Here is a 115,343-nt window from a genome sequence, read left to right on the forward strand (position 1 = left end):
GTTAAAGCCTGCGAAGGTTCTGCAGATGAGGCAGGGCTGTGTTGGGCCGTTTTTCTCGTCGATCGTCAGGCTGAAACGGCTGAGAAAATAAGCATTGCAAAATATGGCGGGCAGGATTGGGTGCAGTGGTCGGCAGATGAACGCTACGCCGTATTTGCAGAATCTATGGAGGGGGTCACCTGGTTTGTGGCGCTTGACCTACAGACCGGCGATAGCCAAATGTTTGACCAAATGCTTGCCGCTATTGATTTGAGCAGCTTTACCTGGCTAAGCGATCGCACCTTGCAAGTCAATGTTTCCTGCGATTCTGACTGCGCGGAAACGCAGTTTCAAGGAGACATCGCGGCCCTGTTTTCTCAATAAGCTTGCCTAGGTAGAACGGAGGTTTTGAGTAGCCGCTTCTACTGAAGTTGGCAACCAGGATTTTTGGCGTCTTTTTCAGTTCCAGTATCTATAGGGGACGGTTAACTAACGTGATGCAATTTACTAACAGCATCTTTAGAAGAATGGGCACGCTCCTGTGCCTGAGCCTTGTGAGCGTCAGCGGTTTGGCAGTGCAGTCTAATGCGGCAGCGGCCCTGATGTTAGCTCAAGCTACTCCTGTCGCTTCTCCACGAGATTGTCGGGAAGAGCGCCAAATAGCGCAAGAAACCTTGCTCAATGCAGCCATTGACCAGGCAGAGCAATCGCTCAACAGCGGGCAGCTTGATCACGCTGCCCTGCTGCTGGTTCGCACCCTGCAAAACATCCAGGCAATGGAAAACTCGCCTGCCAAAGTCAATCTGCTGGAGCGATTGGTCGGCAGTGTGAACGAAAACTCTGCCCATACCGGCATATTGAAGCGCCTGGTGCAGACTGTTCCCACCGAGAAGCCGCAGCCCGCTATAGCCGTGCTAGCCGCGGCAGTAGAAACAACTCAGAGCCTGAGCAGCGGCTACAGCGCGTCTAAAACCCGAACCTTCCTGGCTTTGGCCGACTACTACACTGGGTTGGGACAGCCCGGCCAAAACCGTCAAGCGTTGGCCGAGGCCCTGTCAGCGAGCATGTCAATTCATGGCGCTGAATTTCAAACGATGGCCTTCAGTGCGATCGCAGCCGCCTATATCCAGGTTGATCAAGTAGAAACAGCAGTGCCCTTACTAGCCCAAGCGCTAGAGTCTACTAAAGCCTTTCCCGCCGAACCCTACCGTCAGGCGGTGGCTTTGGAGCAGATTGCCAGCTTATACGCCCAAACCGGTCAGCCCGACCTGGCGCTGCAGGCCCTTCGCATGATTCCGATGCCGAACCACCCCTCCAACGCAATTCTCAGCGTTGTAGGCGGGTACGGTGAGGCCGGACAGGTCGATCGGGCTTTAGAAGTCGCACAAACCATTCAGCCAAACACGCAAAAAGCGGTAGCCCAGGCCGTTCTCGCCGGTCGGCTCACGACACAGCAACCCCAACAAGCTGCCCGAATTTATGCCCAGGCTGTTGCACTGGCTACTGCGGGGGAAGATGCGGACTCAACGCTGGCGAGGGTAGCGCAGCACTATGTTGAAGCGGGGGGCCTAGTCGTGGCTGCAGGCGGCACCATTCAAACTATCAAAGACCCATTCGTCAAGGCCCCAGCCTTGGGTGCGATCGCACTGCTCCATGCCAAAGCCGGAGAGGAAGATCATGCTGACCTTCGCCTGGACCAAGTGCTTGAGGCCCTAGCCGCCATTCCAGAAGATAGCAACCGCAACAGTGTGCGGCAGCAGCTAATTGACCAGGCTGCTCAGAGCGGACGCTACGACTATGCCCTGAGAATTGCCCAAACGATTCAGCCCGGAGACGAAGCGCCGTTTGAGCGAGTTAATGTCTTGACTCTACTAGCAGAGCAGGCAATTGCCCAAAACCGCTATGATGCTGCCCTGCAACTCACAGAGCAGATTCCGCCCAGCTTTGTGAGCTGGCGCGATCGCCTGTTTCCGCAGATTGCGAGCGGGTTTGTGCAGGCTGGCGACTTTGATCGAGCCCTTGCGATCGCACAGCAAGACAACCTTAGTTTCAGTTTGCGGCCACGGAGCTTGGCGGCGATGGCGGCCCAGCTCGCGCAGTTAGGGCAGTCCGAGCAGGCAGCAGCGCTGTTCAATCAGGCGACGCAGTTTGCCAATGAGATTACCGATGCCTACACGAGAGTTGAGGTTCTAGGTGCGATCGCACAGGCCCACCTAACAGCCGGACAGCCCGAACCAGCCACCCAATTGCTCAACCAGGCAATTACAGCAGCTCAATCGATAGAAGACGTCTCTAGCCGATCTCTTAGCCTGCGAACGGTTGCCGAGCAGCTGATTTTTGCCAACCACTATCAGGCGGCGCTTCAGGTTGCCCAGGCCATTCCAGAAGCCCTTGAGCAGCTTCATAAGCTCAATGATGTGATCGAAAAGGCGCTTGCAGCTGGGGACTTAGCAACAGTCCTCACCGTTCTAGATCAGCTAGAAGATCCGGCCGTGAAAACGCGCTGGCTAGTTGCCGCTGCCGATCGCCACATCTATCTAGGACGACCAGAAGCCGCAGCGGATGTGCTTAACCAAGCCTTCCAAACGACTCGCACTATCCCAGGAGAGGAGTCGCAGACCGTCGTGATTCGAAGCGGAGAGGATCCACTCAGCTTCGATGACAACGCCGATCGGGGCAGCTTTTTGGGTGCGATCGCGCTGAGGTATACCCAGATTGGCCAACGTTCTGAGGCCGAGCAAGTGGTTCAAGCGCTGGAGAGCAGTGCACTGAGGCAACAGGTAATCCAGGAGATGAACTGTTACCGCTAACGATTTTAAGTCCTGCACAGGGTCAGGAAACCTGACCCTACCTTGAACAGGCCCGTTGTAGGGGCACGGTCTTCGCGCCCTTGTGTACTGCGAGTTTGCGCTCCCCCCAGCCCCTTAACAAAGGGAGGGATTACTACAAAGCTAATAAGAAGTCCGGGTTCATGATCCCCCCTGCTGCCTTTAATAAAGGGAGATAATACGATGGGCCGTAGAATCTTACGGCAACAGCTTTCTTACTAGACTAGGAAACGCTTTAAACAGGGTAGTATCTTTCTGCAGGTGAAAACAGGCCAACTCCAGCGGGGAAAACATTAGAATTGGCAGCGCACTCCTTTAGCTATTACGGATTTTTCTTTCTAGGACTGATTCTGCTCCGCTATCTACTGATTTCGGGGTTAACTTACTGCGTCTTCTATCTCCCCCCAAAGCAGTCTTTTGCACTTCGACAAGGACGACGACTACCGCCAACAGTGGCTTCAATTCAGCGAGATATCGGGCTGTCCCTACTCTCTGCCGTCGTTTTCGCCCTCGCCTCTGCCTTAGTCATGAAAGCCTACGAGCAGGGTTCGACGCTCCTGTACAGCGATGTGCGCCAGTACGGAACCTGGTATCTAGGGATTAGCTTTTTTGCAACTCTTTTTCTGCAGGATACCTACTTCTACTTTATCCATCGAGCGTTCCACCATCCCAATGTTTTTAAGTGGGTCCACAGCGGTCACCACCGCTCAGTTGTTTCAACACCGTGGACCTCTTTTGCCTTCGACCTGCCAGAGGCACTTATTCAAGCTCTTTTCTTTGTGGCGATAGTTTTCATTCTCCCGCTCCATCTTGTCACGGTGATTGCCATCCTTCTGACCATGACGGTGTGGGCGGTTTGGAATCATCTTGGGTTTACCATCACCTCATCGTTTTTCTTGAGCCAATGGTTGGGAAAATGGCTAATCGGCCCCAGCCATCATGGTCTTCACCATCGCAGGCATTCTCAACACTTCGGCCTATATTTCACTTTCTGGGATAGGTTGCTGGGAACGCAAAGCCCTGACGAGGAGTAACGCTGTGGCGTTTCTTAACCAGGTGAAGGACAAGGATGTCTATATGTTTATATTTTTCTAAGCATAACCAGTAGACAAACGGCTCATTAACTGCATCATTTTAAAACGCCTCGATACCCTCCAGTACTGAGGCGTTTTTAGTATCTATTGACCTTTACTTAACCCTAGCTTTACCCTTGGTTGAGCTAAGCATGAGAGCATTAAACCCGGGCCAAAGAAATGCCTCTATGTGTTCTCTAAACCGTCTTTCTTTCTCTGTATGGTTTCATGTCGATTTTCAGCTTCAGGGCTGAGCCGAGCTTTACTTGGCCAGTTTTTGACGGCTGCAGTATGTTTTTTCTGGTTTTTGGGCCAAGGGGTTCAGCCTGCCCGTGCAGAAACTGAAAGAATCATCATTGAGATGTCTGTCTATGGCCAAATGATGCCGGGTGATTTGACTACCCAGGCAGAGTCGATGGCAAGTGATTTAGTCAGCCGTCACTTCAGCCAGAGCGCCAGCTCGTCAGAGGTTGAGGTGGTGATAGTAGGTGATCGGCATGGCGAAATTGTTCCCATTCTGACTACAGCAGTTTCTCGAACTCAGTGGCAGGAAAACCCCCAAGTAAGCGCTTGGACCCGGTACTACAATGCCTCCCACGCGCTGCTTCAGCGCCATGAGGAAACGGAGAACACGACTATCGCCAGTAGCTCAGGCCGGTCGGGAAACATCAGCCCGGTTGGTATCAGTTCACTAGGCCAAGTGGCCCAGATTGATGCAGCCTTTGATCAAGGTCGCCTGACTGGGGTAGCTGCTCAGCCCTACCTCAGCTATTTGGATTAATTCTGTCTAATGCAGTCAATAGGTCGCTAACAGTTCGGCATGGCTGCTTGTTAACAGCAAATCTTCAGAATTTTCCAAGGGTCGAAGCATAGTTTTGTGTGACAAATTCAGGCTTGGAACTGGGTTGTGTTTGCTTTGGGCTGAGTTGAAAGCAGGCGAATTCTGTTCCTAATTGTGTTGTCAGTCGGTTCGAAGACAACGGGTTAAAACATGAGAGGAGAGTGCAAGTGATTCACGACAATGGTATTAGTAATCGGTCGGGCAACCGCTCTTTTGAAGACGTGCTCCGGGCTCGGATGTCTCGTCGTAACGTGCTCGCTCGCGGCGCAGCGCTTTCAGCCACTGGCTTTTTAGCAGCTCTAGCTGGCAACAAGATGCTGGTTCAAGCTGCAGCGGCAGCCACCGCCCCGCAATCTGGTCAAGCGGGTGCCGGAGCAAGCAATGCGATCGCACAAGCCGGTCGCCGCCTGTTTAGCTTCCCAGCTGTGCCCGCTGCCAATGCTGTCGGCCCTGTGCCCACTATTTCGTCGGCCTACCAGTATGAGGTGCTGATCCCTTGGGGCACCTCGATTCAGCCCGGCGGCCCCGAGTACACGGGTGATCCTAACAGCCGTCCTACGGCAGCGCAGCAGACCCAGCAAGTGGGCATTGGCCACGATGGCATGTGGTTTTTTCCCATCGGCAACAGCAATGACCACGGCATGTTGGCGATCAACCACGAATTCGGGACAAATCCCCACGTGCTAGGTAAAGATGCCCCTGAAAGCCTGGAGGATGTGCGCCTCTCTCAGCACGCCCACGGAGTGGCCGTTGTTGAGATCAAAAAGACCGGCGGCAAGTGGCAGGTCGTCAGCGGCAAAAATGCTCGCCGTATCCATGTCAATACGCCCGTCAGCTTCAGTGGCCCTGCTGCCAACAGCCCTCTGCTACGAACGTCTGCAGGCAACGCCCCCCTCGGCACCGTGAATAACTGTGCCAATGGCAAGACCCCCTGGGGCACCTACCTCACCTGCGAAGAAAACTTCAACGGCTACTTCGGCGCTACTGGCGAGTGGACTCCCACCGAGGCCCAAACCCGCTACGGCTTTGCTGCTGAGGGTTTTGGCTATGGCTGGCACCTGTTTGATCCTCGCTTTGATCTCTCCAACCCCAGCTACAGAAATGAAGAAAACCGCTTCGGCTGGGTGGTTGAGATTGATCCCAACGATGCCTCTCAAACGCCGGTCAAGCGCACCGCACTGGGCCGCATTAAGCATGAAAATGCTGAGCTGGTAGTGGGCCGGGGTGGTCGTGCCGTGGTTTACATGGGTGATGATGAGCGCTTTGACTACATCTATAAGTTTGTGTCCGACAGCAACTGGCGGTCGATGCAGGCTCGCGGCATCAGCCCGCTAGATCAGGGTAAGCTCTATGTTGCCAAGTTTAACGACAACGGCACCGGCAACTGGATCGAGCTGACCACGAGCAATCCGGCGATTCGGGCTAAGTTTAGCAACCAGGCTGAAGTGCTGACCTATACTCGTCTGGCTGCCGATGCCGTAGGCGCAACGAAGATGGATCGTCCTGAGTGGATCGCAGCTTCCACGGGCGGCGATGTGTACTGCACTCTAACCAACAACACCCGACGTACTGCCGACACCACCAACCCGGCTAACCCGCTGGCCCCCAACCCCTTTGGCCACATCATCAAGTGGCGCGACAGCGATGACCACGTAGGCACCACGTTCCAGTGGGAAATCTTCGTCCTCGCCAAAGACACCCACAACATTGATCAAAGTGCCTTTGGTAGCCCTGATGGTCTCTGGGGTGACTCCGATGGCCGTCTGTTTATTCAGACTGACGGAGATCAGCCAGAAGTCAACGGCGTGAAGCTCAATGACCAGATGTTGGTGGCCGACACAAACACGGGTGAGATTCGTCGCATCTTCGCTGGGGTCACGAGCTGTGAAGTGACCGGCATTACAGTTACGCCTGATCGACGCACCATGTTCGTCAACCTCCAGCATCCGGGCGATGGCGACCCCACTCTGACCAATTTCCCAGCACCCACCGGCAGCGGCAGAATTCCTCGTGACGCGACGATCGTGATTACGAAGAAGGATGGCGGCATTATCGGTTCATAAGAGCCGGATCTTAAAAGCCGGTTTTTCAGTCGATATAGCGGGTAACCTCTGACTGGATACTCTGGGCCGCATTTGCTGCAGCCCAGAGTATTTGGCTCAGACTGTCATTGAGGATGCGATCGCATGCAAACCCCCCCTTGGCCCATTTCTGCCTGGCGGCAGCTCAAGCGAGGAGAAATCACCTGTGAAGGCGCACTTAAGCTGCTGTGCAACGAGCAGGGCAGCCTAAATCTGGCGCTGCTAGATGAAGAGGTTTGCAGCCGCTTTTTCCAGCTCTTTTCGGGGCAGGCCTTGCCGCCCGTGATCCCGCTGCTGCTGTGGCAAAACTGCTTTTACTTAGGCAGCCCAATGGCAGTTTCTGAGGAGGTGGTGCAGCAGCTGTGCGATCGCAGTCTTAGCGATATCCGTATCGTCCCTATCACCGCTAAGAGCTATCGCGCCTGGCACCACGGCCGCTCAGTCGACATGAGCCAAATCCACGCCAACCCGCTGCTAGATCCCCTCACCGGGGAGCAGATGCAGGAAGACGTAGGAGAAACCACAGAAATCTTTCTAGCCAAAGCCGAAGGCCAGCTAGAGCGCATTAAAGCCGTTATCTCTAGTGCCCTGCGACACCGAGCCAGCGACATTCACCTAGAACCTACCGAAGCTGGGCTGCGGGTGCGCTACCGCATCGACGGGGTACTGCGCAACATCACTACCCTGCCGCTGGATATTGGTCGGCGAGTAGTCGTCGCCCTCAAAGTCATGGCCAGCATGGATATCGCCGACAGCCGCCGCCCCCAAGACGGCCGGATCGGTGAGCAGTACGCCCTAGGCCAAGACGTGGGTCTAGACATGGATATGCGGGTCAGCACCCTGCCCTGCGTAGGCGGCGAAAAAGCCGTAGTCCGGCTGTTGCCCCGCCAAAATCCGTTTTCCACCATCGACAAGCTAGGCTTTCCGCCCAAAGCTTTGGCGACCTACAAAACCTGGCTACAGCAGCCCCAGGGCCTAATTATCTTCACCGGCCCCACCGGCTCAGGAAAAACCAGCACGCTCTACACCAGCCTGCAGGAAATTGCTACCGAAGATGTCAATGTGGTGACGGTAGAAGACCCAGTGGAGTACGTGCTGCCCTGCATTACCCAAACTCAAGTCAACGAAGCCGCAGGCATGACCTTTGCCGCCGGACTGCGGGCAATTCTCCGGCAAGACCCTGACATCATCATGGTTGGGGAAGTGCGAGATCACGCCACCGCAGAGACCGCAGTTCGGGCAGCCCTAACCGGACACCTGGTATTTACCACCCTCCACACCAATGATGCCGTAGGAGCCATTCCCCGCATCAAAGACATCGGCCCCGACACTGGCTTAATTAGCGACGCACTGCTGGGAGTCGTGGCCCAGCGGCTGGTGCGCCGAGTGTGCCCCCACTGCACTGAACCAACCAGCCCCAATCCCCAAGGAATTAAGCTCTTGGGGCTCGACAAAAAGCAGCTGGCCCAAGCCAACTGGCAGAGAGGAAAAGGCTGTAGCCACTGTTTTCAGTCAGGCTACCTGGGACGGGAAGCGATTGTTGAACTGTTAGAGGTAGACGATCGCATCCGCGAAATCATGTACGACGGCACCATGACCCAACTCCACCGCCACCTCCACAAAGTCGGCTTCATGTCTTTTCGGACTGCGGCAATTGAGAAGGTACTGACAGGCGTGACTACCGTCGAAGAGGTGCTTAGAGTGCTGCCTCGCAGCGCCCTGATCCGACACACCAGCGGCGATTCTGACTACATTCAGCTCTTGCCCAATACAGCAGAAACATCAGCTGTCGCCGCCACCTAAAAAGTTAGGATACAGCATCACCAAAAAGGGCTCTTATCGCGGTTGACCTTAGCACTTCCCACATAAGCAGCTTCAAATTCTCACAATGCCCACCACGTCCAAAACGGTAGGTTGGGTCAAGCCCAGTGAAACCAAAATCCCCTCCAGCACTAGTTTTCGCTTCACACGGCCAAGCACAAGCAAGCTACAGCTCAATCCACTTAATGCCCTGCTTAAGACATTTCAGGCTACTACAGCATCGTTTATTTACGACCATCCACTGAGCACCTTGAAGCACAGATATTAGGCGATCCTAAACTCGCACCCTAGAAGATCAGAAGCCGCTCAAATCTTACGGCAGTAGTTGACTATAAACCTGTTTGAAGTGTTATTAAACACTTCGTTTTTTTAGCCAATGATTTAGACTGCTTGCATAAATCCCACAGTGTTTGCTACTGGATGTTTTTATGAAGCACTTTGCTCTGGCTGCTGTAGCAGCTTTAGGTTTTTCTGCACTGGCTACACCGGCTAATGCTGCCATTTTTGCCTGGGACGTTGAATATACCGGCTGGTGGGAAGAAGAGGGCGGCGGCTCTATTTCAGGCACCTTCTCTGCTAGAGAAGAAGACGCCCTAGACGGTATCGTATCGATTGATGAGATGCTGTCCTGGATCTGGAACTGGAGCGGCAACAGTGTGGTGCCCGCCTTTTCGATTGCCTCTAGTGGGGCAGGAACGACGGACTTTGATCCAAGTTTCTACGTCAATGGCACCCCTAATCAGCCCATCGGCTTGGATCTTGTCGATCTAGATGGGCTCGATCAAGGCTTTTTTACTTCCGCTTCTGGCAATGAAGTTCTTGATCTACAGGCGCTGCTGGTGATTTCATACGCCGACGATGGCACCGAGTTTCTGGCAACTGGAAACTCCAGTTCAACTCTGGGCGCTATTGCGGTTTCAGATCCAACCCCCGTTCCTGAGCCCGCAACTTTATTGGGTTTACTCGCTCTGGTGGGGGCTGGCGCGGCTACTCTCCAGCGTCAAAAGCAGGCTGTTTAAGTAGCCCAATTTTACAGCGGCTGTTCCTGGCGCTTTGGCTCCTCTGGCAGGGGAATAAATTCGGTTTCCTGAGGAACTGGGTCAAAGCGCCCTTCTTGCCAGTCTCGCTTGGCCTGCTCAATGCGATCGCGGCGGCTGGAGACAAAGTTCCACCACTTAATTCGAGGCCCGACGGGTTCGCCGCCCACGATAATACAGCGAGCGGAACCATTGCAGCCAATCTCGACCGTTGCGCCTGAGGCTAATACGGCTAGCCGATGCTGCGCCAGTGGAGTGCTATTAAGGGCGAGTCCTGGGGTGACGCTATAAACTGCCTGCTCACTATAGTTACTCGGCAGCTTAAATTGCGCGCCGGGAGACATCTGGGCATCTATATAGATCATGGGAGAAAACGTCTGGACGGGCGAGGTGCGCCCAAAGGCTGCCCCAGCAATCAAGGTGAATGTAACGCCTCCCTCCTCCCAAGTGGGCAGGTCTGCTGCCGGGTGGTGGCGAAACCACGGGTCTGTTTCCTCGTGCTCATCGGGTAAGGCTACCCAGGTCTGAATGCCATGCAGTGTCGATTCCTGGGTGCGGGCTGAGTCGGGGGAGCGCTCTGAGTGGACAATACCTCGCCCCGCTGTCATCCAGTTCACGGCCCCCGGATGAATTTCCTGCACGCTGCCAACGCTGTCGCGGTGTAGGAAAACACCTTCAAACAGATAGGTCACAGTAGCCAGGTTGATATGGGGATGGGGCCTAACATCTACCCCCTTGCCGGGAGGAAAGGTGGCCGGTCCGAGGTGATCAAAGAAGATAAAAGGACCTACCATGTCAAGAACCTCTGAGGGCAGCAGGCGGCGAGCCTGAAACCCGCCTAAGTCCTGAACATGGGGCTCTATTAGGTGCTGAAGGGGTAGGTACTGAAGGGGATCAGTCATAGTGAGGTTTGAAGGGGTAGGTGCGAGGTTGAGTTGCTGACGCAGACGAATGACTCAACCAATGCCAGCGGCAAAAAGCGCAGCTTGAGCTACCGCTGGCGGCTTCAATAGCTCTTCATCTGCTCATCTGCAAAACACCACAGCCACTGCTCCCCAAGTTCTGCTGAGCTAATGACGGTGTGCCCTGTGGCTTCGTAGTGGCGGCGAGCATGTTGATTTTCTGAGGAGTCGCAGCATAGCATCTGGCCGCAGTCTTGGCAGATACGAAGGTGCACCCAGCGGCCATTGATTCGCGTGCACTCTTCACAGCGGAATGTGGGGTAGTTGGCCTTAGGAATAATATTTTCCGAAGTCAGGTGATTGAGGTGCTGGCAGGCCATAGGGGTTCCTACTGGGGTGTTAGGTGAGGCTGCTCGTTGAGTGTTAACCATTGTAGGGGGTAGGCCAGAAATGCAGTGTAGTTAGGCCAACCTCTTAGGAAAGAGCTTGCCTCTTGGCTCTTTGCCTACGGCTCTGCGGCCCGCTGCACCAGCACCTGCACTGTCCCAATGGCAACCTGCACTAAGAGCCAACCGGGGCTACACAATGCGATCGCAGTGCGATAGCGCACGTCAAACTGCCGCTGAATTGTCACAATTGCAGCTAACAGGCTCCAAGCCGCCAGCCCAATTTCAATCGGCCTGCCCAAGAGGGGCACCACCGTCAAAAAGTTAAGCATCTGCGGGACGTGAGCAAGCCCAATGGGAGGGAGGATCTGCCGGTAGGCGGGTGAGCGCAGTCTTAGCAGCTGACCCAGCTTCATCACCGTAAATGTCCAAACGGGGTAGCCGGCCCAGAGGGCGGCTCCATTCACTGCAAAACCTAGCAGCAGCAGCGGCCAGGAAATCTGGTAAATCAATAGAATGACAATGCTGCCTAGAGCATGGGAAATTGCCGCCAGAATAACGACCCGTTGAGCCAAGTGCCGAGCCCGTTCAACACCTGTGGTAGTTTCGGCATAGTCAGGATCAAGCGTCAGCACCTGACACATGACTTTTCTGAGTCCCATTTTTGGCATTCCTTACAGCAACATTTGCTAGCTCTGGTTTTGTGCCCTTAGGACGACGTTTTCTGGCAGAAGTTGGTTAAAGGTAGGGTCAGCCTGTTTGTCGTTCAAGGAAACTCCAGTTGAATGATAAGTTTTCTGGGTAACATCCTGCGCTGGCTGCGACATGGTGGATTTGGCTTGCTCCTGTTTGTAGCAGTGCTGCTGCTGGCCTGGGGTACCGTGGCTCCGGTAGGAACGTTGGTCTGGTGGTTGGGGGGCGGTGCTGATGCAGTGGAGAAGCGGGTTCGGCAGCTAACAAATGGGATCAATAGCGAGGCTGGCGAAGACGGCCGCGGTAGTCCCTCGGGGCCAGTCTTAAACCATCGCGCGTTTGATCCCTCCCAAGATGCTGATGGTGCCCGAACAGCCTCAGAGCCAGCCTGCTACATCGTATTTTTGACAGGCGTGGGCGATACCTCAGCCAACGAGTTGGCCTCAGGCGAAGAGAAATTCCTCCAAGGACTGGCCCAAGAGCAGGCAGGTTGCGTCGCGCTGAGCGGCGTCTTTCCCTACTCAGCTGCCAATCCAGATGTGGGAGGGCAGCAAGTTTTTAGGTATCTGCAGGGAGTAGTGAAGAAGGCCGAGGGCTGGGTGGATTTAGCCGAGACTCTGCTACGCATCCGAAATCTCTGGCGTATGGCTATTTCTGCCGATAATCGCTACGGACCTGCCTACAATCGGGGAATTGCCCTGCAAATTGTTGAGCAGATGGATCAGCAGCAGGCTCTGCCCAGCTCTGTCGACCAGCCCATTCAGCTCATTTTGATCGGCACCAGTGGCGGTGTGCAGGTAGCTCTGGCCGCATCGCCTCACCTCGGGCAGTGGCTGCCGGTGGACATTACAGTCGTTTCCCTAGGGGGCGTATTCAATGGCGATGAGGGCTTTGAAACCGTTGACCATATGTATCACCTCAGAGGTGAGCACGACTGGGTTGAAAACATTGGTGGCATTGTTTTTCCCCACCGCTGGCGGTGGACCTTTGCCTCACCTTACAACCGAGCGCGACGTCAGAATCGCTATACAGCCATAGAGAGCGGTCCTCATGAGCACGATGGCGATCGGGGCTATTTTGGTGAAGAGGCGGTAAATGGGAAGCAGACATACTACGAGCTGACGGTTGAGCAGGTAAATCAACTGCCGATTTGGCTGGAAACTGCCGAGTAGCCGTCAGCCCTGAACTCGTCTCTAACCTGCTGGAGCTGTCCTTAGCTAGTCAAGATTTTTCAGCGCTTTTTGACTTTTGAGCGGCATCAACCGCTTCTAAAGAAAGGCCCGTGGTTTCCAGTCGTAGAGCAAAGGTTAAAACCGCTGCTAGCAGGCAAATCAAAGCTAGAACCAAGAGCAGCCAAGACACGCCGAGGCGGTTTTCTAAAATCGGCAGGCCAAAGGTACCTAGAACGGCTCCGGCCTTTGCGATCGCAGCCGCAAACCCAGCCCCACTGGCTCGAATCGCCGTAGGAAACACCTCACCCGACAGCAAGAATGTAGTGGCGTTGGGACCGGCGTTCATCATTAGGTTAAACACCAAAAAGCCAGCAAAGACCAGACCCAGACGGATTGTGTCTGTAGACGCGCCTTGGGACGCTGCCAAAATAACTAAGCCAGCAGCCATGCCCACAAATCCCACGATTTGTAGCCGCATGCGCCCTACCCGCTCAACCAGCAGCACCGCAATTAAAAACCCAGCAATCAGGAACAGGTCCACAAAGGCTGACCCTTTGGCCGACGCGATTGACTGATGCAGAAAATCGGTCTCCCCAGCAAAGGCCAGCGCCGCCAGAATAGTTGGGGTGAAAATACCGATACCGTAGGTAGCAATGTCTTGCAAAAACCAGGGCACCGAGGCCAGCAAAGTACCGCGCCGATAGCGAGCAGAAAAAATAGCGCTGTAGGGCAAGGCCGGTTCGCGCTGCTGCGGATCAGTTTCAGGCGTCAGCGTCATGGGTTCATCCAGCAGCAGAGAAGCCGCTTTGGAGGCAGCTTCGTACTCGCCGCGAGCGATGTGATAGCGGGGGCTCTCCAGCAAAAAGCTGAGCCGCAGCAGGCCCACTGCGATCGCCAGCCCCAGCCCAATGCCCAGCATCCAGCGCCAGCTATAGCGCACCACCATCTCCAAAGAGCCGGGGTAGAAAACTTCAAATAGATGCAGCACAGCCAAACCTGCGATCGCACCCAGCATTGCCCCGACCGCCTGAAACGTAAACGCCCCAATTACCATGCGACCGCGCCAGCGCGACGGCACATTCTCAGTAATGTAGGCCACGCTGATGGGATAGTCTGCGCCAATGGCCACTCCCACCAGAAAGCGAAAGGCAATCAGAGAGGCCGCATTCCAGGCTAGCGCTGTCCCTAGAGTTGCCACCACAAATAGGCCAATGTCTACCACCAGCATTCGCTGTCGCCCCACCCGATCGGTGATGGGTCCCAGCGTTAGCGAGCCGACGAGAGAACCAGCAATGGCAGAAACTGCGATCGCGCCCACCTGTCCCGGCCCCAGATCAAAATCCCGCTCCAGAAAGGGCAGTGCCACCCCAATGATGAAAAAGTCAAAGCCATCTAGGGCAATCAATCCTGCCGACAGCGCCCACAATAGCCACATCACCCGCGTAATGGGAGCTTGATCAAGGCGCTGCTCAAAGGACTGGGGCTGCACCTGAACCATGTCAGGCATGATTTAAATCCCTCACTTCTCCTGTAGCCTTCCTCTCCAACCGTTCACTGCAAACATGCTCCTATGAGCTGCCTCACAGAGACTGCACCGTATGGAGTATAGCTGCAGTGCAAGACAACAGATTAATTGAGACGCTAGGGCCAAGTCGCCTGCCCTAAAGAGTATTAACGCTCTGCGTGGGGTTAAAGGCTCCTTTCAGCCTCTTTAAACAGAAGCTTTTTCAGCTTCTTGAAGCACTCCATTCTTAGGAACAGAAGCAAATTCTAGTCGAATAGCCTTCAATTCGTATTGCGTATATGCAAGTAATCCGCTGATAAACAGACAGGTTCCTAATATCTCTAAAAACTCTTCTACAGTTGAAATGACTTCTGCCAAAAAGATCGGCTGGTGGTAAATATCTGGGAAAAAATTAACTCCTATAAACTCAATACCAGCTCCTCCGACCACAAAAGATACAGCCGCCACAAAGAACAAGCGCTTAACCCGTTGAGGCAATGCCAGGAAAAATCTAAAGTAGCTCAAGCTAACCACCGCAAACAGCATCAGGCTAAAAACATCCCAACGACCTGAGCCGGAAATGCTGTCTCCAGCCTGAGTTGTACTGTTTAATAGACCGTTGATGTTCTCGTGGAGCTGCAGCAACTCATCCACGCTCAAAAACAGAAAAACTAGGGCAAGGCCCTGCCAATACAGCTTCTTTCGAGCGCCCCTAGCCGCCACTGCAATTGTGTACAGCAGCACTGAGCTTAGGAACAACAAAGCTGAGGAATACAGGGTGGGCACATTATTCTCAGCATCTACATTCAAATAAAATACGATTTTGGGATGAATGCTGAAGCTTGAAAAATATTGAACACCTTGAATAAATAGACTAATTAGAGATAGAGCTACTCCTAGAAGAATTAAATTGCGTACAAGCTTGTTTGAGGAAATCTGGATATTCATATTGCAGAGGTCAACTTAAACTTTTTACAACAAGCAGTCCCTACAACTGCTGCAAAGAGCATGGCAAGCTGACCCCCTAAATAGTAGAGAGCTTGTGACTAGACTCTGTAACTCAGAATCTTTGGTGCAAGCATCCTACTTTCGTGAGGTCAGAAGCCTTCTCTGCTAAAGCGAAAGACTGTAGCTAGTGACTCAAGCCTTAGTTAAGGCGGTCAGTTCAAAAGCTTTTTAGGTAGCGAGTACCTTCTTTGACTGCTGCATTCGCTCAACTGTTCCAAAATTCTTATTCTTTCCTTAATTCAGCCTTAAACTTAGTTCAATTTCACCCCAAAAATCAATACCCTGCCCCGTAATTGGCGCATAAGCCAGATATCCGAGAGAGCCACAAGCCTCTCATCGTGCTCAGTTATCGGCTCCGAGGGGGGTAGGGATGCTGTGATTGCAACGTCTACTGGTTACAGCGGGCAGAAATAGCCTGTTTCAGGCCCCAAATACAGAATAATCAGTAGAGCTCATCCGTAGAGGTGTAAAGATTACATATTTATTTGGGCAGTTCTACGTAGTCAAATTAACAAGTTAAGGGGAATAATCGTTAGGTAGATAAGGAGTTCATCTGACAAGATATTTATGTTCTCTGCAGGCTATAGGCTTCCCAAGCTATCTCTGGATAAGGCGATGAGGGGTCATTCCCCTCACAGAGGGGCCACTCCCCTCACCCCATTCAGCAGTTACTAAGAATGCTGTGGATAGCTTGTGAACATGGCCTTTCAGCTTAGCAGTTTGATATTTTGTTCTGAATTTCCGCTATCTCAACAATCAGAAAGGCTCTCATTAAATTGAGGCTCGGGTGTATGGCTCCTTGCTTCAAGCAAAAAGCAAAGAAAACCATTACTTATCAAGACAGGAAATCTTAATGCTTGCCAACTCAATAAAACAGCTTGGAAAGGCGAGCCTTCGCCTACCCACTTTTTTAGCTGCCGGAATTTCACTTAGCCTTTTAGCTTGCTACGCCGCTCCAACTCCAGCGGCTACAGAAACACCCAAGTCAGCCGATGCCTTTGTAGATTCTGTTGGCATCAACACCCGTTTGAGCTACACAGATTGGCCTACAGCCAGCAACTGGGATAACCCAGATCCGGCCCAAAACATCCGCCAACTGCTGGTTAATACGGGTATTCGCCACGTTCGCGATCGCATTCCCAACCCCAGCCTGGAGCCCAACATTACCTATGTCAATCCTCGACTGGCGCAGCTTTACCGCGACAACGGCATCCGCTTTCTCACTGGTATTGACACTCGCAACAACAATGTTTTAGACACTTCAAAAATTCAGTCCTACGTTGATTGGTTTGCCAAGGGAACCATTTCCCTCGATGGTCAGGCCATCCCTGTGCGCAGTCTACTAGAGGCCACCGAAGGGCCAAATGAGTACGACATGCACCATCACCAGAGTTCGCGCGACCCCAACTGGTCAACCAACCTCCGCGCCTATCAGGCGGCCATTCATCAAAAGGTCAGGGCCAGCTCAGTCCTAGCTTCTCTGCCAATTCTGATGCCGTCGCTGGTACATACGCCTTACTGTGGTTCCCCGCTGGGCTCTCTCAGCAACGTGTCAACCTATGGCAATCTTCACTCCTACCCCAACTACCCTTACATGAAGCCGCCTTCCTCTAACTTAGGCTGGCACCTAGACAACGTCTCTGACTGTGTAGGCACTAAGAAGAGTTGGGTCACAGAGACAGGCTACTTCACCAGAACCGGCAACAATAAAGAACTCAGTGAGGCGACAGCTGCCAAATACACCTCCAGGCTGATCGCTGAGTACTTCCGTAGCGGCAAAATCTCTCGTACCTATCTCTATAACCTGGTAACAGGCGGAGTTGATGGCTGGGGCTTGATTGCCGCTCAGAAGACTTCAACTACAGTCAACGGCTGGCAGCAGTACAGCTTGCGGCCTAAGCCTAGCTATCACGCTGTAAAAAGCCTGAACAAGCTGCTGGGCGAAGCCACCTGGTCCAAGACGGAAAAACGTTGGAATGCCCCAGCAGTCAATTTGAGAGCTATTAACCTCTCGTTTGAGGGCAAAGATGCCAATACCCGTCATTTGCTGCTGCAAAAGAGCAACAATCGCTACTACCTGCTGCTGTGGCAGGAGGTAGAAAGCTTCAACCCAACTCAGGGCAACTTCACCCCTAGTCCTGATAAGGTCACTGTCGTGCTGCCTGCGGGCTCCCGACCTCAGGCGCTCCATAAGTACAACAGCCAGTTCACTTTTGGCAGACACTCCTTGGAGGGAAGCAGTTCTCGCCTCAGCATAGACGTGCCGGATAGCGTCACCGTGTTGGAGTTTATCCCACCTGCTCAGTAAGACTGAGACGGGTTGCTATTAAAAAACCGCTTCAGAGCTAGACTCTGAAGCGGTTTTCTCTATTGACCTGTAATCAGCCTAGCCGAAGCGACTTGCGGTTGAGGCTATCAGGAAGGCCGCGTAGGTGAGGATGTAACCCACAGTGAAGTGAGCTAGGCCCACCAGACGAGCCTGAACGATGGACAGTGCAACGGGCTTGTCCTTCCAGCGAACCAGGTTTGCCAGAGGCGTACGCTCGTGCGCCCACACGATGGTCTCAATCAGCTCTTGCCAGTAGCCCCGCCAAGAGATCAGGAACATGAATCCGGTAGCCCAGACCAGGTGCCCGAACAAGAACATCCAAGACCAAACGGCCAGATAGTTCATGCCATAGGGGTTGTAGCCGTTGATTAGCTGAGAGGAGTTGAGCCACAGGTAGTCCCGTAGCCAGCCCATCAGGTAGTTGGAGTTTTCGTTGAACTGGGCTAAGTTACCAGACCACAGGCTCAGGTGTTTCCAGTGCCAGTAGAAGGTGACCCAACCAATGGTGTTCAACATCCAGAACATGGCCAGGTAGAACGAATCCCACGCAGAGATGTCGCAGGTGCCGCCACGGCCAGGGCCGTCACAGGGGAAGCTGTAGCCGAAGTCTTTCTTGTCCGGCATCAGCTTGGAGCCACGAGCATCCAGCGCACCCTTGACCAAGATCAAGGTGGTGGTGTGCAGACCCAGTGCGATCGCATGGTGCACCAGGAAGTCACCAGGGCCAATAGGCAGGAACAGAGAGTTGCTGCTGTTGTTAATTGCATTTAGCCAGCCGGGCAGCCAAGCCGCACCAGTTTGGGTAATGCTATCGGGATTGGACAGCAGGGTATCCATGCCGTAGAGCAGCTTACCGTGAGCCGACTGAATCCACTGCGCAAATACCGGTTCAACCAGAATTTGCTTCTCGGGGGTACCAAAGGCAACCACCACGTCGTTGTGGACATAAAGGCCCAGGGTATGGAAGCCCAGGAACAGAGAGACCCAGCTCAAGTGAGAGATGATCGCTTCCTTGTGCTGCAGAACCCGATCCAGCACGTTGTTCTTATTCGCAGCCGGATCATAGTCGCGGATCAAGAAGATCGCGCCGTGGGCAAAGGCACCCACCATGATGAAGCCAGCGATGTACTGGTGGTGAGTATACAGCGCAGCCTGGGTGGTGTAGTCCCGCGCCATAAACGCATAGGGTGGCAGGGAGTACATGTGCTGAGCCACCAGAGAGGTGACCACACCTAGAGCAGCCAGAGCCAGCGATAGCTGGAAATGCAGGGAGTTGTTCAACGTGTCATAGAGACCGTTGTGGCCTGCGCCCAGCGCACCGCCAAAGGGAGTGCCTTCGGGCGGACGGTGAGCCTTGAGGATTTCCCGGATGCTGTGGCCAATACCGAAGTTAGTCCGGTACATGTGGCCCGCAACGATGAAAATCACCGCAATGGCCAGGTGGTGGTGGGCCATATCCGTCAGCCAGAGAGACTCCGTCTGAGGATGGAAACCACCGAGGAAGGTCAGGATCGCCGAGCCCGAGCCTTGAGCCGTGTTAAAGACATGGCTGGAGGTATCGGGGTCTGCGGCGTACACACCCCAGTTGCCGGTAAAGAACGGAGCTAGACCAGCCGGGTGAGGCTTGACGGACAGAAAGTTGTCCCAACCCACATGCTGACCACGAGACTCAGGAATCGCCACGTGAATCAGGTGACCGGCCCAAGCTAGAGAGCTGACACCGAACAGACCCGCCAAGTGGTGGTTCAGTCGAGATTCAGCATTCTTAAACCAGGACAGGCTAGGGCGGAACTTGGGCTGGAGGTGCAGCCAACCTGCAAACAGGAAGACTGCAGACAGGATCAGCAGGAACACAGCACCAGCATAAAGCTCGCTGCTAGTCCGCATACCGATCGTGTACCACCAGTGGTACACCCCGGAATAAGCGATGTTAACAGGGTTGGAAGCGCCAGCCCGGGTGAACGCGTCCACCGCAGGCTGACCAAAGTGAGGGTCCCAAATCGCGTGGGCGATGGGTCTAACATTGAGCGGATCTTTGACCCACTGCTCGAAGTTGCCTTGCCAGGCGACGTGGAACAGGTTGCCGGAAGTCCACAGGAAGATGATTGCCAGGTGGCCGAAGTGGGAGGCGAAGATCTTCTGGTAAAGATTCTCCTCCGTCATGCCATCGTGGCTTTCAAAGTCGTGGGCTGTGGCAATCCCGTACCAGATCCGACGAGTGGTCGGATCTGCTGCCAATCCCTGGCTAAATTTCGGGAACTTAGTTGCCATAGTCTCTTAAGGATTCCTCCGCGCTCTTATCCTACTGCAATAATTCGAGCCAGGAAGAAGGCCCACGTAGTGGCGATTCCCCCTAGGAGGTAATGGGCTACTCCCACTGCCCGACCCTGAGTAATGCTCAGAGCACGAGGCTGGATCGCAGGAGCGACTTTCAGCTTGTTGTGAGCCCAAACAATAGACTCAATTAGCTCTTGCCAGTAGCCACGGCCGCTGAACAGGAACATCAGGCTGAAGGCCCAGATAAAGTGAGCACCTAGGAACAGCAGGCCGTAGGCCGATAGCGCTGAACCGTAGGAGCCGATAACCTGAGAAGCTTGCGCCCACAGGAAGTCACGCAACCAACCGTTGATGGTGATAGCGCTTTGGGCAAAGTTGCCAGCGGTGATGTGAGACACCGTGCCGTCGGGGTTGACTGTGCCCCAGACGTCAGACTGCATCTTCCAGCTGAAGTGGAAAATTGCAATTGAAAGGGAGTTGTACATCCAGAACAATCCCAGGAAGACGTGGTCCCAACCAGAAACCTGGCAGGTGCCGCCCCGGCCCGGACCATCACAGGGGAAGCGGAAGCCCAGTTCACCTTTGTCTGGAATCAGGCGGGAGCTGCGAGCAAACAGCACGCCCTTCAGGAGAATCAGTACGGTCACGTGAATCGTGAACGCATGGATGTGGTGCACCATAAAGTCAGCGGTGCCCAAGGTAATCGGCATCATCGCCACTTTGCCAGCCACAGCAACCACACCGCCGCCGAAGGCATAGCTAGCAGGCTCTAGCGCGTTGGGCGCGGTTGCGCCACCTGCTGCTAAAGTGTGCAGGCCTTGTACCCACTGAGCAAAGATGGGCTGAAGCTGAATCGCGGAGTCTGAGAACATGTCCTGGGGACGGCCCAGAGCCCGCATGGTGTCGTTGTGAACGTATAGACCAAAGCTATGGAAGCCGAGGAAAATACAAACCCAGTTGAGGTGGGAAATGATGGCATCGCGAGAGCGGATCATGCGATCCAGCGCGTTGTCCATATTTACCGCCGGATCGTAGTCACGCACCATGAAGATAGCGGCGTGAGCACCAGCACCGACAATCAGGAAGCCGCCAATCCACATATGGTGGGTGAAGATCGACAGCTGAGTTGGGTAGTCGGTAGCCAGGTACGGGTAGGGCGGCATGGCATACATATGCTGTGCCACGATGATGCTCAGAGAGCCTACCATGGCCAGGTTTACTGCCAGCTGAGCATGCCAAGAGGTGGTCAGGTTATGGAACAGACCCTCGTGACCCCGACCGCCAAACAGGAGCGGATCGCCCTTGTGGTTGTCGAGAATCTCCTTCATGCTGTGACCGATACCCCAATTGGTGCGGTACATTTGACCGGCAATAATAAGGAGTACAGCCAGAGCTAGGTGGTGGTGAGCGGTGTCAGACAGCCAGAGGCCGCCAGTTACCGGGTTTAGACCACCCTTGAAGGTGAGGAAATCTGCATAAGCAGACCAGTTGAGGCTAAAGAAGGGAGTGAGTCCCTGATTAAAGCTGGGGTACAGCTCAGCCATCAGGCTCTTATCCAAGATGAACTCATGGGGCAGGGGAATATCCTGCGGAGCCACACCGGAATCGAGCAGCTTGTTGATGGGTAGAGACACGTGAATTTGGTGTCCTGCCCAGCTCAAGGAGCCCAAGCCCAGCAGACCTGCCAGGTGGTGGTTCATCATGGATTCCACGTTCTGGAACCACTCCAGTTTGGGAGCCCGCTTGTGGTAGTGGAACCAGCCAGCAAACAGCATCAGGCCAGCCATGACAAGAGCGCCAATGGCAGTGACGTAGAGCTGGAAGCTGTTGGTAATACCGGCAGCCCGCCAAATGTGGAAGAAACCAGAGGTGATCTGAATGCCGTGGAAGCCACCGCCCACGTCACCATTCAGAATTTCCTGACCAAAGATTGGCCAAACGACTTGTGCACTAGGCTTGATCCCCGTGGGATTAGACATCCAGGCTTCGTAGTTCGAAAAACGAGCGCCATGGAAATACATGCCGCTCAGCCAGATGAATATGACTGCTAGGTGGCCGAAGTGTGCACTAAAGATCTTGCGCGAAATGTCTTCTAAGTCACTGGTATGACTGTCGAAATCGTGAGCGTCGGCATGGAGGTTCCAAATCCAGGCGGTGGTTTTGGGGCCTCGAGCCAAAGTGCGGTCAAAGTGTCCTGGCTTACCCCACTTCTCGAAAGAAGTTGGTACCGGGTCTTTATCTACCACGACTTTAGCTTTTGCCTCCCGCTCGCGCGGGGTAGTTGTCATGGAGACTCTCCTCTCTCTAGACAAGAACGAACAAACCGAGGAATTGTCGCTGATTTCTCAAAATCATACCCTCCCTTGTTTTGTAACGGTCGGGTAAGACCAATTCTCAGCGGTGATTGCTCTTGAGCATTATAGTCTCGCAGTTTGGTCGTTTTTAAGCACAGTTAACAATATTTCAACCTGTGAAATGCCTGATCCTGTCTAGGTTCCGGCCAAAGCTAAAGCAAAAAATTGGACTTCAGCATAGGCTTCATTAACAAATCTCAACAAGAAAGTAACGGTTAGTTATTCAAAAGGGGAGAAATAGACAATTTATTATTAATAAATGTAATAAAACGTTCACAAAAGAGCTTTGGCTCTGGCAAAAAGCCTTATTTTAGGCAGCTGCGCTCGATCTTTAAGCTGGATCCATAGAAACTGATTGGGCCTGTTAATGATTTGCTTCCAGAATTTTGAATAGCGTTTGAGTTTTAGACAGTGCGGCAGATTATAGAAACTGAGTTAATTTCTGAGAATTTGACTGCGAAGTGTGGAGAACTGTAACGGTTTCCTGGGATCAGGGACACGAGGACACGGAAACATGGGGCAGAGGAATGAGAGAGAGCTGGGGTGATTTCAGCTTGGGGACTGTATAAGCGGACTCGGGCTTTCTTCTCATTTATATAAGGCGATTTGGAGCCGAAAGTGACCTATGTTAATAGGTGCGAGTTTATGGACGAAACAAGCAGTCATGGGCGTGTACAAGGGCTTGGCTGGTATCGGGCGTGGCATCGTCGCTGTTATCTTGGCAGGTGCTCTGAGTTTGGGGGTGTTTGGCTGTGCTAAGCCAACTGCTCCTAAGGCATTGCTGACTGAGCCCACGACTCAACCCAATCGGCTAAGCGGGCCGATGGAGGAGGTTTCGCCGCCAGAAACGCTGCAAACGCTGAAGCAGATCGTTGATGCCTATGATCCCCAGGTGCGAATTCTCAGTCCGCGCCCTGGGGAAGTGGTGGAAAGCACCACGGTTTCGGTGCGATTTCAGGTGCGCGGACTGCCTATATTTAAAGATCCGAAGTGGGAACTAGGACCGCACCTGCATGTGTTTCTCGATGATGAGCCTTACCGAGCTGTTTACGATCTGACAGAGCCTCTGATGTTGTCGGATCTGGCTCCGGGGACTCACACGCTGCGGGTTTTTGCCTCGCGTCCTTGGCACGAGAGTTTTAAGAACCAGGGCGCTTTTGACCAGCGCACCTTCCATATATTTGCTCAAACGCCTCAAAAAGCACTAGACAAAAACCAGCCGCTGTTGACCTACAGCCGACCTCAGGGCAGCTACGGGGCAGAGCCGATCATGCTGGATTTTTATCTGACCAATGCACCGCTTCATGCGATCGCACAGGAAAACAGTCAAGACAGCATTTCTGACTGGCGCATCCGCTGTACGGTAAACGGGCAGAGCTTTGTTTTTGACCAGTGGCAGCCAGTCTATTTAAAGGGCTTTAAGCCAGGGCAGAACTGGGTTCAGCTGGAGCTGATCGATGAGAACGGCGAGCTAATTGACAACGCCTTTAACAATACAGTGCGGGTAATTAACTACGAGCCAGGGGGCGAAGATACGCTGTCTCAGCTGGTGCGAGATGAGCTGAGTCTGCAGACAGTAGCAGGCATTATCGATCCCACCTATATTGCGCCCGAGGAGACAGCTCCGGGGATCGCGCCGCCAGCAATTGAATCGGCAGAACCTGAATCCTTACCAGAGCTTTTACCTGAGGCGGGAGAACCAGAACCGGCACCGGCACCTGCAGTTCTTCCCCCAACAGCTGAAGAAGAACCGTCGATCGAAGCGCCCTCCATTGAGGAACTCCCCAAAGAGGAACCACTAGAACGTGAGCCGATGCCGCAGGTTGAAGAACCAGCCCCTGAGGTAAAAGCTCTAGAGGAACCAGTGGAGGAAGAACCAGCCCTCAAAGAACTCATTCCAGAAGAAAACGCTTTAGAGGATCTCGCCTCTGAAGAACTGGCTCCCGCTCCAGAGGTTGAAGCAGAGCCAGCTGAGCCATTGCTGCCTGACCAAACCGTCCCAATACTGCCAGCCCCCATCGATCTGCCCCAAATATTGGAGCCGCCGCTAACCGATAGTAAACCTGTCCCGGACGTGTTGGAGGGGCTGCCCGAAGCCGAGCAACCTCTCTCGCCACCACCTCAAATTCCGGATGTGTTGGATTCTGCGCCAACCTCTAGCCGCTTCTTCAAAGATTTCAAGCAGTGGCGGCAGCAGCACCAGCAGCCCAAAGTGCCGCCTGAGATGGCTCCTTCCTCAGGTCTGCGAGAGCTGCCTGACGCTCTCAGTGTCCCTGTCCCTGATCCCGAAGTCGAGCCGCTGCCGCTGCCGCCAGACAACAGCCTAGAATCCCCGGCTCAGATACTGCCGGAGATTGTGGTGCCGCCCGATAGCAAAGATATAGGGGAGCCGCTCGACTTAGTTGAGCCAGAGCCTCAGATAGACAAGCCCGATCAGCCCGATAGGGCTCGACCGACCCCGGCCAGCCCAGAGCAACTCTTTATATAGAAGAGTCTGTCACTTAGAAGATCCGGCGGAAGCCAAAGATGGCATTCAGGATTTGGGTGAAGGGGCTAAGCAGAATGCTGGTAGTTTCGCCAAAGGCAGCGACGCCAGAGCGGCCCACGACGACAACATCCTGGTTCATTAAAATGGGGTTGCCTTCATCGTTGATGCCCTGGTTAAAGTCCACCGGTACATCTCGTTGGGCAACTGAGCCATCGGGGTTGAGGCGAACCAGGCTGACTGAGCGCTGATTGGCGCGATTGGTAAATCCACCGGCTACTAGGAGGGCCTGATTTAGAGGTGTGTTGAGAGGCACCTCCACTAGGCCGGGTCGATCGACTTCTCCAGCAACATATATCTGAATTGAGTCGGGGGCAAAGCTGGCAGTGGCTAGCTCGGTTGCCTCTGCCGGGGAAAGCGTTTGGGCTATAGGGATGTAGACTTCATCCCCCCCTTGCAAAACAATATCCTGAGCCAGATCGCCAGACCGCACCAGATCCCACAAATTAATAGTGGCAACCTGCTTCTGACCAGCCCCAACGGAGCGGCGAATTTCGACGTCTTTTAAGTTGGCGCGGGCGGTGATCCCACCAGCTTGGGAAATCGCCTGAGTGAGGCTAGGGAACGTCAAGATCTGATTGTCGTTAGTCGATTCAATCGTGTAGGTACCAGGGCGATTGACTTGACCTGAAATGGCAACGCGAATAGGACGCAGCCTGACTGGAGTCACGGTGATCAGCGGGCGGCGAATGTAGGGGGCATAGGCAGTTGCGATCGCAGCTGACGCCCCCTGGAAGGTCAGTCCCTCCACCATAACCCGGTCAATCCGAGGTAGATTGATAGCGCCATCTTGAAGCACAATCACTTGACCGCTGTACTCCTCAGCCCCAAACACACTGATATTGATGACATCGCCTGGTCCAAGTCGATAGTCAACATTCACAGAATAGCTACTGCTTGTTGCAAACGGCTCGGTTGCATCAAACCCCATAGAAGGTTGAGACAGAGGCTGCACCGGAGGCTGTAAAAGTGTCTCTGTCACAGGGGTTGACTGACCCCGCACAGCACCTGACATAGACTGAGCTGCGGCAGGCTGCACGAGCGTTGTCAGCAGTATTGCAGTCGATAGGCTGACAGGAGTCCAGTGGTAGAGAAAGGGGTGCAAATCAACCATGATTTTAGAGCAATGAAAAAATAGTGGGAACTCGTATCAAAGAAAGTCGTCCTAACCTTCTATAAACGCTGTAGATTTACGGATATCTTCGCTTAATTGTGAAGAAGCCTGAGCGTCTGAAATGTTCCCTCAGAGGGAGTCTCGTCTTCCGAGCACAGCTTATCCTACTGAGTAAACTCATTTAGGTTCCTGTGACTTTAGATACAAAGATCTACGGCTAAATACTAGTAAATACTGAATCAAGAGCATGCCAATTTAAGCTGATTTGAAGATAGCTGGGTGAGTCTTTTCCGTAATTGAGTAAAAACCGCTGGAAGTTCCATAAATTGGCAAATTCTTTCGGAAATTTATGAAATATTAGATGTACTGTACTGAACCACCTCGACTATGCATTGCTCTTTTTTACGTATTTTTTCAATGTAATGTATTGATATTGACTAATCGCTGCCCGAGATTTTCGTATTTTTTTGGTGAAGTTGAAACAGTAATCTCTCGCTTGCGTCTAGCTTATTATGGGTTGGGCGTCACTCCCTGGGGGCTTTCGGCCGACCAGTGGGAGACTACAATTCAGGGCAAGAAGCCTGAGGACAGTCTTAGCGGCAAAGGAATTGATTAGTTGGGAGGCCGACCTCCTAATTATTTAGACCTGAGAATTCTCCTTTGAGTCGGACTGATTCACCGCCCAAAGATGTCATCGGGTAAGTGCTTTTACCCGCCTGAGCCAACGAATTTTGCAGGGTCAGTAATTTATAGGGGAAAGCGCTGAACTATGAAAATTGCGCTAGTGCACGATTATCTCACCCAACGAGGGGGAGCTGAACGAGTCTTCGAACTGCTCTGTAGACGATTTCCAGAGGCAGGCATCTTTACGTCGCTGTATGATCCCGAGCGAACTATTGACCTTCGCAATCGGATTGTTAACACTACAAGTTTGCAGAGCATACCAGGTGCTGCCCGTTATTTCCGGCTGTTTGCGCCACTGTATTTTCCGGCCTTTCGAGCCTTGGACCTGCAGGATTATGACCTGATCTTGAGCAGCACAACCAGCTTTGCCAAAGCCGTGCGCAAAGCCCCCAATGCACTGCACATTTGTTTTTGTCACAACGTCACTCGATTTCTGTGGGATACGGAAACGTATCTTCGAGGTTACAAGGAATATCAGATTCTGTATCCACTGCTGGAGCCAGTCTTTCAGCAGCTGCGTAAGCTGGATTTGGAATATGCCGACGAACCCGACGTTTACGTGGCTAACTCTAGTACCGTTGCTGAACGCATCAACCGATTTTATAACCGGCCGGCAACGACGATTAACTACCCAATTGAGGATGGCCGTTTCGTCTTTTCTGACCAAAAAGAGGATTACTGCCTGGTTTCCTGTCGGCTGCTGAGCTACAAGCGCGTAGATATCATTGTAGAAGCGTTTAACTGGCTGGGCTGGCCACTGATAATTACTGGTGATGGCCCCGAACGCGAGCGGCTAGAGGCTATGGCCCTTGAGAACGTTCGCTTTTTGGGCCACGTCAGCGATGACGAAAGGGCGAAGCTGATGTCAAAAGCCCGTATGGTTATTGTGGCAGCGTTGGAAGATTACGGACTGGTGCCGGTTGAGGCCAACGTCAGCGGCACACCGGTTATTGCCTACGGTGCGGGGGGCGTGCTCGACACCCAGGTGCCAGGGGTGACTGGGCTTTTCTTCAACCGTCAGACACCCGATGCGCTGCAGGCTGCACTTCAAGAAGCTGCGAACCAAAACTGGGATTATCACAAAATCCGAGAACATGCGATCGCAAACTTCACTGAAACCGCTTTTTTCGACAAGCTCAATGATTTTTTGTCCACCGTCCTCGACGAATTTTCCGCCAAGGAAATTGGACTGGATCTTTGCATCTCGAACAGGGGGTAAACACCGTGACCAGTGACATCATGCAACCTGCAGGCGAACAGGAATTTGGCTACGGCCAGCTTCTCGGAGTCTTGCTACGGCGCTGGGTTTGGCTGGCCGGATCGTTGAGCCTAGCAATGGCTGGAGCCGTGTATGTGGCGTCACAACAAGAGCCAACCTATCAAAGCTCTATGCAGCTCATTGTCGAACCCAACTTCCAGCAAGACCTGCGCAGCGAAGATCTGACAGGCATTGCCACGACTCAGGTCAATGAGACCGACTATGCCACTCAGCTCACCCTGATGCGCAGCAAACAGTTCATCGAAGAGGCCGTCGCCTCTCTTCAAGAAGAATATCCAGAGCTAGACCCAGACTCTGTTGCCCGCGCCTACTCCCTAGGACGCATTAAAGAGGATAAAAACGCCACTCGCATTTTCCAGGCCACCTACGTTGACGACGATCCAACCAGAACTCAGCGAGTTTTGCAGGCCATGCAGGCTGTTTACCTGCGCTACAACGAAGAGCGGCAGGAAGATCGCCTGAATCGGGGACTCAACCACGTCAATGAGCAGCTCAAAAGAACGCGAGGAAATCTACAGACAGCCCAATCCTCTTTAGAACAGTTTCGCCAGGGCCAAAACCTGCTCGATCCAGCGGTGCAGGGCCAAGCCGTAGTTGAAGCCCTAAACCAGGTTCAAAGCGAGCAGCGGCAGCTTTTGGCCGACTTTAGTGGAGTAGAAAGCCGTTACCAAGTACTCCAGCAGCAGCTCGCTCTCTCACCTCAAAACGCTCAGCTCGCCGCTCGCCTAAGCCAGTCTGGACGAGTCCAGGCTCTACTCACCAGCCTTCAGGAAGCCAATCTGGCTCTCGCTGATCGTCGCATTATCTTCACCGATCAAGACGAAGAAGTGCAGGTGCTGATCGAACAGCGCGATAACCAGTTGGCAGAGCTGCGGCAGGAAATTAGCTCCATTGCCCGACGCCCTGTCGAAGACTTGGATCCTACCATCCAATCTTTGCTGCAGTTAGGGCCAATAGACCTGAACCTGGTCGGCAGCCTGTTAGAGGCCGATTCTTCCCTGCAGAGCCTGCAGGCCCGCTGGCAAAGCCTAACCGAGATGGAAGAACTGCTGCTGCAGGAGTTGCAGCGCTATCCTAGCCTGATTGCCGAGTACGATCGCCTGCAGCCCAACGTGGAAATCGAGCGCACCACGCTCCAGCAGCTCCTGGAGCAGCGAGAGCAACTCAGCTCTGAGCTGGCTCGAGGCGGCTTCACCTGGGAAGTGATTGAGCAGCCCCAACTGGGGTACCAGATTGGGCCTGATACGACGCGTCCGCTGGCTTTAGGAGTAGTTGCCGGTCTTTTTGTTGGGGGAGCACTGGCTTTTGTCCGAGAGAGCATGGACAAAGTCGTGCGCACCTCAGACGATCTGAAAAAGCAGGTGCCGCTGCCGTTACTCGGTATTTTGCCGACCCAGGTGGTGCGGCGTGGGTTTGCTATGCCCACCCTGAAGCGAGATCAGCCGCCGCTGCCAGGTAGCCTGCACCCAGAACTGGCCGGTTCAGAGCTGATGCAGACCATCTTGTGTCCCCCTTTTCGAGACTCCCTGGACCTGATCGCCAACCAGATTCAGCTTCTACAAAAGGACCATGTACCAAAAGCGCTGGCAATTACCTCTGGATTACCAGGAGAGGGTAAGACCACCTTGACCCTGGGCCTGGCCATCAGCCTATCGCGCATGAACCAACGAGTTCTAGTGATCGATGCAGACTTGAGACGCTCCGGCATTCAGGCTCAACTAGGGCTAGCGTTAGAAAGTGGTCTCTCTACCCTGTTATCAGTGGGATCGGGCTTCAACCGCCCTCATCGGCTCGACTTTTCTACCACCCATATCGACATTCTGCCAGCCGGCCCTGCTCCAGCAGATCCCATCACGCTCTTAAGTTCTCCCCGGTTCCGTAACCTGATTGCCAAATGCAAAGACCACTACGACCTAGTTCTGATCGATACTCCTCCAGTCTTGGGAATGGCAGATGCGCTCAAGGTAGGAGCCGCTTGCGACAGTACTGTGCTGGTAACGCGCCTAGATCGCATTACTCAGCCAGAACTGACAGAGGTGCTGGCACTCTTGACACCGCTTGAGGTGCTTGGCATTATCGCCAACGGTGCCAAGAGCACTTCATCCCGATACACAAGTTATGCAAATCAGCCCTATGTAGCGGCACCTTGAGCCAAGCATAGGGGTCGGCATCTACAGCTGCATCTACAGCTATCGACTGTAAGCACTCAATCATCACACTCTAAGTACCATCGGAGTTGATTTCCCCCATGCTTTCTGACAACAGCCTGCTTGACTTTAAGCTAACCGAGGAGCCGCTAGTTAGCTGCTCCGTGACACCTAAATTGTCCTGTTCCTTACGCTGGCGGCAGGGTAAGCTGTGGGTCAGCCAAGCCTACGGTAGCCGAGACATTCCGCTGCCGGCGCTGGCTAGCGAAGAGTGGTTTCGGGCCTGTTTGAATCGTTCACGGGCCAAGGCAGTCTGTATCGACCCTACCTTAGGCAATGCCGCCGTGACCCTGTGGGCCAAAGCCTGTAAGGAGGCGGGCAAGCCTCTCTATGTACGCATCCCATCTACATCGGCTCTACCCCACAAACAAAATCCGCTGGGGTGGATGGCAAAGCGGTTGTGCGATCAGGCAGCAACGGCTTTGCTGCTAGTAATCTTGAGCCCGCTGATGCTGGTGCTGGCAGGCCTCATTAAGCTGCAGGATGGCGGCCCAATCTTTTACTGCCAGTGGCGGGTAGGGCAAAGGGGTAAGCTGTTCCGCATTTTCAAGTTTCGCTCCATGGTAGTGAATGCAGAGAACCTGCACTACAAACTCATGGCTGACCAACGGGGGCTGCATAAGCTACAAGACGACCCTCGAGTAACCCCTCTGGGCAAGTGGATACGTAAGTTTAGTCTGGATGAACTGCCCCAGTTGTTGAATGTGTGGCGCGGAGAGATGAGCCTGGTAGGCCCACGCCCCTGGGCGATTTATGATGCTGTGCGCATCGCGCCGGAACTGCGTCACCGGTTAAATGCTTTGCCGGGCATGACTGGTGCCTGGCAGGTAGAAGCCCGTTCGACCGAAGTTGATCTCACTACCGTAAACCGTCGGGACTTGGCTTACTTGAAAAACTGGACAGTTTGGCAAGACCTAAAATTCCTGCTACTGACGGTGCCTAAGGTCCTGCTGGGCTCTGGGGCCTACTAGAGTCCGCACAGTATTTCTCCCTGTGTGTTCCCTGTATCAACCTGAAAAGCACTGCTTGCCTGCCATAGCTGAACTTGCCTAGAAGGTGAAGCATTAATTTGGGCAAACAGATTCCTCTGAGCCATTGAATTGAGATTACAGATGTTTCCAAAACCGATCCGTAGGCTCATTAAATCTACTGGAGTGTGGAAGGGAAATGCGCTCATTCTGAGTGAGCTAAGACATTTCCCTAAAATCTTGACTCTTGCGATTGTCTTCCCGCTGATTGCTGCCCTGTTCGAAGGATTTGGCATCGGGTTCTTGCTAGGTTTTTTGCAAAACTTAGTCAATTCCACTGGAGAACCTTTTCAGACAGGAATCGGTTGGTTTGATAACTATATTTTAGGGATTCAAGAGCCTGAATTGAATCAGCTCTACCGAATTTCAGCATTAATCTTAATATCTACCTGGGTACGAGCGGTCTTTAACTACCTCGCTGGTGTGTACGTCAGAAAGGCTGAGGTTAGTTTGACCAGTCGGCTCTACAAAAAAGCTTTTGAGCAGCTTCAAGCTGTTAGCCTCCGCTTTTTTAGCAAGGTTAGAGGCGGAGACTTGCTCAATACCATGACAACTGAAGTCAATCAGCTTCAGGTAGCTATTGGCCAGTTGGGGTTTGTGCTGTCTAAGGGATCTGTGGTTTTGGTGTATGCCTTTATCGCGCTCTGGATCTCTTGGCCGCTAACTCTAACAGCGATTTTGCTGTTTAGCCTAACTGCGACTGGCCTATCAACTCTCAATAAGAAGATTAGAGAAGCTAGCTTTCCAGTCTCGGCAGCCCGGGGGCAGTTAACAGCTACTACCAGTGAATTTATCAGCGGCATTCGAACCGTACAGGCTTTTGCCACTCAAGATTTTGAGCGCCGCCGCTTTTACAAAGCCTGTGACAACTATGTAAATGCGGCCATCGCCGTTGTCAAAAGAACCAATATCGTTCGACCTTTGGCCGAGGCGATTGGCTCCACTATTTTGATCGGCATGATTATTGTAGGGATGTCTATTTTTGTAGCGGATGGAACGCTACAGGTAGCCTCGCTTTTGACCTTCCTATTCATCCTGTTTCGCATGGTGCCTGCTATCCAGGAACTGAATGGGGTAGCTGCCAGCTTAAGCTCGATTCAGGGATCTATTAGTAATATCCAAGACCTGCTAAGAACCGACAACAAGCCTTACCTACAAAACGGCTACAAACCCTTCCCAGGGCTACAGCGCTCAATCGAGCTGGTTTCCGTGGATTTTAGCTATGACCCAGACGTACCCATTCTGCAAGACATTACGCTGACTATCGAAAAAGGCCAGACAGTAGCCTTAGTGGGTACTTCAGGGGCAGGAAAAAGTACGCTTGCGGATTTGATTGCTCGGTTCTATGACGTCACCCAAGGGGAAATCCTGCTGGACGGAACGAACTTGATGGAATTTGACATCAGTTCTGTGCGTAGGCGAATGGCGATTGTCAGCCAAGACACGTTCATCTTCAATGCCTCTGTGCGAGACAACATTGCCTATGGCTCTGAGGGCGCAACTGATGAAGAAGTCATCGACGCAACCAGATTAGCCAATGCAGAAGAATTTATCAGAGCTATGCCAGAAGGGTTTAGCACTGTGCTGGGTGATCGGGGCGTGCGTCTGTCTGGGGGGCAACGACAACGAATTGCCATTGCGCGTGCTCTTCTGCGTAACCCTGAGATTCTAATTTTGGATGAGGCGACCAGCGCTCTAGACTCTGTTTCTGAAAGGTTGATCCAGCAGTCTATTGAGAAATTGTCTGTAGGGCGAACTGTGATTGCGATCGCACACCGACTCTCTACCATTTCCAATGCCCATAAAGTGGTCGTTATGGAGCAGGGCCGTATAGTTGAACAGGGAAGCTACAAAGACCTGCTGGAGAAACGCGGCAAGCTTTGGAAGTTCCACAAAATGCAAAATGCGTAGAGTTTTAGACCACTAAGGCACATAGAAACTAGCACCCTTCAATTGTCTAGCTTGATTCTTCAAAGGAGTCATAATTGTGAAAATTTTAGTGGAAAATAGCGGCTACTACCTAAAAAACATGGGAGATTTAGCCATGCTGCAGGTAGGAGTAAGTCGGTTAGAGAAACTTTTCCCAGGTGCTTCAATCAACGTGTTTACACTTGATCCAAAGGAACTGAAGAAGAGTTTGCCGGGTACCAATCCAATTTCACCAAGAGGTCGCGACACGTGGGTTTGGCCGCTTGTCCACAAACTACACAACTCACAGCACTCTTCCCTAAGACAAAAATGGCAGGGCATAGAGAGATATCTAATTCAGCACCAGCCCCAACTGAGAAGTTTTGTCTTGAAGTTGAAACTTCAGCGGTTCCCAGATGAATCCATAGAAATGGAGCGGTTCTTAGGATTGCTCCGGGAAGCAGATTTGGTGGTTGCAACCGGAGGGGGATTTGTCACAGATACTTTCATGAAAATAACGTCCCCTAAGTTAGACACGCTCGCTTATGCTGCCAAACTTGGGAAAAAAACGGCATTTCTTGGTCAGGGGCTAGGTCCTTTAGAAAATCCTGCAAATTATAGGAAGGCTAAGGAAGCGTTGGCTATGGCAGACCTAATTTTCCTTAGAGAAAAAAGGGTAGGGCTGCCCTTACTTACAGAAATGGGCGTTGAATCAAACAAAATTGCTGTTACTGGTGACGATGCAATTGAACTGGCTTTCAATGCTCGGCAACCTAACGTGGGTAGCGCCATCGGCATCAATTTGAGAATGGCTAGCTACTCTAGCGTTAATCATGACTATGTTGATAACCTGCGGAGTGTTCTTCACAGGGTCGCTCTTGAAAAAAGCGCTGATCTCTTGCCTATACCGATCGAGCACGCTGCTAACAATCAATCAACTCATGCTGACAGCAATTCTATTAAGAGCCTCCTATGCGGATATGACAACTCCTCTGATGGAGGAGCATCTTTAAATACTCCACTCAAGGTCATTCAACAAGTTAGTAAGTGTCGATTCGTCATTACAGGAAGCTACCATGCAGGTGTTTTTGCTTTGTCACAAGGCATCCCTGTTCTTGGATTAGCAAAATCAAAATACTATATTGATAAATTTTCAGGTCTTGCCGAGCAGTTCCCAGGCGGTTGTGAAGTAATTCTCCTCAGCGATCAGGAATTTAAAGAAACCCTAGAGCTTAAGATGAATAACCTCTGGGAGAATGCCGAAAAGCTGAGGCCTCAGCTTTTAGCATCTGCCCAGGAGCAAATTGAGCTTGGGCACTTAGCCTATAAGCGAATTTATGACCTTTGTACTCCTACAGACCAGCGCCTGGCTATCGCTGTGTAGCTTTCTCCTTTCCATCAGGTTGTCATTCATTAGAACTGATGTCTGTTCCTACAGTTAGCGTCTTAATGCCCGTTTATAATGGCTCTGATTATCTGCAAGAGTCTATAGACAGCATATTAAATCAAACCTACTCTGATTTTGAGTTTGTTATCATTGACGATTGCTCCACGGATAACACGTGGGAAATATTAAATTTCAATGCTCAAAGAGACCATCGCATCAAACTGCTGCAAAACCCTGAAAATTTAGGTCTTATCAAGACTCTAAACAAGGGAATTAAGGCAGCTCAGGGAAAATACATAGCTCGACAAGACGCAGATGATATATCACTGCCAGAACGCTTAGAGCGAGAGGTTGAAGTTTTAGACAGGCAGCCTGATTGCATCCTGGTTTCCTCAAATATTCAGGTAATAAAAGGCAGTAATAAAAAGATCATCGAGATCATGCGAAAGGCATGCAAACCCGAACTTCTTCCCTGGTATCTCTTGTTCTACAACCGCATAGGCGGGCATAGCCAAGTCATGTATAGGCAAGATGTTGTAGTGGCTATGGGTGGTTACTCAGAAGTTCGTCCTCACGTCGAAGATTATGAGCTCTGGTGTCGCTTCTCTAGGACCGGAAAGATGATGGTTATTATACCTGAGATCTTTTTAACATACCGCAGACACGGTCAAAGCATTTCTGCAAAAAAGAGTAAGGAACAAGAGAGCAATAGATATAAGCAGGTCAAGGAGAATATTGATCATCTCACCGAGAAGGACATTTCCATAGAAGAAGCTAAGACTCTAATGGGGTTCTGGAAAGGAAATAGGGAAAGTATTTTTGAGGTCTGGCACCATAGATTCCCTTCTGCTTCTCAAGTTGAGTTTGTCCACGAATCCCTTACTGAGCTCAAAAAATGTTTCGTGGAAAAATACCAGGATTTATTTCCTACGGTAAATTTATCGGACGAATTAAATCATCTAATTGGGGAGCAGTTTTTGTTTTGGCTGCGGTCTCCATTAACCAAGGACCACAACATAGCCTCCAAAATTAAGATCACACCTTACGTATTGTTGTGGAATCCTAACATTCTTGTTGTAGTAGTCAACTGGCTGCTGTGGCTTTTGAGATTTCCTATTGATTCACTTATTTCCCTTTATCGAAAAGCGTTCGCTAAAGGTATCTCGCAAGACCTCTAAAAATAGATCGGTCAACGTCGCCCAAGAAATCTTTGTATCTGTAGAATCTGTTTTTTGATGTAGCGGTGTAAATATGCCTTCTCCCAAAGTTAGCGTAGTCATGACCGCTTTCAACAGCTCCGCCTACTTGTCTGAAGCGGTTGAAAGTATACTCAACCAAACTTTCTCTGATTTCGAGTTTATTGTCATTGATGATTGTTCAACAGACGATACTTGGGAAATCCTTTCAAGCTACGCCGCTCGCGATGAGAGGATAAGCCTGGTCAGGAATGAAGAGAATCTTGGCACTGCGAAATCATCCAATAAAGGCCTTTGCCTGGCAAAGGGAGAATATATTGCTCGATTTGACTCAGATGATATCGCTTTACCCAACCGTTTACAGGAGCAGGTGAAGTACATGGAGTCCAACCCATCAGTAGCATTAATTACAACACCTGTTGAATACATCAATATTAAGGGCGAAGGAATTGGGTATTACTTCCCTCCAGCAGAATCAATCTTGCTTTCCTGGAGGCATATTTTTTGTAGTCCCCTGCGTCATCCAACAGCATTTTGGCGACGGCAGCTAGTTGAGTCAGCTGTTGGTCAGTATAATCCTGAGTTTAGATACACACTGGATTATGATTTCTTTGTTCGTGTTTCTGAGGCCCTTAAAGTAGAAACGCTTCCTTCGATTCTTTTAAAGATGCGGCAAAACCCTAAATCAATCACGTTCTCTAAAGGGAATGTGCAAGATGAATTTGCTGCTAGAGTTACCTATCGACAAATAGATCGAATTTTGTGGAGATACCCTCTGGCTGAAGAAGAGAAATTTGAGTTAAGAGCCCTACTCCGGCGATACTCCCCCATTCAAAGAGAACAGTTTGCCGCACTCGCCAAAAGCCAGGTTGAGAGAGCGCTGCGAAATTATTTGAACCTATTCGAAAATTTTTATTCCAGCCAAGAAGATGCCATGAGCCCTAGAGACAGTGGTTTTCTTCACAAAGAGATTGAAGATAACATTCCAAAGTTACTAAGCCACTGTATCAAGCAAAAATGGGACAAATTAGGGTGGGAGTTTTTGGTGGAATATCTCAAGAAATATCCTTCTAGGTTTGCCGCTGTCACAAAAACGATAATCTTCTACTTCTCCTATTGCAAACTACAGGAGATTGGCTTTAAGGAGGGGCTTCAGAAGTTTCGCACGGTTTATGGCAAATACTTGAGCCGGAGGATGCTGGCTCAATCCAAAGAAACAATTTAGTAAAATAGCTTGACATAGTTTTGACAGCACTAAAGATTGTTTTAATACAAGATATTTTGGTCGATTTTTCAAAACATATTTTATTAGAAGTTCCAAAGATATGTGAATTGCTATGAAAATCGCCTTTCTAGTTGGCAACTTTCCATCTCTATCTGAAACTTTTGTTCTGAACCAAATTACAGGTTTGATAGATCTGGGTCATGAAATAGATATCTACGCTACAAGGCCCTTCAACCTTGAAGCGGTTCATAGGGACGTCGAAAAATACGATTTACTGAGTCGTACTTTCTACTATCCGGTTTTGCCTTCAAACTATTGGCTACGGATTATCAAAGGGATTGGCATCTTGTTAACTTGGGGAGTTCGATATCCCTTTATTTGGAAAACCCTCAATTTCTTCCAGTTTCAGCGATACGCTTCATCCTTCAGATTCTTGTATCAAACAGTTCCTTTTCTTAAGCAAAGGTTGCCCAAGTACGACTTTATTCTTTGCCATTTCGGCCATGTTGGCAAAAAGGGAAACTGCCTCAGAAAAATAGGGGCCGTTCAGGGCAAGTTGGGCACCGTTTTTCATGGCTGGGATCTGACTGAGTACATCCAGGAAGAAGGAAAGCAGGTCTATGATGAGCTTTTTTCTGAAGGCGATCTGTTTTTGCCTATTAGCAATCGTTGGAAAAATCTTCTCGTTGATTTAGGCTGCCCAAAGGACAAAACTTTTGTCCATCGCATGGGAATTGATTGCGAGCAGTTCAAATTTAAGCCACACCAGCCCAACTCCTCTGAAACTATTCACATTGCCACTGTTGCTCGTCTCACAGAAAAAAAGGGTATCGAATACGGTATCAGGGCAGCCGCCAAGATTAAGCAGGCTTACCCAAACTTTAGTTACACCATTGTGGGTGACGGTCCACTCAAAGCAGACTTAGAGAGCCTAATTCAACAGCTGCATGTTGAGAATGTCGTTAAGCTGTTGGGGTGGAAGCAGCGTGATGATGTAATCGCTATTTTGAACCGAGCAGTTTTTCTCTTAGCTCCCAGTGTTACAGCCCGTAATGGAGATCAGGAAGGTATTCCGGTTGCCATTATGGAGGCGATGGCAATGGGCTTGGTTGTAGTCAGTACTCAGCACAGCGGCATTCCGGAATTGGTGGTGGACAAGGTTTCCGGCTTTTTGGCTGCAGAGCGAGATGCCGATGCACTGGCAGAGTTAGTGATTTGCCTTATCCAGCAACCCGAACTTTGTAGAGAGATCAGCCAAAGAGGACGAACACAGGTCGAGGAAAATTATGACATCCAGCAATTAAACCTTCGGTTATCCAAACTCCTTGAGGAGGCTGTTGCATCTCCTCAGAAGAGGAATCCCACAATAGCTGTTGGGAATAGCTTAAGGGCTATCTGACTCCGTCAGCAGCCAAATCAGATGTCTAGCCTTTCCTTTACTCCAAAATTATGAACATTCTGTTAGCGCTTCATTACGATTTAGGCCCCAATGCAGGGGCTGCTGGCAGTACTTACAATTTGGGCCATTACTATCGGAAGTTGGGGCATCAGGTCTATTTCTACTCAACCAGTGATCAGCCTCGGAGAATGATCTCTGGTAAGCTAAGACGGGCAACTTTTTCAATATTTCTTGCCCGGCATATCTCTTCACTGTTGGCAAAAGTTCCCATTGATGTCATTGATGCCTCAACTGGGGATGCTTGGATTTGGGGCCAATTTCTACGTAAGCAAAACTCGCAACACCCTTTGCTTGTTACTCGTAGCCACGGCTTAGAGCATCTAGAACACATGGCTCGCTTAGATGAGGTCAAGAAAGGCAATCTTAAATTGAGCTGGAAATATCCGCTGTACTACGGTGGCTTTAAGCTTTGGGAAGAGGCTGCCTCTTTTCGCTGTGCTGATTTGGCTTTTGCACTTAACCAGGAAGAAGCCAACTACATCACTAACGGGTTTGGACTCGATCGTGCCCAGGTTTATGTTTTTCCTAACGGCATTCCTGAATCATTTCTCAATCGACCCTTCTCCCCGCTACCAACGGAAGAATCAGTGCCGATTCGAATTGCTCAAATCGGCACCTACATTGCCAGGAAAGGGATTCAATATGCTAAGCCTGCTATTAACCACATACTCAAACGCCATCCCAATGTTGAGTTTACCTTTCTCGGCACTCAATGCCCGGAATGTCCGACGGCAGAGCAGGTCTATCAAGACTTTGAGCCTGATCTGCATGAGCGCATTCGGGTAATCCCTCGGTATGACCACGACCAACTCCCTGAACTGCTCGAAGGACACCATATCAAGCTCTTTCCGACAATTTCTGAGGGTTTTGGCAAAGCTCTGATTGAAGCCATGGCCTGTGGGTTAGCGCCGGTAACTAGTGCCGCATCAGGTCCCCTAGAGATCGTAAAGGATGGTCACGACGGCCTTGTTGTCCCCATTGCAGATAGCCAGGCGATCGAGCAGGCGCTAGAGAAGCTGATTTGCGATCGCACTTTCCTAGAGCAGCTCCGTAAAAATGCTTACCTCAGTGCTCAAGAATATAGCTGGGAAAAAATCGCCCGCAGAAGAACTGAAGCCTACGAGAAAGCGCTAGCGACAACTACTGCCGGCTCGTAGCCCAGTTTTAAACAACTCTAACTAACTTGAAATAGTATGTCTGCTCCATTGGTTTCCATTCTAATTAGTAACTATAACTATGGCTGTTATATTGCTGCCGCTATAGATAGTGCCTTGGCCCAAACTTACCAAAATACTGATTTAAGAATTTACGACAGCAATCAGGGTAGCCGTAGACAGGATAAGCCACTCGTTAAAGCAGTCAGAAGTACAACTATGGCTTATCCAGTGGTTAACTAAGATACTAAGCCATTCAGCTGTTTCTGTTGGTGTAAGCCCCTTTCTTCAATCTGAGGTAAATCATGAGCAAACCACACCTCCATCTTAGTTTTTTCTTGCCTCCTCTAATTGGCGCAGGCGGAGAGCGAGTTGTTTTAAGCCTAGCCAAGGTTTTTGTTGATTGGGGCTTTAAGGTCGATCTTGTAGTTCCAGAGACATCTGGGCGTCACGCAAAATTCATGAAAACCGTTCCTGAAAAGGTGCGGGTAATTGATTTGGCAACTCCAAAGACCAAAACCGTATATCTCAAAAAGCTTTTTAAGCTCAAGCAGTACCTAGAGGCTGAGAAGCCAGATGTGATGCTAGCAAATGTAGACTATGTGGGAGTTGCCAACTTCGCTAGACAGATTTCTAAATCTCAAACCAAGATTATCCAAGTCGTACACTCCAACTTGTCTCGTGAGTTTGGCACTATCCCCGGCATTGGGCAGAAAGTAAAGCCCCTGTTTGTCAAATGGTTTTATCCTTCCTCCGATGCAACGGTGGCGGTTTCTAGGGGAGTTGCTGAGGATTTAGCTGAAATGTCGGGTATTGCCCTAGACGATATTCAGGTGATCTATAACCCTGTCGTTACCGCAGAACTACCGGTTCAAGCTCTTGAACCCATTGACCACCCCTGGTTCCAGTCTAACGAGGTGCCGATTGTTCTGGGGGCAGGGCGTTTGATGTATCAAAAAGATTTTGCCACCTTAATTCGGGCTTTTGCCAAAGTACGTCAAGATCGGCCTTGCCGACTGGTCATTATTGGAGGAGAAGATGAATTAAGGCCCGAATTGGAGGGGCTGATCCGCGAATTGGGTTTAGAAGCTGACGCCCAGTTGCCAGGATTTGCAGCCAACCCTTATGCCTACATGGCAAAAGCTTCTGTCTTTGTCTTGTCCTCCCGGTATGAAGGATTTGGCAATGTTTTGGTTGAAGCGATGGCAACCGGTACCCCCGTGGTGTCAACCGATTGCAAAGATGGCCCAGCAGAAATCTTAAAAGACGGCGAGTTTGGCAGGTTAGTTCCTGTTGCTGACCCTGATGCCTTAGCGACAGCAATCTTGCACACGCTAAATCATCCGCTGAGTGCTGACATTCTCAAGAACCGGGCTCAAGAGTTTTCTGCTGAGAGAATTGCTGGCATCTATTTAAGCGCTATCGAAAAGACCTTGGCATAAGCCCAAAGCTTGCATTTATCTACTTCCAATTTATCAGGGCGAAACCCAAATTAGATGATAGGGTAAATCTTGAACAGCGCAAGAAATCTAAGAGCCAGCCCATGAGTCAGACTCTCTCTTCGCCTGCTGCTAAACTTCCTAAATCTTTACCCACTCTTGGGGAAAAACAGGGCAAAGCACTCCTCTTTGCCTGGGTTATTTTTCTGACGCTAGGTCTTTTGGTAAAAGCAGGCAGTGTACTTGCGCCTATTTTTATGGCGGGCTCAGTAGCAGTTGGCTTATTTCTCTATTTTAGAGCGCCTGTTCTATACGTAAGCTTCACCTGGTGGATGATTTTTCTAGGGTCCTTAATCCGAAAAATCATTGATTATCACAGCGGTTTCGTTACCTTTGGCAGATGGGGCTTGCCTGCACTGTTGGTTGCCTCCATTTCCATAATTACTCTCTGTAGAGAATTGCCTAGGGTTCATAGGCAGGGTGGTCTCCCTTTTATATTGTCTCTGTTAGGGCTGGCCTATGCCTTCTTAATTGGCATCACCTATGGACGATTGGATCTCAGATATATTTTGACGCTTTTGGAGTGGCTAGCGCCGTTGGCTTTTGGATTTCATCTCTTTATGCAGTGGCGCGCCTATCCAGAATACCGGCGGAGTATCTCTAACACCTTCGTTTGGGGTACTGCAGTAATGGGAGCCTATGGGCTCTACCAATACTGGATGGTTCCTGCTTGGGATGCATTTTATCTTAGATACCTAGAGGTATCTTCTTTTGGCCAAGCTACTCGGTTCGGGTTGCGGGTCTGGGGTACATCTACCTCTCCCCAAGAATTTGCAGCCATTCTTTTAGCCGGGGGAATTGTAGTTTTTAGCGGCAAGGGTTTAAGTCAAATAGTATCGGCGGGAGCGGGATATCTTGGGTTTCTCTTGACAATGGCTAGAGCTGGTTGGCTCGGCTGGTGTGTTTCCTTCCTAATGTTCTTGCCCTCTATCAGCCTACGCCTTCAAATTCGTCTGCTCATTAGTATCATAGCCATCTCTCTAGTTGTCACACCATTTGCCAGTTCGGGCCCCCTTGGAGATGCAGTTAACCAGCGGATAGAATCGTTTAGCAATGGCCAAGACGATACCAGTCTGGAAGCCCGAAGAGAAGGGTACAACGACCTTATGGATGAGGCGCTTTCGCAGGTGGTGGGCCAAGGGTTTGGTGCTGGCATTCAAAGCGACAGTATTGGCGGCAGTGATACTGCAATTTTGCCGCTGCTGTTTTCCTTTGGCTGGATTGGCAGCCTACCTTTTTTGAGCGGCATTGTCTTAATGCTCCTCAAGATCTTTCAAGCCAATCAACTTCGGTTTGATGCTTTTGGGAGTGCTTCAAGGGCGATCGCACTTGGCATATTTTCTCAGATTGCCTTTAACCAAATTTTCTCAAACGTATTTGCCTTCACACTATGGGGCTTCTTAGGTATCAGCATGGCAGCGGCTAACTATTATCAGTTTAGAGGCTCAAACAGTTTGCTCAGATAGCAAGCTGACATAGAGAAAACTTTGCTGTAGCCAATTGCCGTTCAATAATTACTATTCAGTATGAGTGAATTCTATGCAAACTCCTGTCTCTCTTGCCAAGGTAAGCATTGTCGGTAACCATTGGTTTCCTAGTGTGCCTGGTGGGCTTGATCGATATATTTATGAGCTTGCTTATGCCTTGATTGATCTTGGGTGTGAAGTTGATCTTGCAGGCATTGGGCTGCCTACGCAATCTCCAGTTCCTGGCCTGAAGCTGACAAATTTAGCTTCGCCCGATCAATCCCTGCCAAAACGGCTTTGGTCTGCTGGCCAGACCTACCGGAAAGAGAGAGACGCCACTGTTGATGTCGTAAATCTCCATTTTGCGCTCAACAGTTTTCCTCTACTGCCCTATCTACCTGCTGAGGTACCTGTCGTTGCAACGTTTCACGGCCCCTGGTTTCAGGAGAGCCAGCAGGAGGGAGATCGGCAACTAGTTGTTTTTCTAAAGAAGCAGCTTGAGCGCCTGGTTTACCGCAAGTGCGATCGCTTTATTGTCTTGAGCAAAGCCTTTGGCGAAATCCTGCACCAGGAGTTTGGCATTGCCTGGGACCAGATTAATGTGATCCCAGGGGGCGTAGACACCCGCCGATTCTGCATTAGCCTGAGTCGGCAGCAGGCTCGTGAGCAGTTGGGCTGGCCGCAGGACCGCTTTATTCTGTTTACGCCCCGGCGACTGGTACAGCGCATGGGACTGGGGCAACTGCTTGATGCGATCGCACCCCTAGCCACCCAAGGCCAAGACATCTGGCTGGCAATCGCCGGTAAAGGCCCCCTCAAAGACCGGTTAGAGGAGCAAGTGAGGGAACTGAATCTGCAGAATCAGGTCAAGTTTCTTGGTTTCCTGCCCGATGATGACCTGCCCATTGCCTACCAGGCCGCTGATCTAACAGTCATGCCCAGCCAGTCTCTAGAGGGGTTTGGCCTGGTGCTGCTGGAGTCTTTAGCCTGCGGCACCCCTGTTCTCTGTACCCCTATTGGTGGAATGCCCGAGGTGATCCAGGCGTTTTCGCCGGAGCTGATTACGACAAATGCTACTGCAGTAGGACTGCAAAATTCCCTTGATAAAATTCTGACGGGCGCAATTGCCCTGCCTAGCCGAGAGGCCTGTCGCACCTATGCTGAGACGAACTTCAACTGGACCCAGATTGTGCAACGGGTGCAAAGCGTTTTAGTTGGGAGTAACAGTAGCACTTTCTAAATCTGCTGAGGGATAAGTTTAGGATCCCTCGTTGCCCACCTTAGTGAGGGATTATCAGAAGAGCTTTACCGAGGGGACTGGGGGATCTTACAAACGCAACTATTGTTTAACATCTATAAGGTTTTATGCTTAGCTTTGCTGCCGTTGTTTGTACCTACAATCGCTATGCTCTCCTAGAGCAAAGCCTGAGCCACTGGAGCCAGGCTAGTCGACTGCCCGATCAGTTCATTGTGGTCGATGCCACTGAAAATGCTGCCAGCTACCGCGATCGCCTGGTCGAAAAGTTTCCTCAGCTGTTTTCCCAGCCCGAGAGTCAGTACATTGTGACTGACCGGCCCGGCCTCACCCGCCAGCGCAACGTTGGCCTAGATGCGGTCAAAACCGATATTGTCTGTTTTGCTGACGACGATACATTCATCACGCCCAGCTACATTGACAAAATCTTGGAGGTTTTTGAAAAAGACACAGCCGGTTCCATTGGCGGTGTCAATGGGGTGGCTGAAGGTCAGTTTGACAACTGGCCCCAGAGAACCTACCGAGAGTTTCGCAACTATGTGCGCCACCACTATGGGGGGCAGCTGCAGCGCATTCACCTGCCTCAGCACTACACTCACCTGTTTGACCCCATCCCCACGCCGCTGAAGGCTCTGCCGCTGATCCATATCGATCGGCTGTGGGGAGCCAATATGAACTACCGCACTGAGGCTCTCAAAGGGCTGCGGTTTGATGAGAATTTTCAGCGCTACGGCCTGTTTGAGGATGTGGATCTGTCAATCCAGGTCGGCCAACGTTATAAGCTGGTGTGCCGCCTAGACGCGGAGCTAAGCCACGACTTTAAGCTGGGAGAAAGCACCCGGCCCAACGACGCCAAATATTTTCTCTTCTCGTGGCTCAACTCGGCCTACATCATTGAAAAGCTGCTGCCCTACGACGAGAGCAGACAGGCCCACCGCAACCTCTTCAACTTAACTCGTTTCCTTGCCAAGGCTGCTCCCAAGCGACTCTCCGCAGGCCGGCTTAAAACGTTGGGAAACGACCCGCTTATTAGCTCAGCAGAGCAGCTGATCAAATCGCTTCAGGCTTGCAATAGCAAGGAGCAACTTGAGGAGACCTTTGTTCACCTCCAGAGAGAGGTTAGCCAAGTTGACAGGCTCCAGGAACTTGTTAATTCCCCTTAGTTAATTCTCCTTGAAAGAACACACGGCGATTTCTAGTTTAATGAGGTGAAAGGAGCCACAGAATGGAATATCCACTCGCTTCGATTTTGATCTGCAACTATAACTATGGCGGGTTTATTCAGCGAGCCATCGACAGCGCTCTTGGGCAGACTTACCCAAACTTTGAAGTCATTGTTGTAGACGATGGCTCAACCGATAATTCCCGGCAAGTGATTGCAGGCTACGGGGATAAAGTAGTCGCCGTGTTTAAGGAAAACGGGGGCCAGGCATCCGCTTTTAACGAAGGATTTGAGCGCAGCAAAGGCGATATTGTCTTCCTGCTAGACTCTGATGACTGGTTTTTGCCCAACAAGGTGGAGCGGGTAATCGAAACCTTTAAAAGCAATCCGGAGATTGGATGGTGCTTTAACTCGCAGGTTGAAGTGGATGTCTTAACCGATCAGGTGATTAAGCGAACTGCAGCGCCTGAGACCGGGGAACCCGTTGACCTGCGGGCAGCGATTATTCAATTAGGTCGAAAGCCCTATTTTGCGCCTGCAACCTCTTGCACCAGCTTTAAGCGCACTGTTCTGAGCTCAATTCTGCCGATGCCAACTGGACAATCTGTGGTGCTGAGCGATAACTACATTAAGTTTGCTGCCGTCTCATTAGCCAAGGGGTACTTCTTAAATGAGGACTTAACCTGCATGGGAATACACGGCAGCAATATCTATACCCGTAGCAATACCAAAGACCTAATTCACGCTAAAGTCGATATCTTGACGGCTTTTTGGCTACGGCAGAACTTTCCAAATATTAAAAACTTTACCAACCGGCTGTTTAGAACGGGGCTGGCCTACTATTGGCGCTGTGGCAAGCAGGATGAAGACTGCCGATCTATCGTGAAGCAGTATCTATCTCTAACCCAGATCCCGGAGAGAATTGAAATTTTGGCAGTTGCGCTTCTACATTACAGCAACGCGATGGGTGTGCTGCGACGCTTAAAGGCTTCGTGACTACCAGTTTTCGTAGAGGGGATCGACACACCTTGAAGCTTTTCTTTATTGATCAGAGTGGCAACCTAGGGGGCGCGGAGCTGTGCCTAGCCGATATTGCTCAGTCTTTTGAAACGCCCGTGCTGATTGGGCTGCTGCAGGATGGCCCCTTTCGCGAGCGGCTTGAGTCGCTGCAGGTGCCAGTGCAGGTGCTCACAAAGCAGGCCTTACAGGTACGCAAAGAGAGTGGTCTGGCGGCGGGTCTAAAAAGCCTGCAGCAGCTCATTCCCCTGATTCAAAAAGCGGCTCGAACGGCGGCTGACTACGATGCGATCTACGCCAACACGCCTAAGGCGTTAGTAGTAGGGGCGTTGGCCAGCGCCCTCAGTCGCCGCCCGCTGGTCTACCACCTGCACGACATTATTGCTCCTGAGCATTTCAGTAAAACCAACCGGCAGCTGCTGATCTTTTTGGCCAATCGCTTTGCCCGTCTAGTGATTGCCAACTCCAACGCCAGCAAGGCAGCTTTTATTGAGGCGGGAGGACAGGCCGACAAGGTTGAGGTGGTCTATAACGGCTTTGACCTGGATGCGTATCCGGTAGCGGTGGCCCTAGAGGAGCCGAGGGCGGCGCTGCGGCAGGAGTTGGGGCTGAGCAATCGCTTTGTGGTTGGCCACTTTAGCCGCCTAGCTCCCTGGAAGGGCCAGCATATCTTGCTAGAAGCGCTCACCCATCTACCGGAAGATGTGGTGGCGCTATTTGTGGGCGATGCTCTGTTTGGCGAAGATGCCTATGTTGAAGCGCTGCACCAACAAGTCAAGGACCAAGGCCTGAGCGATCGCATTCGCTTTTTGGGCTTTCAGTCAGACATTCCCCGGCTGATGGCGGCCTGCGACTTGGTGGCCCACACCTCTACTGCGCCAGAGCCATTTGGTCGGGTGATTGTGGAGGCTATGCTGTGCGCTCGGCCAGTAATTGCGGCAGCGGCGGGTGGGGCAGTGGAGCTGGTGGAGCCGGGCCAGACAGGGTGGCTGTGCCCGCCGGGGGATGCTGACAAGCTAGCAGCGCTGATCTTGAGCTGCCGGGATCAGCCTGAGTTTACTCAAGCGGTAGCGCAGCGGGCAGACCAAACGGCCCGGCAGCGGTTTAACTTAACTGAAACTAATCAGCAAATTCGGTCTCATCTGCAGGCTCTTTTGGAGCGTTAATTCACAGTAGAGTCTCGTTCTAATCACCATGATAGAAAATCAGTCTCTTTTAAAGGTGAAGCCCGCTTTTTTGTTTCTGCTGCTGGTCGCATTTACCTACACGGTTCTCTTTTTTGCGATGGACCAGCTGCGCGGTCCGTTTTGGATTGATGAGGCGTGGTTTTGGGAAACGAGCCAACAGTTTAGCCAAAGCCTGATCCCAACGCTGGATCAGCTGCGCAACTACAACGAGCTGAATACGCCGCTGCCGTTTATCCTCTACGGCATGCTGGAGTATTTGTTTGATGATGGCCTGTTTGCGGGCAGGCTTCTAAACTTTTTGCTGTCGATAGCAATTGTGTTTTTGATTGGCTGGCCAGGGCAAGGCAAGCGCTTTAAGCCAATTCTCGCTGTGCTGGGCCTATTTTTATTTCCCTATTTTTTGTGGCTAAGCGCCAGATTTTATACAGACCTGATTGCCTCTATCTTCGCGCTGCTGGGCGTTGTGTTTTACCTGCGCAAGCAGCCCATCGTTAGCGGGCTGGTTTTTATTCTGGCGATCGCATCTCGGCAATACATGGTGGCGTTTCCGGTTGCGATCGCAGCCCATGAGCTAGTCATTGCCATTCGTTATCGGCAGCGGCCTAGCCTCAGCTTTTTTCTGCCCTTTTTTGCGGCGCTGTCGCTGCTGGGGTGGTTTGTGCTATTTGGCGGGCTGGCCCCGCAAAATGCACTGGCTTCGCGGCCGGCTCCAGATGTGCAGTATTCGTTCTGGGCCTTGTTGCCAAGCAGCAGCATATTTTTTCTATCCAGCATTGGGCTATCTTTTGTGATTCCAGAGTTTCTGCTGCTTTACCGCAGGCTCGACTGGAGCGCTGTTTTTTCTAAAAAGTCGCTGCTGATTGCAGGCGGGCTGCTGCTGCTGTTTATCATCTTTCCGCCGCCCGAATCAGCTAAGGGATTGGTGTGGCGGGTGGCCGAGGCTCCAGATGGAGTGCTGTTCATTCCCCGCCTGACAATTCAGCGGGGCGTGTATTATGGGCTGGCGCTCTTGACCTGCCTGCGGTTCTCTAATTTAGGCTTGGGGGGGTGGATGGTGCTTTTCAACGCCCTGATCATGCTCAAAGCTTTTCCTTGGGACCGCTATTCGCTGCCGCTGATCATTGTCCTGTGGTATTTACAGTCAAAGAACCAGCTAGATCATCCTCTCGCAAGATCTCCAGTGCCTGCCCCTGAGAGGGTAGAGGAAGCGCCCCCTCCAGCCAAGACTGGAATCGCGTGAGGGACAGGAGCGTGCGAATCGGTTAATGGTGCTGGCAGCCAGCGCCATTACAGCCATTTTTGCCTGCATTCGCCACCTGTGCACCCATCCACGCCATCCACCCTAGCCTGTAGCTTACTGATCTGATTTTGTAGAATCTCGTTCTGGTCATCATGATAGAAAATCAGCCTCTCTTAAAGGTCAAGCCCGCCTTTTTATTTCTGCTGCTGATTGCATTTACCTACACGGTTCTCTTTTTCGCGATGGACCAGCTGCGCGGTCCGTTTTGGATCGATGAGGCGTGGTTTTGGGAAACGAGCCAGCAGTTTAGCCAAAGCCTGATCCCAACGCTGGATCAGCTGCGCAACTACAACGAGCTGAATACGCCGCTGCCGTTTATCCTCTACGGCATGCTGGAGTATTTGTTTGACGATGGCCTGTTTGCGGGCAGGCTCCTAAATTTTTTGCTGTCGATAGCAATTGTGTTTTTAATTGGCTGGCCGGGGCAAGGCAAGCACTTTAAGCCGATTCTCGCCGTGCTAGGCCTATTTTTATTTCCCTATTTTTTGTGGCTAAGCGCCAGATTTTATACAGACCTGATTGCCTCTATCTTCGCGCTGCTGGGCGTTGTGTTTTATCTACGCAAGCAGCCCATCGTTAGCGGGCTGGTTTTTATTCTGGCGATCGCATCTCGGCAGTATATGGTGGCGTTTCCGGTTGCGATCGCAGCCCATGAGCTGGTCATCGCCATTCGTCATCGGCAGCGGCCTAGCCTCAGCTTTTTTCTGCCCTTTTTTGCGGCGCTGTCGTTGCTGGGGTGGTTTGTACTGTTTGGCGGGCTGACCCCGCAAAATGCACTGGCGGCGCGGCCTGCCCCAGAGGTGCAGCAGTCACTTTGGGCCTTGTTGCCGAACAGCGGCCTATTTTTTCTATCCGGCCTCGGGCTGGCTTTTGTGATTCCAGAGTTTTTGCTGTTTTACCGCAGGCTGGATTGGAAAGCGGTGTTTAGCAAGAAGTCGCTGCTGATCGCGGTCGGGCTGCTAGTGCTGTTTATTGTCTTTCCGCCACCTGACTTTGCGCGCGGGCTAGCGTGGCGGGTAGGGGGGCTAATGCCGCTGCTGCCCCTGCGACAGGCGTTGTTTTATGGTCTGGCGGTTTTGACGTGCTTACGGTTTGCCAATCTCAGCCTGGCCTCGTGGATGGTGCTTTTCAACGCTTTGATTATGATGAAGGCGTTTCCCTGGGATCGCTATGCACTGCCGCTGCTGATTGTCCTGTGGTATCTGCAGGCGAGGAACCAGATGGACCATCCGCTGGCGGGGATGCGATCGCACCCCTCCGATCGCGCAGCAGCAGGGGCCGAAGATACCGAAGCGATTGAGATGGCCTGAGGTGCTGCTGTTGGCAGTAGGTGGGGGTGGGCAGAGTGGATGGGCGGATGAGTAGCGGCTATTTGGAGAACCGGTATTGCCTGAAGTGAGGGGATTTAGTCAGAAAAGAATTTAGCGCAGAAAAAAACCGGAGTAGAATGCTCCGGCTGATGGATATGGCTCTCTAGGTCTTTTGAAACCAGGATGGGCTTCAAGCAGCTAGAGGATTAGGAGGGTTCGATCGATCTTCTCCTCGCAACGGGTCTGGTGAATTAGTCTTCGGCAGACTCTTCAGAGTCATCCCGGCGCTTCCGCAGGGCGGTTAGGCCCATACCGATGAGGCCGGGCAGCAGGGCTGGGGTCGGCACTGCGGTAACGCTGCCTTCGAGGGGGAACAGGAAGGCTGCACTACCCCGGAAGGGGAAGGGAGCGGGAGTCTCTACACCTTCAAAGCTATCGAGATTTCCGCCGCCGACTAGGCTAATGGTGTCACCAAACCGAGCGCTTCCCAAGTTAGAAGCAAACTCTAGCTTCAGGAGGCTCTGAAGCGAAGGGGTGCTTTCACTGGTAGAAAACCAGGCTTTAACGCCGTTAGAGGCTAAGCCAGGAACTAGACCATCGTAATCGCGATCCAAAAGATCAGAGGTGATCTTGATGTTGGAGTATCCATTGACATCATCGTAATCAAATGAGCCTGTGAGCTTACCTACAGAGGTGGTTGGGCTCAGGGAAGATTCGAAGATGTTGGCATTGATCTTAAAGGTCAGGGCCGAAGCGGGGTCTGCTCCCATCAGCACCATGCTGGCGGCGGTACCCGCCATGGTGACGGACAGTGCAAGATTTTTGAAAGATTGAGTTGTAGACATCATTGCCATTACCTTTGTTTAGATTGCAGGTATGTCTTGGTAGATTCCCTGTTCAGGTAGATGACTGGGTAGATGTCCTATGGCTGATTCCTATAGTCGCCGATACAATGCCTCGGGCGCGGGCAGAACGCTAGATCTGTTTTGTGGGTCGGCGTTTGATTAGCGTCATCACGGTGTAGTGAAAAACAGTCAACAAAATACTAGAAAAGATTTGGCCGCCCCAGGTTCCATGCCAGAAGTTAAATGATTCTTTGCCCCAATAGACGGCAGCAATGGCTAACAGCATGATCCGAGGAACGTTGAAGATGAGGGCCAGCACGATACCCATGGCCATGATAGCTAATGTGGTGTGCCAGCGCTGTTGATAAAACAGGCCCATAATCAGTCCGGCGGCGGCCATGGTAAAGGCCATGTTGAAGCCGTTGCAGCCCCACCCCACTTCTACGGCTCCGTTAGGCGGCAAAAAGACAAGGATGCCCTTCGCAACGGCGGGTCTGCCAACGGCGCTTAAGGCGGCAGCTCCGGCCTGGGCCATGATTTGCTCTAGAAATAGGGGGGGTGTGAGGGCTTCCCAGAGGATGCGGGCAAACAGGCCAGGTTTGGGATAGGCAGTGATGACAAACAGCAGGGTCGGTAGGGGGTAGCAGGTAAAGAACTGAATGCCCCAAGAGCTGACGGTGATGCCTGCCAAAATCAATAGCCACAGGATGGCCTGGGGCCAGACGGCAAAGCGACAGAGGGGAAAGGCTGCAACGCTGCAGAGGATCAACAGGTGACCGATGACCTGATCTGGCTCGGAGGCTTCGAGCTGGGCGATTTTTTGTCGGTTGGTCCAGATCTGTTTGAGGCCTAGGGCTAGGGCGGCTCCAATTAGGGGCAACCCAGCGGAGCCGTGTTGCAGTCGACCGACGAGGGCGGGCAGCCAGGTCTGTAGATAGACCAGACCCATACATAGCCCCATCAATACAAACCGACCATGCCAGTCTCTAACTGCAGCTTTGAGATAAGACAGGCCCCACTGTCTAAACAGCAAGGTCTGCTTCATTACCGCCTCTTGCGGGAGCCGCTGCTAGAGGAGAGGGCTGTGCGCCCGAGGCTGATGAGCCCAATGCCAACGACGACCAGGTTGCTGGTGCTGGCAATTCCGGTGCGGGTAATGGTGGTTTTGGCGTTTTGCTTGAGGGCTTCTGCCTGGGAGGTGATTTGCTGGGTGGCCTGCTCTAGCTGCTCGGGAGAGGGTGGGGCGGCCAGGTCTGGGTTGGTCTGGCTCTGCTCTACTTGGGTCTGCAGCTGGGCGGCCTGTTGGCCGATGTTGGTGAGGGCTTGGGCCTGGAGGGTAAGGCTGTCGCGGATGACGACGATGGAGGTGAGCAGAAATAATACGCCGATGCTGAGGGCGGCATAGGAGAGGAGTTTGCGAATTTGGGGAATGTCCCAAATGCTGTAGGCGAATAGGGCCATGCCAAACAGCAGGATGATGCTGCGATCGCTCATCTGCTGCAGGAGGCCAGCTCGCCAGGCGGCTCCTGCACTCGGCGGTAGGGCCAGCACGGCCATATCGATGAAGAAGCCGATGAGGCAGGCTAGCCCGACGATGCGGCAGAGTATTGGCCCGCTGAAGGAGCTAGGGGAGGCTTGATTTGGAAAGCTAACCATAAGGACAACCTGTTGCAGAGGGTTGGGTGTGAATGGTTGAGTGCAGGTATAGAACAACCGGTAGGGCACCTCTGCGAAACCGGGCGATTTATCTTTTGCTTGAGCCAATGCTTTGGGAGCAAGTGATAAAGGGCCGGTGGCTTGAAATGTCTGCTTTGCAAAGCAGGGTTCAAACTGAAGGCATCTTAAGTAAAGGTTTTGCTTTCCACCAATAGTCTTTAAGGGGTTTTACACAAGCTTTACTGTTTTGGGGATCTGTTTGGTTTTATTTGAGGTAAGCGTTTTTTGGGGAACTTGGTGACTCTATAGGGGTCGTAGGGTGAAGGCGTACTTGATAGTTTTGGCTGGGCCTAGCGATTGATCGCGGGCATGGGAACTCGGTTTGTTGTGGTGTCTTCTAGTTGAATAGGTTTGCCCCTGGCTAGGTGAGGTGAGGTGGGGCTAATGTTTGAATTTGAAAGAAAAAAACTGAACGGGGAAATTTGGGCAAAAAAAAAGGCCGGAGTGAAACACTCCGGCCAGATCTTTGAAGAAGTTGTTTAACGCTCTAAGCCTTGTTGGCATTAGAGGGTTATGAGGTTAGGCAATTGTGAGGCTCTGTTGCAGAAGATTGCTTGGACTAGGCTTCTGCAGAGTCTTCGGAACCCTCCTTACGCTTGCGCAGCGCTGCAACGCCCATGCCGATGAGGCCGGGGAGCAGGGCTGGGGTGGGAACGGCTGTGAAATCCCCGGTAAAGGTGTTGTTAAGGGAAGTGAATGCAACTTGTCCTACACCCTGGGTACCATTGCCAAAGAAACCCTTAAAGTTGAACCGCATGTCTGCGTCGAAGATCGCAGAAGTGGCGAAGAAGTCAAAGTCATCACCGTTAACATCCACAAGTTTAAAGGGGGAAAATGCACTGATGCTGCTAACGTCTGTGACATTAGCAAATTGAATGTTAACCCGTCTAGGGTTGTTAGGGTCTGGTGCTGGTGCCAGTGAAGTAAAGCCAAGGTTGGCAAAAGTAATGAAAGCCGTCTCGTCAAAACCAGGCAAACCAGGAATAGGAGAAGTGAAGTTAATTGAGTTTGGGGTAAAAACTCCTTGTCCAGAGATTGAGTACGTGCTGCCGATTTGAACAGCTTCTGCAGGGGCAGATATCGCTAGAAAAGCGGTAGCGACCACGCTTACCGCAGCAAAGTTTTTGAGCGATTGAGTTACAGACATCGTTGCCATTACCTTTTTTTGAAATTAGTGGGTATAAATTGGTAGATACCCTAAGTAGGTAGATGACTAGTAAATGTCACAGGCTGATTCTAGGTTCACCGATACAATGCCTCGGACGCGGGCAGCTCACAGGTCCCTAGTATTATTAGAAAGAGTTTTTAATCAGACGATGCCATTGTTTTTTGGGTTTCTGATATCTATGCTAGGTATAAGTTTTGTAGGATGGGCAAAGCAAAGCGTGCCCATCACAGTACGGCTCTAAACGATGGGCACGGGCTATCGCCCTTTGCCCATCCTACTAGCTACGTATAAGTGCAGCTCTTTACAATTGCTGCCTCTACCTTGCTGGTTGGCGATTGATTAAGGCCATCACAGCATAGTAGAAGACGGTAAACAATACGCTGGAAAAGAGCTGTCCACCCCAGTGGCCATGCCAGAACTTAAATGAGGCTTCGCCCCAATAGACTGACGCAATGGTGAGCAGCATAATTCTAGGAACGTTGAAGATGAGGGCTAGAACGGTGCCAACCGCCATAATCGACAGGGTGTTGTACCAGCGCTGCTTGTAGAAAAGGCCCATAATTAGTCCGGCAGCGGCCATGGTAAAGGCCATGTTGAAGCCGTTGCAACCCCAGTCAACATTTACGGCTCCGGCTGGGGGCAGGGCGACGATGCTGCCTTCTGCGATCGCAGGTTGCCCAATTACTCTTAAAGCGGCGGCTCCTGCGTGGGCCATGATCACTTCAAGAAATTCACAAGGGCTTTATCTCCTCTGACGGGGTCTACCTGCGGTGCCGCTAGAAGTCATGGAGGCTCGGCCCAAGCTAATGAGACCAATGCCAACAACGACGAAGTTGCTAGTACTGGCGATGCTGGCTCGGGTAATGGTGGTTTTAGCGTTTTGCTTGAGGGTTTCTGCCTGAGCGTTGATTTGTTGAGTAGCCTGCTCAAACTGCTCATTGGTGACTGAGGCTGCGTCCGGGTTGGTGCGGCTCTCTTCAACTTGAGTCTGTAACTCGGCTGCTTGTTGGCCGATGTTTTCAAGGGTTTGACTTTGAAGCATGAGACTGTCGCGGATGACCAAAATGCAGAATAGCAGGAACAAAACGCCAATACTGAGGGCAGCGTAGGAGAGGATCTTGCGGATTTGGGAGATCTCCCAAACACTGTAGGCGATTAGGGCAATGCCAAAGAGCAGGATGATGCTGCGATCGCCCATCTGCTGCAAAATGCCTACGCGCCAGGCAGCGCCAGCACTAGGAGGGAGGGCCAGCACGGTCATATCGACGAGGAAGCCGACAATACAAGCTAAGCCGACGATGCGGCAAAGTACTTGACTGCCAAACGAACTGGAAGAAATTTGATTTGAAATGCTAACCATATCAACAACTTGACCCAAAGGATTTAGACGCGAATAAGTGAATGAAGAGCAAGTACTCAAGGCAGTGGCTGAGATTTGAGTACCACCATGAGCTAAGTTAGTTTGAGGGGCCGCCCCAAACCAAAATTAAGCAGATAATACGGTGGCAACTGCCTCAAGCAGCAAAATTAAGAAGTAGAAGGATTGGCGGCTCTACGTTGGCACGGGTTGTGGAACGAGTAGCTAGGTAGGGCACCACTGCTGCACCAAATCACCCTTTTTTCTGAGGATTTAGCTAATTCAGCAGCACTGAAACTGAAATAATCATAGAAGGCTAATTGGCAATGCTGCAAGAAGTTCTAAGGGATTTTTACAGCAGTTCTATTGATTAGAGAGATCCTGTAGGTTGAAGCGAAACAGCATGCCAAGGAATTGTAGGCAAGCAGACTAGCCGAGCGAGGCCAAGTTAAGAACGTATCGACAAAACGGCTAGGCTAACTTTCGGGAACGGTGTTTGATAATAGCCATCACAGCGTAGTAATAAACAGTGAACAACGCTCCAGAGAAAATTTGCCCTCCCCAAGTCCCATGCCAGAAGTTGAAGGAAGCTTCTCCCCAATGAATCGATGCAACTGTTAATAGCATGATTCGAGGAATGTTAAAAATCAATGCCATAACTGCACCAACAATGGTCATGATAAAAACAGTAGGGCCACGCTGCTTAAGTAAAATGCCAAGGAAAAAACCAGTTGCAGCCATGGTGCAGGCCATACTAAAGCCATTGCAGCCCCAGTCTACATGAACAGAACCTTCAGGTGGCAAAACTACGAGACTACCTTCTGAGATTGCGGGCAGGCCAATTAGCCTAAGTCCGAATGCTCCACTCCAAGCCATAAACCGATTTAAGTAGTCATGGGGAGTCAGCGTTTCCCAAAGGACTCGAGCAAGGATACCAGGTTTGGGATAAACCGTAACAGCAATGAGCAAGCTAGGGAGGGGAAAATGCTTAAAAAAGACAATCCCCCACGTACTAATAACGATACCGCTGAGAGCGCAGAACCATAGTATGCTTTGCGCCCACACGGCGAAGCTGCAGAAAGGAAACAGAACAACACTGCATAGGATCAGCAGATGGCCTAAAAATTCATCCGATTCAGATACTTGCAGTTGAACTATTGCCTGACGACTTTTCCAAAGTTGCCAAAGACCCATGGCTACACAGCCTAAAATTAGAGGCATGGCACCTGAACCTTGAAGAGTTCGGGTACCTAAGTGGAAAAGCCAAATTGGAAAATAGATTAACCCTACGGTGAGTCCAGCTAAGACAAATCGGCCATGCCAGGATTTAAAGGAGTTTCTCAAATAGGCCGGGCTCTGTTTCACGTTTCCTAAAAAAGTATTCATTTTATCTTGCTTATTTATGCTGCTCTTCTCACCAGTATTTTTTTTAGGGAGAGTTACACAAATGTTGTGAATCAGGAAGTGCCTTTATCTTTTACTTCTTCATAAAAAGCAGCCATTGACTTTGCCTTTTCCTCCCAAGAAAAGCTCTTTACGAAGAGAAATCCTGCCTTTCCCATCTCTATGCGTTTCTCTGGGTTCTCAAACATATACTCAACTGCTTGAGCCATTTTTTGAACAGTTTCATTTGGATCTTTTGCGGGAACTTTAATAGCAACTGTAGATGGCAGAAAATCTCTTGCGCCGTGGTGATCTAAAGCAATGATTGGCAATCCATGAGCCATCGCTTCCAATAATTGAGAGCCAAAAGTATCTCTCAAGCTCGAGAAAAGAAAAACATCGTTCTGAAGATACTCCTCTTTTACTTTTAGCCATGGTAGATAACCACGGTACTCGACTTTATCTTCTAGCTGAAATTCTTGCAGCCAGGCTGAAATATGAGGCTTTAAGGGGCCATCGCCAAGGATGGTCATTTTATAGAAAACCGTAGACTTTACTGCAGCTAGTGCTTGCAAAGCGAGACGCAGTCCCTTTCTAGGAGAAAGACGAGCGACCCAAAGCAACCTTAAAACTGTTGAGGGTTCTCTAATTGGAAAATCTTTTGAAAAATACTCAGGCGGTAGCCCGCAAGAAAGATGTGGTTTGGTTCGCTTTGCTCCCCCCATTTTATTTAGTAGGTCTAGGGTTTCTCGATTTTCTATTAAAACTAAGTCTGCATTCTTAACTGTTCGTGCAGCAATAAAATTAAACCTCGCAAGATTTTTGACCATGAAGCTTCTTCGCTCCTCTGCCTTCCAAGCATCAAGAAAAAAATCTTTGAATGCTGGTGGAGCAGTCTGACCTGCACCTACTGGACCAAAAATAAAAGGTTTATTGACTCGCCAAAGCTCAGAACCGAAAACTAAGCTGCCATAGTTAACATGATGAATCACATCAAAATCATGTTTTAGGTTCAGCCCTTCTGCAACTTTATATGCTTTTTTTTGCCACAATAGGTAGTGCAGGTATACTCCGACTTTATTACTAATCCTATCTTCCTTTATGTTAATCAACCGCTTTAGTAAAGCTTGAATATCAACGTAAACAAAATGAAGGTTTGGGAGAGGATTGTCCCTTAAAGCTTCTTCAATAGAACTTTTATTGTTTTTATAGCTAGCTGTAAAGGGAGAAGTCAGGACCCAAACCTCATGTCCTAACTTTGCAACATTTAAAGGGAAATTCCAGCCCTTACCATCTTCAGAACCTCGGCCTGGGTTAGAAGCATACGCAGACATCAAAATTTTCATTTCAAGGTTCTCAACAAACCAACAAAAATAGGAATGACACCAATACTCACTGAGAAGATTAAGAGAGAGTTAAGAAAAGATTAGTTTCACTGAAATAATTTAGTAAGCAGTATTCTTCCACTACTTCAAGGAAAATCAGTTACTGCCTTTAAAGGCAAATAAGCTTGTCAACAGTCTTCTATATGGTAAAAGCCAAAAAATGGGCCACAGTAATCCTCCGTGACGTTGAGAAAAAACTTTCCACTCTGTAAAAGGATGCAGCGTGACATTATCTAAAGCTAAACCTTTAGGATGATTTACTTTACTTAGTCTTTGATCGATGGAGCTTAGACTTTTATCCATACGACTACTATGTGGGTTTGGTGGGCAAGTGCCTATATATCCAGGAGTTATCCATATTGAGCATTGCTGCCGCTTCGCCCTTAAACCATAGTCATAATCTCCTAAGTCATGGTCAAAAGCTGGATCTAGATTACCAACGACTTCAATGACTGCTTTAGACAAAAGGACACAATTGCCATTCATAGTGTCGCAGGCTTTGACTTGATCACTAGGCACTTCTAAGGAAAACTGTAATGGTCGCCACCAGCAGCGTTGACGAATCCCTCCATAGGTAAGAGCACCCGTTTTAGGATCTTGAGTTGATCCAATGACAATTGATCGAGATTTCCCTCGCTCATACAATAAGTGAGCAGTATCTAATAAACGACAGATAGCATCTGGATAGAGGTGCGTATCATCATTTAACCAAAGATAAAAGTCATAGGCTTGTTTACTAGCTTCGGCAAATGCAAGACGCATGCCGCCATTCCAGAAAAGGTTACCACTTCCATAAATGATGTTGACTTCGGGAAATGCCTCTTTGACAGCTACTGCTGTACCATCAGTACTGCCGTCGTCAACCAAGTAAACCAGTAAGGAAACCGCCTCTGTCAATTCCTGGTTGTAGATTGCTCTAAGGCAAGATAAGGTTTTTTCACGCCGGTTGAAGCATGTTAGAAGTACTGCTAGAGATTCTTGTTTCATAGAAGGTTCTCAGTTTTCACTAATTTCGTTAAGAGCTTCTCTTATGTCCCTCAAAAAGATTTGCTTTCGCTCTTTAGACCAATCTAAGGCCTCCTTAGCTGCCGAAGAAGTTGACTGATTAGAGTCAATACCGGCCACAAGCAAATCAGCAAACTTTTTTGGATCGTTCGTAACTTTTACGAATGAAGGTGGATTCGAAATTCCTCGCATGGCAAATGGAGTAGCTACAATAGGCAAACCTAAGCCGATAGAGTTTAATGTTTTAATTTGAATGCCTCCTCCACAAATAGAAGGAATAGCAATGACTTTAGATTGAGCCATAAATACTTTGGCGTCTGGAGCAAATCCTTGATAATTCACATTCGGATACTGCCCATCTAGCCACTCCGCCCCTCGACCAGCAACTTCAATCCTTAACCTCTTAGGGAGATATGGGTAGACTTCTTTAAAGAACCAGCGTAGACCGTCACCGTTGGGCTTCCATATCCAACTACCAATTAAGCCAATATCAAAGGTTTTCTCTATGGAGCTGTCCGGAAGATCTCCTAAACTTGACGGCAAACCCATTACTCTTATTTTTCCAGCCCCTTCGATGCCTGAAAAGTACTTAGCGTCATTATCCGTCAATGCCCAAGTTTCTTTTGAGGTCCGGGTCAGATGTTCCTCGGTAGATTGAATAAGTTTCGCCTCTCGACTATACAGCCATTTTGCAGCTATATTTTTAGCGTCTTTAACGCGGTCAGCATAGACTTCGCATTCTATATTTTGGGCAATGGAAACTATCTTGTGCTTTTCTGCTATGAAAGGCTCAAGCCAAGCTATTTGGTAGGAATGGTCCAAAATGATAGCTTCGTATGAGTTTTGGCTAAGCAGCTCCTGAACCTTCTTAATGTATTGTTTAGAGTAATATCGGGCTGAGGTGTAAGGAAGGTTCCTAAGAAAACTTTTACTAGCCCAAAGCAGGGGGTATAACTTGGCTTCTTTAGTCTCGACATGGCAAGAACCAACTGAGATAAACTCTTCGTTAGGCTGAGGCAAGGATTCTCCAATCCTCAGAAAGCCTACTGTGGTTACTGTATAGCCGTTTTCCTGTAAGGCTTTAGTAAAGGCTTGCAAACAGATATCTGCGCCTGTCTGCTTTTGAGTTGATGGCAGAGAAGGAGTTAGGATGAGGATTTTCATTATAGTAAGTAAAAATGAGAACTAGGCTAACGATTCAAAATTTCCGAGTAGAGAGCTTTGTAGTGGTGTGCCTGTAGCTCAAGGGCAAATGCCTTCTCAGCCTTATCACGAGCATTGAGTCGTAGTTGGTTATTCTGGATTGAGTTTTCCAACACCCAGGTAATGCCTCGAGCCAAATCTTCAATTTCGTAAGGGGTAGCTAAATAACCGTTTTTGCAGTGGTCAACAATATCCATTAATCCTGTAGCGTTAAAGGCAACAACGGGAGTTCCGCAAGCTAAGGCTTCTGAGGCAGTCTGTCCGAAGGATTCTTGAACTGACGGCACAACCATAACAGTGGCAGCCGAGTAAGCCAATGCCAACGAAAGATCGTCATAAAGATGACCTAGATAGTAAGTATCACAACCTAGGTCAACGGGATTTTCGGGTTTAGATGACCCAAAGACAACAAAGGCAATCTGATCGCTTAACTTAGATTGACTGATTTTTTGCAAGGCTGGTTGTAATAAATGAAATCCCTTTCTATAGTCATCTGTAGCTCTTAATGCCCCAAACAAAATAAGTAGCTTGTCTTGGGGTAGACGAAGTACCTGTCTAGCAACAGACGGTTCAGTTGGTCGATATAGATCTGTATCGAGAGTAAAAGAAATAGTCTCTACACGTCGGTCTTTCAAAAGAGCACTTGTACGAGCGCATTGAGATATCCAGGAACTAGGTCCGACGACAGTGAGGTTTAGATCCTTCCAAGTATCAGCTTTACGCTGCCAAACAACAGAAGAAAGGTCATGCTGTTTGTCTCCTACGAGCTGTGGGCAATTTCCACAGGAATGTACATACTTTTGGCAACCTTGGTTGTAGTGGCATCCCCCTGTGAAAGGCCACATGTCTTGAAGCGTCCAGACCAAAGGCGTGTTTAATTTACGTAATTCCTCAATTCTAATAAACTCCGATCCAACCCAATGCAGATTAATAATATCAGGCTGCAAATCTTTGATTTGGCCTAACAAAAGGGAAGGAGTAATATTAATTGAGAAGAAATCAGCCTTTTCGGCTAATCGCTTGTTTAAAAACTTATTCACTAGTAGATATTCAAGCTCGGTCAGCCTAGCTGATCGAAGTTTGGCCTTAATAACAGACCTAAGAGCAGATTTCTTTTCATCTACCAGTGCCTGAGAATTAGCTCCAATTTTTAACAGGCCTTGATGCAGACGTAAAGCAGCACGACCTGCGCCGCTGTTTTCATGCTTCGCTAAATGTAAAATACGCATTGCTTAAATCCAAGATTGCAGTTCATGGTTAAATCTAAATAGATGTTCCTGATTAAACTTTTTCTTGAGTCTTCCTGGCATATACCAGAGAAGGCTATCAATCTTGGCCTGTATATAATTTCTCATACTAGGCTTAGCAGTAATGAGTTGATCGACTTCATGGTAATAAGCAGATTTGTCTCCCGAGATCTGTCCTTTATGAACTCGAAAACCACCAATATATGACTGAACGATGGAGAGCTGATACTCTTTGGCAAACTGCAACCAGAGATAATAGTCCCCAGCGTATTTCAAACTTGCGAGGAAGTCGTAATCAATTAAGTTCAATAAAGAACTAGCCCAAAAGGTAGATTCTTGCTGCAGAGGCGGCAAGGTGCGACCGTAGAAACCACAAGTAATCAGCTCTCTGCGGTACCGATAGGGTAATTCTACAGAGACGATGCTTGAATTTTCGTTGTAAACAGTGTTGTAGCCAGTGAGCCAATTAACTTTTTTAGAAGCAAAGATATCAAGAACAATATCAAAAGCACTGCTATGGTAATAATCTCCAGCATTTATATAAGCAACAATATCTCCTGAGCATTGTTTTAATCCTTTCGCCAAAGCATCGTACATACCTCTATCAGGCTCAGAAATTAACTTGATTTTGCTCGCTTGAGAGTGCTCTCTAAAGGATTGAGACTTCAGAATAGTTTCGTCAGTTGAGCCGCCATCAACGATAATGTATTCTAGTTCGCATCTAGCCTGTAATATCGCTTTTTGATTAATGACTGACTCTATGGTTTCCTCAATATAAGATTGAGCATTAAAGCAAGGAGTAACAATGGATATTTTTTTCACGACAGTAATTAGAGGAAGCAAGTAAAAATCTAGAGTTTATACTCTTCGAAGTTAAGCAATGCTAATCTACTAGAGGACTATGTTTGTGATATCACCCCATACCTATTCATCGGGAAAGCTCAACAATATAGACTGTATTAACTGAAAGATCTCTTTAAGGACCGAAAATTTCCTTTCAAAGCTTCCTTTAGGGAAATTTTTAGTCTTCTCATTGAGTCTGGCACATGAAATTTCGTCAATTCCTCGTAACAATCGGCTTCAATATTCGGTATTACCAAAGGATTGTGATGGATTGGAAACTCGATTGGGTGAGTTCCTACGTTAGCAAACATACTACTCTGATCGTACGTATGTGTTGCATTAGCCCCAAAGCCAATATTAGATATTAGGTTAACTTGAGGAATAATGCTCAATCCTCCTTGAGTAAAGCTATTAAATATCCATTGGTAATCCCAGCAAGTACTTATGTTGCCGTCATAGACATCTTGAAAAAGGTTTTTCCAGTGACGTTCGACCCAAAAATCTGTAAATAAGCTTTGAAACTCTTTTGAGTTTTTTGCTTTGGGCCACAGTTTCATCTCAATATCATAATTTTGCCAAGCTCGCCTCCAAGTAGCCCAGCCCCAACCGTGAAAATAGCGCGAGAAATAGTAACTATATTCAGTGACCTCACGACCAAATTGAGCATTTTCACCGCAAATGCTTGTAATTCTAGTATCGTCTCGATAGTACTCAAGCAGTTCTGCACAGTAGGGAAAGAAGGAAGGATGAGGGCAACAATCATCTTCAAGAATGATGGCTCTATCAACTATGCTAAAAACCCAGCTAAGGCCGGTGTACACACGTTTTTTACAGCCTAGATTCACATCAGAAAAGCTGGTAAGTAATTCGCAATCCCAATCAACTTTTTGAACTATATCTCGAGCTTGTTGACACCTTTCTAAGTCATTAGGCTTGTCTAATCGTGGTCCATCGGCAATCACCAGTAGCTTACTAGGCTTGGCCTGTCTGATAGCATCAAAGACTACTTGAGTTGTTTCTGGGCGATTAAAAATTAGTAAAGCAACAGGTACTTGCATATCAATTAATTCTTAGTCTATTAAAGTAAAATGCTAGGTTAGAGAAATCTAACTCTTAAGATATGGGTTGTAAGCGGTTATGCTTCGACGATCTTGTTTAGGATTCAACTTTATGGCTAGGATGACAAGAATAAAAAGGTTGATGTTGGGGCCAATCATACCTAATTGAAAGGTTTCACCGATATTAGAAAATATCAAAAACGTAATTAAAAGTAGGGGCAAGCGTTGCTCCTTGCCTTTAGCAGAATATGCTTTTTGAACGGCTTTATACGAAGTTTGTAGAAATAGTAGAATGAAGATAATGAGACCAAGATAACCAAGTTGAATAAAAACTTCTACAAATCCATTATGGGCGTGGGGAGCTACATAGTCGCCAAGTAGATCTGGCTTAATGTTATAGCCTGGGCTATCACTTCCTCTCCACACTTGCCAAAACCCGTTGTAACCGTAACCTAATAAAGCATTGTAGTTATTAACTTTTTCTATAAGCACCTCCCATATTAAAGTGCGCCCTGTAAAAGTAGGATCTTTGCCAAAGAAGATAGCAACTCGAGGAAAATTTGAAATAAATATCGATACAACAAAAATAGAAATAGGTCCTAAAACCGATAATATACGTAGCGATTCTTTTCTCTTTAAAAAGCGAGATGAACTAGTAAGAAAAAGAGCATAGAGGCAAGCCATTAGGGTAATTAATCCCGTAATACTATTACCCAAAATTACAAATATTGAGAAGAAACAAGCACATATAGGCGATAGCCAGTCAGCTTTTTTAGAGCCAAGCCAGTTAAGCAGCCATAGAGAAGTAATAAGGCCACATAAAATACCAAAATTTTTTCTGCCACCTATGAGCGCTCCCCATGGTTCAGTCGTGAAATAAGACGATGGTGATAAAGCAGCAGATACTAAAGTGAGAACGCCAACAACGCTAAGGCCAATCCTTAAAATTTCATCCAATTCTAGCCAGGTATATTTCTCCGCCATCTGTACAGTTATGAGGAGAGCTAGAAGGTAGCCAATGCTAGCTGTTAGCCCTACAATCGGCATTTCGGACCAAGCTGGTGATAATAGAATTATTAAAGATAGAGCAATCAGTAAAGGATTTTTAGAAATTATTCCAATAAAGCGATTAATTCTCATAAGTCCAATTTCCTGCAGAAAAAACAAGCAGAAAAAGTTTATAGAAAAAGTTGTAATGTAACTTGTTAAAGTTCCACCGTATCTTATCCATCTATCAAGAAAAGACAACGTCATGCCAATTAAGGATATTTGGAAAAGACATACGACAAATAAGTATGTGATACTTTTTTTTACAACCTGTATTTTATAAAGCCCTTTTAATATAGGACTTCCTATTAAAATAAAAATGTAAAAACAAAAGCAGATTAGTATTAAGGGCAATATAATAGGATTTCCAATAAAGTCTTGAATAAAATCTTTTGTTGACATTTACTTCCTCAAAAAATTGCTTCAATCACTTAAACGCCGCTAGAAAATGGGCAGATGCGTAGGTTAGTTTCGATTAGTAGTAACTGTAAGCGTCAGCTAAAACGAAAACAACCTACTTTTACACTGTGATTGATTCGAAACCAACAGTATGCTCCAATTTATATAAGCTCATAAATGTGTTCTTTACTAGTGGTAGAACTTATTCATTAGCAGGTTTTGAAAAGCAAATTGTCAGGGCTAATCTTTTGATGTTCTTTTATTTTTAGGAAGCCATTACATCTATAAAGCTACCCGACTTTACTACCATTCCTTTCTCTAGCAAATAAACTCGATTACAGTGCTCTACCGTAGACAAACGATGAGCAATCATAATCACGCTCTTCTTTCCCGAAAGATTTTGAATCGCTGCAGTAATTTGTTTCTCCGTTTCATTGTCCAGAGCAGACGTAGCTTCATCTAAAACTAGAATCTCTCGTTCGTGGTATAAAGCTCGCGCAATACCGATTCGCTGCCTTTGTCCTCCCGAAAGCATTACCCCTCTTTCCCCTACTCGAGTATGAATGCCATTGGGCAGTTGGGTCACTACTTCCTCAAGCTGAGCAGCAGCGACAGCTGCTTCTAATTTTTGGTAGTCAATTAGATGGTCTGGGACACCAAACGCAATATTTCTCTCAACCGTGTCATCTAAGAGAAAGATAGATTGAGGGATATAGCCTATCAGATTCTGCCAAGCGCGTAGGTCGTTGTAAATCGATTCTCCATCAACTGTTATCCCCCCCTTTTGAGGAACTAGCAGTCCCAAGATTACATCGACTAGGGTAGTTTTTCCAGCCCCCGACTTACCAATAAAAGCAACTGACTCACCCTTGTTAATTTCAAGCGAGATTCCATTAATAGCGGGGTTGAGCTCTTGAGAATACTGATAGAAAACCTTCGAAAGCTGAATTTTATTATTGAAACTTATTTTCGAAGCCACTGAGCCGGCTTCTTTGCTAGCTCTTTCGGCTATAGAAGAACTATGTAACGAGAGCTGCTTTTCTGATTCCTTTAGATCAGCGTACAAAATGTCTACTACGTGCCTAGTACTTTGGAGATTGCCTACTGCAGATATAATTTGACTAGCCGCAGGCAGCAAACGGATGGAGGCGACTGCAAATACACTTAGACTAGAAATCAATTGTTCTGTAGAGTTAGACAGAACAATTTGTGAGATTGCGACAAATGAAACAATAAAAATTACCAGAGATGCCTCGATTAAAACCCGAGGCATCATTTCAAAACTACCAACCAAGGATGCTGTGCGAGCATATTGCTGTGCATAACCTGTCATTTGGGTTTCAAAGTAGGGCGCAGCACCAATTACGCGGGTTTCCTTAAAGCCTCCTAAGCCTTGATTTAGGGTTTGGATCACTTTCTGCGTGGCCTCTGACAGTGTTTGCCCCCAAACCTTTAACTTATTTTTTAAGCCATATATTAGAAGAATGACAGGTAATAGAGAAGCTAAAATCGCTGTTAGGAGTAGCGAGTTTGCGGTATACATGAGCCAGCATAAGAGAGCTAGAGTAATACAATTTGAAATCCCATATAGTAGTGAAAGCAAAACACTTGAGCAAAATGCTTGGGTTTCACTAATGATGTTTTTAGTAAGACCAGAAGAATTTTTACTTATGAAGTAGTTGTAGTCGCTATTAAGATAAGCCCTATTTAGTTTTTGAACGATTTTTGCACGATGAGAATGGCTGAATTTTAAAATATAGAATTTAGAAAGAAGATAAGCAATAGATTTGATGACAAAAACAACAGCAATTAAAATACAAAGAAAAATGATGAATGTCTCGTTAGACGATACATTTAGAACATTGTATACCTGCTGTAAAATCGGTACTCGTTGAATTAAGGCTGGGTCGGAGACAACTGCAAAGAATGGACCCAGCATGCCAATGCCAAAAGTTTCTAAGACTGAAGAAAAAATGAAAAATAGAAATAATGACGGCAGTTTCCTGCCTGAGTCTCCAAGAATGAACCAAATCTTTTTGAAGTATTGAAGCATTTTTGTTCAACCTAAATATTTTCTATTGTCTGTACCTGCTCTTAAAATTCTGGCGGTTTTGCATCTTTTAGATTTAGATGAGCTCTTACCATTTCTGTCACAACTTCTGGCATTCTAGACTGAGCTTTCCAACCTAAGATTTTTTCTGCTTTAGCAGGATTACCACAACTCCAAGCAATTTCTGAAGGTCGAAACAAGCTTCGATCAATTACTACATGTTCCTGCCAATTTAAGTTGACCGCCTTAAATGCTAAATCAACAAATTGTTGTAAGGTGTAGGATTTTCCAGTGGCAATTACATAATCGTCAGGCACTTCATGTTGTAGCATAAGGTGCATTGCGTTTACGTATTCTAAAGCCCACCCCCAGTCGCGCTGAATATCAATGTTGCCGAGATATAGCTTCTCATTGCTGCCTGTAGCAATACGACAAACTGTTGAAACAATCTTTTGTGTTACAAATCGCTGAGGCCGTAACGGCGATTCATGATTAAATAGAATGCCTGAACAAGCAAACAGATTATAAGCTTCCCTGTAGTTAGCAACTTCCCAGAAAGCAGCAGCCTTAGCTACTCCGTAAGGGCTACGAGGCCGAAAGGGAGTTTCTTCATTAGCAGCTTCGCCTTTTGTGTCACCAAAGCATTCACTAGAGCTAGCGTTGTAAAGCTTAATTGGTTTCTCCAGAAAGCGGATGACCTCTAGCAAGTTCAAAGTGCCGATTGCAAAACTCTCCATTGTCTCAACCGGCAGTTCAAAGGACAACCCTACAGAACTCTGTCCTGCCAAGTTGTAGACTTCATCTGGCTCAATTTTCGTAAATACCTGTAATACACTTCGAAAGTCAGTTAAAGACATTGATACTAGCTTGACTTGATTCCAAATACCCAGCCTCTTTAGGTTTTGGAAAGATGATATTTGTGCATCTCTAGAAGTGCCGCAAACAGCATAGCCAAGCTCCAGCAAGTGCTTAGCAAGATATGCACCATCTTGACCCGAAATGCCACAGATAAGAGCTTGTTTCATTGGGAAAAGGTGTTGAAAAATAAGTATGGATTATTGTGTTTTAGCTTTATTACTAAAGATCAAGTATTAGCAAAAACTAGCTACACTTTATTCTTCATCTCTCCAGCTATTTAACGGCTTCTAAGCGGAGCCAAATGGCGTTATTAAGATATAAGACTTATAAACAAAAACGGTTGCTTGAATTCAAGCAACCGTTTTTGTTATCAAACTATTCGAATGTCCAGCCAAGAGATTAGGCTACTGGCTCTACCACTTCTGTCACTGTCCGTCGCGCTCGCCGCCGTTCCGATCGCCTCACCCCACCAGCCATCTCATACTCAGTGCTATTGCGGCCGAATTTTACCTTCACAGCACTCAGCATATTCTCCGACAGCTCTCCCAGGCTCCGCTCCTCTTCCAGCAACTCGTTATAGATCTGGTCTATGCTCGACAGCAGCGTGTTATAACGATTTTGCCGCTCGCGCAAGCTATCCAGGGCCGCTTGATACGACTTCAGCGTCATACCGTTACCCAGGTCTAAACTCGCATCAATCGACCGCATTCCAGACGCCCGACGCTCTGCCTTTTCCAACAAAAGAGATGACCTTTTTCTTCTGGTCATAGTTTATGCCTCCCCAATGGGATGAAATGAACAGCTAGGCTCTGTGCCCAACCTGTTTTCAAATTTACCCGAGGCAATACAGCAGCCATCACCGTGCATCTAGCGAAAGTTTTTAGCAGCTTTATAGAGACCGCCAGAGATTTCAGCATTTTTCCTTAGGGCAGCAGCCGTGACTTTTGGGAATAAGCGGTGGTCTTGGCAATTGCGAGGATTGGATCCCCCCTGCCCCCCTTAATAAGGGGGGGAAGAGGGTGCCGCTACTGGCATCTAAATTAAAGGGCTTCCTCCTACTCACCATTCTCAAGGGAGCAAGAGGGAGCGATTAACCCTCATAACTTCTCCACTACCCTTTAATAGATAAGCCCAAAGTACAAAGCGATCGCAGCTCTCCAATAAGCATTCATCCTGTTTGCTTATACCTTAAGCGCTAGCCTATAAAGCAAAGCTGCTACGCAATAAGCATTCATCCTGTTTGCTCATACCCCAAGCGCTAGCCTATAAAGCGAAGCTGCTACGCAATGAGTACTCATCCTGTTTACTTATGCCCTAAGCACTCACCTATAAACCGTTGCTCTTAAGCAACGAGCATTAACGGCTTTTGCTGATTGCTTAGCCGTTAATGCTTAAGCCATTGAAACTAAGCTGCTGCCCGTCCGCGAATCTGCCCATAGCTTTCAACAAACCAGCCATAGGTCTTCTCGATTCCCTCCTTGAGCGAGGTCTTGGCCTGCCACCCAGCCTCGTGCAGCCTCGACACATCCAGCAGCTTGCGCGGCGTGCCGTCTGGCTTATCCGCATCAAACACCAGTTCGCCTTCATAGCCCACCACCGCCTTCATCGTCAGCGCCAGCTCCTTAATCGACACCTCATCGCCTGTGCCCACGTTGACAAACTGAGGCTCGTTGTAGTGCTGCATCAAAAACAGCAGCGCATCCGCCAAGTCATCCACATAGAGAAACTCGCGCAGCGGCGTGCCCGATCCCCACACCGTCACCGTCGGCGCACCGCTCACCTTAGCCTCATGAAACTTGCGCATGAGTGCAGGCAGCACGTGGGAGTTGGCCAGGTCAAAATTGTCGTTAAAGCCATAGAGGTTCGTCGGCATCGCCGAGATAAAGTTCACCCCATACTGGCGGCAGTAGTTTTCGCAGAGCTTGAGGCCCGCAATTTTTGCGATCGCATAGGGCTCATTCGTCGGCTCCAAAAACCCAGTGAGCAGATAGTCTTCCTTCATCGGCTGCGGGCACAGCTTGGGATAAATGCAGGAAGAGCCCAAAAACAGCAGCTTCTTCACCCCATTGAGATAGGCGCTGTGAATCACATTCGCCTCAATCATCAGGTTTTCGTAGATAAACTCAGCCCGATAGACATTGTTGGCCTGAATGCCGCCCACCTTAGCCGCCGCTAAAAACACATACTCCGGCTGCTCCGCCGCAAAGAAAGCCTCCACCGCCTCCTGCCGCCGCAGGTCTAGCTCCTGGCTCGACTTCAGCACTAGGTTGGTGTAGCCATTCGCCATCAGCGCCCGCACAATCGCGCTACCCGCTAAGCCCCGATGCCCAGCCACGTAGATCTTCGCATTCTTTTCCATAGCTCAGATTTCGATAGTCAGAATAAATAAGACTGTACCCACCCGGTCAAACACTCACCCCTACAAAATAACCCCTCCACTCCCCCTTAATAAGGGGGGCAGGGGGGATCAAAATCTATGCACCATTCAAGCCAATGCACAAACCGGCTTAGGGGGTTGTTGGGTGGCGCTGCGCTTGACCCAACCTACGGGAATTGGGCACTTTTCACCCCCCTTAATAAGGGGGGCAGGGGGGATCAAAAACCGTAGGATGGGCAAAGCAAAGCGTGCCCATCAAACCAAACCTGGTGGCATGAAGATGGGCAAAGGGCGAGCCCTTTGCCCATCCTACGTGATAGGCCCGTATGCGCCTTAGCCTACCTGGAGGCCCGTTTCGCCAAACATGCGGAGCGTCGCTCGGTCTGTCACAGCCTGCCCTTGGCTACCATTCAGCGGCACCAGGCCCACCCCTCTCAGGTCAGCATCAACCATCAGCTTGACCAGCTCATCAAACGTGACAGAGGGCTCCCAGCCCAGCTTAGTCTTGGCCTTGGTTGGGTCGCCAATCAACAGCTCCACCTCAGCCGGTCGCAGATAGCGCTCGTCAAAGGCCACATGGTCTTCCCAGTTTAGATTGACATAGCCAAAGGCAATATCTAGAAACTCTCGTACCGAGTGCATCTCACCCGTGGCCACTACATAGTCATCGGGCTCTTCCTGCTGCAGCATCAGCCACATCGCCTTGACGTAGTCTTTGGCATAGCCCCAATCGCGCTGGGCATCTAGATTGCCCATATAAATCTGCTTTTGCTTGCCTGCCACAATGCGAGCCACCGCCCGCGTAATCTTGCGGGTGACAAACGTCTCACCCCGACGCGGCGACTCATGGTTAAACAAAATGCCGTTGCAGGCAAACATGCCGTAAGACTCGCGGTGGTTTACCGTTTGCCAGTGGCCGTAGACCTTGGCACAGGCATAGGGGCTGCGAGGGTAAAAAGGCGTCGTTTCCTTCTGCGGAATTTCCTGCACCTTACCAAACATCTCAGACGATCCGGCCTGGTAGTAGCGCACCTCCAGCCCCGTGCGGTGCTGGTAGTCACGAATGGCTTCCAGCAGCCGCAGCGTGCCCATACCCACCGTATCGGCAGTGTATTCTGGCGAGTCAAAGCTCACCCGTACATGAGACTGGGCCCCTAGGTTATAGACCTCTTCGGGCTTCACCTCTTCTAAAATGCGCCGCAGCGTTACCCCATCAGTCAAATCGCCATAGTGCAGAAACAGACGCGCCGAATCGCTATGGGGGTCTTCATAGATATGGTCGATGCGGTCAGTATTAAAGGTAGAGGTGCGGCGAATAATGCCGTGAACTTCATAGCCTTTTTCTAATAGCAGTTCACTTAAATAAGAACCGTCTTGTCCGGTTACGCCAGTAATTAAACATTTTTTAGCAGCGGTCATAAGTCAAGCCTTTAGTAAATAACTGTGAGCTGAAGGAAATACCCTATAGACAACAGAAAGCTTTGTAGGATGGGCAAAGCAAAGCGTGCCCATCAAAACATATAACTGCAGCTACAAAGGATTAATTTTAGATACACCTTCTCTACCATTCGGCCTTTTGGATTGCAACAATTCAAAAGGCTACGGTGAAGGGACTGAGATCTCAAGGACCGTCAAAGCCCACTTCTAGAAAAGGTGGAACTTAGTTTAGCAACTCAGGCCAGTTGACAGCTAAAAGCGGAGTGTCTAGTGGGTAGTTTACGCTTCTTTTTGCCTGACTGCTTAGCTCTTTCAAAGTATAGATCAAAGAAATATCGTTTAACAGATTTAATCGTTTTCTTCACGCTATTAATGTTATTAACCCTCTTCTATCTATCAATCTTTAACTAACTAATTCTCCGAAAATCCTTGATGCCGTTAAAGCCCACCATGCGAGACTGGCGGCGAGTAAATTCGCCTACCGTTGGGTTGCCTTGAGGGTTCACCACGCCAGTTGCCTGTCGCCACAGCCCTTCAGCAGCTGGAGAGACGGTGTAATTGCGATCGCGTCTGCAGACGTGATACCAAGTAGTTTCCTGACAGTCGGAGCACCAAAAGGCCTCTATCCACTCACCCTGCAGGGGCACCGCTGCCCGCTCTGCTGTCAACAGCATTGCCGTTTTGCGGCCCATGCCCCGCTGCTGCAGATGCTCAGGCTTACTGGCAAACAGCGGATACTTCTGGCTGACGCTATCTAAAAGGCATTGGTGAATAGGGCAGCAAATAGCCCGACGCTTAGAACGGTTACGGTTTCGGCTCTGTCGCTGTGTCATGGTTTCAGATAGTTTGCACAAGGGGTCTTAACAGAAGGGGGGTAACCCGGCAAAGGCTAGCTGTGTGGCTTCAGATACTCCAACACGCGAGAAACCTTTACAGTCATGAGCTGCTTGAGCGACAGAAAAACAAAGGGTGGAATGGTGCTGGCATAGCGCTTCCACAGCCGAGTTGGCTCCTGCGTTAGGCGAAACAGCCACTCTAGGCCCGACTCGCGCACCCAGTCGGGAGCTAGCTGCAACACCCCAGCATAAATCGGAAAAACACCCCCCAAGCCAATCATCACGGCCTGCACTTTGCCCTTATGCTGGTGCATCCAGGTTTCCTGCTTAGGACACCCCAACGCTAGAAATAAGATGCCTGCCCCACTATCGTTAATCTGCTGGATGATCTCTCTATCTTCCTGCTCAGTGAGCGGGCGAAAGGGCAGTGGCTGCATGTCGGCTATTTCCAGGTTAGGAAACTCCCGCTGCAGCCGCTGCCGCATCAGGTCCAGCGTGGAGGCATCGGTACCTAAAAAGAAGATTGGAACTTTCTCAGCAGAGGCTCGCTGGCACACTGCCAAGAAAATATCCATACCCGCAACCCGGTCATGACAATAGCCCCGAATCAGGTTTAGCATCCAGACCAGGGGCATGCCGTCAGGCGTTATCAAATCAGCGTTGAGCAATACCTTGGAGAACGGCTCGTTCCAGCGGGCCTCCATCAGCATGTGGACGTTTGAGACGCAGACGAATCGACTGGAGTGCTCTCTAGCCCAATCAAAAATCAGGTCAATCTGAGCCTCAAAGGGAAGGGCGGAAACAGGAAACCCAAGAACATTCTCTTGGCAGGGAACTAATTCCAGAGTAGTCATTTCTATGGAACAGGTAAGAGGAACGGGAAAAGACGACTAACAGGCGTCCTAAGAGATCAACCGGGGATCACTTAAATGCAGGATTTACTCAGAGTCAACTCTGCCCGAAGCGCCCTTAACACTCCACACAAAAGCAACCTGTTCTGCACCCACACAGAGTTGCTCCTGTTAGCGGCAGGGCTGAAAATACTAAACACACAATTCCTCGAAAAACACTGGTGGCAAGAGAGTGAAACGTCTCATCACCACAAAGTAACCCTTCATCAAACAATCTCTAGCTACAAAAGCCCTTTGAGAAACATCAGACAGCTAGTATCTAACGTCCCAAACTGAATATTGTTTGAGGATAGGTGCCTTACTACCCACAGGTAGGAAGGTTTTCGAGTTTTATGTGATTCAAACAGAGCTAAAGATTAAGACTGAGAAACTTCCTCCAAAACGTTTTCAGGCGTCAACAAGCCTTTGTATCCCTTATAGATCGTCCCCTACAAAAGGCAGAATATCGCCCGAAAACCGACATAGCCGTAACTTATTGACCTGGCTATGCCATCGGTAGAACCCACTTTACCGGCAACCCTGTTTAAGCTGCTTCAGCACACGCAAATGTACTTTTAGCAAACTTTGCAACAAAAGTCCCCTCCATGTCTACCCAAATTTGCACAAAATCTTGAATCTGGCAAGAAGGGTGTCTCTTCTATCGTTCCGACGTTCCCACTGGGGGAACATCGTTATCAGAGATTTATGCTTGGGTTAACATCCTCAACAATGCCATAGCAGGCGACAAATACGTAAAAGTACGGATTTGGTTTCAAAGTCTCTTCATTGTTGGCTCTATTTTTACAAGCTAGTACGTAAACCTCTCACAATTATCCGGATAGGCTGCCTGCACCTCTGAAAGAAAGGAGCAACTTATCAGCTTTAGCCAGATCTCAGGCTCCGCGAACATTCTTTCAGCCACAGTCAAAATCTCTACAACCTAGAATAGGCAATGGTTACCTCCCCCTTCAGAGCTAGACAATGCCTGTGTAGGCTGGACCTATCCCTATCCCTTCCAGAGCACATTAAAACAACAGGCAAGCCCTTTAAAGAGTCTCTAGCAATACAGTTTCTTCTATTGCCCCCTCTCTATGAAGAAGCCAACGATATTCGAGCTAGCGCGGCTCTGTAAAAGAGTATACTGATTCTTCGATAGGAGCACTGTACAGGTATTGGTGTTCACTTCAATGAGCCTGGCCTGTAGCCTAAGATTCAATTCCTAGGCGCAAGCAACTCCAATTGGCAAAAGATCTACAAGATCTACAGCAAAATCTATATCTATAGGGTTCTGAGTTCTGAACTAGCCTCGATAGGAGCGCGCAACTAGGGCACCAAACAGAAAGCAGCATCTTCTTTGGAAGCTAATAAGTTGTTTAAGCAGTACATGGCTTATCGGGATCCGCTTTGATCCGCCAAAGCCTTTTTGAACTGCCCTTTTGGTGCAAAAAAAGGAGGGCTCTCTTCTCCCTTTCCAAGGGGAGCAGGGGAGATCTCAACCAACTTAATCCCAGAGCTAGTAGGTTCTCGCAGGCTGAGTTTCGCAAGCTCGAAACCAGTCTACAAAAGGAACTAGACACTCCACTAGGAAGGAATTGATGCGCAGTTCCTTCACTCCTGGTAGATAAAGACCCAGTAAAAATGGCGTGAATTAAGGAACCCGTTCGGCTGATCCTTGCGGTTTCTTTTTAGGGTAGCTGAAGGGTGTAGTGATGCCCGTCTGTGTGAGTCTGCATTAAAAAATTTCTTCTAAACCTTCTAACGCTATGGCTTCTAGGCCCTTTTATTTAAATCAGCTATCTTCACTCAAGGTCAGCTCAGCTCTAGGGCTGTTGGTGGTAGCCGGGTGGCTACTGGCTCCCCCTGCCGCTGCCCAAACCATGCAAAGCCTGCCCCTAGCTCCCTCGCGAGCCGTCGCCCCACCCCCCCAGGCAGACAGCTCCTACAGCCTAGGAGCCGGGGATATCGTGAGAGTTGACCTGTTCCGCCTACCCCAATACAGCGGCGAGCAGCAGGTTCAGGCAGATGGCAGCCTCAACTTGCCCCTAGTGGGGCGGGTATCAGTCTTCAATATGACCCTAGAGCAAGCCTCTAGCACAATTTCAAACGCCTACAGCCAGGTTTTGCGGCGGCCCATTGTTGCCCTCACCCTGCTGCAGCGTCGTCCGCTGACAGTTGGCATTGCCGGTGAGGTCAACCGCCCCGGCGCTTATACCCTATCCAATGAAACGACCAGTTTCCCCACCCTTGCCCGGCTACTCGAAACAGCAGAAGGCGTGACCCAAAGCGCCGACCTGCAGCAGGTGGAGGTGCGCCGCCAGACTGCCCAGGGCACTCAGACCATCACAGTCGATCTCTGGCAGCTACTGCGCACTGGCGACTCGCGCTACGACATTGCGCTGCGCGATGGCGACAGCGTCTTTATCCCGTCAACCCAGGTTTCTCTAGAAGACGGAATGCTGCTGGCCAACGCCAGCTTTGCCGCCAGCAGCACACAACCGGTTAATATCTCTGTCGTCGGTGAAGTTTTTCGTCCGGGGCCATACACCCTGCGCGGCGGCCCCACCCGCACAGGTCAAGCCGGAGTCCCTGGCGGGGAAGCCGGCAGCAACTCCAGCACCGTTAACCGCCCTGTGACCGTAACCGACGCTATTCAGGTCGCAGGCGGCATCAAGCCAATGGCTAACTTGCGACAGGTACAGGTGCGCCGCTTTCCCCGCAGCGGTAGTGAGCAGGTCTTTACCGTTGATCTCTGGCAGCTGCTCTCAACAGGTGACCTGCGGCAAAACCCCATTCTGCAGGAGGGAGACACCGTCATTATCCCCACAGCGACCAGCACCCCCAGCGCCCTAGAAGCGGCTCAGCTGGCCGAGGCCAGCTTCTCGCCGAATACGATTCGCATCAATGTGGTGGGTGAGGTCAAGCAAAGCGGTCTTTTAGAGATGCCGCCCAACACGTCGCTCAACCAGGCCCTGCTGGCAGCCGGCGGCTTTAATAATCGAGCCCGACAAGACACCGTGCTACTAGTCCGGCTCAACCCAGATGGCACAGTGATTCGTCAGCCTGTGGAGGTTAACTTCGCGGAGGGCATTGATGAAGCTAACAATCCCGCCCTCCGCAACAACGACGTTGTGATTGTCGAGCGCTCTGGCCTGGCTGGAGTATCCGATACTCTGGGCCTCGTTGCAGATCCGATCTCAAGGTTCTTAAACCTGTTCACGCTCCCCTTCCGCATCTTTAACTAATCCGAAAACTGACCCCGATCCTGCAGTCTTACTCTGGCCCCCACTCACCCCTAGCCCGCTGACCTTATTTCAGGAACTGCCATGACACCTCAGCCGCTGCAGCAGCTATTTCCCTCTGGCTCAGCCGCCCCTACCAAGCCCGACTCAGATGCCGAGGGCAGCCTTGAGCTGGGCCGGGTATTTGCCGCTCTCCGGCGCAGAGCCCTGCTTATTCTTGGCGTTACCGTTGCCGTTGCCGCCGCCGCTGGCGTCAGAACTTTCCTCAGCCCGCCCACCTACGTCGCTCAGTTTGAGATTTTAATTCAACCCTCTAGTGCTGAGCTTGAGGCGATTTCTGCCGTTGCCGGTGTGCCGGTAGCGAGAGACAATCGCACTCTTAGCCTGGCTGACCAAACCAAAATTCTGACCAGCCCAGATGTGCTGGCCCCTGTGGTCAAGGCGATTCAGGAAGAGCAGCCTGAAATCTGTACTTTCATCGGTCTGATGAATCGATCCCAAGATGAGGCCTGCTACGACAAGATTCGAGAAAATTTGAGTATCCAATTGACAGAGCGTAAATCTACCGCTGAGGATCAGTCCAGAATCTTTAGCGCATATTACGTAGGAGGTACTCAGGAGGAGGCTGAGAAAGTAACAAACCTGGTTGCCCAAACCTTTCTTGACTACGGATTGGCCTCTCGTCAGCGAGACATTCAGCAGGGCCTAGACTTTTTAGAGACTAAGCTGCCCGATGTTGGGGGACAAGTGAACAAGCTGCAGGGCGAGCTGCAGACCCTGCGCCAGCAAAACAATCTGATTACTCCAGAGGCTGAAGGCGAACAGCTCAATGCTCAGATCAGGCAGTTTCGAGCCGAGTATCTAGCCATTCAAATTGAGCTAGATGAAGCGATTGCCCTGTTTAACGATCTACAGCAGCAGCAACAGCAGCAATCTCAGGAGTTTGTCGCCTCGCCGGCCCTCAGCGGTAGCCAGCGTTATCAGGCTCTGGTGCAGGAGCTGCTAAAGCTAGAGAGCCAGATTGCCGAAGCCTCAACGCTGTTTCTCGAAAACAGCCCAGATATCGAAGCTCTGCAGGAGCAGCGCCAAAATCTCTTAGACCTGCTGGCCCGAGAAGGTCTGCAGGCCCAGCGAGAATTGGTCAGCCAGATTCGCACTTTGGAGACGCGAGAGGAAGCTTTAGCTAGCACCCTAGCTGAGCTAAATGTGAATGTCGATCAGTTAGCAGGTGTTTCCCGCGAGTTTACCGATATCGACCTAGAGCTTAAGATTGCCACTGAAAACTTAAACCGGCTACTGGAGCGGCGCGAAGCCCTGCAGATTGAAGCGGCCCAGCGAGAGCTTCCCTGGCAGTTGATTACCCCGCCCGTCATTACTGAAAACACTGCCAGCTTACCTCGCAACGTGGCCTTGGGCCTGGTTCTGGGGCTGCTGCTGGGGGTTGGCTTGGCTCTCACCATCGACACCGCCAAAGACAGGCTCTACACACCTGCCGACCTCAAGCGCCTAACGCCCCTGCCCATTCTAGGCCTGATTCCTCACTACGCTCTTCCAGATCCAGCAGAGGCCCGACAGGCAGTACCGGCCCTGGCCGGAGGCGGCCCCCCCGGCAGAGCAGGAGGGTTGAGCAACGGGTCTAAACCTTCAAGGGACTGGCAGGCGTTTCAGGAGTCTTTTCGATCTCTCATAACCAACATCCGCCAAGTCAGCACCGAAACGCCAATTCGCTCGATGGTCATCAGTTCGGCGGAGCCCCAGGAAGGCAAATCTACAGTAGCCGCCTATCTGGCTCAGGCGGCGGCTGCCATGGGTGAACGGGTGCTGCTCATTGATGCAGACCTGCGCTTGCCCTACCTACATGAGTTTTTTGGGCTTACCAACACCGTTGGCCTGGTCAATCTTTTAACCGAGGAGTTCGATACCAAAAATGTGATTCACCGATCGAAGACCGAGCCTAATCTCTTTGTGCTAACCACTGGCACCGCCTTGGCCGATCCGGTGCGGCTGCTCTCTGCCAGAGCCATTAACCAGCTCATGAACAAGATCAGAAAAAACTACGACCTGATTATTTTCGACGCCCCCTCAGTCCATGAATATGCCGATGCTGCCCTCATCGGAGCCGAAACCGACGGCATGGTTCTAGTCTCTAATCTCGGTAAGCTCAAGTCGGCCCAGCTTGAGCAGGCACTAGAGAAGCTCTGGATTTCTAAAATTTCTGTGCTCGGTATCGTTGCCCGCGAAGCCTCCCCCGAAGCCATTTTCCAGCTATAGCCCCCGTAGGTTGGCTATAGCGCAGCGAAACCCAACACCCCAAAAGTCCGTTACGTCTCACAAACTAACCGACAACCCTCACCCAACAACAAAACCGCTCTCCATCAATTTGCCACCTGTCACTAAATTAAAGCTGTAAGGCGCAAAATCAATGCATCAACCAACGTTGAACACCGCTCAGATCCCGTCTTCCGTCCGGGTGTATATCAGCCCAGCCTCTAGAGATATCCAGAGAAAAAAGGCTGCCGCTGCAGCAGCACTCCTCCGCAGAGATCAGTCTTCTAGGGAGCAACCCTTCAGTTCTAGCGAGTTTGCCCCAGTCAATCCTGCTGCAGCCCAACCTCAAGCCCAACCCCATCAGCCTCCCCGCCGCTCCCCCTTACATGAGCCCGGCACCCAGGCAGCCCTTATGGGAGTCGGCAGCTTAGCCCTGGCCTCTGCTCTAGGCCTGTGGCTCACCACCGAAGCTAACCAACAGCAGGCCACCGCCCCACAACTGCTGCCCCCGGCCCAGGCCCAGACTGCCGAACAAGGCTCACTACCAGTGCCAGCGCCAGCCCCCCTCGCCTCAGAGCCTGTGCCCACAGCGCCTGCCCCAACAGATCTCCCTGCTGCCCAGCAGGCCCCATCTTCGACCCCCCGCTGGACTACCGTTCCTGTCCCTTCAAACGGTGCGCCAGCAGCTTCCTTCAGTCGCTTTAAAGTTGCCGACACCCTGCAGCAGATGGTCGATCGGCAGGCAGCAGACCTTGCAGCAGCTCAAGCGAACGCAAGATCTGCCTCTAGCAGCGCTGCTTCCCCGCCCCCAAGTGCCAGCCCAACTGCCCAAGTAAACGGGCAAGCAACCAGCGCCACCAGTCCTCGCAGCATGTCTGCGTTTTCTGCTAGCCATAGCTATACTCGCGGTCTGCCCCCAATCCTGCCCACAGCACCAACCGCCGCCACGCTTCAGGTCTCCCCTTCACCCGTAGCAGGGCCAGCCCCAACCGCCAGCATTTCGCAGCAAAGCCCCACACAGCCCAGTGCCCACGTCAACCCCTCAGTTATCCAGGCTCAGCGCCCCTCCGTTGCGCCTGCCGTAACAGTCGCACCTGCCCTACCAGTCATGACCGCTCCGGCTTCCCCAGTTGCTGGCTCTTCCGCCACTGAGCCCCCAATTACAACTCCGCCAATCACGGTCGCCCCTGAAGCAGCCCCTGATCCCAAGGCCCCCGCTCAGCCGCAGGAAGCCCTCAAAGCGCCCCAGCAGCCCCTGGCCATAGCCCTTACCCCTGAGCTCAGCCAAGACCTCGCTTCAATTAATGAACTCAGCTCTTTTCCCGTTCTTCAGGTTGATTGGGCTACATACCAGCAAGCTTGGGCAGCCTTGCAAGTCAATCCAGAACAGATACCTGCAGCACCACTCAGCGGCTACATCGACTATTCAAGAAGTTTGGTTGTTGTTCCTATAGATGTTGGCCAATAGGGGAGGAGGCAAGGGTGTTGTCATGAACGCTACTCTTAAATTCTCAATCAGCTCAGTTACGTTATTCTTTTTTTTAACTGGGCTTACTTATACCATTTTGTTCTTCGCCACGGGTCAGCTTCAGGACCCGTTGTGGGCTGATGAGCAGACTTTTCTCGCTACTAGCGAGAGCTTTAGCAATCGCTTAATACCAAGCCTAGAGCAGTTAAGAAGCTATCAGGAACTTAATACACCCCTGCCTTTTATTATTTATGGGCAAGTTATCTATTTCTTTAAAGGGGCTCCTTTTACCGCCAGACTGTTAAACCTTCTACTTTCAATAGTCATTGCTGCCCTTATTGGCTGGCCTAAGAGCCGGAAGAGATTTGAATCTATCCTATCGTTGATGGGGCTGTTCCTATTTCCTTACTTTTTATGGTTTAGTACTCGTTTCTACACTGATATCTTCGCTGTTTTCTTTACATTGCTCGGAGTGTTTTTTTACCGGCAGAAGAATCATGTAGCAAGTGGAGTTATGTTTCTACTTGGAATAGCTTCTCGCCAGTTCATATTAGCCTTTCCTCTTGCGACCGCAGCCCACGAACTGCTTATTGCTATTCGTGAAAAAAGACGTCCTAGCCTCAGCTTCTTTCTCCCTTCTATAGCAGCCCTATCGATTGTGGGCTGGGTATTATTCTTTGGTGGTTTAGCACCCCAAACTGCTCTCTCTGTAAGAAATGTACCTGCTGTGCAGCAGTCCTTATGGGCCCTTACTCCTGAGAGCGGGCTGTATTTTCTGGCAGTAATAGGATTCTTTTATGTCATTCCAGAGTCTCTGCTTTTTCGCCAACATTTTGCTGAGCAGCCTCTCTGGAGCAAAAAGAATTTGCTGATTGCTGCAGGATTAATGACAGCTTTTATTCTTTCTCCAAACCTTGTGTTTGCTAAGGGCGTCGTTTGGAAAATCTCCAGTTTTTTGCCAATTGGCTGGCTCAAGTTGGCTTTTTTGTACGTGATGGCTCTTTTACCCTGCTTAAGGTTTTCTCGAATCAGCTTTCCCTTTTTGATTTTATTTTTTAATTTGCTGATTATGATGAAGGCTTTTCCCTGGGACAAGTATGCGCTACCAATCATAGTCATCTTTTGGTATTTGAAGTCTAAAGATGAAATGAGCTAGGCCCCAGCACATTAGGGTGCGCTGTCGCCTTGATGCAACACATCGATTCGCTAACGAAGCCTGCTTCTCACTAAATCTGGTGCGTCACGCGCTGCGATGACGCATGCTACTGATGCCACTGGTATAAGCTCAGTCTGTACAACTTAAGCTTACAGCCCAAAGGGGAGCCCAAAGGGCTCCCTTGAGTAGACTCAGCGGGTTTGTAGGCAATTCCCTAAGCCTGAAGATTCTCTCTCGTGAAATGTCCCTAGAGAGAACCTTTTTGTTACAAACCTACTCAGACTTTTGCTTTGCGACAGCCTGTGTTGCCTGGTTCAGAAGGCTAGCCAACCTGCTGTAGGGCACTGCCGCTGCTGCAATTCTTTAGGCTGCATTAAACAACCCAACTCTCTAACAATCACCCGCCCATGTTCGACTGCAGAGATGGCTGGTAAACGAGAGCTTACGCTTCGGCAGACTCCTCAGCAGCGCCGCGCCGCTTACGCAGAGCTGCAGCTCCCATACCAATTAGACCAGGCAGCAGCGCTGGCGTGGGAACGGGGGTCGGATCAGGCTTAGCCGATGTGAAGATGCTCATGTGGGAAACATCTCTCACCCGAGCCCTTCCATTATTATTGAAGTCAGTAAATGGGGATGTCCAGCTGCCCGCAGCGGCAGTTGCTAAGTAGCCAACGAAGTTAAACTCATTAGCAGCTTTGAAAGTAACGAGAACATTTTGCTTTGAGAAATCAATGCCCAAAGCACTGAAATCAAATGTACCTGCTGTTCCATCTTCTGGAGGAGTGAAGAAATTTTTCCCAGAATTCTCGTCGCTCTTGGCTAAGAGCCCCCAAGTAGAAATGTCAAAAAAAGTATCTGCATTAACGTTGGCTATGGAGTCTTGGCCTTGGCTTCCGACAGCACACCCTGCATTAGGCACAATACCCCGAGTTGAGGCATCTAATCTAAACCCAGTAAAACTGCTGCAGGCTATGGTCGCAGCTTGAGCTGAAGGTGCTCCTGCAATTACTCCTACCAATAGAGTGCTAGCCGTGATAGCACCAACCAAAAATTGTTTCTTCATGTGCTCTGCTCAAAAAAATTAAGGACATTGATCGAAGTATCTGCATCTCCCCGATTCCTGATCCTATAGATGTCTTATTTACTACATTGAAAAATGCTTGGGATTGCTCCCTACCTGCTCTAATTCCCCCAAAATTGGCAGCCATTCAGATCAAGCTGAATACTGCAAATGCACTTGCAAAAGGCAGGTATCAGCAACAAATCAAACAGTATCATTAGTTTCTGCCGAATCTACGTGAATTTGCTGAGCTTATTCAGTTCTTTAAATGATGTAGCCCTTGTTACAAGAGCGCCGACGCGACTCCAAGCCAGGCTGGTTTTGGGCGAACGGGCAATGCCAATCTACCCAGAGCTTTTGGGGCTTTGCAGACTCTTTCAGAAACCGGGTTTTTTAAGACTGCTCAGACAACTTGCATCGCCAGAGCAGAAACCCGGTTTCTTGACCTCAGGCTTCTCTTTTAGAAACCGGGTTTTTTAGAGCTGCTCAGACGACTTGTACTGGCAGGGTAGAAACCCGGTTTCTTGGCCTTGGGCTTTTGACAACTTGCATGGCAGGTTAGAAACCCGGTTTCTTGGCTTTGGCCCCAGACGACTTGCAGTGGCAGGGCAGAAACCGGGTTTCTTGGCCTTAGGCTTCTGCAGGGCGTTCGCCTGAATTGCTCGCTCGCCGCTGGGTGAGGATGGAGACGTACTCGCCGCCTCGCCCGGTCAGCATCGGCTTAGACCAGTCGCCCGCATCGGCGTAGCCCAAGCGGTGCAGCGTGTGAATCGTGTCTCGCAAGATGGCGTAGTCGCCTAGGAGAATGTGCCGCAGGGTTTCCTGGTTTGGGGGCGGCAGGGGAATGGAAGCCGCTGGCTGCGGCTGAGGGTCAGTATGTTCTTGACACATAGGTTCTAGTTCCTTTTGAGTGAAGAAACTAGAACTCAAGACCTGGCTATTCCCAGCAAGGTGCATATGAGGAACAGCCAAGGTCTAAACTGACTTTAGCTGACCGCACTGCTGACACAGTGTGGGAGGTCAGGGGATTGGAGAGACTGCCATCTTTCCTTTCCCCGCCCAAGTCAAGAGTTCTAGGAAGCGGTCGGGAATCAACCGTACAAGAGAGAATAGTGTGGGCTGAGGCATCAGTCAAGCGTTGAGGCGCAAAAGTTGCGATCGCAACCCCAGCGGCAAGTGCGATTGATTCTTCCAACCCCGTAGGTTGGCGTCAAGCGCAGCGCGACCCACCAGGCTCCTAAGCAATCCTCGTTTCACTTCACGCTAGGAGGCAGAACCTTCCGCTGCTCATCCCCAGACGGAGTCTGGGAACGAGGAGTCAGCGGAATTTGTTTATCTTGCTACTTTACGTCTGCGTAACAGCACTGTCCCCCATCCGACTAGCCCCAGCAAAATCACAGGAGCCCCCCCCGGTTCAGGCGTTGAAACGGGCGTATAGTCGTAGGTCACCCTCAGCCCAACGTTAGAGACGTTGCCCTGCCAATCCAGCGCGTAGTCTCCCGAGGAAACGCTGCCCTCGCCCTCAGTAAACGCATAAAGCTGTGCTGCGTAGCTGCCAACGCCCTCAAAAAACTGCATGTCGCTGCCAAAGAACTCTGAGTCAATCACCAGAGCCGCATCAAACGTTTTCTTGGTGTAGGCCGTAGCCCCCGACAAGCCGCCGCCATCAAGGGCTCCGTCAAACGGGCCAAGCGGTTGAGCAATCTGAGCCCTGGCTTCGTCGATCACGGGCCACCACAGCCCCACCCCCTCTCTAACTGTGTAGACCGCTCCCCCAGCAAACGCCACGGCATACCCCTGCCCAAACCCCTTTTGCTGAGACAGGTTCTCTAGCTGAACTGTGGTTTCAGCCTCGCCTACCAGCTCCAAAATCACTCGATTCAGCTTCCCCAAACCGGCGTCAAAGTAGGGCAGCGAGGCAAAGGGAAACTCCAAATCATCTGGAGAAAAGCGCGGCGTTGAGTGTGTCAGCATTGCTGCCTCAGCCACCCCCGGCACAGCTAGAGCCGCTATACCGACCGAGAGTGCGATCGCACATGAATTGCCCATTTTTTGCATAAGCATCGAAAGCCCGCCTGAAAGTTCACTGCAAGACTAGCTTCTATGTCAAGCTATCGATACCTACCCAAAGCAATTTAAGACCAGAGTTTACGCACTCCCAACCCGCCTGGTCTCCGAGTGCTTAGGATCAGCTCACCGCTTTGCGCTTCCGCAACATCCCTACCTAGCCCCGGCAAGTGCGATCGCAAATGAACCACCCAATTTTTGAGTAGGCGTTGAAAGCATGCGGTGATCTCCATTGGAAGACTAACTTTTAATGGAAAAGTTTTAATGGAAAAGACATCGGCACCTAAGTAAGGACGTGCGCGACCAAAAGCTGCACATCCCCCAAATCAAGACCTTGCTCTCTATGAGCCATAGTCTCAGGCGGCTGCAAGAAAGTTTCGAAGTTCACATCTTGCAACTTGGCACAAACCACCCCTCAAAATTCCACCCGGTCAACCTTGCCGCCTAAGTCAGAGCATCCCCACCATTGCACCTTTAAGCCGTTGCTTTTCCAAAGGATTCCGCTATGCTCGATAAATGTCGGTTGAGGCAAGTCTCGTGAGTCTGATGACCCTGGTTCAAAATTCCCTAAAGGCGCTAACGTCTCCTGCTACAGGCACAACCCCCTTCAGCCCTCAGCAGTTCGATGCCCACGTAATGACCACCTATGGGCGCTTTCCCATTGCCCTAGAGCGGGGCCGAGGCTGCCGAGTTTGGGACACTGAGGGTCGAGAATACCTCGATTTTGTCGCCGGGATTGCCACCTGCACCCTAGGCCATGCTCACCCGGCCATGGTGGAGGCCGTGACCCAGCAGATGCAGACTCTGCACCACGTCTCTAACCTCTATTACGTGCCCGAGCAGGGCGAACTAGCCCGCTGGCTCGTTCAACACTCCTGCGCCGATCGGGCCTTTTTCTGCAACTCTGGAGCCGAGGCCAACGAGGGAGCCATCAAGCTGGCCCGCAAATACGCCCACACCCAGCGCGGCATCCAAACCCCCGTCATCATTACCGCCCAAGCCAGCTTCCACGGCCGCACCCTAGCCACCATTACCGCCACCGGCCAGCCCAAATACCAAAAGAACTTTGACCCGCTGATGCCGGGCTTTTTCTATGTGCCCTACAACGATATTGCGGCGCTGAGAGATGCGATCGCAACCCTTGATGCCGACCAGCCCCAGGTCGCTGCCATCATGATGGAAGCCCTACAGGGCGAAGGCGGCGTGCGCCCCGGCGACGTAGACTATTTCAAGCAAGTCCGCCAGATCTGCGATGAAAAAGGCATTCTGCTGATCCTCGACGAGGTGCAGGTGGGCATGGGCCGCAGCGGCCAGATCTGGGGCTACGAAAATCTCGGCATTGAGCCCGACATCTTCACCTCAGCCAAGGGCTTGGGCGGCGGCATTCCCATTGGGGCCATGCTGTGCAAATCCCACTGCGACGTATTTCAGCCCGGCGACCACGCCAGCACCTTTGGCGGCAACCCCTTTGCCTGTAAAGTCGCCCTCACCGTCTGCCAAACGCTAGAAAAAGACGACCTGCTGAAAAACGTTCGGCTGCGTGGTGAGCAGCTCCGTTTGGGTCTGCAGGAAATAGCTAAGTGCTACCCCACCGCAATCGAGCAGGTGCGCGGCTGGGGCCTAATCAATGGCCTAGTGCTTTCTGAAACGGCCCCCATGACCTCAGTAGACGTGGTCAAAGCAGCCATGCAAGAAGGGCTGCTGCTGGTGCCCGCCGGACCTCAAGTAGTGCGCTTTGTGCCGCCGTTGATTGTCTCTGCCGACGAGGTGCAGATCGCCCTAGCCAAGTTCGAGAAAGCACTCGCTAGCGTCGCCGCTTAAGCCTCAAGAATTTGGAGGTTGGGTTGAGCAAAGTACACCCCCAGCACTAGATAGAGTTGTTGGGTTTCTCAAAGCCTCAACCTACGAATTGCCCTAGCTGCCGATTCTTAATCCAGATAGCCAACATCCATGTCAGCGGGGGAACGGTTCGATGCAATGGGCCGCCTCGGCATGCCGCCAGGCGAGGGACTAATCCCCTGCTGCATTGGAGCCTCATCTCTGCGGGCCAGGTTGAGCATGGGCTGAGGCTCGTCATCGTCCAGTAGCGCTTCGACTTCAACCTCGACCAGCATATCGGGGTTGACCAGGCCTGGAATTTCAACCATCGTATTGACCGGCGGATAGTCGGCAAATAGTTCCTGGTGCGCCTGAGCAAACTCTTCCCAGCGGCTCATGTCTGTGACAAAGAGGCGCGTGCGAACAATATCGGGCAAATCGCCACCCAAGTCTTGCAACGCCTTTTGGATAATCTCAAAGCAGCGCTTGGTCTGGGCATAGGCATCGCCTGGGGCAAAGGTGCCGCCCTCACCATCTGAGGGGGCTGTGCCTGCGACAAAGATCTGATTGCCAATCCGCATGGCCCGACAGTAGCCTGCTTTTTCCTCCCAGGGTGAGCCTGTAAATACCCGTTGGCGCATCGCTACTGATCTCCCTAGCCTTTCTTCGATACCCTACCATCCGGTCGTCAGAGTTGGTCATTATTCTCTATGACCACAGGCTCTACAATCACAGGCCCTATGATCAAAGGGCCTATGATCATAAAAGCACTGACCCTCTTAAAAACCCTTGTACGGACAGGTAGCGCGCCATGTTGAAGTTTCAGCCTGTGGGCTTTGGTCAGCGGGTGATTGATACGCCCCTAGGCGTGATGGCCTATTACACGCCCACTAGCCCCCCCTGGCGATCCGAGGCCGACTCCGGCACCGACCGACCGCCACTCGTATTTCTGCACAGTCTGGGGGGTGGCTCTTCTGCCTTTGAGTGGTCAAAGGTGTATCCGGCGCTGGCCCCCAGTCACCGAGTTATTGCCCCCGATTTGATTGGCTGGGGCCAGTCTGCCCACCCAGTTCGCGACTACCGGGTAGAAGACTACCTAGAGGTGATTACCATGCTGCTGGAGCAAGTGGCGCAGCAGCCGGCGATCGTGGTGGCTTCTTCGATAACAGCGGGGGTAACGGTGCGACTTGCGATCGCACGTCCCGATCTCTTCCAGGGGCTGTTTCTCGTCTCGCCCTCTGGCAACAGCGACTTTGGCCGCAACTACCGCTTTAGCCTACCTGCTGCTCTAGCGGGCACCCCTGGCCTAGACCGATTGGTTTACAGCCTGGGAGCCGCCAACGAAACTGCCGTAACCACCTTCCTTTCAACTTTTCTATTTGCCGATGCCGACCGAATTACGCCCGATATCGTGCAGGCGTACTTGGCGGGCACCCAGCAGCCCAACGCAGAATACTCAGCCTTATCTACTCTCAAAGGAGATATTGCCTTTGATCTGTCGCTGTACATGAGCCAGCTGAGCCTTCCCACCGTTTTTGTCTGGGGTCAAGACTCCCGCTTTAGCCCACCCGAGTTTGGCAAACGGTTAGCCAGTTTGAATCCTCAGGCTGTGCGCCAGGTGTATGAGATTCCCCAGGCAGGCGTCTTGCCACATCTAGAGCATCCCAGTGTCATAGCGGGGCTGATTGAAGCCTTTTGCGCTTCTCTCTAGAGATTAAGCCTTTCTTTTGCCCGATTCTCAGTGCTTTTTCAGGCCATTAAGATCTAATAGAATAAACTCTCCTAGAAACTAAAACCGTAATGGTTCAATCTGCTCCGCCCATAACCGCCCAGCGCAATGGGGTCACGCCCTTCAGCAATAAGCTCCAGGCTCCTCTAACCAAGCAGCCCATCACAACTCTACAGATCAATTTAGGGCGGCGGTGTAACTTGGCCTGCACCCATTGCCATGTTGAAGCAGGGCCTAAGCGCACTGAAGAACTGTCGCCTGAGGTCTGCGATCAGCTGATTGAGATCATCCGCTGCTTCCCGCAAATCAAAACCGTAGATTTAACGGGCGGAGCCCCAGAGATGAACTACGGCTTTCGGCCCCTGGTAGAGGCAGCTAGGCAGGCCGGAAAAACAGTGATTGTGCGCTCTAACCTGACCATTTTCTTTGAACCCGGCTTTGAGGATCTGCCCGAGTATTTTGCCCAGCACCAGCTGCGGGTCGTCGCCTCCATGCCCTGCTACCTAGAAGACAATGTAGACAAGCAGCGCGGTGCAGGGGTTTACAGCAGCTCTATTCGCGCCCTGCAGAAGCTCAATGAGTTGGGCTACAGCACAGACCCAGCCCTGCAGCTAGATCTGGTCTTCAACCCACAAGTGCCCCGCACCGAAAAGTTTTCCCTAACGCCCGATCAGCAACAGCTCCAGCAAGACTACAAAGCCTATCTTGAAGACCACTTTGGTATTGTCTTCAACCACCTGTTCACCATCACGAACCTGCCCATTGGTCGGGTCAAGCAGTATCTGGCCGCTAAGTCGCTGTACTGGCCCTATGTTCAGTTTCTAGAGGCCAACCACAACGGCAGTACCATCGGTAACCTGATGTGCCGCGACCAGCTCTCCATAGATTATTTAGGCAACATTTACGACTGTGACTTCAATCAGATGGAGCACGTCCCCTCTAAGCTGCCCAACGGCACAGCGCTGACGGTAGCCCACCTGTTAGAGGCAGGCTCTCTCGATGTTTTGGAGGAAATTCAGACTCGTCCCTACTGCTACGGCTGCACCGCTGGCAGCGGCTCTAGCTGCGGCGGTGCCCTGGTCTAACGCTAGTAGTGATTAGAGCCTTGGAGCCTTTAGTAGGTTATTTTGAGCGACACAAAACCCGCATAGGAGTTTGTTGGGTGGCGCTGCGCTTGACACCAACCTACAAATTTAGGCCAGTAAGATGTGTCATCGCAGCGCGTCAGGCACTAGCTTTGTGGGTCGGGTTAAACGAAGTGCAAACCCAACATTCCAACATTAGAAGAACCCAACATTAAAGGGAGTTGTTGGGTTTTGCAGGGCCTCACCCAACCCACCGGATGCTACGCAAGCGCCTCTGCCGCAGCGGGAGGACTGGCCCACAGCAGATAGTCCTGCACAATCTGGCCGCCAATCAAGTGTTCTTGAATAATGCGCTCAATGACCTCTGGAGTTGTGTTGTAGTACCAGATGCCTTCTGGGTAAACCACCATGATTGGCCCCTGCTGGCAGACCCTCAAGCAGTTGGCCTTAGTGCGGAAGACAATCGCGGCGCGATCTGCTTTAGGTGCGTCTAGCTTCAGCTCTTTGAGGCGCTTTTTCAGGTAATTCCAGGCTTCTAGGCTAGCTTCCTTGTCGCAGCACTTGGGCAGCGTTTGATCGGCACAAATAAATACATGGCGCTGAATTTTGTCGATCCCCAAGACAGCGACAGCCTGGGTCAGCGTGCCCAAGGCAGGGTCTGAACTCTTTTCTGGAGTAGGCTCTGGGGCTGAGGGAGTGCTGGTCATCGCGCTAGTCATTGTTAGAGACAGCACTTTCAACTTGAGTGTCAGAGATATCCCCTTCCAATTGGGCGTCAGAGACATCCCCTTCCAATTGGGCATCAGGGATGTCACTCTCCACCTGGGTGTCAGAGATGTCACCTTCAACTTGGACGTCGGAGATGTCACCTTCAACTTGGACGTCAGAGACAGCACTCTCAACTTCGGCAGTGGGTTCAGTGCGAACGCGGCGAATGGGCAAATTGGCAATCAGAGCCGTCACTCGCTGGTCGCTCTCCAGGGTAAACTCCAGGCCATCTTGGTCAAGTTCTACGTAGCGCGACACTACCGCCAAGATCTCCCGGCGCATTTTTTCGACCGTTTCAGGCGTCAGGTCAGCTCGGTCGTGGGCCAAGACAAACTGAAGCCGCTGCTTCACTTCCTCCCGGCTGGTCAGCGGGCGGGACGTGCGATTAAAGAGTCGATCGAGAAGTTCACTGAGCATGGAGGGTGTCACAGGAGATGAGGTACACCAAGGCGACTAAAAGGCTACAGGTAGGCCGCTAGCCTCTTAACAGACGCCGCAAACGGGAGAATATATCGTCGTGGGGAGCCGACAGGTCCATGAAGGGAACGGCTTCTCCCTGCAGCCGCCGCGCTACGTTGGAGAACGCAATTCCCGCTAGGGAAAGCTTTTGGTCTAGCACCAGCGGCTCGCCCCGGTTGGATGAGACAATGACGCGTTCATCGTCGGGGATAACGCCCAGCAGAGGAATTGCCAGAATATCCAGCACGTCCTGAACGGACATCATCTGCTCTTCCTGCACCATTGCTGCCTTTAGTCGGTTGACCAAAAGCTTGACGCTCTTAATATCGTTGGCTTCGAGCAGGCCGACGACCCGATCCGCATCACGCACAGCAGAGATCTCGGGTGTGGTGACAACGATTGCTTCGTTGGCTGGCGCGATCGCATTTTGAAATCCGTTTTCAATCCCGGCCGGGCAGTCGATCAGCACAAAGTGAAACAGTCCTTTGAGCCCCTTTACCAGCGTTTTCATCTGATCGGGCGTGATCGATTCTTTGGAGCGGTTTTGAGCTGCTGCCAGCAGCGATAGATTGGGCTGGCGCTTGTCTTTGACCAGGGCCTTTTCGATGCGGCACTCTCCGGCCAGCACGTCTAGGGCCGTAAAGACGATGCGGTTTTCCAGGCCCAGCAAAAGGTCTAGGTTACGCAGGCCAAAGTCAGCATCAATGACAGCTACTTTAAGCCCCCGCTGAGCCAGAGCCATGCCCAGGTTAGATGTGCAGGTGGTCTTGCCAACGCCGCCCTTACCAGAGGTCACTACGATGATGCGAGTCATGGTAAACCCAGTCGTCTAAATCAAGAATGAATAAAAAGATCTTAGAAAGGAAGCTGAAAAAGAAACCTGAGAACGGCAGTAATAGAAACAGCAGTTTGACCAGTCGGGGATCAGGAAGATTCCCGGCGATCGCTCAGGTCTACAGCCCGGTTCAATGCACTCCTGGCAAAATCGGTTGCGATCGCAATCCGCATGCCGTCTTCTCCAATGTAGGCCACCTCGGGCAGATATTCAGCCGGAGGTTTTTCCGGTGGGCGGGCTACCACATCGGCGATTCGCAGCTGGGTAGGCTGCATCTGGAGAGCCATGATGCGGCAGGTGCGGTTGCCTGCGACCCCAGCGTGAGCCAGTCCTCGCAGACGTCCCCAAACCAGAATATCGCCTTCTGCCACCAGTGAACTGCCTGGGTTAGCATCTCCCAGCAGCACAATCGTGCCCGGATGACGAATCTCCACTCCAGAGCGCACAGTCGTTTGTAGGTACAGCGGCTCGTCTAGCGCCTTACCGGCCTCCGTTGGCGACTGCGCCAGATGAGCCAAATTAGCCTGCTGCTCCACCGAATAGCCTGCTGTAGCGGCAGCCACAGCCGTCTGACGACGGCTAGTAAACACTCGCTTCAGCACCAGCTGCGCTTCTTCTAAAGTTTCCGCGATCGACTGCAGCTGCCGCATGTCCAGCAGCCGGTCGCGAGCCACCAGATACACCACCGTATTAGGCTGCCAAAACCGCTCTGCCGCGTCTAGGCGATGCTTGAGCTGCTGACAAAGCTCAGTCCAGCTAACCGGAGCGGGGCTCGTCTCTGGCTCTGGCGGCAGCTGCAGCAGCAACCGTCCCCCTTCGCTCTTAAAGCGAACCTGAAGGTTTGGGTCGACCTCTGGAGCCGTTTGAGGCAGCTCAGTCACAGGCGTTGGTGGAGGCGATTCAGAATTCATAACGCGTAGCCGCAACACCAGGGCAGGATTTGGGAGCAGGTCATGACATATTAGAGCACATCACTTCGCCTCTGGAGCGGAATCCTGAGAATCGCCGGTACGGATATACTCCCTATCGAGGGTTAGATCCCGTAACTCGCCTCTTGCCTTTTCCCCCTCATTGTTGGCTATGATGATCACTAGTTTCACTGCGGCGTTGGTGACTGCCAACAATGTTTTACGATCTATGTTTGTTTCAAACGGGAACCAAGCTGTGTCGGTGGCGGTATACCGGGCCTAGTACCCGGAAACCTTAAGCCTGATGCCACGGTACCCACCTGGTGTATACCAGGTCGGAAGCTGAGGTAAGACGGCGTTGCGGTGAACATTTCAAGATTTTCCTCTGTCCTTATGGTCAGAGGAATTTTTGTAGGTGGGAAAAGTCTTTTAAGGAAATTCCGCAAAAGCAGCAATGTAGCCTAAACAACAAAGGGGGCAACGCGTTAATATTGACCCTGAAGAAGCAATGCACTTCAAGGATTTTCACTCAGCTCAGCCTATTGGCAATCCCAATTCCCCGTCCTATGGAGCAGGCAACGCTCACCAAGCCCAGCCCGCTGCGCTGCGGTTCTCAATCAAGGGATTCAAGTCGTAGGGATTTAACCAGAGCCGTTAGTCGCCAAAGCAAACAGTTTGCGACGGCTAAAGACCGACCGGGACCATCGCATTGAAGTTTCAGCTATTGCCAACTTCGCTCCATTTTTACTTGCTTACACAGCCCTATTTGCAGCAGCTCTATTCGCAACAGCCCTATTCGCTACAGGTAGTTAAGACGGTTGAACTCGGTCAATTTCCCAGCCAACGTTGTGCGTTTGGATAACGGGCTTACCGTTATTCATCAAGAGATTACGGCCACCCCTGTGGTCGTTGCAGATGTGTGGGTAAAGGCTGGGGCCAGCGCCGAACCGGCAGAGTGGGCAGGGATGGCCCATTTTCTAGAGCACATGATCTTTAAGGGCACTGAGCGGCTGGCCCCCGGCCTGTTTGACTATGCCATCGAAACCCGAGGCGGCATGACCAACGCTGCCACTAGCCACGACTATGCCCACTTCTTTATGACCCTGGCCGCCGAGGCCCTGCCCGAGGCCCTACCCTACCTGGCCGAGTTGCTGCTGCAGGCCGCGATCCCCGCCGATGAGTTTGTGCGAGAACGGTGTGTGGTGCTAGAAGAAATTCGGCAGGCCCAGGATGATCCAGACTGGCTAGGGTTTCAGGCGATGTCGGAGCTGGTTTACCAGGGCCACTGCTATGGTCGCCCTGTGCTGGGCACAGAGACCATTCTCAACCAGCGCTCCCCAGAGGAAATGCGCCACTTCCACCAGTCGCTCTACCAGCCTCAGAACATGACGGTGGTGATCGCAGGCGGTCTACCCCTCGAACCCACAATAGAGATGGTTAAGCATGGCTTTCGCGCCTTTGCCCAGCCTAGCCCCTGTCCCCCAGCAAGCACCGGCTCGCTGCCCGATGCCTGGGGCGTCCGCCGAGAAACCCTGATGCTGCCTCGTCTGGAGCAGGCCCGTCTGATGCTGGCCTGGCTAGGGCCAGGCATTGAAGACGTGCAGGCCGCTTATGGTCTAGATTTGCTAGCGGTGATCTTGGCAGAGGGGCGTACCTCTCGCCTGGTGCGGGAGCTGCGGGAGGAAAAGCAGCTGGTGCAAGACATTAGCGCTAGCTTTTCGCTGCAGCGTGACTGCAGCCTATTTACGATCCACGCTTGGCTAGAGCCAGAGGCCATTGACCGGGTGGAGGCAATTGTGTGCGATCGCATCGCCGCCTTAGCCGAGAGCCCCATTGGAGACGCCGAGCTAAATCGGGCCAAGCGACTGCTCTGCAACGACTACGCCTTTTCTACCGAAACCCCTGGCCAGATTGCGGGCCTCTACGGCTACTACAGCACCCTGGCCCAGCCACAGATGTGCACCACATATACCCCGACTATTCAAGCCTATGGAGAAGCCGATCTGCAGCGGCTGGCCCGCCAGTACCTAAAGCCCGATCGCTACGCTGCAACCGTCTTGCAGCCTGCCTGAGCTGGGCTAAGCCAGCTCGATCCTTTCGTTCGCTACACTATTGCTGACTCGACCGCTTTAACCCTGATACCCGCTTGAGCTGTGACTAAATCTTCCACCCTAACCGGACCCACCCTACACCGCACGGTTCTCAAAAACGGACTGGTGGTTCTGGTAACCGAAAACCCTGTTGCTGACATCGTCTCTGCCCGCATTTTTCTTCGGGCTGGTAGCAGCTACGAAAGCCCTGAGCAGGCCGGCCTCTTCAGCCTGCTAATGGCCCTGCTGACCAAGGGCACCACGCGCCTGTCGTCGCTAGAAATTGCAGAAGCTGTCGAGTCTATTGGGGCCAGTCTCGGTAGCGATGCCTCATCTGACTACAGCCTGATCAGCGTAAAAACAGTTTCGGCCGACTTTCCGATCATGCTGAAGCTGGCCGGGGAAGTCTTGCGGTCTCCTAGCTTTCCCGAAGCCGAGGTCAACCTAGAGCGCCGCCTCACCCTGCAGCAGATTCGATCCATGCAGGAGCAGCCCTTTACCGTTGCCTACAACCATCTGCGCCAAGGCATGTACCAAAGCCATCCCTACGGCCTGCCCGGCATTGGCACTGAAACCAGCGTTGCGGCCCTGACCAGTGAACATCTGGCCCAGGCACACAAGCAGTATTTCCGGCCCGACAACACCGTCATCTCTATTGTGGGCCGCATTGACCCAGCACAGGCTATTAGCCTGGTAGAAGAGGTCTTTGGCGACTGGCCCGCCCCCCAAGAGCCCCTGCTCGAACCCGAGTTTCCCTCGGTTCCCGTTCAAGGCACACGGCAGGCCATTCCCCAAGACACCAACCAGTCCATTGTCATGGTGGGCTACCTAGCTGCCCCAGTCAAACACCCGGCTTACCCGGTTCTGAAGCTGATCAATACCTATCTAGGCAACGGGCTCTCTAGCCGCCTGTTTGTCGAGATGCGGGAAAAGCGGGGCCTAGCCTACGATGTCTCAGCCATTTACCCCACCCGCCTGGGTCTTTCTCAGTTTGTGGTCTATATGGGCACAGCCCCCGAAAACACCCCCGTCGCGCTGGAGGGTCTGCGCCACGAAGTCGAGCGGCTCTGCGAAACGCCTCTCACTGACGAAGAGCTACAGGCCACCAAGAACAAGCTGCTAGGCCAATACGCCTTGGGCAAGCAAACCAACGCCCAAATCGCCCAGCTTAACGGCTGGTACGAAGTCTTGGGCTTAGGAACCGATTTTGACCAGAACTTCCAGACTGCGATCGCAGCCATAACCGCCGCCGATGCCCAAGCCGTCGCTCAGGAATTCTTCAACCAGCCCTACATCGCCCTCCTAGGCCCAGCCTCAGCTATTGGTTAAGCGTAAAAGAATTTCCTGGCAAGGCTAATTCCGTCCAGACCCTGCCCCCACCGTTGTGCTTCCAGCACAGCTGCCCCTTTCGGGGGGGTTTGGGGGGAGCCTGGGCCCCCCAAATAGCGGGGTCCGGGGGAAGGCCCCGGGCCAAATCTCCAAACGCAGCCAAAAACCCCCGCCTTACTCCTCTCAGCCAGCAGCAAAGTTCCATAGCTAGCTCAGTGCATTGCGCCAAAGCAACAACCTACTGACGAACTAGGCTGTCACCAATCTGCAGCAGCAGCTGCTCCTGCGACAGCGCCGGTTCTAAACACGACAGCCCCTGACACACCAGCGCAATAGCAGACTCCGGCAGATCATCCGGCTTAGCCGCAAAAACCGCCGTGGGCAGATAAGTCTGCGCTAGATCAGGAATGCGTTCCGGCGTCGTGCGGATCAAGGTGCTGTGACGAAACCAGTCGAGCGCTACAAATAGACTGGGGCAAGCCCGAGGAAACTTCTCCATGACCGTGCCAAAAGCCTTTAGTGCCTGCTCTGCTCGATCTAAATAAGTCAGATCCTCCGTCAGCAGAGACAGACGAACGAGCGATGCGATCGCAATTCCATTGGCCGAGGGCGTAGCGCTGTCTTGAAACGACCGCTCTCGCACCAGTAGTCGCTCGCGAGTATCGCTAGGCGCATTATAGTAACCCCCTTCGGGACTCCACAGCCACTCGTCAAACTCCGCCTGCACATCTCTGGCCGCCTGTAGCCAATCAATCGCATCCGGCAGATCAGGAAACGCCAGCTTAGCCTGCTGTAGATCTAGCAGCGCCTTGATCAAAAAGGCATAGTCTTCCGACTGGGCCAGCACCGCTGGAGTGCCTTCGTAGTTCAGTCGCTGCAGCCGATTATCGCTCCACTGATGCTCCAAGATAAACCGAGCCGCGCGCAGGCCAATGTGCAAAAAGTCAGGCTGGCGAAATGCGATCGCAGCTTTAGCCAAGCCCGAAATCATCAGAGCATTCCAGGCCACAATCATCTTGGTATCCGTCACCGGGGGAATGCGTCCGGGCCAGGTCTGGGTCTTAGCCTCCTGATTATTGCGAGCTGGAGGAAAGGTCGACAGCTCATGGGCCGCCGTGCCATAGCGCTCTTTAAACAGCTGGGCCAGAGCAGCAATCACCGTTTCATCGAGCTCCTCCGACTGCTGTTGCAGCACGGTTTGGCCCTCAAAATTGCCCGCTTCAGTCACTGTAAATTGAGCCTGTAGCGCCAGCAGCTGCGGTTGGCTCAGCAGATTCTGCATCTCGTTGTAGCGCCACACATAAAAAGCGCCCTCCTCCGGCTCCAGGTCCGTAGGCTGAATGAAGCTATCGGCATCCTGAGCCGCATAAAAATAACCCTGGGGAGCCGTCATCTCCCGCAACAGCCAGCACACGGTGCCCTCAACGGCCCGCCTCAGGGCAGCTGCCTTCACTCCACTGGTCCACAGCCCAGCCAGATATTCCACAATCTGACCGTTGTCATAGAGCATCTTCTCAAAGTGGGGCACCGTCCAGGTAGGGTCTACCGTGTAGCGATGAAATCCGCCTCCCACATGATCATAGATGCCGCCCAGAGCCAAGTCCAGGCCGCGCCGCGTGCACACCTGCTGGCTGTCGAGCTGTGGGCTGGCAGGGGCCTTTTCATCTGCCTCAAACCGCACCCCTCGCAGCGCCGCTTCAGCATAGGGCATCATAGGAAAACTCGTGCCCGTACCCACCGGCACCAAAATGCGGGCGCTGGTGGTCAACCCCTGCAGCAGCAGATCCTGACCTAAGCGATCTGTTGTAGGCAGCAATGCTGCCTGCTGCAAATTCTCCAAAATTTCCGACTTCACCGAGTCAAGCTTGGTCTTGTCAGCGTCATAAAACCCTCGCAGCGCCTGCAGCACCTGTAAAAAGCTTGGGCGACCATACTTCGGCTCCAGCGGGAAATAGGTGCCACCGTAAAAAGGCACCAGGTCATCGGGGGCCAGAAATACGTTTAGCGGCCAGCCGCCCTGCCCAGCGATCATCTGCAGGGTTTGCATGTAGATGCTGTCTAAGTCAGGCCGCTCCTCTCGATCAACCTTGATCGGCAGGAAATAGGTGTTCATATAGTCAGCAATGGTGGTGTCGGAAAAAGCCTCACCTTCCATCACCGTGCACCAGTGGCAGCTAGAGTAGCCAATGGACAGAAAGATTGGCTTATCTTCCTGCTTTGCCTTGGCCAGCGCCTCATCACACCAAGGCCACCAGTCGATCGGGTTATCTGCGTGCTTCCGTAAATACAGGCTTTGAGACTCGGCTAGACGATTCACCATTCAGGGGCCACAGAATTCGGCAGACAGCAGGCGCTATCTTCCCCGAGTCTAACGCAGTCACTACAAACAGCCCTCAGGCCAAATCACCGCTGGAAATTGACCCGAGCGAAAGGCCACTACCCGCTCCTCAGGGTCAGTTTCAAAGACTAGGCGATACAGGTCTTCACCCTCTCCCGAAGGCGTAAAGACGAGATACTTTCCCCCAGTTTCAGGGTTCGGAGCCATCTCGATGCGGCCCTCGTAGTATTCGAGAATATCGGCCTCAGTCGCCCCAATTTTAATGCCGCTCTTGGTTTCAATCGAGCTGCCGGGCCAGACGTCTACGCGAATAATCTGGTCATCCACGACCATAAAACCAACTGATTCTAGGCTTTTGGGCACTCTCAGGTACTGGCACTCGCCGCGCGCATTGCCGTCTAGGGGAACCAGTTGGATGCCAGCCTGAGCCACCTCCTCTACCGTCATGCCAATTCTGATCTGTCCTAGGCCAACTGTTGTAAGCTGTGAGGTCAGCAGCTTTGACAGCGGTGTTTCTGAAGTGCTAGAGGCTGTGACAGCAACTGCCCGCTTCATGATGGGGAAGGAGAGCAACGGCTGGGCCACTGCGCTCATCAAATCGTAAGCCTGAAATGGCAGCAGCTTAGCACCGGGAGACTGTAAATCAGCGGGGGTCGCCACAGCTTGAACTGCCGGAAAATCGAGATCTTTATCGCTTCGGGAACGGCGCTCATGAGCCAACACTCCAATCGCCAACAGCAGGCTGATAGAAACTGCTGATACGATTCCAATGGTTCGTTTCATGGACAAATTGCTCAACTCCAAAGAATGCTGCTTGAACTAAACGGCCTACGTCATAACAGGGTGTGATGTAATGTACACAAGTCTTGTTCTATTGTTCAGTCTGCCGCGCTACAGCATTTATGGTGTCTTTTCAGCCACCACCGCCCTCTCCTCAAAAAAACCCTCGCCGCTTTAAAAAGCGACTAGCGATCCTGTTGTCGCTGCTGGGAGTTGGAGCGGCTCTAGCCTGGGAACTAATCTCGCAATCGTCCGTGTCCCGGCTGGACAGATCCATTGTGCCGGAGGGCGGTCGCTTCGGCAATCAGCCGGGGTCGGCGGCTCCCATTGCCGTGCCGCCACCTCGCATTCCGGTAACCGACTGGGCTGCCGCTAGAGAGCCCCTGCCAAGCCAGCCGCCCATTGTCTTTTCAGACGTGCCTCCAGATCATTGGGCCAGGGCTGTACTGGATGATCTCTCAAAGCGGGGCCTGCTGACGGGCTTTCCAGAGGGCACCTTCCAACCCGAGCGACCGATGATTCGAGCGGAGCTATCGGCGCAGATCGCCCAACTATTTGCTCTGCCTGCCCAGCCCACAACCGTTCAGTTTGCCGATATCGAGCCTGGCTACTGGGCTGCAGCCAGCATTCGTCAGTCAGTGCAGATGGGGTTTTTCAAAGGGCTGCCCGAGGACAGGTTTGGGCCGGAGCAAAGCGTCTCTAAGGCAGAGGTGCTAGTTGCGATCGCAAATGGCCTCAGCCTCACCTCCACGGCCCACCCCGGCACCGTGCTGCAGCGCTACAGCGACCGCGACGATATCCCAGAGTGGGCCATTCCTGGCCTAGTCGCTGCCACCCAAGCAGGTCTGGTGATCAACTATCCCAACGTTGCGCGATTAGAGCCCAACCGCGCCATTACCCGAGCCGAAGCCGCCGCTATTCTGCATCAGGCTCTAGTGTATTTAGGACAGATCAATGAGATACCTTCTCCGTACCGGGTAGTTCCTTAACCAGAAGCTTTTGCTGGCGCTGCTCCCACCAATACGTCCCAACAAACCAGCCCACGAGCAAAACCAGGGCCAATACTGTAAATTGGGCCACCCAGCCCACCATTGTCGGCAGCGGAATCACCTGCCCCACAAAATAGGCCAGACTCACCATGACCGATGCCCACATCGTCGCGCCCAAAAGGTTACAGAGCAGAAACTTGGGATATGGCATTTGGGCGATGCCTGCCAGTGGCCCCGCAAAAATTCTCAGTAGCGCCACAAAGCGGCCCAAAACCACTGCCCGGGCTGCATTCTGGCTAAACTGATCCTTAACCGCCAGCAGCTGAGTTTCCTGAATCCGAAAAAACTTGCCCAGCCGTTGCAGCAGCGGCCAGCCGCCGTAAGCACCGATCCAGTAGCCTAAGTTATCGCCGACAACCGCACCTGAAATCGCCGTGGCCCAAACCGGCCAAAACTTCAGCTCTCCGCTGCCCGCCAAGAAACCGCCTATCAACGTAATCGTTTCTCCCGGAATAGGAATTCCAGCGTTTTCTAACAAAATGCCAAAGAAGACAGCCCAGTAGCCGTACTCATGGGCCAAATCCTGGAGAACCTCCAGGGAGACAAAATCCAGCATGCAGAAATTCTGACCAGCAGCTAAAGTTCCTTTAACAATTATCTCAAATCCTAACAAGCTCTGCCCACTAGACAGAGCTTTCTAAATGGAATTCTGCAGCTAGTTCGCCCAACAGCCCCAAAAAGTCTTCACCACAAAAGAGGGCTTACCCCATCAGGATAAGCCCTCTTACTCACTCAAAAATGCTGTCTTCAGCCGTTGCCAAAAGAGGGCAGAGAAATTCCGCCGAGTGATCCTTGGGCAAAGCTGGGCAAATCTAGATGCTGGCTGCGGCGAGTCCGAACCGCTAAGCGATAGCTGACGCTCTGCAGTTCAGCCTGCAGCTGACGGTTTTCCTGCTGGATCTGCGCTACCTTTTCTCGCACAGCCGTCATTCGCTCAGCAAACTTTTGCCGGTAAACATTAGGCAGTTCCTGCACCACCTGCTCCAGCATCCGGGAACGATCGGTCAATTCCTGCACCGTCTGCCGCAGCTGCACAACCTCTGTATCTCGGTCTTCTAACTGGGCCTGATAAAAGTCAACTTGCTTTTCAACACCCCGCAGCTGCTCCCGCAATGCCCGAACTTCTGCCTGATGGCGCTCGGAGACTTCCGGGCTGGGCATAAATCCAGCATTGCCCTTCACCAGGCGAAACAGTTCCTGGGAAAGTTGCTGCACGAGCTGATCGCGCATTTCAAGTTCTGACTGCAACCGAGCAATCTCCACCTGACTGTCGGAAACGGGCTGATAGGCAGATTGAGCCACAAGGCTACTCCCAAACTTTAATCACAACGACAACTACAAAACCGGTAGAAGCACCTTAAATCCAAGGATTGCTGCTAATTTAGCACCTGATAGCAAAATTGGCACAAGATTTAGAGAACTTCTCAAAAAAAAGGAGGCAAATTCCTCTGCCTCCCTCCTAATTGACTTTCAGCCCTAGTCTTCAGCGCCAACGCCAACTGCGACAGGCGCTTCTTCAACCGGCTCTTGCTTGACCGTCAGATAGCGCACAACTTCTTCACTCAACCGCATCGCCCGCTCCATTGGAGCTACCGCAGATCCTGGCCCCGTGTAGTTCATCTGAATATAGATCCCTTCCCGGTGCCGATCGATCTCGTAAGCCAAACGGCGTTTGCCCCGGTGCTGGGTTTCTAGAATGTCAGCCCCCTGTTCCCGCAAGATGGACTGATACTTGCCAATAGCCGCATCAACAGCCTCTTCGCCTAAATCAGGCCGAAGAATGTACATTGTTTCGTACACGTAATCTTTCATGAAATCTCCTTGTGGACAAATGGCCTTTGCTGCTTTGCTTCCAGGGAGCCGGTTTCTAGCGAAACGATCTCCTTAAAAAGCGTTAGCGCAAAGACAAGGATCTACAATCATACCAAGATTTTGCAGGTATTATGGCGCAACGGTACGTACGGGTACAGTCTCAGGCAGGGCAGCTTCACTACGGTCTTTTGCAGCCAGATCGCAGTGTGTTTATTCTAGATGCCCCTCCTTGGCTCCAGGGACAGGTTACCGAGGCCGTTTTGCCACCCGACGGCTACACACTGTTAGCCCCCTGTGCGCCTTCTAAAATAGTGGCAGTCGGTAAAAACTACGCCAAACACGCTGCCGAAATGGGAACACCCCTGCCCCTTACCCCCCTGCTTTTTCTCAAACCCTCCACAACAGTGACTTCAGTAGGGGCTCCCATCTACTACCCATCTCAATCCCAGGAGATAGACTACGAAGGCGAGTTGGCCATCATTATTGGAGAACGCTGTGTTGACTGCACACCAGAGCAGGTACAGTCAAAAATCTGGGGATACACCATTGCTAACGACGTTACCGCCCGCGATTTGCAGCGCCAAGATGGTCAGTGGACTCGAGCTAAAAGCTTTGATTCTTTCTGTCCTCTAGGCCCTTGGATTGTGCGAGAACTCAGTCCTGGTGCCCGCATCCAAACCTTCCTCAACAACAGAACCGAGCCGGTTCAATCGGCCTCTCTAGACGAAATGGTGTTCAAGCCAGAGTTTTTGGTAGCCTACATCAGCCAGATTATGACCCTCTTACCGGGAGATGTAGTACTTACAGGCACGCCAGAGGGCGTTGGCCCTCTGGCGATTGGAGATCGAGTGCGGGTAGAGATTGAAGGCATTGGCACTCTGGAAAACGTTATTGCAACCCGTCATCCAGCAGTAGCCCCGATCGAAAAGAGTTAGCCTTGGCTGGCAAAACCTAACGCACCTGCATATGGACCGCTTCTGAAATCGTGGGAATTTCAGCGTACTGCCCCCGTAGCGTTTGCACTACAGAGTAAAACACAGCTGCTAGCGTACCCAGAAAAATCACATTCATCAGGGTCTCTAACAGCAGCCCCCCTTGCAGCGCCGGGCCGAGGATCTGAAGGATGACTCGACAAATGATTAGAACAATGTCAATCAGAATAGCCTGCATCGCATTGAAGCGAATGAAGTGATTGATATTGGAGTTGCGAACTACCAAAAGGAAAATCAGAAAGAAAATAATCAGTCCTAGAAAGCCATTGCTCAACGCTAGCAGCGGCAGCAGCGGGCTAAAGACGACTGCCAGCGGAGGAAACTGTCTGAACAGGTAGACCCCAAACAACAAGCTATCAACGAGGGGCAGGAGATAGGGTAAAGACGCCCAAATCCGATCGGTGACCGCTGTTTCTCCACGCCAATTCATAGGGGTTCGCTCCACTGTCAATTAGGGACATCCTTCTCTACGGTATAGCAGGTCTTATAGACTTGTGCACCCACTCCCATAGGGGAATGACGGAAGATTACCGCTCTAGAAATTCTTAGCAAAGCCTGCTAGCAGAGTCTGCTGGTATAAACAGCAAAGCCTTTAGCATCTACTGCGTATACCTTCTAAGCACGTTACTCTGCCGGCTTAGCAACACCTGCTCAACCAGTAAAGTGGCTTCGAGGGACAAGCTTTGCCCCTCAGACCCTAGCTAATATTGGCCACCCGAAAGCCCATCTGACACTCGTACTGGGCAGGCTGCTCATCGCTCAAACGGTGCAGTAGACGACCACACCGCAACTCCCCATGATGCCATCGGGGCTGACCCTGCTGATTAGCCATTAGGCAGCCCTGGCAAACTGTCTGGGGAGCAACAAGCTGGTTATCCATCATTATCACCAACATGAGGCAACACCTCCGTATCCCTGCATTTGTTTACAAATGCTGATGACCCTATTGTATTTCAAGCCCCTCTGTGAACTGTGCTTTTTCATACACAGCTTAACGAGGGGTTAAATACTGGGGATCGCAGAGAAGCTGCCTGCTTTTAGTGTCTAGACTTAGCTTTCCAAAAGGTCTTGGAAAACTAGTCTTGAGCGGGAGAGGAATGCGGCCGACTAGATTTGCGCCGAGAAGGAGACGAAGGAGACGCCTTGCGAGGTTTGGGAGAACCGTGCCGAGGAGCAGGCCCCTCTTCGTAAGGGTCGCTCTCAGGCCGCTGCCAAACTGGAACAGTTTGGTCATAAGCCATCTGCAGCGCCGCCGCCGCAATGGTGTGCAGGTCGTACTCTTCACTGAGCTGCGACACAATCGGCAGGAAGGAAGCCAGCCGCTCGCTGGTAATAGCCTCCCGCACCTGGGTCTGCAGCTTTTCTAGATGGCGGGCAGCAATTTCAGCCCGAGTCGGAATCTGGACAAACACCAGTTCTTGACGCACGTGGCGCTCAATTTGGCGCAGCTTGACCTTTTCCAGTGGGTGAACGATGGAGATAGCAACCCCCTCTTTACCCGCCCGGCCCGTGCGACCAATGCGGTGGACATAGTTTTCCACCGAGTCGGGCAGTTCAAAGTTGATCACGTGGGTCAGATCGTCTACATGGAGGCCGCGAGCCGCAATGTCGGTTGCCACAACCCAACGTACCTGACGCTGGCGGAAGCGCATCAGCAGGCGCTCGCGCTGAGACTGGGTGAGGTCACCGTGGTACTCATCGACACTGTGGCCAGCCGCCTGCAGTTGGCGAGTGAGGTCGGCAGCCGTGCGACGGGTGCGAACAAAGATCAGGGCTGCTTCTGGATCTTCCATTTCTAGAATCGGCTGCAGCGCCCGTACTTTGCTCCAGCCGCGAGGCACGATGTAGGCGACCTGCTGGATCTGTTTGGGAGAGGACTTGGGTGATTTGATAGTAACGGTGACGGGCGATCGCAAAAACTTGGTCGCCAGTTCCCGAATTTCGGGGGCCATTGTGGCGGAGAAGAAGGCGGTTTGGCGCTCTGATGGAACCTTACTCAAGATTTTTTCAACATCTTGAATAAAGCCCATGTTGAGCATCTCGTCGGCTTCATCTAAGACCAGCCAACCCAAGCTTTCTAGGGAGAGTGCTCCCCGGTTGAGGAGGTCTAAGATCCGCCCAGGGGTGCCCACTACAATTTGGGTGCCCTTGTGCAAGCGCTGGCACTGCCGCTCAATTGACTGCCCCCCGTAGACAGGCAGAACCTGCAGCCGCCGGTCTAGCCGGAACGAGCGAAACGCTTGAGCCACCTGCACGGCCAATTCCCGGGTTGGGGTCAAAATTAAGGCCTGCACCGCGCCCAGGTTGGGATCGACCTGCTCGATCAGAGGCAGGGAAAATGCGGCGGTTTTGCCGGTACCAGTTTGAGCCTGGCCAATCACGTCACGGCCCGAAAGCAGGTGAGGAATTGCCTCTGCCTGAATCGGAGTGGGGGCATCAAACCCCAAGGCATTGAGATGGCTCACGCGTGCTTCGGATAGGCCCAAACTAGAAAAAGATAAGGTCATGAATGCTCCTCGGAACGATAGAAAATTCTGGATTAAACTGCTGGGGTAGCGATGCGGCCAAACAAATCGTAGGTATCTGCCGCTTCAACTTGAACCGGTACAAGCTGGCCCAAGGGGGCCTGTCCGGTGACGTAAACCAGCCCATCAACGTCGGGTGCAAAACGAGGTGAGCGCCCAATACACTCACCCGTCGCTGGGTTTTCCTGCTCAATTAACACTTTTACTACCTGGCCAATTTCAGCCTGGTTGCGCCGCAGCGAGATTGGCTGCTGGGTCAACATCAGGGTTTCTCGGCGTTCGTCCTTCACTGATTGGGGCAGCTGATCGGGCAAATCGTGAGCAGGGGTGCCTTCTTCAGAGGAAAAGGTAAACACGCCAACGTGGTCAAACTCGTGGCGCTGCACAAAGTCCACCAAATGCTCGAAATGGGCTTCGGTTTCACCCGGAAAGCCGACAATGAAGGTTGTTCTCAGCACTGCATCGGGCAGCGCTTCTTTGATGCGGCAGATAATGTCATCGTTGACTCTGCCCTGCCAGGGACGGTTCATCGCCCGCAGCATTTCTGGATGGGAGTGCTGCAGCGGCAAATCTAAATAGGGCAGCACATTAGGCGTTTCTTGAATGGCGCGAATGACCTCTGGCGTCAGCCCGGTTGGGTAGGCGTAGTGCATCCGGATCCAAGGGACGTTCACTTCACCCAGGGCGCGCAGCAACTCCGCTAACTGAGGCCGACCGTAGATATCAGCCCCATAGTTGGTAGTGATCTGGGAAATCAGGACGATTTCTTTAACTCCTTCTGCCGCCAGCTGATGGGCCTCGGCCACAATTGACTCAATCGGCCTAGAGCGCTGATCCCCCCTGAGGTGAGGGATGATGCAGAAGGCACAGCGGTAGTTACAGCCTTCGGCAACTCGCACATAGGCAACGCCTTCGGTGGTTGTGCGGTAGCGGGGCACCGTTTCGTCAGCAATGTAGGTCGGCTGGGCTGAGATGGCTTTGACGCGCTCTCCGGCTTCAGCCCGTTCAATGACTTCCACAATCCGGTGATAGTCACCTGTGCCCACTAGCGCCACTGCCTCGGGCAGCTCTGCTAGCAGCTCTCCTTGAAAATGCTGGGCTAAACAGCCAGTGATGACGATTTTTTTATCGGCTTCCGCCAGTTCTACCAGTGTGCGGACAGACTCTTCTCGGGCTGCTTCAATGAAGCTGCAAGTATTTACAACAACGTAATCTGCGACCTCTTCGTTACTATCTACCTGATACCCGGCCTTTACCAAAAGGCCCAACATATGCTCAGTATCAACCCGGTTCTTCTCACAACCCAAGTGAGTGAACGCAACCGTTGGCTTCAGACCCATAGCGATGACTAACGACTTTATAACTTACTGTTAGTAGTCTGATTCGCCAGTGCCGGGGAAAGGGAAGGAGAGAACGCAGCGAACGTGAGGGGTCTCAGCAGACGATACGGCTTCGGGAGATGACGCGCTCAGTTGGAATTTGCAGAGGCGTCAGTCGCAAAAAAATCCCGGTCTTTGACGAGAACAATGACACAGAATAAAAATATAACATATCTATACAACATTGCTGAATGTTAACCCTAGTTCCTGGAGCCCGAATTGGGTTTTACAGGCCCTAGCCCCCCTAAGCTCTAGCAGCCAGGTGACTTAAAGGGTGGGATTGATTGCTGGTAAGCTAGATTGGGATCGATGGATGAACATCCGCAGTCCTGCTTGAAGCAGTTTAGAGGGTCCGAGACGAGTCACCCGTGGACTTAGTAGAGATTTTTCACACGCCCAATCCGGTGATCGGGGTTGTGCACTTGTTACCCCTGCCGACGTCTCCTCGCTGGCAAGGCAGCCTGCAGGCGGTCATTGACCGGGCTGAGCAGGAGGCGACCGCGCTGGCCTCAGGGGGCGTGCACGGCCTTATGGTCGAGAACTTTTTTGATGCTCCTTTTACTAAAGGGCAGGTTGATCCGGCGGTGGTCAGCGCTATGAGTCTGATTGTGCATCGCTTAAAACATTTGGTAACGCTACCGATTGGGGTGAACGTGCTGCGCAACGATGGGCGCAGTGCGATCGCAATTGCCACCAATGTTGGGGCCAGCTTTATTCGGGTCAATGTGCTGACTGGAGTCATGGCCACCGATCAGGGGCTGATCGAAGGCTGTGCCCACGAGCTACTGCGCTATCGGCGAGAGTTGGGCAGCACCGTCAAGATTTTGGCGGATGTGCTGGTGAAGCACGCCCGTCCCTTGGGATCACCCAACCTAACCACTGCTGTTCAGGAAACGCTGGAGCGGGGTCTGGCCGATGGCGTGATTCTGTCGGGTTGGGCTACGGGCAGCCCGCCTAGCCTAGAGGATCTGGAGCTAGCCCGGGCAGCAGCCAAGGATCGGCCTGTGTTTATTGGCAGCGGAGCCACCATAGACAATGTCGGGCAGCTGATGCGGGCAGCAGACGGGGTGATTGTGGCCAGTTCCTTAAAACGTCGTGGCCAGATCGAACAGCCGATTGACCCTAATCGGGTTAGCCAATTTGTCGAAGCCATGCAGGAAAGCCTAGCTCAGCCTGAGGAAATGCCCTCCATGCCCTCTATGATGATCTCCAAATCCCCCCGCCAGTTTCCTTAAAAGCCCAATCTAGAGCGTTTAAGATAGAACAGGATAGGCATCACTGTCCTGCTTGCTGTGGATTTAAGGGGTATTACGGGGCTCTATGGCACGTCGCCGTCAGGAAACACTCTGGATTCATCGCTGGTCTCGTCCGCTGATCGCTGGGATTGCGGGACTCGGCATTTTAGAGACAGGCTATCTTACCTGGTCTAAGCTCACAGGCAATGTCGTAGCCTGTCCGGTAGAGGGGTGCGATCGCGTTCTCAATAGCCCTTACGCCACCGTCTTTGGGCTGCCCCTACCCCTATTTGGGCTGTTGGCCTACGGGTTGGTGTTTGCCCTGGCAGTGCTGCCCCTGCCGGTACCCGCCACCCAGTCTGACCTAAGACAAACACTAGAATCTCGCACTTGGCCGCTGCTATTTATCCTGACCCTGGCGATGGTAATAGGCAGCGGCTACCTGATGTATCTGATGGCCTTTGAGCTGAAGGCGATTTGCCCCTACTGCATTACCTCAGCCCTCTTTTCCCTTACCCTGCTGATTCTGACGCTGCTAGGTCGCCATTGGGAGGACAGCGGGCAGCTCATCTTTAACGGCATCATCGTCGGCATGGTGACTTTAACCGCTGTGCTGGCGCTCTACGCCCCGATTAACGGCAGCTCCCGCGCCGTTGCTGCCGGCGCAGGAGAATCAGGCCCGCCAGTAACCAATCCCTCTGGCGTAGCCGAAATCGAGCTGGCCCGCCATCTTAAAGCGGTGGATGCCAAAATGTATGGGGCCTGGTGGTGCCCCCACTGCTACGACCAGAAAGCCCTGTTTGGAGCCGAAGCCGCCGCCCAAATTCCCTACATTGAGTGCGCCTCAGACGGCAAGAACGCCCAGCCTCAGCAGTGCCGCTCCCACAGCGAAATTACTGGCTTCCCTACTTGGGAGATCAATGGGGAATTTTATGCCGGAACTCAGACGTTGGAAAAGTTGGCTGAACTGTCTGGATATACAGGGTCGAAAAGCTTCAGATCATAGGCCAGAGTGCGAAGAGCAGATGCCTACGCAACCGGCTCGGATAGAGACCACTGATCGCCCTGTACCAGAGTATGAGCTTGCCAGTCTGGGCTAGTTTGGGGATAGTCATTTCGGAAGTGGCCGCCCCGGCTTTCTGTGCGGAAGGCGGCGCTCTGGAGAATTAGCCAGGCGATATCAAAGAGATTTGTCAGTTCTCCCCAAATTCGCAGCAGGGAGGCCGTTTCTGGATCTGCTAGCAGCAGAGGCTGGCCGGGAGGCAGGTTTTGTAGCGCCTGGGCTAGTGGGCTCTGGTGCCATGCTTCTCGCCAGGTTTGGACTTGTGCGATCGCAGCCATCAACCGGTTTTGCTCTCGGCAAATACCGGCGCTTTGCCAGATCAGCTCGACTAGGGCTTGCCGCTGCTGCTGCCAAGAATCGACTTGCGATCGCATCTGGGTCAAAACAGCATCCAATTTGGGCAGGCAAATTGCTGCTGGAGCTGCCGTCAGAACTCTGGGTTGAATGGGCAAATGCCGCAGCTGCGCCCCGTAAACTAGGCATTCCAACAGGGAATTGCTGGCCAGTCGATTGGCCCCATGTACCCCCGTGCTGGCATTTTCTCCCACTGCATAGAGATTGGGCAGCGACGTGCGACTGTCAACATCAGTGACAATGCCGCCCATCCAGTAGTGCGCTGCCGGAGACACGGGCACAGGCTGCTGTAGCGGATCGATCCCCCAGATCTGACAGACCTTGAGGATGTTGGGAAAGCGGTATTTCAGCCGATTCACCTCAATCGGTCGCATGTCTAACCAGACCACGGGCTTGCCAGTTTTCTGCAGGTGCTGAAAAATAGCCCGACTCACCACATCCCGAGGAGCCAGTTCACCATCGGGGTGATACGCTCCGGCAAAGCGGTAACCGCTGTGGTCAATCAGGTGCGCTCCCTCGCCGCGCACCGCTTCACTAATAAGAAAGGGCGGTGCGCCAGAGACTGCCAACGCCGTAGGGTGAAACTGGACAAACTCTAAATCGCGCACTAGCGCACCCGCCCGCCAGGCCATAGCAGTGCCGTCGCCGGTGCTGGCCGGTGGATTGGTTGTCTGGGCATAGACCTGGCCGCCCCCGCCTGTCGCCAGCACCGTTGCCTGCGCCGAAATCCAGAGAATGTGTTCGTTGTGAGCCAGCACTACCCCCTGACATCTCTGGTCTGTTTGCCAGAGATCCAGCACAAACCCCTGCTCAAAGACTGCAATATTGGAGCGCTCTAGCACCCGCTCAGCCAGAATAGACACAATGGCGCGTCCGGTAGTGTCTGCCGCGTGGAGCACTCGGTGGCGGGAGTGGGCTGCTTCCAGGGTCATCGCCAGATCAGTCCCCTGTCGATCAAAGGCCACCCCCAGCTTCACCAAATGCTGAATACACTCTGCTGCCTGCTCTGCTAAGTAGGTCACGGCTGCCGGTTCACATAGGCCCGCGCCCGCCCGCAGGGTATCTGCCACGTGGAGTTGAGCAGAGTCGTTGGGGGCCATCGCCGCCGCAATACCGCCCTGAGCCCAGTCGCTAGCAGACACAGAGAGGGTGTCTTTAGTAATCAGAGCGACCCGAAGCTGTTGGGAAATGCAGAGCGCTGTATAGAGGCCAGCGGCACCGCCCCCCACGACCAAAACATCAAACTGGGTTGTGGCAGTCCCTACGTCCAAAGAAGTCTCCTAATTAAAAATGCTCCTGAGAGCTAGAAAACCTCAAATGGGTTTGAGGTTTCCCTAAGCTAACAGGAGCCAGGAAAGAAATGGTTACAGTTTAAGCTAGCCGCAGCGAGTTACTTGTAAACACCATTGTTGAATCGGTCAGCCCCTTCGACTAGCGCCGGATCGGTTGCTGTCACAGTGAAGTTCTTCAGGTTGTCGCGCAGCACGTCAATCTGCTTCTCCGTTAGGCCGGGCAACTCCAGCACATCTTCTACTGACTCAAAGGGAGCACCCAACAGAATTTTCCGGGCCAGGGTGGGGTAGAGGCCGGGATACTTTCTAAAGGCCTGGACATTAGTATTGTTGAGATCCAGCTTGGAGCCGTAATCGGTGCTGAGCTTGTCATCCACCGCGTTGCGAAGGCTTTCTGCCAGTAGCGGTAGGGTGCTTACTGAAGTGCCCTCCAGGACTGATGCAGAAGCCGGTTGAGACAGCCACAGCGACCCGATAGAGCCGACCAGTAGAGTGGTGAGCACCAGCAACAGGCTAAACAGTCGTTTCATCTACCCTTCCCTCTCAGTTAAATCGAAATTTATACACAGCATCTAAATATAGAGACTACCATTTTCCATACCCTTGTAGAGAGGCCCTGACACTAGGATTCTTGGGCACTAGGATTCTTGGGCTGGGGTGTCGGGCGCTCCCAGCCGTTCTAGTTCCTCAGCATAGTGTTCGCCGATGTCGTTGCCCTGCACCAAGATTGGCTCATAGTGGATGCGGGCGCGAATCACCACCGTTTCGCCGGTAGCGGGCGGCGACGTGGGGGTCAGTACCCAAATGCTGCCGGAATCATCTTTGAGTTCGTATAGCCACTGGTTAAACAAGGGCACCTGCTGCTGTACCTGCCCCTCTAGATGGGTTTCGGCGTCAGTGGCATTGGCTGTGAGGGCAGGGATATCGCTGACAGGCGTTGCGCTGCGCAGCCAGCCCAACCCCGGCACAGCACCGAGCGAGGGGGTTGAAGAGGCGGGTTCGTTGATTACTTCGGGCGCACTGGTGCAGCCCAGGATGCCGACCAGCAGGAAACTGGCTACCCCGGTAAGGCGGATGATCTTCATAGTTGGTAGCACGGAAATCCAAGATGGATCAGGAACAAAATCTGAGAGACTGAGTAAGGCATATGTCAGCTCTTAACATGCTAGCTCTGGCTCCAGGTCAGGGCCACTTATCGCAATCATGACGCAGATTCTTGACGGCAAAGCCCTGGCTCAAAAGATCCAGGCGGATCTGACCCAACAGATTCAGTCCCTAGCTCCTGCCGTAGGTCGTCCTCCAGGCCTGGCCGTCATTATGGTAGGCAATAATCCGGCCAGTGCAGCCTATGTTCGGGGAAAAGAGCGGGCGTGCGATCGCATTGGCATGGCCTCCTTTGGCCAACACCTGCCCGAAGACGTCCCCTACTTTAGGATCAGCGGACTGATTCAAGAACTCAATCGAGACGAGCGTGTAGACGGCATTTTGGTGCAGCTGCCGCTGCCCGACCCCCTTGATGCAGTGGCCCTGCTCAACGAAATCGACCCCGACAAGGATGCAGATGGCCTGCATCCGGTCAACATGGGGCGGCTGATGCGGGGAGAAGCCGGACTCCGTAGCTGTACCCCAGCCGGAGTGATGCAGATGTTGAGCGCCTACGGTCTTGATCCCGCTGGAAAGCGGGCAGTCATTTTGGGCCGCAGCATTCTGGTGGGTAAACCGATGGCTCTGATGCTGCTTGAGGCCGATGCCACGGTGACTATTGCCCATTCGCGCACCCCCGATCTGGCTGCCCTCACCCGAGAGGCCGACATTCTAGTGGCTGCTGTGGGGCGTCCGGCGATGGTAACGGCTGAAATGGTTAAGCCTGGCAGTATTGTTATTGATGTTGGCATCAACCGCGTTGATTTGCCCGAGGGTAAAACTCAGCTAGTGGGAGATGTCGATTTTGCTGCGGTAGCTCCAGTGGCAGGCGCAATTACTCCCGTACCCGGAGGTGTCGGGGCTATGACCGTGGCCATGCTATTGCACAATACAGTATTGAGCTATTGTAGACGCGTCCAAGACAATCGCTGATCCCCGCTTGAACCGCTCTTTTTCCTGAAGTAACGACGATCCTCTCTATGGTGCAGACCAACTCGGTTAACTCCCAGGCATCCGTCTTTGATCTCTCTAGCTATTTGGCAGAGCGACAGCCTTTGGTCGAAGCAGCTCTCGACCAGGCTGTGCCCCTAACCTATCCAGAGACCCTTTACGAAGCGATGCGCTACTCGCTGCTAGCAGGCGGCAAGCGGCTGCGCCCGATCCTGTGTCTGGCCGCCTGCGAACTGGCTGGGGGCAGCGTAGAGATGGCCCTACCGACCGCCTGCGCCCTAGAGATGATCCACACCATGTCGCTGATCCACGATGATCTGCCCGCCATGGATAATGATGACTATCGTCGGGGTCGCTTGACTAACCACAAAGTTTATGGAGAAGACGTGGCGATTTTGGCGGGAGATGCCCTGCTGACCTACGCTTTTGAATACGTCGCAACGGCGACTCAAGGGGTGCCCGCCGAGCAAGTGCTGCGGGTGATTGCCGCCCTGGGCAAAGCCGTCGGAGCAGCAGGACTGGTGGGGGGGCAAGTCGTAGATTTGGCCAGCGAGGGTAATCCCGACGTCACAATCGAGACCTTGACTTTTATTCACACCCACAAGACGGGAGCGCTGCTGGAGGTTTCGGTAACCTCAGGAGCTGTGCTAGCCGGGGCCTCTGAGCCGGATATCGAGAGGCTGGCTCGCTACGCTCAAGGCATTGGTTTGGCCTTTCAAATTGTGGACGATGTACTCGATATCACCTCGACGCCTGAGCAGCTGGGCAAGTCTGTTGGCAAAGATCTGCAGGCCCAAAAAGCGACTTACCCTAGTCTGTGGGGCATTGAAGAGTCGAAGCGGCAGGCCCAACAGCTAGTAGACGAGGCCAAAGCAGAACTGCAGGGATTTGGGGAGTTGCGTCAACCCCTGATTGCCCTAGCTGATTACATCACTGCCCGCACCCACTGATTAATTTTCGGAATCATGCATAGCATCAGTGAGATTGTCGATAATCATGTCCTGTTGGTGGCGTTAATTGCCTGCCTCACCGCCCAGGCCCTCAAGGCTGTTATTGAGTTTGCCCGGTTTGGCAAGATCAACCTGCGAGTGATGGTCGAAACCGGCGGCATGCCCAGCGCCCACTCAGCCCTGGTCACCGCTCTGGCGGGCGGCATGGGTCAGACTTTGGGATGGGCCAGTCCGGCGTTTGCGGCCACCTCTGTCTTTGCCATTATCGTTATGTACGATGCTACAGGTGTCCGGCAGGCAGCGGGCAAACAGGCGAAGATCTTGAATCAAATTATCGACGAACTGTTTCAGGAGAAGCCTGAATTTAACGAAGATCGGCTCAAGGAACTGCTGGGCCACACTCCGTTTCAGGTGATTGTGGGATCGATCTTGGGAGCCTTTATTTCTTGTCTGGCGGCTCCGGCCTACTGAACCTATTTAGGAGGAAGAATTGATTGGAACAGGTGGGCAGAGCCCTAACCAGTTCTACTCTTCTCGCCACGTTTCACTATTTCGACGGGTTACTTTGCTTAGCCTTGTGCAGGTTGGGTTAAACGAAGTGAAAACCCAACCGTTTAACGGATCTAATCCGGCTCACACTGCTAAAGGCTGATCTGGGTCAATTAGAATAGCGCTGAATTAGGTTTAGCCCTTAAAAGATGGGCATAGGCTGCTGCCTTTTCCCATCCTACGAGCGCTAAAAAAATTCCCACAATATGGTTGACGCCCACGCAGCACACACCGTATTCTCAGTCATTAAGCTGTCGTGCGCGGCAGCCTAGACCCGGAACTCATTGACTTAGCGCCGCCTGCAAGTGTTCGCAGCACAAACAGGCGACTAGTCCCCCGAAGCTGATGCGAGCAGTTCGGAGGCTTGGAGGTCAGTTTACCTCCCCTGCCGCCCCGATTGCACACAACCACGGGGCTGCTAGGAAAGTGAGTTCTGGTTTCCTAAACCACATCACATAGGAACCAGAACCTCATGTTTCAATCAACCGAAATGGGCGCTCAGCCGCCCACAGTTCCACCTGCTCAATCGACCAGGCCCAAACCAAAACGCGAGAAGATTACCAACGTGCTCTACGGCAGCTTGGAAGTGCTCGATCGCATGACCAAGTACCTGCACAGCCTCCACTACGCAGACCCCGACGACTGGAGCGACCCTATCCCCAGCGGCAAAGACAACCAGTGGATGATGGTTCTCATCAAGCACCTGCTGATTGAGTAGTTTTGTAGGATGGGCAAAGCAAAGCGTGCCCATCAAATAAGCCTTGAGAGATGGGCACGGGGATACCCTTTACCCATCCTACCGAGGGTGAGTATGGCTGAGGCTGGCTTATTGGGCTTGGAGTGCGATCGCATTCGTCAGCATCACCACCCCTTGGCTGTCTACAACAAAGCCTGGAATGGACTTGCTGGTCAGGACGGCTAGGGTAGAGGCCGCCCCTTGCACATCGGGGCTGTGGGCAATTAGCAGGTAGGGGCGCTGGCGATGGACAGCCAATCCTATAGCCTGACCGACACTGCGCTGAATCTCGACCGCCGTTTCAGGCCGATTTTGGTAGTCCACCAACACCGCAAAGCCCGATCCTAAAGCCCTAGGGCTAAAGGGCCTAGAAGCCGCTGCCGCTACTGTCTGAGTCCCATCTTCGCCAGTGCGGTTGCTGCCGACGGCAACGCTGCCGCTACCGTTGCTAGGCGCTGCCGGAGCAGCGTTGGTGGGGGTATTGGCCGTTGCCGTCGCAATTGGGGAGACTGAAACAGCCCCTGCCTGTTCTGCTGGGGTAGCCGGGCGGGCGACAAATGCCTGCAGCCCTTCTACCTCGGTCATGTATTGAGCCCAAGCATTGGCACTCTCTAGATTGGAGAAGCCCCCGGCCCGCACTACCGTATCTTCTAGATAATTGCAGACTAGCACTGTGCTGTTGGAGGGCAGCAGCTCTTGGACGCGGGTACGTTGGGCCTCCGTTTCTCCCCGCACCAGCAGCAAATATTCACTGGCAGCAGGTGGCGGACAGGGCGGAAACATGGAAGCTGAGCTGATATCGCCCGCTACCAGGTTCAGCAAAGCTGCCAACCCCAAACCACCTAACGAGAGCCGCCATCCCTGACGGGTATAAATCCTGTACACGTGTGTCTTCCAACCCCTTAGAACAACGCAGCTACCCAAACCGGCCAGAAAACGATCCAGATCAGAAGGGATCTAATACCAGAGGGCTATTGTTCTGGACTTGTTTGGACGAACCAATTATGCACCAACTCTTAGGTTTCTCAACCTCTCCTGCTCAGGCTACCGAATTGAGAGACGCCAGGGGATCCGGAATGGTTTCAGAAGGAGCCTCAAATTGTCCGGTGGCAATATACTCCAGGCGCAACTTGAGCCAGGTAACA

95 protein-coding genes and 1 other RNA gene (2 of these 96 running past the window's edge) are annotated in these 115,343 nt (G+C 51.6%); 45 read left to right on the top strand and 51 right to left on the bottom strand.

Going from position 1 to position 115,343, the window contains the following annotated elements:
* The 7 genes from H6G13_RS23540 to H6G13_RS23570 all read left to right on the top strand — a co-directional run.
* Positions 1-363 carry the 3' portion of a hypothetical protein gene (locus tag H6G13_RS23540; RefSeq protein WP_190487490.1) on the top strand. 366 nt of this gene lie to the left of the window's left edge, so the window shows 363 of its 729 coding nt (coding positions 367-729); its start codon lies beyond the left edge, outside the window; the stop codon is at positions 361-363.
* A gap of 143 nt (positions 364-506) precedes the next feature.
* Positions 507-2,789 carry a hypothetical protein gene (locus tag H6G13_RS23545; RefSeq protein ID WP_190487492.1) on the top strand — a complete coding sequence of 761 codons (2,283 nt, stop codon included), beginning with the start codon at positions 507-509 and terminating at the stop codon, positions 2,787-2,789.
* 545 nt (positions 2,790-3,334) lie between these two features.
* A complete protein-coding gene (locus H6G13_RS23550) occupies positions 3,335-3,841 on the top strand; it encodes a sterol desaturase family protein (protein WP_242028492.1) in 507 nt (168 codons plus the stop codon).
* Positions 3,842-4,157: 316 nt separating this feature from the next.
* A complete protein-coding gene (locus tag H6G13_RS23555) occupies positions 4,158-4,661 on the top strand; it encodes a hypothetical protein (protein ID WP_190487496.1) in 504 nt (167 codons plus the stop codon).
* 227 nt (positions 4,662-4,888) lie between these two features.
* Positions 4,889-6,784, top strand: coding sequence for an alkaline phosphatase PhoX (locus H6G13_RS23560; protein ID WP_190487498.1), 1,896 nt, complete (start codon positions 4,889-4,891; stop codon positions 6,782-6,784).
* A 123-nt stretch (positions 6,785-6,907) separates the two neighbouring features.
* On the top strand, positions 6,908-8,605 hold the full coding sequence (locus H6G13_RS23565; RefSeq protein ID WP_190487500.1) for a GspE/PulE family protein: 1,698 nt from the start codon (positions 6,908-6,910) through the stop codon (positions 8,603-8,605).
* A 446-nt stretch (positions 8,606-9,051) separates the two neighbouring features.
* Positions 9,052-9,642, top strand: a complete 591-nt coding sequence (locus H6G13_RS23570) for a PEP-CTERM sorting domain-containing protein (protein ID WP_190487503.1) — start codon at positions 9,052-9,054, stop codon at positions 9,640-9,642.
* An 11-nt stretch (positions 9,643-9,653) separates the two neighbouring features.
* Here H6G13_RS23570 and H6G13_RS23575 read toward each other — a convergent pair whose 3' ends face one another.
* From H6G13_RS23575 to H6G13_RS23585, 3 genes are all read right to left on the bottom strand, one after another.
* The gene (locus H6G13_RS23575; RefSeq protein ID WP_190487505.1) at positions 9,654-10,562 is read right to left on the bottom strand and encodes a pirin family protein; all 909 of its coding nucleotides are present in this window, start codon (positions 10,560-10,562) and stop codon (positions 9,654-9,656) included.
* A gap of 104 nt (positions 10,563-10,666) precedes the next feature.
* Positions 10,667-10,942 carry a UBP-type zinc finger domain-containing protein gene (locus H6G13_RS23580; protein ID WP_190487507.1) on the bottom strand — a complete coding sequence of 92 codons (276 nt, stop codon included), beginning with the start codon at positions 10,940-10,942 and terminating at the stop codon, positions 10,667-10,669.
* 125 nt (positions 10,943-11,067) lie between these two features.
* Positions 11,068-11,610 (bottom strand): hypothetical protein, encoded by a 543-nt coding sequence (locus tag H6G13_RS23585; protein WP_190487509.1) that lies wholly within the window; start codon positions 11,608-11,610, stop codon positions 11,068-11,070.
* A gap of 123 nt (positions 11,611-11,733) precedes the next feature.
* Between H6G13_RS23585 and H6G13_RS23590 the strand changes: the two genes are divergently transcribed.
* The gene (locus H6G13_RS23590) at positions 11,734-12,813 is read left to right on the top strand and encodes a hypothetical protein (RefSeq protein ID WP_190487510.1); all 1,080 of its coding nucleotides are present in this window, start codon (positions 11,734-11,736) and stop codon (positions 12,811-12,813) included.
* 49 nt (positions 12,814-12,862) lie between these two features.
* Here H6G13_RS23590 and H6G13_RS23595 read toward each other — a convergent pair whose 3' ends face one another.
* Positions 12,863-14,311: an MFS transporter gene (locus H6G13_RS23595; RefSeq protein ID WP_190488292.1), complete on the bottom strand. Its 1,449-nt coding sequence runs from the start codon at positions 14,309-14,311 to the stop codon at positions 12,863-12,865.
* 213 nt (positions 14,312-14,524) lie between these two features.
* Positions 14,525-15,265, bottom strand: coding sequence for a hypothetical protein (locus H6G13_RS23600; protein ID WP_190487511.1), 741 nt, complete (start codon positions 15,263-15,265; stop codon positions 14,525-14,527).
* Positions 15,266-16,178: 913 nt separating this feature from the next.
* On the opposite strand from H6G13_RS23600, the gene H6G13_RS23605 reads away from it, so the two are divergent.
* On the top strand, positions 16,179-17,633 hold the full coding sequence (locus H6G13_RS23605) for a hypothetical protein (protein WP_190487512.1): 1,455 nt from the start codon (positions 16,179-16,181) through the stop codon (positions 17,631-17,633).
* Between the two features lie 78 nt (positions 17,634-17,711).
* Here the strand turns inward: H6G13_RS23605 and psaB are convergent, their stop codons facing one another.
* The gene (psaB, locus tag H6G13_RS23610) at positions 17,712-19,925 is read right to left on the bottom strand and encodes a photosystem I core protein PsaB (protein WP_190487513.1); all 2,214 of its coding nucleotides are present in this window, start codon (positions 19,923-19,925) and stop codon (positions 17,712-17,714) included.
* A 26-nt stretch (positions 19,926-19,951) separates the two neighbouring features.
* Positions 19,952-22,219, bottom strand: a complete 2,268-nt coding sequence (gene psaA, locus H6G13_RS23615; RefSeq protein WP_190487514.1) for a photosystem I core protein PsaA — start codon at positions 22,217-22,219, stop codon at positions 19,952-19,954.
* Between the two features lie 730 nt (positions 22,220-22,949).
* On the opposite strand from psaA, the gene H6G13_RS23620 reads away from it, so the two are divergent.
* On the top strand, positions 22,950-24,773 hold the full coding sequence (locus H6G13_RS23620; protein ID WP_190487515.1) for a hypothetical protein: 1,824 nt from the start codon (positions 22,950-22,952) through the stop codon (positions 24,771-24,773).
* A gap of 13 nt (positions 24,774-24,786) precedes the next feature.
* On the opposite strand, the gene H6G13_RS23625 is transcribed toward H6G13_RS23620, so the two are convergent.
* Entirely contained in the window at positions 24,787-25,944 is a 1,158-nt protein-coding gene (locus tag H6G13_RS23625) for an SLBB domain-containing protein (protein WP_190487517.1), read from the bottom strand.
* A 769-nt stretch (positions 25,945-26,713) separates the two neighbouring features.
* On the opposite strand from H6G13_RS23625, the gene H6G13_RS23630 reads away from it, so the two are divergent.
* From H6G13_RS23630 to H6G13_RS23710, 17 genes are all read left to right on the top strand, one after another.
* Entirely contained in the window at positions 26,714-27,847 is a 1,134-nt protein-coding gene (locus H6G13_RS23630) for a glycosyltransferase (protein ID WP_190487519.1), read from the top strand.
* Positions 27,848-27,852: 5 nt separating this feature from the next.
* Complete coding sequence (locus H6G13_RS23635) at positions 27,853-30,057, top strand: polysaccharide biosynthesis tyrosine autokinase (protein WP_190487521.1); 2,205 nt, start codon at positions 27,853-27,855, stop codon at positions 30,055-30,057.
* A 98-nt stretch (positions 30,058-30,155) separates the two neighbouring features.
* Complete coding sequence (gene hepC / locus H6G13_RS23640; RefSeq protein ID WP_190487522.1) at positions 30,156-31,085, top strand: heterocyst development glycosyltransferase HepC; 930 nt, start codon at positions 30,156-30,158, stop codon at positions 31,083-31,085.
* Between the two features lie 141 nt (positions 31,086-31,226).
* Positions 31,227-33,053, top strand: coding sequence for a heterocyst formation ABC transporter subunit HepA (gene hepA / locus H6G13_RS23645; protein WP_190487524.1), 1,827 nt, complete (start codon positions 31,227-31,229; stop codon positions 33,051-33,053).
* A 76-nt stretch (positions 33,054-33,129) separates the two neighbouring features.
* Positions 33,130-34,434 (top strand): polysaccharide pyruvyl transferase family protein, encoded by a 1,305-nt coding sequence (locus tag H6G13_RS23650; protein WP_199306610.1) that lies wholly within the window; start codon positions 33,130-33,132, stop codon positions 34,432-34,434.
* Between the two features lie 38 nt (positions 34,435-34,472).
* Positions 34,473-35,615 (top strand): glycosyltransferase, encoded by a 1,143-nt coding sequence (locus tag H6G13_RS23655; RefSeq protein WP_190487527.1) that lies wholly within the window; start codon positions 34,473-34,475, stop codon positions 35,613-35,615.
* Between the two features lie 73 nt (positions 35,616-35,688).
* A complete protein-coding gene (locus H6G13_RS23660; RefSeq protein ID WP_190487529.1) occupies positions 35,689-36,858 on the top strand; it encodes a glycosyltransferase in 1,170 nt (389 codons plus the stop codon).
* Positions 36,859-36,970: 112 nt separating this feature from the next.
* A complete protein-coding gene (locus tag H6G13_RS23665) occupies positions 36,971-38,257 on the top strand; it encodes a glycosyltransferase (RefSeq protein WP_190487531.1) in 1,287 nt (428 codons plus the stop codon).
* A gap of 50 nt (positions 38,258-38,307) precedes the next feature.
* Positions 38,308-39,474, top strand: coding sequence for a glycosyltransferase family 4 protein (locus tag H6G13_RS23670; protein WP_190487533.1), 1,167 nt, complete (start codon positions 38,308-38,310; stop codon positions 39,472-39,474).
* A 302-nt stretch (positions 39,475-39,776) separates the two neighbouring features.
* Positions 39,777-40,913 (top strand): glycosyltransferase, encoded by a 1,137-nt coding sequence (locus tag H6G13_RS23675; protein ID WP_190487535.1) that lies wholly within the window; start codon positions 39,777-39,779, stop codon positions 40,911-40,913.
* Between the two features lie 218 nt (positions 40,914-41,131).
* Entirely contained in the window at positions 41,132-42,436 is a 1,305-nt protein-coding gene (locus tag H6G13_RS23680; protein WP_190487537.1) for an O-antigen ligase domain-containing protein, read from the top strand.
* Positions 42,437-42,509: 73 nt separating this feature from the next.
* Entirely contained in the window at positions 42,510-43,676 is a 1,167-nt protein-coding gene (locus H6G13_RS23685; RefSeq protein ID WP_190487539.1) for a glycosyltransferase family 4 protein, read from the top strand.
* Between the two features lie 125 nt (positions 43,677-43,801).
* Positions 43,802-44,854, top strand: a complete 1,053-nt coding sequence (locus H6G13_RS23690; RefSeq protein ID WP_190487541.1) for a glycosyltransferase — start codon at positions 43,802-43,804, stop codon at positions 44,852-44,854.
* A 62-nt stretch (positions 44,855-44,916) separates the two neighbouring features.
* Entirely contained in the window at positions 44,917-45,849 is a 933-nt protein-coding gene (locus H6G13_RS23695; protein WP_190487542.1) for a glycosyltransferase family A protein, read from the top strand.
* Between the two features lie 32 nt (positions 45,850-45,881).
* The gene (locus H6G13_RS23700; RefSeq protein ID WP_190487544.1) at positions 45,882-47,036 is read left to right on the top strand and encodes a glycosyltransferase; all 1,155 of its coding nucleotides are present in this window, start codon (positions 45,882-45,884) and stop codon (positions 47,034-47,036) included.
* Positions 47,037-47,064: 28 nt separating this feature from the next.
* On the top strand, positions 47,065-48,297 hold the full coding sequence (locus H6G13_RS23705) for a hypothetical protein (RefSeq protein ID WP_190487546.1): 1,233 nt from the start codon (positions 47,065-47,067) through the stop codon (positions 48,295-48,297).
* A 152-nt stretch (positions 48,298-48,449) separates the two neighbouring features.
* Positions 48,450-49,667, top strand: coding sequence for a hypothetical protein (locus H6G13_RS23710; protein ID WP_190487548.1), 1,218 nt, complete (start codon positions 48,450-48,452; stop codon positions 49,665-49,667).
* Positions 49,668-49,918: 251 nt separating this feature from the next.
* On the opposite strand, the gene H6G13_RS23715 is transcribed toward H6G13_RS23710, so the two are convergent.
* The 21 genes from H6G13_RS23715 to H6G13_RS23815 form a co-directional block, all read right to left on the bottom strand.
* A complete protein-coding gene (locus tag H6G13_RS23715) occupies positions 49,919-50,515 on the bottom strand; it encodes a PTPA-CTERM sorting domain-containing protein (protein ID WP_190487550.1) in 597 nt (198 codons plus the stop codon).
* 127 nt (positions 50,516-50,642) lie between these two features.
* On the bottom strand, positions 50,643-51,557 hold the full coding sequence (gene crtC, locus H6G13_RS23720) for a cyanoexosortase C (RefSeq protein WP_190487552.1): 915 nt from the start codon (positions 51,555-51,557) through the stop codon (positions 50,643-50,645).
* Positions 51,557-52,168 carry a hypothetical protein gene (locus H6G13_RS23725; protein WP_190487554.1) on the bottom strand — a complete coding sequence of 204 codons (612 nt, stop codon included), beginning with the start codon at positions 52,166-52,168 and terminating at the stop codon, positions 51,557-51,559. Before H6G13_RS23725 ends, crtC (H6G13_RS23720) begins: the two co-directional genes overlap by 1 nt.
* Positions 52,169-52,787: 619 nt before the next feature.
* Positions 52,788-53,384: a PTPA-CTERM sorting domain-containing protein gene (locus tag H6G13_RS23730; protein ID WP_190487556.1), complete on the bottom strand. Its 597-nt coding sequence runs from the start codon at positions 53,382-53,384 to the stop codon at positions 52,788-52,790.
* Positions 53,385-53,712: 328 nt separating this feature from the next.
* Positions 53,713-54,111, bottom strand: a complete 399-nt coding sequence (locus tag H6G13_RS23735; RefSeq protein WP_190487558.1) for an archaeosortase/exosortase family protein — start codon at positions 54,109-54,111, stop codon at positions 53,713-53,715.
* A 27-nt stretch (positions 54,112-54,138) separates the two neighbouring features.
* Complete coding sequence (locus tag H6G13_RS23740; RefSeq protein WP_190487560.1) at positions 54,139-54,756, bottom strand: HpsJ family protein; 618 nt, start codon at positions 54,754-54,756, stop codon at positions 54,139-54,141.
* A gap of 468 nt (positions 54,757-55,224) precedes the next feature.
* Positions 55,225-56,139 carry a cyanoexosortase C gene (gene crtC / locus H6G13_RS23745; RefSeq protein WP_190487562.1) on the bottom strand — a complete coding sequence of 305 codons (915 nt, stop codon included), beginning with the start codon at positions 56,137-56,139 and terminating at the stop codon, positions 55,225-55,227.
* A gap of 71 nt (positions 56,140-56,210) precedes the next feature.
* Positions 56,211-57,482, bottom strand: coding sequence for a glycosyltransferase family 4 protein (locus H6G13_RS23750; protein ID WP_190487564.1), 1,272 nt, complete (start codon positions 57,480-57,482; stop codon positions 56,211-56,213).
* Positions 57,483-57,617: 135 nt separating this feature from the next.
* Complete coding sequence (locus H6G13_RS23755; RefSeq protein ID WP_190487567.1) at positions 57,618-58,508, bottom strand: glycosyltransferase family 2 protein; 891 nt, start codon at positions 58,506-58,508, stop codon at positions 57,618-57,620.
* Positions 58,509-58,517: 9 nt separating this feature from the next.
* Positions 58,518-59,690: a glycosyltransferase family 4 protein gene (locus tag H6G13_RS23760; protein ID WP_190487568.1), complete on the bottom strand. Its 1,173-nt coding sequence runs from the start codon at positions 59,688-59,690 to the stop codon at positions 58,518-58,520.
* A 26-nt stretch (positions 59,691-59,716) separates the two neighbouring features.
* Positions 59,717-60,958, bottom strand: a complete 1,242-nt coding sequence (locus tag H6G13_RS23765; protein ID WP_190487571.1) for a glycosyltransferase family 4 protein — start codon at positions 60,956-60,958, stop codon at positions 59,717-59,719.
* A gap of 3 nt (positions 60,959-60,961) precedes the next feature.
* On the bottom strand, positions 60,962-61,798 hold the full coding sequence (locus tag H6G13_RS23770) for a glycosyltransferase (protein WP_190487573.1): 837 nt from the start codon (positions 61,796-61,798) through the stop codon (positions 60,962-60,964).
* Positions 61,799-61,935: 137 nt separating this feature from the next.
* A complete protein-coding gene (locus H6G13_RS23775; protein ID WP_190487575.1) occupies positions 61,936-62,877 on the bottom strand; it encodes a glycosyltransferase family 2 protein in 942 nt (313 codons plus the stop codon).
* Positions 62,878-62,925: 48 nt separating this feature from the next.
* The gene (locus tag H6G13_RS23780; RefSeq protein ID WP_190487576.1) at positions 62,926-64,326 is read right to left on the bottom strand and encodes an O-antigen ligase family protein; all 1,401 of its coding nucleotides are present in this window, start codon (positions 64,324-64,326) and stop codon (positions 62,926-62,928) included.
* A gap of 262 nt (positions 64,327-64,588) precedes the next feature.
* The gene (locus H6G13_RS23785) at positions 64,589-66,376 is read right to left on the bottom strand and encodes an ABC transporter ATP-binding protein (protein ID WP_190487577.1); all 1,788 of its coding nucleotides are present in this window, start codon (positions 66,374-66,376) and stop codon (positions 64,589-64,591) included.
* Between the two features lie 41 nt (positions 66,377-66,417).
* Positions 66,418-67,398, bottom strand: a complete 981-nt coding sequence (locus H6G13_RS23790; RefSeq protein WP_190487578.1) for a GDP-mannose 4,6-dehydratase — start codon at positions 67,396-67,398, stop codon at positions 66,418-66,420.
* Between the two features lie 232 nt (positions 67,399-67,630).
* Entirely contained in the window at positions 67,631-67,999 is a 369-nt protein-coding gene (locus H6G13_RS23795; RefSeq protein WP_190487579.1) for a hypothetical protein, read from the bottom strand.
* Between the two features lie 637 nt (positions 68,000-68,636).
* Complete coding sequence (locus H6G13_RS23800; RefSeq protein WP_190487580.1) at positions 68,637-69,590, bottom strand: GDP-L-fucose synthase; 954 nt, start codon at positions 69,588-69,590, stop codon at positions 68,637-68,639.
* A gap of 351 nt (positions 69,591-69,941) precedes the next feature.
* On the bottom strand, positions 69,942-71,027 hold the full coding sequence (gene gmd / locus H6G13_RS23805) for a GDP-mannose 4,6-dehydratase (RefSeq protein ID WP_190487581.1): 1,086 nt from the start codon (positions 71,025-71,027) through the stop codon (positions 69,942-69,944).
* 425 nt (positions 71,028-71,452) lie between these two features.
* Complete coding sequence (locus H6G13_RS23810) at positions 71,453-71,878, bottom strand: hypothetical protein (RefSeq protein ID WP_190487582.1); 426 nt, start codon at positions 71,876-71,878, stop codon at positions 71,453-71,455.
* Between the two features lie 56 nt (positions 71,879-71,934).
* Positions 71,935-72,735: a WecB/TagA/CpsF family glycosyltransferase gene (locus tag H6G13_RS23815; RefSeq protein ID WP_190487584.1), complete on the bottom strand. Its 801-nt coding sequence runs from the start codon at positions 72,733-72,735 to the stop codon at positions 71,935-71,937.
* A gap of 1,799 nt (positions 72,736-74,534) precedes the next feature.
* Here H6G13_RS23815 and H6G13_RS23820 point away from each other — a divergent pair.
* From H6G13_RS23820 to H6G13_RS23835, 4 genes are all read left to right on the top strand, one after another.
* Positions 74,535-76,013, top strand: a complete 1,479-nt coding sequence (locus H6G13_RS23820; RefSeq protein WP_242028496.1) for an SLBB domain-containing protein — start codon at positions 74,535-74,537, stop codon at positions 76,011-76,013.
* A gap of 81 nt (positions 76,014-76,094) precedes the next feature.
* Positions 76,095-78,281, top strand: coding sequence for a tyrosine-protein kinase domain-containing protein (locus H6G13_RS23825; RefSeq protein ID WP_190487585.1), 2,187 nt, complete (start codon positions 76,095-76,097; stop codon positions 78,279-78,281).
* A gap of 151 nt (positions 78,282-78,432) precedes the next feature.
* Positions 78,433-79,746, top strand: a complete 1,314-nt coding sequence (locus H6G13_RS23830) for a hypothetical protein (protein ID WP_190487587.1) — start codon at positions 78,433-78,435, stop codon at positions 79,744-79,746.
* A 22-nt stretch (positions 79,747-79,768) separates the two neighbouring features.
* Complete coding sequence (locus H6G13_RS23835; protein ID WP_190487589.1) at positions 79,769-80,902, top strand: hypothetical protein; 1,134 nt, start codon at positions 79,769-79,771, stop codon at positions 80,900-80,902.
* A 442-nt stretch (positions 80,903-81,344) separates the two neighbouring features.
* Here H6G13_RS23835 and H6G13_RS23840 read toward each other — a convergent pair whose 3' ends face one another.
* From H6G13_RS23840 to H6G13_RS23850, 3 genes are all read right to left on the bottom strand, one after another.
* Positions 81,345-81,965, bottom strand: a complete 621-nt coding sequence (locus tag H6G13_RS23840; protein WP_190487591.1) for a PTPA-CTERM sorting domain-containing protein — start codon at positions 81,963-81,965, stop codon at positions 81,345-81,347.
* Between the two features lie 627 nt (positions 81,966-82,592).
* Positions 82,593-82,853: a hypothetical protein gene (locus tag H6G13_RS23845; RefSeq protein ID WP_190487592.1), complete on the bottom strand. Its 261-nt coding sequence runs from the start codon at positions 82,851-82,853 to the stop codon at positions 82,593-82,595.
* A gap of 441 nt (positions 82,854-83,294) precedes the next feature.
* Positions 83,295-84,026, bottom strand: coding sequence for a choice-of-anchor E domain-containing protein (locus H6G13_RS23850; RefSeq protein ID WP_190487593.1), 732 nt, complete (start codon positions 84,024-84,026; stop codon positions 83,295-83,297).
* 549 nt (positions 84,027-84,575) lie between these two features.
* Here H6G13_RS23850 and H6G13_RS23855 point away from each other — a divergent pair.
* A complete protein-coding gene (locus H6G13_RS23855; protein ID WP_190488297.1) occupies positions 84,576-85,850 on the top strand; it encodes an aspartate aminotransferase family protein in 1,275 nt (424 codons plus the stop codon).
* Between the two features lie 107 nt (positions 85,851-85,957).
* On the opposite strand, the gene H6G13_RS23860 is transcribed toward H6G13_RS23855, so the two are convergent.
* Positions 85,958-86,488 carry a RidA family protein gene (locus tag H6G13_RS23860; protein ID WP_190487595.1) on the bottom strand — a complete coding sequence of 177 codons (531 nt, stop codon included), beginning with the start codon at positions 86,486-86,488 and terminating at the stop codon, positions 85,958-85,960.
* Positions 86,489-86,658: 170 nt separating this feature from the next.
* On the opposite strand from H6G13_RS23860, the gene H6G13_RS23865 reads away from it, so the two are divergent.
* Positions 86,659-87,558: an alpha/beta hydrolase gene (locus tag H6G13_RS23865; protein WP_190487597.1), complete on the top strand. Its 900-nt coding sequence runs from the start codon at positions 86,659-86,661 to the stop codon at positions 87,556-87,558.
* A gap of 89 nt (positions 87,559-87,647) precedes the next feature.
* Positions 87,648-88,661: an arsenosugar biosynthesis radical SAM (seleno)protein ArsS gene (gene arsS, locus H6G13_RS23870; protein WP_190487599.1), complete on the top strand. Its 1,014-nt coding sequence runs from the start codon at positions 87,648-87,650 to the stop codon at positions 88,659-88,661.
* A 260-nt stretch (positions 88,662-88,921) separates the two neighbouring features.
* On the opposite strand, the gene H6G13_RS23875 is transcribed toward arsS, so the two are convergent.
* The 4 genes from H6G13_RS23875 to minC all read right to left on the bottom strand — a co-directional run bounded on the left by H6G13_RS23875 (position 88,922) and on the right by minC (position 91,634).
* Positions 88,922-89,368: a ferredoxin gene (locus H6G13_RS23875; RefSeq protein WP_190487601.1), complete on the bottom strand. Its 447-nt coding sequence runs from the start codon at positions 89,366-89,368 to the stop codon at positions 88,922-88,924.
* A 4-nt stretch (positions 89,369-89,372) separates the two neighbouring features.
* Positions 89,373-89,846, bottom strand: a complete 474-nt coding sequence (gene minE, locus H6G13_RS23880; protein ID WP_190487604.1) for a cell division topological specificity factor MinE — start codon at positions 89,844-89,846, stop codon at positions 89,373-89,375.
* Between the two features lie 58 nt (positions 89,847-89,904).
* Positions 89,905-90,702, bottom strand: coding sequence for a septum site-determining protein MinD (gene minD / locus H6G13_RS23885; RefSeq protein ID WP_190487606.1), 798 nt, complete (start codon positions 90,700-90,702; stop codon positions 89,905-89,907).
* Positions 90,703-90,812: 110 nt separating this feature from the next.
* A complete protein-coding gene (minC, locus tag H6G13_RS23890; protein ID WP_190487608.1) occupies positions 90,813-91,634 on the bottom strand; it encodes a septum site-determining protein MinC in 822 nt (273 codons plus the stop codon).
* Between the two features lie 182 nt (positions 91,635-91,816).
* On the opposite strand from minC, the gene ssrS reads away from it, so the two are divergent.
* The 3 genes from ssrS to H6G13_RS23905 all read left to right on the top strand — a co-directional run bounded on the left by ssrS (position 91,817) and on the right by H6G13_RS23905 (position 95,050).
* Positions 91,817-92,002, top strand: a non-coding RNA gene (gene ssrS, locus H6G13_RS23895) — 6S RNA.
* Between the two features lie 447 nt (positions 92,003-92,449).
* Positions 92,450-93,703, top strand: a complete 1,254-nt coding sequence (locus H6G13_RS23900; RefSeq protein ID WP_190487611.1) for a pitrilysin family protein — start codon at positions 92,450-92,452, stop codon at positions 93,701-93,703.
* Positions 93,704-93,784: 81 nt separating this feature from the next.
* The gene (locus tag H6G13_RS23905; RefSeq protein ID WP_347277523.1) at positions 93,785-95,050 is read left to right on the top strand and encodes a pitrilysin family protein; all 1,266 of its coding nucleotides are present in this window, start codon (positions 93,785-93,787) and stop codon (positions 95,048-95,050) included.
* A 238-nt stretch (positions 95,051-95,288) separates the two neighbouring features.
* Here the strand turns inward: H6G13_RS23905 and H6G13_RS23910 are convergent, their stop codons facing one another.
* Both H6G13_RS23910 and H6G13_RS23915 read right to left on the bottom strand, forming a co-directional pair.
* A complete protein-coding gene (locus H6G13_RS23910; RefSeq protein WP_190487613.1) occupies positions 95,289-97,370 on the bottom strand; it encodes a thioredoxin domain-containing protein in 2,082 nt (693 codons plus the stop codon).
* Between the two features lie 60 nt (positions 97,371-97,430).
* Entirely contained in the window at positions 97,431-98,171 is a 741-nt protein-coding gene (locus H6G13_RS23915; RefSeq protein WP_190487615.1) for a hypothetical protein, read from the bottom strand.
* A gap of 119 nt (positions 98,172-98,290) precedes the next feature.
* Between H6G13_RS23915 and H6G13_RS23920 the strand changes: the two genes are divergently transcribed.
* On the top strand, positions 98,291-99,157 hold the full coding sequence (locus tag H6G13_RS23920; protein ID WP_190487617.1) for an S-layer homology domain-containing protein: 867 nt from the start codon (positions 98,291-98,293) through the stop codon (positions 99,155-99,157).
* On the opposite strand, the gene H6G13_RS23925 is transcribed toward H6G13_RS23920, so the two are convergent.
* The 3 genes from H6G13_RS23925 to rpsF all read right to left on the bottom strand — a co-directional run bounded on the left by H6G13_RS23925 (position 99,120) and on the right by rpsF (position 101,029).
* Complete coding sequence (locus H6G13_RS23925; protein ID WP_190487619.1) at positions 99,120-99,773, bottom strand: DedA family protein; 654 nt, start codon at positions 99,771-99,773, stop codon at positions 99,120-99,122. The genes H6G13_RS23920 and H6G13_RS23925 overlap by 38 nt on opposite strands.
* A 191-nt stretch (positions 99,774-99,964) precedes the next feature.
* Positions 99,965-100,519, bottom strand: a complete 555-nt coding sequence (locus H6G13_RS23930; protein ID WP_190487621.1) for an Npun_F5560 family protein — start codon at positions 100,517-100,519, stop codon at positions 99,965-99,967.
* 174 nt (positions 100,520-100,693) lie between these two features.
* On the bottom strand, positions 100,694-101,029 hold the full coding sequence (gene rpsF / locus H6G13_RS23935; RefSeq protein ID WP_190487623.1) for a 30S ribosomal protein S6: 336 nt from the start codon (positions 101,027-101,029) through the stop codon (positions 100,694-100,696).
* Positions 101,030-101,160: 131 nt separating this feature from the next.
* Between rpsF and H6G13_RS23940 the strand changes: the two genes are divergently transcribed.
* Positions 101,161-101,964 carry a fumarylacetoacetate hydrolase family protein gene (locus H6G13_RS23940; RefSeq protein WP_190487625.1) on the top strand — a complete coding sequence of 268 codons (804 nt, stop codon included), beginning with the start codon at positions 101,161-101,163 and terminating at the stop codon, positions 101,962-101,964.
* Between the two features lie 16 nt (positions 101,965-101,980).
* Here H6G13_RS23940 and H6G13_RS23945 read toward each other — a convergent pair whose 3' ends face one another.
* The 4 genes from H6G13_RS23945 to rimO form a co-directional block, all read right to left on the bottom strand.
* Complete coding sequence (locus tag H6G13_RS23945; RefSeq protein ID WP_190487627.1) at positions 101,981-102,451, bottom strand: Tic20 family protein; 471 nt, start codon at positions 102,449-102,451, stop codon at positions 101,981-101,983.
* A 267-nt stretch (positions 102,452-102,718) separates the two neighbouring features.
* Complete coding sequence (locus H6G13_RS23950; protein WP_190487629.1) at positions 102,719-102,916, bottom strand: hypothetical protein; 198 nt, start codon at positions 102,914-102,916, stop codon at positions 102,719-102,721.
* 181 nt (positions 102,917-103,097) lie between these two features.
* Positions 103,098-104,528: a DEAD/DEAH box helicase gene (locus tag H6G13_RS23955; RefSeq protein WP_190487631.1), complete on the bottom strand. Its 1,431-nt coding sequence runs from the start codon at positions 104,526-104,528 to the stop codon at positions 103,098-103,100.
* 32 nt (positions 104,529-104,560) lie between these two features.
* The gene (rimO, locus tag H6G13_RS23960; RefSeq protein WP_190487633.1) at positions 104,561-105,886 is read right to left on the bottom strand and encodes a 30S ribosomal protein S12 methylthiotransferase RimO; all 1,326 of its coding nucleotides are present in this window, start codon (positions 105,884-105,886) and stop codon (positions 104,561-104,563) included.
* Positions 105,887-106,293: 407 nt separating this feature from the next.
* Here rimO and btpA point away from each other — a divergent pair, with 407 nt between their 5' ends.
* Both btpA and H6G13_RS23970 read left to right on the top strand, forming a co-directional pair.
* Positions 106,294-107,160: a photosystem I biogenesis protein BtpA gene (btpA, locus tag H6G13_RS23965; protein WP_190487635.1), complete on the top strand. Its 867-nt coding sequence runs from the start codon at positions 106,294-106,296 to the stop codon at positions 107,158-107,160.
* An 85-nt stretch (positions 107,161-107,245) separates the two neighbouring features.
* Positions 107,246-108,166 (top strand): vitamin K epoxide reductase family protein, encoded by a 921-nt coding sequence (locus tag H6G13_RS23970; RefSeq protein ID WP_190487637.1) that lies wholly within the window; start codon positions 107,246-107,248, stop codon positions 108,164-108,166.
* Between the two features lie 23 nt (positions 108,167-108,189).
* On the opposite strand, the gene nadB is transcribed toward H6G13_RS23970, so the two are convergent.
* The 3 genes from nadB to H6G13_RS23985 form a co-directional block, all read right to left on the bottom strand.
* Positions 108,190-109,848 (bottom strand): L-aspartate oxidase, encoded by a 1,659-nt coding sequence (gene nadB / locus H6G13_RS23975; RefSeq protein ID WP_190487639.1) that lies wholly within the window; start codon positions 109,846-109,848, stop codon positions 108,190-108,192.
* Between the two features lie 119 nt (positions 109,849-109,967).
* Entirely contained in the window at positions 109,968-110,399 is a 432-nt protein-coding gene (psbU, locus tag H6G13_RS23980) for a photosystem II complex extrinsic protein PsbU (RefSeq protein WP_190487641.1), read from the bottom strand.
* A gap of 108 nt (positions 110,400-110,507) precedes the next feature.
* On the bottom strand, positions 110,508-110,954 hold the full coding sequence (locus H6G13_RS23985) for a hypothetical protein (RefSeq protein WP_190487644.1): 447 nt from the start codon (positions 110,952-110,954) through the stop codon (positions 110,508-110,510).
* Positions 110,955-111,072: 118 nt separating this feature from the next.
* Here H6G13_RS23985 and folD point away from each other — a divergent pair, with 118 nt between their 5' ends.
* The 4 genes from folD (at position 111,073) to H6G13_RS24005 (ending at position 114,180) form a co-directional block, all read left to right on the top strand.
* Positions 111,073-111,945 carry a bifunctional methylenetetrahydrofolate dehydrogenase/methenyltetrahydrofolate cyclohydrolase FolD gene (gene folD / locus H6G13_RS23990; protein WP_190487646.1) on the top strand — a complete coding sequence of 291 codons (873 nt, stop codon included), beginning with the start codon at positions 111,073-111,075 and terminating at the stop codon, positions 111,943-111,945.
* A 47-nt stretch (positions 111,946-111,992) separates the two neighbouring features.
* On the top strand, positions 111,993-112,913 hold the full coding sequence (gene crtE / locus H6G13_RS23995) for a geranylgeranyl diphosphate synthase CrtE (RefSeq protein ID WP_190487648.1): 921 nt from the start codon (positions 111,993-111,995) through the stop codon (positions 112,911-112,913).
* 15 nt (positions 112,914-112,928) lie between these two features.
* Complete coding sequence (locus H6G13_RS24000) at positions 112,929-113,384, top strand: divergent PAP2 family protein (protein WP_190487650.1); 456 nt, start codon at positions 112,929-112,931, stop codon at positions 113,382-113,384.
* Between the two features lie 550 nt (positions 113,385-113,934).
* Positions 113,935-114,180: a hypothetical protein gene (locus H6G13_RS24005; RefSeq protein ID WP_190487653.1), complete on the top strand. Its 246-nt coding sequence runs from the start codon at positions 113,935-113,937 to the stop codon at positions 114,178-114,180.
* A 108-nt stretch (positions 114,181-114,288) separates the two neighbouring features.
* Here H6G13_RS24005 and H6G13_RS24010 read toward each other — a convergent pair whose 3' ends face one another.
* Positions 114,289-115,083, bottom strand: coding sequence for a hypothetical protein (locus H6G13_RS24010; protein WP_190487655.1), 795 nt, complete (start codon positions 115,081-115,083; stop codon positions 114,289-114,291).
* Between the two features lie 154 nt (positions 115,084-115,237).
* Positions 115,238-115,343, bottom strand: partial view of an MgPME-cyclase complex family protein gene (locus tag H6G13_RS24015; RefSeq protein ID WP_190487658.1) — the final stretch only. It continues 224 nt past the right edge of the window; only the last 106 of its 330 coding nucleotides appear in the window; its start codon lies off the right edge, out of view; the stop codon is at positions 115,238-115,240.

This window comes from Pseudanabaena sp. FACHB-2040 (assembly GCF_014696715.1).
In the GTDB taxonomy this organism is placed as follows: Bacteria; Cyanobacteriota; Cyanobacteriia; order Phormidesmidales; family Phormidesmidaceae; genus JACVSF01.

What these genes read in the sequence shown, in the direction of transcription:
- H6G13_RS24000 (WP_190487650.1), top strand. Translation starts at nt 112,929, where the DNA reads ATGCATAGCATCAGTGAGATTGTCGATAATCATGTCCTGTTGGTGGCG.
- H6G13_RS23550 (WP_242028492.1), top strand. Translation starts at nt 3,335, where the DNA reads ATGAAAGCCTACGAGCAGGGTTCGACGCTCCTGTACAGCGATGTGCGC.
- H6G13_RS23970 (WP_190487637.1), top strand. Translation starts at nt 107,246, where the DNA reads ATGGCACGTCGCCGTCAGGAAACACTCTGGATTCATCGCTGGTCTCGT.
- hepA (WP_190487524.1), top strand. Translation starts at nt 31,227, where the DNA reads ATGTTTCCAAAACCGATCCGTAGGCTCATTAAATCTACTGGAGTGTGG.
- H6G13_RS23845 (WP_190487592.1), bottom strand. Translation starts at nt 82,853, where the DNA reads ATGTGTCAAGAACATACTGACCCTCAGCCGCAGCCAGCGGCTTCCATT.
- H6G13_RS23775 (WP_190487575.1), bottom strand. Translation starts at nt 62,877, where the DNA reads ATGCAAGTACCTGTTGCTTTACTAATTTTTAATCGCCCAGAAACAACT.
- psbU (WP_190487641.1), bottom strand. Translation starts at nt 110,399, where the DNA reads ATGAAACGACTGTTTAGCCTGTTGCTGGTGCTCACCACTCTACTGGTC.
- H6G13_RS23910 (WP_190487613.1), bottom strand. Translation starts at nt 97,370, where the DNA reads ATGGTGAATCGTCTAGCCGAGTCTCAAAGCCTGTATTTACGGAAGCAC.
- H6G13_RS23690 (WP_190487541.1), top strand. Translation starts at nt 43,802, where the DNA reads ATGCTTAGCTTTGCTGCCGTTGTTTGTACCTACAATCGCTATGCTCTC.
- H6G13_RS23590 (WP_190487510.1), top strand. Translation starts at nt 11,734, where the DNA reads ATGATAAGTTTTCTGGGTAACATCCTGCGCTGGCTGCGACATGGTGGA.
- H6G13_RS23790 (WP_190487578.1), bottom strand. Translation starts at nt 67,398, where the DNA reads ATGAAACAAGCTCTTATCTGTGGCATTTCGGGTCAAGATGGTGCATAT.
- crtC (WP_190487562.1), bottom strand. Translation starts at nt 56,139, where the DNA reads ATGAATACTTTTTTAGGAAACGTGAAACAGAGCCCGGCCTATTTGAGA.
- gmd (WP_190487581.1), bottom strand. Translation starts at nt 71,027, where the DNA reads ATGACCGCTGCTAAAAAATGTTTAATTACTGGCGTAACCGGACAAGAC.
- H6G13_RS23920 (WP_190487617.1), top strand. Translation starts at nt 98,291, where the DNA reads ATGGTGTCTTTTCAGCCACCACCGCCCTCTCCTCAAAAAAACCCTCGC.
- H6G13_RS23600 (WP_190487511.1), bottom strand. Translation starts at nt 15,265, where the DNA reads ATGAATATCCAGATTTCCTCAAACAAGCTTGTACGCAATTTAATTCTT.
- H6G13_RS23985 (WP_190487644.1), bottom strand. Translation starts at nt 110,954, where the DNA reads ATGAAGATCATCCGCCTTACCGGGGTAGCCAGTTTCCTGCTGGTCGGC.
- H6G13_RS23545 (WP_190487492.1), top strand. Translation starts at nt 507, where the DNA reads ATGGGCACGCTCCTGTGCCTGAGCCTTGTGAGCGTCAGCGGTTTGGCA.
- hepC (WP_190487522.1), top strand. Translation starts at nt 30,156, where the DNA reads ATGCTTTCTGACAACAGCCTGCTTGACTTTAAGCTAACCGAGGAGCCG.
- arsS (WP_190487599.1), top strand. Translation starts at nt 87,648, where the DNA reads ATGGTTCAATCTGCTCCGCCCATAACCGCCCAGCGCAATGGGGTCACG.
- minC (WP_190487608.1), bottom strand. Translation starts at nt 91,634, where the DNA reads ATGAATTCTGAATCGCCTCCACCAACGCCTGTGACTGAGCTGCCTCAA.
- H6G13_RS23715 (WP_190487550.1), bottom strand. Translation starts at nt 50,515, where the DNA reads ATGATGTCTACAACTCAATCTTTCAAAAATCTTGCACTGTCCGTCACC.
- H6G13_RS23760 (WP_190487568.1), bottom strand. Translation starts at nt 59,690, where the DNA reads ATGAAAATCCTCATCCTAACTCCTTCTCTGCCATCAACTCAAAAGCAG.
- H6G13_RS23730 (WP_190487556.1), bottom strand. Translation starts at nt 53,384, where the DNA reads ATGGCAACGATGTCTGTAACTCAATCGCTCAAAAACTTTGCTGCGGTA.
- H6G13_RS23755 (WP_190487567.1), bottom strand. Translation starts at nt 58,508, where the DNA reads ATGAAACAAGAATCTCTAGCAGTACTTCTAACATGCTTCAACCGGCGT.
- H6G13_RS23725 (WP_190487554.1), bottom strand. Translation starts at nt 52,168, where the DNA reads ATGGTTAGCTTTCCAAATCAAGCCTCCCCTAGCTCCTTCAGCGGGCCA.
- H6G13_RS23830 (WP_190487587.1), top strand. Translation starts at nt 78,433, where the DNA reads ATGCATCAACCAACGTTGAACACCGCTCAGATCCCGTCTTCCGTCCGG.
- H6G13_RS23785 (WP_190487577.1), bottom strand. Translation starts at nt 66,376, where the DNA reads ATGCTTCAATACTTCAAAAAGATTTGGTTCATTCTTGGAGACTCAGGC.
- H6G13_RS23710 (WP_190487548.1), top strand. Translation starts at nt 48,450, where the DNA reads ATGATAGAAAATCAGCCTCTCTTAAAGGTCAAGCCCGCCTTTTTATTT.
- crtC (WP_190487552.1), bottom strand. Translation starts at nt 51,557, where the DNA reads ATGAAGCAGACCTTGCTGTTTAGACAGTGGGGCCTGTCTTATCTCAAA.
- H6G13_RS23955 (WP_190487631.1), bottom strand. Translation starts at nt 104,528, where the DNA reads ATGACCTTATCTTTTTCTAGTTTGGGCCTATCCGAAGCACGCGTGAGC.
- H6G13_RS23575 (WP_190487505.1), bottom strand. Translation starts at nt 10,562, where the DNA reads ATGACTGATCCCCTTCAGTACCTACCCCTTCAGCACCTAATAGAGCCC.
- H6G13_RS24005 (WP_190487653.1), top strand. Translation starts at nt 113,935, where the DNA reads ATGTTTCAATCAACCGAAATGGGCGCTCAGCCGCCCACAGTTCCACCT.
- H6G13_RS23780 (WP_190487576.1), bottom strand. Translation starts at nt 64,326, where the DNA reads ATGTCAACAAAAGATTTTATTCAAGACTTTATTGGAAATCCTATTATA.
- H6G13_RS23630 (WP_190487519.1), top strand. Translation starts at nt 26,714, where the DNA reads ATGAAAATTGCGCTAGTGCACGATTATCTCACCCAACGAGGGGGAGCT.
- H6G13_RS23585 (WP_190487509.1), bottom strand. Translation starts at nt 11,610, where the DNA reads ATGGGACTCAGAAAAGTCATGTGTCAGGTGCTGACGCTTGATCCTGAC.
- H6G13_RS23565 (WP_190487500.1), top strand. Translation starts at nt 6,908, where the DNA reads ATGCAAACCCCCCCTTGGCCCATTTCTGCCTGGCGGCAGCTCAAGCGA.
- H6G13_RS23850 (WP_190487593.1), bottom strand. Translation starts at nt 84,026, where the DNA reads ATGCTTATGCAAAAAATGGGCAATTCATGTGCGATCGCACTCTCGGTC.
- H6G13_RS23820 (WP_242028496.1), top strand. Translation starts at nt 74,535, where the DNA reads ATGGCTTCTAGGCCCTTTTATTTAAATCAGCTATCTTCACTCAAGGTC.
- H6G13_RS23795 (WP_190487579.1), bottom strand. Translation starts at nt 67,999, where the DNA reads ATGACCAGAAGAAAAAGGTCATCTCTTTTGTTGGAAAAGGCAGAGCGT.
- H6G13_RS23915 (WP_190487615.1), bottom strand. Translation starts at nt 98,171, where the DNA reads ATGAAACGAACCATTGGAATCGTATCAGCAGTTTCTATCAGCCTGCTG.
- H6G13_RS23675 (WP_190487535.1), top strand. Translation starts at nt 39,777, where the DNA reads ATGAGCAAACCACACCTCCATCTTAGTTTTTTCTTGCCTCCTCTAATT.
- minE (WP_190487604.1), bottom strand. Translation starts at nt 89,846, where the DNA reads ATGCTCAGTGAACTTCTCGATCGACTCTTTAATCGCACGTCCCGCCCG.
- H6G13_RS23815 (WP_190487584.1), bottom strand. Translation starts at nt 72,735, where the DNA reads ATGACTACTCTGGAATTAGTTCCCTGCCAAGAGAATGTTCTTGGGTTT.
- H6G13_RS23950 (WP_190487629.1), bottom strand. Translation starts at nt 102,916, where the DNA reads ATGTTGGTGATAATGATGGATAACCAGCTTGTTGCTCCCCAGACAGTT.
- H6G13_RS23660 (WP_190487529.1), top strand. Translation starts at nt 35,689, where the DNA reads ATGCCTTCTCCCAAAGTTAGCGTAGTCATGACCGCTTTCAACAGCTCC.
- H6G13_RS23580 (WP_190487507.1), bottom strand. Translation starts at nt 10,942, where the DNA reads ATGGCCTGCCAGCACCTCAATCACCTGACTTCGGAAAATATTATTCCT.
- H6G13_RS23740 (WP_190487560.1), bottom strand. Translation starts at nt 54,756, where the DNA reads ATGGTTAGCATTTCAAATCAAATTTCTTCCAGTTCGTTTGGCAGTCAA.
- H6G13_RS23750 (WP_190487564.1), bottom strand. Translation starts at nt 57,482, where the DNA reads ATGAAAATTTTGATGTCTGCGTATGCTTCTAACCCAGGCCGAGGTTCT.
- H6G13_RS23840 (WP_190487591.1), bottom strand. Translation starts at nt 81,965, where the DNA reads ATGAAGAAACAATTTTTGGTTGGTGCTATCACGGCTAGCACTCTATTG.
- H6G13_RS23655 (WP_190487527.1), top strand. Translation starts at nt 34,473, where the DNA reads ATGTCTGTTCCTACAGTTAGCGTCTTAATGCCCGTTTATAATGGCTCT.
- minD (WP_190487606.1), bottom strand. Translation starts at nt 90,702, where the DNA reads ATGACTCGCATCATCGTAGTGACCTCTGGTAAGGGCGGCGTTGGCAAG.
- crtE (WP_190487648.1), top strand. Translation starts at nt 111,993, where the DNA reads ATGGTGCAGACCAACTCGGTTAACTCCCAGGCATCCGTCTTTGATCTC.
- H6G13_RS23685 (WP_190487539.1), top strand. Translation starts at nt 42,510, where the DNA reads ATGCAAACTCCTGTCTCTCTTGCCAAGGTAAGCATTGTCGGTAACCAT.
- H6G13_RS23705 (WP_190487546.1), top strand. Translation starts at nt 47,065, where the DNA reads ATGATAGAAAATCAGTCTCTTTTAAAGGTGAAGCCCGCTTTTTTGTTT.
- H6G13_RS23800 (WP_190487580.1), bottom strand. Translation starts at nt 69,590, where the DNA reads ATGGAAAAGAATGCGAAGATCTACGTGGCTGGGCATCGGGGCTTAGCG.
- H6G13_RS23825 (WP_190487585.1), top strand. Translation starts at nt 76,095, where the DNA reads ATGACACCTCAGCCGCTGCAGCAGCTATTTCCCTCTGGCTCAGCCGCC.
- H6G13_RS23605 (WP_190487512.1), top strand. Translation starts at nt 16,179, where the DNA reads ATGCTTGCCAACTCAATAAAACAGCTTGGAAAGGCGAGCCTTCGCCTA.
- psaB (WP_190487513.1), bottom strand. Translation starts at nt 19,925, where the DNA reads ATGGCAACTAAGTTCCCGAAATTTAGCCAGGGATTGGCAGCAGATCCG.
- H6G13_RS23695 (WP_190487542.1), top strand. Translation starts at nt 44,917, where the DNA reads ATGGAATATCCACTCGCTTCGATTTTGATCTGCAACTATAACTATGGC.
- H6G13_RS23765 (WP_190487571.1), bottom strand. Translation starts at nt 60,958, where the DNA reads ATGCGTATTTTACATTTAGCGAAGCATGAAAACAGCGGCGCAGGTCGT.
- H6G13_RS23855 (WP_190488297.1), top strand. Translation starts at nt 84,576, where the DNA reads ATGACCCTGGTTCAAAATTCCCTAAAGGCGCTAACGTCTCCTGCTACA.
- folD (WP_190487646.1), top strand. Translation starts at nt 111,073, where the DNA reads ATGACGCAGATTCTTGACGGCAAAGCCCTGGCTCAAAAGATCCAGGCG.
- H6G13_RS23865 (WP_190487597.1), top strand. Translation starts at nt 86,659, where the DNA reads ATGTTGAAGTTTCAGCCTGTGGGCTTTGGTCAGCGGGTGATTGATACG.
- H6G13_RS23670 (WP_190487533.1), top strand. Translation starts at nt 38,308, where the DNA reads ATGAACATTCTGTTAGCGCTTCATTACGATTTAGGCCCCAATGCAGGG.
- H6G13_RS23810 (WP_190487582.1), bottom strand. Translation starts at nt 71,878, where the DNA reads ATGACACAGCGACAGAGCCGAAACCGTAACCGTTCTAAGCGTCGGGCT.
- H6G13_RS23860 (WP_190487595.1), bottom strand. Translation starts at nt 86,488, where the DNA reads ATGCGCCAACGGGTATTTACAGGCTCACCCTGGGAGGAAAAAGCAGGC.
- H6G13_RS23620 (WP_190487515.1), top strand. Translation starts at nt 22,950, where the DNA reads ATGGGCGTGTACAAGGGCTTGGCTGGTATCGGGCGTGGCATCGTCGCT.
- H6G13_RS23945 (WP_190487627.1), bottom strand. Translation starts at nt 102,451, where the DNA reads ATGAATTGGCGTGGAGAAACAGCGGTCACCGATCGGATTTGGGCGTCT.
- H6G13_RS23625 (WP_190487517.1), bottom strand. Translation starts at nt 25,944, where the DNA reads ATGGTTGATTTGCACCCCTTTCTCTACCACTGGACTCCTGTCAGCCTA.
- psaA (WP_190487514.1), bottom strand. Translation starts at nt 22,219, where the DNA reads ATGACAACTACCCCGCGCGAGCGGGAGGCAAAAGCTAAAGTCGTGGTA.
- H6G13_RS23875 (WP_190487601.1), bottom strand. Translation starts at nt 89,368, where the DNA reads ATGACCAGCACTCCCTCAGCCCCAGAGCCTACTCCAGAAAAGAGTTCA.
- rpsF (WP_190487623.1), bottom strand. Translation starts at nt 101,029, where the DNA reads ATGAAAGATTACGTGTACGAAACAATGTACATTCTTCGGCCTGATTTA.
- H6G13_RS23940 (WP_190487625.1), top strand. Translation starts at nt 101,161, where the DNA reads ATGGCGCAACGGTACGTACGGGTACAGTCTCAGGCAGGGCAGCTTCAC.
- rimO (WP_190487633.1), bottom strand. Translation starts at nt 105,886, where the DNA reads ATGGGTCTGAAGCCAACGGTTGCGTTCACTCACTTGGGTTGTGAGAAG.
- H6G13_RS23595 (WP_190488292.1), bottom strand. Translation starts at nt 14,311, where the DNA reads ATGGTTCAGGTGCAGCCCCAGTCCTTTGAGCAGCGCCTTGATCAAGCT.
- H6G13_RS23735 (WP_190487558.1), bottom strand. Translation starts at nt 54,111, where the DNA reads ATGGCCCACGCAGGAGCCGCCGCTTTAAGAGTAATTGGGCAACCTGCG.
- H6G13_RS23925 (WP_190487619.1), bottom strand. Translation starts at nt 99,773, where the DNA reads ATGCTGGATTTTGTCTCCCTGGAGGTTCTCCAGGATTTGGCCCATGAG.
- H6G13_RS23665 (WP_190487531.1), top strand. Translation starts at nt 36,971, where the DNA reads ATGAAAATCGCCTTTCTAGTTGGCAACTTTCCATCTCTATCTGAAACT.
- H6G13_RS23835 (WP_190487589.1), top strand. Translation starts at nt 79,769, where the DNA reads ATGAACGCTACTCTTAAATTCTCAATCAGCTCAGTTACGTTATTCTTT.
- H6G13_RS23570 (WP_190487503.1), top strand. Translation starts at nt 9,052, where the DNA reads ATGAAGCACTTTGCTCTGGCTGCTGTAGCAGCTTTAGGTTTTTCTGCA.